100 protein-coding genes, 7 tRNA genes and 2 pseudogenes (2 of these 109 cut by a window edge) are annotated in these 111032 nt (G+C 71.6%); 36 read left to right on the plus strand and 73 right to left on the minus strand.

All coding sequences use genetic code 11. The features are described 5' to 3' along the window. From AB0C75_RS13730 to pgsA, 15 genes are all read right to left on the minus strand, one after another. Nucleotides 1-495: the 5' end (the start) of a RelA/SpoT family protein gene (locus AB0C75_RS13730; RefSeq protein WP_362890275.1), read on the minus strand. Its footprint begins 2247 nt before the window's first position; the window shows 495 of its 2742 coding nt (coding positions 1-495); the start codon lies at nucleotides 493-495; its stop codon lies beyond the left edge, outside the window. Between the two features lie 178 nt (nucleotides 496-673). Further along, entirely contained in the window at nucleotides 674-1231 is a 558-nt protein-coding gene (locus AB0C75_RS13735) for an adenine phosphoribosyltransferase (RefSeq protein WP_362890277.1), read from the minus strand. Beyond that, nucleotides 1228-2364: a protein translocase subunit SecF gene (secF, locus tag AB0C75_RS13740; protein ID WP_362890279.1), complete on the minus strand. Its 1137-nt coding sequence runs from the start codon at nucleotides 2362-2364 to the stop codon at nucleotides 1228-1230. The genes AB0C75_RS13735 and secF overlap by 4 nt, the downstream gene beginning before the upstream one ends. A gap of 1 nt (nucleotide 2365) precedes the next feature. Continuing rightward, a complete protein-coding gene (gene secD / locus AB0C75_RS13745) occupies nucleotides 2366-4123 on the minus strand; it encodes a protein translocase subunit SecD (RefSeq protein WP_362890281.1) in 1758 nt (585 codons plus the stop codon). A gap of 147 nt (nucleotides 4124-4270) precedes the next feature. Beyond that, on the minus strand, nucleotides 4271-4756 hold the full coding sequence (gene yajC, locus AB0C75_RS13750; protein WP_362890283.1) for a preprotein translocase subunit YajC: 486 nt from the start codon (nucleotides 4754-4756) through the stop codon (nucleotides 4271-4273). 168 nt (nucleotides 4757-4924) lie between these two features. Continuing rightward, complete coding sequence (gene ruvB, locus AB0C75_RS13755) at nucleotides 4925-6025, minus strand: Holliday junction branch migration DNA helicase RuvB (RefSeq protein ID WP_362890285.1); 1101 nt, start codon at nucleotides 6023-6025, stop codon at nucleotides 4925-4927. An 11-nt stretch (nucleotides 6026-6036) separates the two neighbouring features. Next, the gene (gene ruvA / locus AB0C75_RS13760) at nucleotides 6037-6663 is read right to left on the minus strand and encodes a Holliday junction branch migration protein RuvA (protein WP_362890287.1); all 627 of its coding nucleotides are present in this window, start codon (nucleotides 6661-6663) and stop codon (nucleotides 6037-6039) included. Then, complete coding sequence (ruvC, locus tag AB0C75_RS13765) at nucleotides 6660-7193, minus strand: crossover junction endodeoxyribonuclease RuvC (RefSeq protein ID WP_362890289.1); 534 nt, start codon at nucleotides 7191-7193, stop codon at nucleotides 6660-6662. Before ruvC ends, ruvA begins: the two co-directional genes overlap by 4 nt. Nucleotides 7194-7305: 112 nt before the next feature. Next, nucleotides 7306-8058: a YebC/PmpR family DNA-binding transcriptional regulator gene (locus AB0C75_RS13770; protein WP_362890291.1), complete on the minus strand. Its 753-nt coding sequence runs from the start codon at nucleotides 8056-8058 to the stop codon at nucleotides 7306-7308. Nucleotides 8059-8119: 61 nt separating this feature from the next. Further along, nucleotides 8120-8713: a pyridoxal 5'-phosphate synthase glutaminase subunit PdxT gene (gene pdxT, locus AB0C75_RS13775; RefSeq protein ID WP_362890293.1), complete on the minus strand. Its 594-nt coding sequence runs from the start codon at nucleotides 8711-8713 to the stop codon at nucleotides 8120-8122. Nucleotides 8714-8719: 6 nt separating this feature from the next. Beyond that, nucleotides 8720-9640 carry a pyridoxal 5'-phosphate synthase lyase subunit PdxS gene (pdxS, locus tag AB0C75_RS13780; protein WP_362890295.1) on the minus strand — a complete coding sequence of 307 codons (921 nt, stop codon included), beginning with the start codon at nucleotides 9638-9640 and terminating at the stop codon, nucleotides 8720-8722. Between the two features lie 149 nt (nucleotides 9641-9789). Next, a complete protein-coding gene (locus AB0C75_RS13785; protein ID WP_362890297.1) occupies nucleotides 9790-10335 on the minus strand; it encodes a hypothetical protein in 546 nt (181 codons plus the stop codon). A 38-nt stretch (nucleotides 10336-10373) separates the two neighbouring features. Further along, nucleotides 10374-11534: a glycosyltransferase family 4 protein gene (locus AB0C75_RS13790; protein WP_362890299.1), complete on the minus strand. Its 1161-nt coding sequence runs from the start codon at nucleotides 11532-11534 to the stop codon at nucleotides 10374-10376. After that, complete coding sequence (locus tag AB0C75_RS13795; protein ID WP_362890301.1) at nucleotides 11531-12454, minus strand: phosphatidylinositol mannoside acyltransferase; 924 nt, start codon at nucleotides 12452-12454, stop codon at nucleotides 11531-11533. Before AB0C75_RS13795 ends, AB0C75_RS13790 begins: the two co-directional genes overlap by 4 nt. Beyond that, entirely contained in the window at nucleotides 12451-13140 is a 690-nt protein-coding gene (gene pgsA, locus AB0C75_RS13800) for a phosphatidylinositol phosphate synthase (RefSeq protein WP_362890303.1), read from the minus strand. The genes AB0C75_RS13795 and pgsA overlap by 4 nt, the downstream gene beginning before the upstream one ends. A gap of 181 nt (nucleotides 13141-13321) precedes the next feature. On the opposite strand from pgsA, the pseudogene AB0C75_RS13805 reads away from it, so the two are divergent. Beyond that, nucleotides 13322-13622, plus strand: a pseudogene (locus AB0C75_RS13805) (hypothetical protein); the annotation flags it as partial. A 148-nt stretch (nucleotides 13623-13770) separates the two neighbouring features. Then, nucleotides 13771-15441, plus strand: a complete 1671-nt coding sequence (locus AB0C75_RS13810; protein ID WP_362890305.1) for a hypothetical protein — start codon at nucleotides 13771-13773, stop codon at nucleotides 15439-15441. Between the two features lie 24 nt (nucleotides 15442-15465). Here the strand turns inward: AB0C75_RS13810 and AB0C75_RS13815 are convergent, their stop codons facing one another. Then, nucleotides 15466-16038 carry an HIT domain-containing protein gene (locus AB0C75_RS13815; RefSeq protein WP_362890307.1) on the minus strand — a complete coding sequence of 191 codons (573 nt, stop codon included), beginning with the start codon at nucleotides 16036-16038 and terminating at the stop codon, nucleotides 15466-15468. Between the two features lie 66 nt (nucleotides 16039-16104). Between AB0C75_RS13815 and AB0C75_RS13820 the strand changes: the two genes are divergently transcribed. Further along, nucleotides 16105-16782, plus strand: coding sequence for a potassium channel family protein (locus AB0C75_RS13820; RefSeq protein ID WP_362890309.1), 678 nt, complete (start codon nucleotides 16105-16107; stop codon nucleotides 16780-16782). A gap of 39 nt (nucleotides 16783-16821) precedes the next feature. Here the strand turns inward: AB0C75_RS13820 and thrS are convergent, their stop codons facing one another. After that, nucleotides 16822-18798: a threonine--tRNA ligase gene (gene thrS, locus AB0C75_RS13825; RefSeq protein WP_362890311.1), complete on the minus strand. Its 1977-nt coding sequence runs from the start codon at nucleotides 18796-18798 to the stop codon at nucleotides 16822-16824. A gap of 194 nt (nucleotides 18799-18992) precedes the next feature. Between thrS and AB0C75_RS13830 the strand changes: the two genes are divergently transcribed. Further along, nucleotides 18993-19718 (plus strand): 3'-5' exonuclease, encoded by a 726-nt coding sequence (locus AB0C75_RS13830; RefSeq protein WP_362890313.1) that lies wholly within the window; start codon nucleotides 18993-18995, stop codon nucleotides 19716-19718. A 61-nt stretch (nucleotides 19719-19779) separates the two neighbouring features. Here the strand turns inward: AB0C75_RS13830 and AB0C75_RS13835 are convergent. After that, nucleotides 19780-19851 (minus strand) — tRNA-Val (locus AB0C75_RS13835). A 115-nt stretch (nucleotides 19852-19966) separates the two neighbouring features. Between AB0C75_RS13835 and AB0C75_RS13840 the strand changes: the two genes are divergently transcribed. Continuing rightward, nucleotides 19967-22381, plus strand: a complete 2415-nt coding sequence (locus tag AB0C75_RS13840) for a hypothetical protein (RefSeq protein ID WP_362890315.1) — start codon at nucleotides 19967-19969, stop codon at nucleotides 22379-22381. Between the two features lie 23 nt (nucleotides 22382-22404). Here the strand turns inward: AB0C75_RS13840 and AB0C75_RS13845 are convergent, their stop codons facing one another. The 6 genes from AB0C75_RS13845 to AB0C75_RS13870 form a co-directional block, all read right to left on the minus strand. Next, entirely contained in the window at nucleotides 22405-22953 is a 549-nt protein-coding gene (locus AB0C75_RS13845; protein WP_362890478.1) for a hypothetical protein, read from the minus strand. Between the two features lie 46 nt (nucleotides 22954-22999). Then, nucleotides 23000-23860 carry a carbohydrate ABC transporter permease gene (locus tag AB0C75_RS13850; RefSeq protein ID WP_362890317.1) on the minus strand — a complete coding sequence of 287 codons (861 nt, stop codon included), beginning with the start codon at nucleotides 23858-23860 and terminating at the stop codon, nucleotides 23000-23002. Then, a complete protein-coding gene (locus AB0C75_RS13855; protein WP_362890319.1) occupies nucleotides 23857-24849 on the minus strand; it encodes a sugar ABC transporter permease in 993 nt (330 codons plus the stop codon). The genes AB0C75_RS13850 and AB0C75_RS13855 overlap by 4 nt, the downstream gene beginning before the upstream one ends. 10 nt (nucleotides 24850-24859) lie before the next feature. After that, a complete protein-coding gene (locus AB0C75_RS13860; RefSeq protein WP_362890321.1) occupies nucleotides 24860-26146 on the minus strand; it encodes an extracellular solute-binding protein in 1287 nt (428 codons plus the stop codon). 210 nt (nucleotides 26147-26356) lie between these two features. Then, a tRNA-Val gene (locus AB0C75_RS13865) sits at nucleotides 26357-26428 on the minus strand. 54 nt (nucleotides 26429-26482) lie between these two features. Continuing rightward, nucleotides 26483-26938, minus strand: coding sequence for a TIGR02611 family protein (locus AB0C75_RS13870; RefSeq protein WP_362890323.1), 456 nt, complete (start codon nucleotides 26936-26938; stop codon nucleotides 26483-26485). Between the two features lie 190 nt (nucleotides 26939-27128). Here AB0C75_RS13870 and AB0C75_RS13875 point away from each other — a divergent pair, with 190 nt between their 5' ends. Together AB0C75_RS13875 and AB0C75_RS13880 are read left to right on the plus strand one after the other, a co-directional pair. Beyond that, a complete protein-coding gene (locus AB0C75_RS13875) occupies nucleotides 27129-27542 on the plus strand; it encodes an SsgA family sporulation/cell division regulator (protein WP_003959770.1) in 414 nt (137 codons plus the stop codon). Between the two features lie 426 nt (nucleotides 27543-27968). Beyond that, nucleotides 27969-28526, plus strand: coding sequence for a CGNR zinc finger domain-containing protein (locus AB0C75_RS13880; RefSeq protein ID WP_362890324.1), 558 nt, complete (start codon nucleotides 27969-27971; stop codon nucleotides 28524-28526). A gap of 76 nt (nucleotides 28527-28602) precedes the next feature. Here AB0C75_RS13880 and AB0C75_RS13885 read toward each other — a convergent pair whose 3' ends face one another. The 3 genes from AB0C75_RS13885 to AB0C75_RS13895 form a co-directional block, all read right to left on the minus strand. Further along, on the minus strand, nucleotides 28603-28758 hold the full coding sequence (locus tag AB0C75_RS13885) for a hypothetical protein (protein WP_362890326.1): 156 nt from the start codon (nucleotides 28756-28758) through the stop codon (nucleotides 28603-28605). A 188-nt stretch (nucleotides 28759-28946) separates the two neighbouring features. Then, the gene (locus AB0C75_RS13890; RefSeq protein ID WP_362890328.1) at nucleotides 28947-29966 is read right to left on the minus strand and encodes a LacI family DNA-binding transcriptional regulator; all 1020 of its coding nucleotides are present in this window, start codon (nucleotides 29964-29966) and stop codon (nucleotides 28947-28949) included. A 242-nt stretch (nucleotides 29967-30208) separates the two neighbouring features. After that, the gene (locus tag AB0C75_RS13895) at nucleotides 30209-30697 is read right to left on the minus strand and encodes a hypothetical protein (protein WP_362890330.1); all 489 of its coding nucleotides are present in this window, start codon (nucleotides 30695-30697) and stop codon (nucleotides 30209-30211) included. 154 nt (nucleotides 30698-30851) lie between these two features. On the opposite strand from AB0C75_RS13895, the gene AB0C75_RS13900 reads away from it, so the two are divergent. Next, nucleotides 30852-31367 carry a DsbA family protein gene (locus tag AB0C75_RS13900; protein ID WP_362890332.1) on the plus strand — a complete coding sequence of 172 codons (516 nt, stop codon included), beginning with the start codon at nucleotides 30852-30854 and terminating at the stop codon, nucleotides 31365-31367. Nucleotides 31368-31386: 19 nt separating this feature from the next. Here AB0C75_RS13900 and AB0C75_RS13905 read toward each other — a convergent pair whose 3' ends face one another. The 3 genes from AB0C75_RS13905 to AB0C75_RS13915 all read right to left on the minus strand — a co-directional run bounded on the left by AB0C75_RS13905 (nucleotide 31387) and on the right by AB0C75_RS13915 (nucleotide 34198). After that, on the minus strand, nucleotides 31387-32235 hold the full coding sequence (locus AB0C75_RS13905; RefSeq protein WP_362890334.1) for a GNAT family N-acetyltransferase: 849 nt from the start codon (nucleotides 32233-32235) through the stop codon (nucleotides 31387-31389). Between the two features lie 86 nt (nucleotides 32236-32321). Further along, nucleotides 32322-33146 (minus strand): aminodeoxychorismate lyase, encoded by an 825-nt coding sequence (locus AB0C75_RS13910; protein ID WP_362890336.1) that lies wholly within the window; start codon nucleotides 33144-33146, stop codon nucleotides 32322-32324. Beyond that, nucleotides 33143-34198, minus strand: coding sequence for a chorismate-binding protein (locus AB0C75_RS13915; RefSeq protein ID WP_362890338.1), 1056 nt, complete (start codon nucleotides 34196-34198; stop codon nucleotides 33143-33145). The genes AB0C75_RS13910 and AB0C75_RS13915 overlap by 4 nt, the downstream gene beginning before the upstream one ends. A 189-nt stretch (nucleotides 34199-34387) precedes the next feature. Here AB0C75_RS13915 and AB0C75_RS13920 point away from each other — a divergent pair. The 5 genes from AB0C75_RS13920 to AB0C75_RS13940 all read left to right on the plus strand — a co-directional run bounded on the left by AB0C75_RS13920 (nucleotide 34388) and on the right by AB0C75_RS13940 (nucleotide 34834). Beyond that, nucleotides 34388-34460: transfer RNA gene (locus tag AB0C75_RS13920), tRNA-Gly, on the plus strand. A 37-nt stretch (nucleotides 34461-34497) separates the two neighbouring features. Continuing rightward, nucleotides 34498-34571 (plus strand) — tRNA-Cys (locus AB0C75_RS13925). A 1-nt stretch (nucleotide 34572) separates the two neighbouring features. Then, a tRNA-Val gene (locus AB0C75_RS13930) sits at nucleotides 34573-34644 on the plus strand. A 19-nt stretch (nucleotides 34645-34663) separates the two neighbouring features. After that, nucleotides 34664-34735 (plus strand) — tRNA-Val (locus AB0C75_RS13935). Nucleotides 34736-34759: 24 nt separating this feature from the next. Beyond that, nucleotides 34760-34834, plus strand: a tRNA-Val gene (locus AB0C75_RS13940). 151 nt (nucleotides 34835-34985) lie between these two features. On the opposite strand, the gene AB0C75_RS13945 is transcribed toward AB0C75_RS13940, so the two are convergent. From AB0C75_RS13945 to AB0C75_RS13965, 5 genes and pseudogenes are all read right to left on the minus strand, one after another. Continuing rightward, nucleotides 34986-36335: an OFA family MFS transporter gene (locus AB0C75_RS13945; RefSeq protein WP_362890339.1), complete on the minus strand. Its 1350-nt coding sequence runs from the start codon at nucleotides 36333-36335 to the stop codon at nucleotides 34986-34988. Between the two features lie 130 nt (nucleotides 36336-36465). After that, nucleotides 36466-36768: a zf-TFIIB domain-containing protein gene (locus AB0C75_RS13950; RefSeq protein ID WP_362890341.1), complete on the minus strand. Its 303-nt coding sequence runs from the start codon at nucleotides 36766-36768 to the stop codon at nucleotides 36466-36468. 64 nt (nucleotides 36769-36832) lie between these two features. Beyond that, complete coding sequence (locus tag AB0C75_RS13955) at nucleotides 36833-37795, minus strand: aminoglycoside phosphotransferase family protein (RefSeq protein WP_362890343.1); 963 nt, start codon at nucleotides 37793-37795, stop codon at nucleotides 36833-36835. Between the two features lie 214 nt (nucleotides 37796-38009). After that, nucleotides 38010-38216: a hypothetical protein gene (locus AB0C75_RS13960; RefSeq protein WP_362890345.1), complete on the minus strand. Its 207-nt coding sequence runs from the start codon at nucleotides 38214-38216 to the stop codon at nucleotides 38010-38012. A 188-nt stretch (nucleotides 38217-38404) separates the two neighbouring features. Next, nucleotides 38405-38678, minus strand: a pseudogene (locus AB0C75_RS13965) (hypothetical protein). Nucleotides 38679-38904: 226 nt separating this feature from the next. On the opposite strand from AB0C75_RS13965, the gene AB0C75_RS13970 reads away from it, so the two are divergent. Beyond that, the gene (locus AB0C75_RS13970; RefSeq protein ID WP_362890347.1) at nucleotides 38905-40263 is read left to right on the plus strand and encodes a serine/threonine-protein kinase; all 1359 of its coding nucleotides are present in this window, start codon (nucleotides 38905-38907) and stop codon (nucleotides 40261-40263) included. Here the strand turns inward: AB0C75_RS13970 and AB0C75_RS13975 are convergent. The 8 genes from AB0C75_RS13975 to AB0C75_RS14010 all read right to left on the minus strand — a co-directional run bounded on the left by AB0C75_RS13975 (nucleotide 40236) and on the right by AB0C75_RS14010 (nucleotide 50680). Beyond that, entirely contained in the window at nucleotides 40236-41060 is an 825-nt protein-coding gene (locus tag AB0C75_RS13975; RefSeq protein ID WP_362890349.1) for an RNA methyltransferase, read from the minus strand. The two genes, AB0C75_RS13970 and AB0C75_RS13975, sit on opposite strands and share 28 nt — an antisense overlap. Further along, entirely contained in the window at nucleotides 41053-42300 is a 1248-nt protein-coding gene (gene cobA, locus AB0C75_RS13980; protein ID WP_362890350.1) for a uroporphyrinogen-III C-methyltransferase, read from the minus strand. The genes AB0C75_RS13975 and cobA overlap by 8 nt, the downstream gene beginning before the upstream one ends. 89 nt (nucleotides 42301-42389) lie before the next feature. Further along, nucleotides 42390-45554 carry a nicotinate-nucleotide--dimethylbenzimidazole phosphoribosyltransferase gene (gene cobT / locus AB0C75_RS13985; protein WP_362890352.1) on the minus strand — a complete coding sequence of 1055 codons (3165 nt, stop codon included), beginning with the start codon at nucleotides 45552-45554 and terminating at the stop codon, nucleotides 42390-42392. 332 nt (nucleotides 45555-45886) lie between these two features. Beyond that, complete coding sequence (cbiE, locus tag AB0C75_RS13990; RefSeq protein WP_362890354.1) at nucleotides 45887-47101, minus strand: precorrin-6y C5,15-methyltransferase (decarboxylating) subunit CbiE; 1215 nt, start codon at nucleotides 47099-47101, stop codon at nucleotides 45887-45889. Nucleotides 47102-47223: 122 nt separating this feature from the next. Then, nucleotides 47224-47862, minus strand: a complete 639-nt coding sequence (locus AB0C75_RS13995; RefSeq protein ID WP_362890356.1) for a GNAT family N-acetyltransferase — start codon at nucleotides 47860-47862, stop codon at nucleotides 47224-47226. Between the two features lie 142 nt (nucleotides 47863-48004). Continuing rightward, nucleotides 48005-48871 (minus strand): MetQ/NlpA family ABC transporter substrate-binding protein, encoded by an 867-nt coding sequence (locus AB0C75_RS14000; RefSeq protein WP_362890358.1) that lies wholly within the window; start codon nucleotides 48869-48871, stop codon nucleotides 48005-48007. A gap of 79 nt (nucleotides 48872-48950) precedes the next feature. Then, nucleotides 48951-49622 (minus strand): methionine ABC transporter permease, encoded by a 672-nt coding sequence (locus AB0C75_RS14005; protein WP_362890360.1) that lies wholly within the window; start codon nucleotides 49620-49622, stop codon nucleotides 48951-48953. After that, on the minus strand, nucleotides 49619-50680 hold the full coding sequence (locus AB0C75_RS14010) for an ATP-binding cassette domain-containing protein (RefSeq protein WP_362890362.1): 1062 nt from the start codon (nucleotides 50678-50680) through the stop codon (nucleotides 49619-49621). Before AB0C75_RS14010 ends, AB0C75_RS14005 begins: the two co-directional genes overlap by 4 nt. Nucleotides 50681-51266: 586 nt before the next feature. On the opposite strand from AB0C75_RS14010, the gene AB0C75_RS14015 reads away from it, so the two are divergent. Both AB0C75_RS14015 and AB0C75_RS14020 read left to right on the plus strand, forming a co-directional pair. Next, a complete protein-coding gene (locus AB0C75_RS14015) occupies nucleotides 51267-51626 on the plus strand; it encodes a hypothetical protein (protein ID WP_362890364.1) in 360 nt (119 codons plus the stop codon). Between the two features lie 2 nt (nucleotides 51627-51628). Beyond that, nucleotides 51629-52090 (plus strand): hypothetical protein, encoded by a 462-nt coding sequence (locus tag AB0C75_RS14020; protein WP_362890366.1) that lies wholly within the window; start codon nucleotides 51629-51631, stop codon nucleotides 52088-52090. A 49-nt stretch (nucleotides 52091-52139) separates the two neighbouring features. On the opposite strand, the gene AB0C75_RS14025 is transcribed toward AB0C75_RS14020, so the two are convergent. From AB0C75_RS14025 to AB0C75_RS14035, 3 genes are all read right to left on the minus strand, one after another. Further along, entirely contained in the window at nucleotides 52140-52643 is a 504-nt protein-coding gene (locus AB0C75_RS14025; protein ID WP_362890368.1) for a GNAT family N-acetyltransferase, read from the minus strand. Between the two features lie 37 nt (nucleotides 52644-52680). Then, nucleotides 52681-53250, minus strand: a complete 570-nt coding sequence (locus AB0C75_RS14030; protein ID WP_362890370.1) for a sigma-70 family RNA polymerase sigma factor — start codon at nucleotides 53248-53250, stop codon at nucleotides 52681-52683. 110 nt (nucleotides 53251-53360) lie between these two features. Further along, a complete protein-coding gene (locus AB0C75_RS14035; protein WP_362890372.1) occupies nucleotides 53361-54536 on the minus strand; it encodes a glycerophosphodiester phosphodiesterase in 1176 nt (391 codons plus the stop codon). A gap of 232 nt (nucleotides 54537-54768) precedes the next feature. Between AB0C75_RS14035 and AB0C75_RS14040 the strand changes: the two genes are divergently transcribed. Further along, nucleotides 54769-55440, plus strand: a complete 672-nt coding sequence (locus tag AB0C75_RS14040) for a lysophospholipid acyltransferase family protein (protein ID WP_362890374.1) — start codon at nucleotides 54769-54771, stop codon at nucleotides 55438-55440. 54 nt (nucleotides 55441-55494) lie between these two features. On the opposite strand, the gene AB0C75_RS14045 is transcribed toward AB0C75_RS14040, so the two are convergent. After that, complete coding sequence (locus AB0C75_RS14045; RefSeq protein ID WP_362890376.1) at nucleotides 55495-57042, minus strand: MFS transporter; 1548 nt, start codon at nucleotides 57040-57042, stop codon at nucleotides 55495-55497. After that, a complete protein-coding gene (locus AB0C75_RS14050) occupies nucleotides 57039-57590 on the minus strand; it encodes a helix-turn-helix domain-containing protein (protein WP_362890378.1) in 552 nt (183 codons plus the stop codon). Before AB0C75_RS14050 ends, AB0C75_RS14045 begins: the two co-directional genes overlap by 4 nt. Nucleotides 57591-57696: 106 nt before the next feature. Here AB0C75_RS14050 and AB0C75_RS14055 point away from each other — a divergent pair, with 106 nt between their 5' ends. Then, on the plus strand, nucleotides 57697-58197 hold the full coding sequence (locus AB0C75_RS14055) for a hypothetical protein (RefSeq protein WP_362890380.1): 501 nt from the start codon (nucleotides 57697-57699) through the stop codon (nucleotides 58195-58197). Nucleotides 58198-58261: 64 nt separating this feature from the next. Here AB0C75_RS14055 and AB0C75_RS14060 read toward each other — a convergent pair whose 3' ends face one another. Together AB0C75_RS14060 and argH are read right to left on the minus strand one after the other, a co-directional pair. After that, a complete protein-coding gene (locus AB0C75_RS14060; protein WP_362890382.1) occupies nucleotides 58262-59233 on the minus strand; it encodes an aldo/keto reductase in 972 nt (323 codons plus the stop codon). Between the two features lie 63 nt (nucleotides 59234-59296). After that, on the minus strand, nucleotides 59297-60730 hold the full coding sequence (argH, locus tag AB0C75_RS14065; protein WP_362890384.1) for an argininosuccinate lyase: 1434 nt from the start codon (nucleotides 60728-60730) through the stop codon (nucleotides 59297-59299). Between the two features lie 225 nt (nucleotides 60731-60955). On the opposite strand from argH, the gene AB0C75_RS14070 reads away from it, so the two are divergent. Further along, nucleotides 60956-61555 carry a pyridoxamine 5'-phosphate oxidase family protein gene (locus AB0C75_RS14070; RefSeq protein WP_362890386.1) on the plus strand — a complete coding sequence of 200 codons (600 nt, stop codon included), beginning with the start codon at nucleotides 60956-60958 and terminating at the stop codon, nucleotides 61553-61555. 64 nt (nucleotides 61556-61619) lie between these two features. After that, the gene (locus AB0C75_RS14075; RefSeq protein ID WP_362890388.1) at nucleotides 61620-62321 is read left to right on the plus strand and encodes a L,D-transpeptidase family protein; all 702 of its coding nucleotides are present in this window, start codon (nucleotides 61620-61622) and stop codon (nucleotides 62319-62321) included. On the opposite strand, the gene AB0C75_RS14080 is transcribed toward AB0C75_RS14075, so the two are convergent. The 8 genes from AB0C75_RS14080 to AB0C75_RS14115 all read right to left on the minus strand — a co-directional run bounded on the left by AB0C75_RS14080 (nucleotide 62315) and on the right by AB0C75_RS14115 (nucleotide 70473). Next, nucleotides 62315-62860 (minus strand): arginine repressor, encoded by a 546-nt coding sequence (locus tag AB0C75_RS14080; RefSeq protein ID WP_362890390.1) that lies wholly within the window; start codon nucleotides 62858-62860, stop codon nucleotides 62315-62317. The genes AB0C75_RS14075 and AB0C75_RS14080 overlap by 7 nt on opposite strands. Before the next feature lie 25 nt (nucleotides 62861-62885). Further along, nucleotides 62886-64085: an acetylornithine transaminase gene (locus AB0C75_RS14085; RefSeq protein ID WP_362890392.1), complete on the minus strand. Its 1200-nt coding sequence runs from the start codon at nucleotides 64083-64085 to the stop codon at nucleotides 62886-62888. Next, on the minus strand, nucleotides 64082-65008 hold the full coding sequence (gene argB, locus AB0C75_RS14090; protein WP_362890394.1) for an acetylglutamate kinase: 927 nt from the start codon (nucleotides 65006-65008) through the stop codon (nucleotides 64082-64084). Before argB ends, AB0C75_RS14085 begins: the two co-directional genes overlap by 4 nt. Then, nucleotides 65005-66159 carry a bifunctional glutamate N-acetyltransferase/amino-acid acetyltransferase ArgJ gene (gene argJ, locus AB0C75_RS14095; protein WP_362890396.1) on the minus strand — a complete coding sequence of 385 codons (1155 nt, stop codon included), beginning with the start codon at nucleotides 66157-66159 and terminating at the stop codon, nucleotides 65005-65007. The genes argB and argJ overlap by 4 nt, the downstream gene beginning before the upstream one ends. An 88-nt stretch (nucleotides 66160-66247) precedes the next feature. Continuing rightward, nucleotides 66248-67276, minus strand: a complete 1029-nt coding sequence (gene argC / locus AB0C75_RS14100) for an N-acetyl-gamma-glutamyl-phosphate reductase (protein ID WP_362890398.1) — start codon at nucleotides 67274-67276, stop codon at nucleotides 66248-66250. Nucleotides 67277-67368: 92 nt separating this feature from the next. Next, on the minus strand, nucleotides 67369-67572 hold the full coding sequence (locus tag AB0C75_RS14105) for a ferredoxin (protein WP_362890400.1): 204 nt from the start codon (nucleotides 67570-67572) through the stop codon (nucleotides 67369-67371). 59 nt (nucleotides 67573-67631) lie between these two features. Continuing rightward, nucleotides 67632-68855, minus strand: a complete 1224-nt coding sequence (locus tag AB0C75_RS14110; RefSeq protein WP_362890401.1) for a cytochrome P450 — start codon at nucleotides 68853-68855, stop codon at nucleotides 67632-67634. A gap of 136 nt (nucleotides 68856-68991) precedes the next feature. Then, nucleotides 68992-70473: an MFS transporter gene (locus AB0C75_RS14115; RefSeq protein ID WP_362890403.1), complete on the minus strand. Its 1482-nt coding sequence runs from the start codon at nucleotides 70471-70473 to the stop codon at nucleotides 68992-68994. Nucleotides 70474-70595: 122 nt separating this feature from the next. Here AB0C75_RS14115 and AB0C75_RS14120 point away from each other — a divergent pair, with 122 nt between their 5' ends. Beyond that, the gene (locus AB0C75_RS14120; protein ID WP_362890480.1) at nucleotides 70596-71054 is read left to right on the plus strand and encodes a MarR family transcriptional regulator; all 459 of its coding nucleotides are present in this window, start codon (nucleotides 70596-70598) and stop codon (nucleotides 71052-71054) included. 120 nt (nucleotides 71055-71174) lie between these two features. Further along, the gene (locus AB0C75_RS14125; RefSeq protein WP_362890405.1) at nucleotides 71175-71813 is read left to right on the plus strand and encodes an SRPBCC family protein; all 639 of its coding nucleotides are present in this window, start codon (nucleotides 71175-71177) and stop codon (nucleotides 71811-71813) included. 54 nt (nucleotides 71814-71867) lie between these two features. Here the strand turns inward: AB0C75_RS14125 and AB0C75_RS14130 are convergent, their stop codons facing one another. Then, nucleotides 71868-72266, minus strand: coding sequence for a DUF5997 family protein (locus AB0C75_RS14130; RefSeq protein WP_362890407.1), 399 nt, complete (start codon nucleotides 72264-72266; stop codon nucleotides 71868-71870). Between the two features lie 58 nt (nucleotides 72267-72324). Here AB0C75_RS14130 and AB0C75_RS14135 point away from each other — a divergent pair, with 58 nt between their 5' ends. From AB0C75_RS14135 to AB0C75_RS14155, 5 genes are all read left to right on the plus strand, one after another. Then, the gene (locus tag AB0C75_RS14135) at nucleotides 72325-73074 is read left to right on the plus strand and encodes a LysR family substrate-binding domain-containing protein (RefSeq protein WP_362890410.1); all 750 of its coding nucleotides are present in this window, start codon (nucleotides 72325-72327) and stop codon (nucleotides 73072-73074) included. 153 nt (nucleotides 73075-73227) lie between these two features. After that, complete coding sequence (locus AB0C75_RS14140; RefSeq protein ID WP_362890411.1) at nucleotides 73228-74217, plus strand: alpha/beta hydrolase; 990 nt, start codon at nucleotides 73228-73230, stop codon at nucleotides 74215-74217. Continuing rightward, a complete protein-coding gene (locus tag AB0C75_RS14145) occupies nucleotides 74210-75370 on the plus strand; it encodes an acyltransferase (RefSeq protein WP_362890412.1) in 1161 nt (386 codons plus the stop codon). The genes AB0C75_RS14140 and AB0C75_RS14145 overlap by 8 nt, the downstream gene beginning before the upstream one ends. Further along, nucleotides 75363-76670 (plus strand): sensor histidine kinase, encoded by a 1308-nt coding sequence (locus tag AB0C75_RS14150; protein ID WP_362890413.1) that lies wholly within the window; start codon nucleotides 75363-75365, stop codon nucleotides 76668-76670. The genes AB0C75_RS14145 and AB0C75_RS14150 overlap by 8 nt, the downstream gene beginning before the upstream one ends. After that, complete coding sequence (locus tag AB0C75_RS14155; RefSeq protein WP_362890415.1) at nucleotides 76667-77335, plus strand: response regulator transcription factor; 669 nt, start codon at nucleotides 76667-76669, stop codon at nucleotides 77333-77335. Before AB0C75_RS14150 ends, AB0C75_RS14155 begins: the two co-directional genes overlap by 4 nt. A 10-nt stretch (nucleotides 77336-77345) precedes the next feature. Here AB0C75_RS14155 and AB0C75_RS14160 read toward each other — a convergent pair whose 3' ends face one another. The 4 genes from AB0C75_RS14160 to AB0C75_RS14175 all read right to left on the minus strand — a co-directional run bounded on the left by AB0C75_RS14160 (nucleotide 77346) and on the right by AB0C75_RS14175 (nucleotide 81140). After that, nucleotides 77346-78509, minus strand: a complete 1164-nt coding sequence (locus AB0C75_RS14160) for a serine hydrolase domain-containing protein (protein WP_362890417.1) — start codon at nucleotides 78507-78509, stop codon at nucleotides 77346-77348. 98 nt (nucleotides 78510-78607) lie between these two features. Further along, nucleotides 78608-79168: a phosphoglycerate mutase family protein gene (locus tag AB0C75_RS14165; protein ID WP_362890419.1), complete on the minus strand. Its 561-nt coding sequence runs from the start codon at nucleotides 79166-79168 to the stop codon at nucleotides 78608-78610. A gap of 77 nt (nucleotides 79169-79245) precedes the next feature. Then, nucleotides 79246-79683 carry a GNAT family N-acetyltransferase gene (locus tag AB0C75_RS14170; protein ID WP_362890421.1) on the minus strand — a complete coding sequence of 146 codons (438 nt, stop codon included), beginning with the start codon at nucleotides 79681-79683 and terminating at the stop codon, nucleotides 79246-79248. Continuing rightward, a complete protein-coding gene (locus AB0C75_RS14175) occupies nucleotides 79680-81140 on the minus strand; it encodes a PLP-dependent aminotransferase family protein (protein WP_362890423.1) in 1461 nt (486 codons plus the stop codon). The genes AB0C75_RS14170 and AB0C75_RS14175 overlap by 4 nt, the downstream gene beginning before the upstream one ends. Between AB0C75_RS14175 and AB0C75_RS14180 the strand changes: the two genes are divergently transcribed. Beyond that, on the plus strand, nucleotides 81139-82110 hold the full coding sequence (locus AB0C75_RS14180; protein WP_362890425.1) for a DMT family transporter: 972 nt from the start codon (nucleotides 81139-81141) through the stop codon (nucleotides 82108-82110). The two genes, AB0C75_RS14175 and AB0C75_RS14180, sit on opposite strands and share 2 nt — an antisense overlap. Before the next feature lie 42 nt (nucleotides 82111-82152). Continuing rightward, complete coding sequence (locus tag AB0C75_RS14185) at nucleotides 82153-82356, plus strand: DUF1918 domain-containing protein (protein WP_362890427.1); 204 nt, start codon at nucleotides 82153-82155, stop codon at nucleotides 82354-82356. Between the two features lie 6 nt (nucleotides 82357-82362). Here AB0C75_RS14185 and AB0C75_RS14190 read toward each other — a convergent pair whose 3' ends face one another. Beyond that, on the minus strand, nucleotides 82363-83592 hold the full coding sequence (locus tag AB0C75_RS14190; RefSeq protein WP_362890483.1) for a family 10 glycosylhydrolase: 1230 nt from the start codon (nucleotides 83590-83592) through the stop codon (nucleotides 82363-82365). 221 nt (nucleotides 83593-83813) lie between these two features. Here AB0C75_RS14190 and AB0C75_RS14195 point away from each other — a divergent pair, with 221 nt between their 5' ends. After that, nucleotides 83814-84674, plus strand: coding sequence for a 3-hydroxybutyryl-CoA dehydrogenase (locus tag AB0C75_RS14195; protein ID WP_362890429.1), 861 nt, complete (start codon nucleotides 83814-83816; stop codon nucleotides 84672-84674). 1010 nt (nucleotides 84675-85684) lie between these two features. Continuing rightward, nucleotides 85685-88216, plus strand: a complete 2532-nt coding sequence (locus AB0C75_RS14200) for a LuxR C-terminal-related transcriptional regulator (RefSeq protein WP_362890431.1) — start codon at nucleotides 85685-85687, stop codon at nucleotides 88214-88216. Nucleotides 88217-88393: 177 nt separating this feature from the next. Here AB0C75_RS14200 and AB0C75_RS14205 read toward each other — a convergent pair whose 3' ends face one another. Then, a complete protein-coding gene (locus AB0C75_RS14205; RefSeq protein ID WP_362890433.1) occupies nucleotides 88394-90628 on the minus strand; it encodes a pyridoxal-phosphate dependent enzyme in 2235 nt (744 codons plus the stop codon). A 26-nt stretch (nucleotides 90629-90654) separates the two neighbouring features. Continuing rightward, nucleotides 90655-90861 carry an MbtH family protein gene (locus AB0C75_RS14210; RefSeq protein WP_362890486.1) on the minus strand — a complete coding sequence of 69 codons (207 nt, stop codon included), beginning with the start codon at nucleotides 90859-90861 and terminating at the stop codon, nucleotides 90655-90657. A gap of 413 nt (nucleotides 90862-91274) precedes the next feature. On the opposite strand from AB0C75_RS14210, the gene AB0C75_RS14215 reads away from it, so the two are divergent. The 5 genes from AB0C75_RS14215 to AB0C75_RS14235 all read left to right on the plus strand — a co-directional run bounded on the left by AB0C75_RS14215 (nucleotide 91275) and on the right by AB0C75_RS14235 (nucleotide 99976). Then, on the plus strand, nucleotides 91275-91874 hold the full coding sequence (locus AB0C75_RS14215) for a TetR family transcriptional regulator (RefSeq protein WP_362890435.1): 600 nt from the start codon (nucleotides 91275-91277) through the stop codon (nucleotides 91872-91874). Between the two features lie 36 nt (nucleotides 91875-91910). Then, nucleotides 91911-94778 (plus strand): AAA family ATPase, encoded by a 2868-nt coding sequence (locus tag AB0C75_RS14220; RefSeq protein ID WP_362890437.1) that lies wholly within the window; start codon nucleotides 91911-91913, stop codon nucleotides 94776-94778. A gap of 98 nt (nucleotides 94779-94876) precedes the next feature. Continuing rightward, complete coding sequence (locus AB0C75_RS14225; protein ID WP_362890439.1) at nucleotides 94877-97783, plus strand: AAA family ATPase; 2907 nt, start codon at nucleotides 94877-94879, stop codon at nucleotides 97781-97783. A 237-nt stretch (nucleotides 97784-98020) separates the two neighbouring features. After that, a complete protein-coding gene (locus AB0C75_RS14230) occupies nucleotides 98021-98392 on the plus strand; it encodes a nuclear transport factor 2 family protein (RefSeq protein ID WP_362890441.1) in 372 nt (123 codons plus the stop codon). 141 nt (nucleotides 98393-98533) lie between these two features. Beyond that, nucleotides 98534-99976 carry a tryptophan 7-halogenase gene (locus tag AB0C75_RS14235; RefSeq protein ID WP_362890443.1) on the plus strand — a complete coding sequence of 481 codons (1443 nt, stop codon included), beginning with the start codon at nucleotides 98534-98536 and terminating at the stop codon, nucleotides 99974-99976. Nucleotides 99977-99997: 21 nt separating this feature from the next. Here AB0C75_RS14235 and AB0C75_RS14240 read toward each other — a convergent pair whose 3' ends face one another. The 7 genes in view from AB0C75_RS14240 to dpgC are tightly spaced (at most 58 nt apart) and all read right to left on the minus strand, a layout consistent with a single transcriptional unit that may run on beyond the window. Then, nucleotides 99998-100903 carry a kinase gene (locus AB0C75_RS14240; protein WP_362890445.1) on the minus strand — a complete coding sequence of 302 codons (906 nt, stop codon included), beginning with the start codon at nucleotides 100901-100903 and terminating at the stop codon, nucleotides 99998-100000. Then, nucleotides 100900-102387: a lyase family protein gene (locus AB0C75_RS14245; protein ID WP_362890447.1), complete on the minus strand. Its 1488-nt coding sequence runs from the start codon at nucleotides 102385-102387 to the stop codon at nucleotides 100900-100902. The genes AB0C75_RS14240 and AB0C75_RS14245 overlap by 4 nt, the downstream gene beginning before the upstream one ends. After that, the gene (locus AB0C75_RS14250) at nucleotides 102378-104000 is read right to left on the minus strand and encodes a condensation domain-containing protein (protein ID WP_362890449.1); all 1623 of its coding nucleotides are present in this window, start codon (nucleotides 103998-104000) and stop codon (nucleotides 102378-102380) included. Before AB0C75_RS14250 ends, AB0C75_RS14245 begins: the two co-directional genes overlap by 10 nt. Continuing rightward, on the minus strand, nucleotides 103997-107149 hold the full coding sequence (locus tag AB0C75_RS14255; RefSeq protein ID WP_362890451.1) for an amino acid adenylation domain-containing protein: 3153 nt from the start codon (nucleotides 107147-107149) through the stop codon (nucleotides 103997-103999). Before AB0C75_RS14255 ends, AB0C75_RS14250 begins: the two co-directional genes overlap by 4 nt. Nucleotides 107150-107199: 50 nt before the next feature. After that, nucleotides 107200-108348, minus strand: a complete 1149-nt coding sequence (locus tag AB0C75_RS14260) for a glycine amidinotransferase (RefSeq protein WP_362890453.1) — start codon at nucleotides 108346-108348, stop codon at nucleotides 107200-107202. Between the two features lie 58 nt (nucleotides 108349-108406). Beyond that, entirely contained in the window at nucleotides 108407-109708 is a 1302-nt protein-coding gene (locus AB0C75_RS14265; protein WP_362890455.1) for a PLP-dependent aminotransferase family protein, read from the minus strand. Next, nucleotides 109705-111032, minus strand: partial view of a (3,5-dihydroxyphenyl)acetyl-CoA 1,2-dioxygenase DpgC gene (gene dpgC, locus AB0C75_RS14270; RefSeq protein WP_362890457.1) — the 3' portion only. Its footprint extends 67 nt past the window's final position; the window shows 1328 of its 1395 coding nt (coding positions 68-1395); its start codon lies off the right edge, out of view; its stop codon occupies nucleotides 109705-109707. Before dpgC ends, AB0C75_RS14265 begins: the two co-directional genes overlap by 4 nt.

Below are 111032 nucleotides of genomic sequence, written 5' to 3' on the forward strand. Positions count from 1 at the left end.
GGAGCGCTGTACACCCAGTCGGGCGAGGCGGGCCCTGACCCGGTTGGAGGAGCCGCCCGAGCGCACGGCCGGGGCCGGCGGGGTGGCGGCGGGCCGGACCGGCGGCTTCGCGGCGGACGCCGGTGCCGGGGGCTTGGCGACGGGGGCCGGGGGCTTCGCGGCAGGGGCTGACTCCCCGGCGGCCGGGGCGGGGGCCTGAGGCGTCTGTGCCGCCGAGCCGGAGTCGGCGGGCTTCGCCTGGGGCGCAGGCTTCGTCCCGGACGCGGGGGCGGGCTTCGCCCCGGAGGGCGGGGCCGGCTTCGCGCCCGGGGGCGGTGTCGGCTTGGCCGGTGCGGCGGGCTCCCGGTCAGCCGGTGCCTCGGCGGGGCCCTGCTTGTGGCCGCCCGCGGGTCCTGGCGTGCCCGGCTCGTCGGGCTGCGCCTTCCCGGGCGTGGCGGAGGCCGCCGCGGGCCTTTCGGGCTGCGGGGCGGCGACTGGCTGGGCCTCGTCTGGCAAGAGCGCTCCTCGTGCGGATCCGGGCTACCGGAAAACCCATGGTATCGACCTCGGGGCAGGTCCTCGCCCGGGGACTGCGGAACCCCTCACAACGCGGACGGGTACCCGGATGTTCCCGGATACCCGTCCTGTACGTCCCTACGCGCGCCGCTTCAGCGCGGTGCAGGTCAGAACATGATCAGAGCGTGATCAGAGCGTCCAGCGGAGCGGCCCCGAGCCCCGCTCCGAGCCGGGCACGGCCCGCGAGGAAGCCGAGCTCCATGAGCACCGACACCCCCGCGACCTGGGCACCGGCCCGCCGGATGAGCTCCAGCGAGGCACCGGCGGTGCCACCGGTGGCCAGGACGTCGTCGATGACCATGACCCGGTCGTCGGCGGACAGGTCCTCGGCGTGGATCTCGATCTCCGCCCGGCCGTACTCCAGCTCGTAGGACTGCCCCAGCGTGGCGCCGGGCAGCTTCCCCGCCTTGCGGACGGGGACGAACCCGAGCCCGGCCCGGACCGCGACCGGCGCGGCCAGGATGAAGCCACGCGCCTCCAGGCCGACGATCTTGGTGGCACCGTGCCGTACGCACAGCTCCGCGAAGAAGTCGGTGAGCGCCGCGAACGCGACCGGGTCCGCGAGCAGCGGCGTGATGTCCTTGAACAGCACTCCGGGCTTCGGATAGTCCGGTACGTCACGGATCCGGCTGAGCAGGAGCTCCCGGGTGGCGTCGGTGACGCTCGTGCTGGTCATCGGCGGTTCCTCGGGGTGCGGCCGTGACCTCCGGGCTGCCGGCGCTGACCCACGACTGCCCCCGCGGTCTCGGAGGTCGCGGTGTCCTCATCGGACTCGCCGGACTCGTCCGACTCACCTGCCCGGTCGTCGCGCCCGTCCTCGACGGACTCGCCCTTGGCCGCCGCGGCGGCACGCTTGGCGAGGATCCGCTTCTTCAGTGCCTTGATCTGCGGGTCGCGTTCCTTGAGGTCGGCGACCAGCGGGGTGGCGATGAAGATCGAGGAGTACGCACCGGCGGCGAGGCCGACGAACAGCGACAGCGAGATGTCGTTCAGCATGCCGGCGCCGAGGACGCCGCCACCGATGAACAGCAGTCCGGCGACCGGCAGCAGGGCGACGACGGTGGTGTTGATGGAGCGCACCAGCGTGCCGTTGATGGAGCGGTTGGCGATCTCGCTGTAGGTCCAGCGGGTCTGCTTGGTGATCCCCTTCGTGCCCTCCTTGAGGCTGTCGAAGACGACGACCGTGTCGTAGAGGGAGTAACCGAGGATGGTCAGCAGACCGATCACGGTGCCCGGGGTGACCTCGAAGCCGACGAGTGCGTAGACACCGACGGTGATGGTGATGTCGTGGATCAGCGCGACGAGCGCGGCGATGGCCATCCGCCACTCGAAGGCGATGGCCAGATAGATCACCACGAGGACCATGAAGATGCCGAGGCCGGTCCACGCCTTGTTGGCGATCTGCTTGCCCCAGCTGGGGCCGACGAGGTCCGCGTTGATCTTGGCCTCGGGAACGCCGAGGTCCTCGGAGAGCTGGGCCTTGATCGCGTCGGCCTTCTTGGTGTCGACCTCGGTGATCTGGATCCGCAGCCCGCCGTTGCCGAGCTCCTGGACGATCGCCTCGTGGCCGGAGGCCGCGACCGCGTCCTCGTGGGCCTGGCTGACGGACACCTTGGCCTTGGCATCGGTCGTGAAGACGGCACCGCCCTTGAACTCGATGCCCATGTTCAGGCCACTGACGGCCAGGCCGACGATGGCCGTGATGGTGATCAGGATCGAGACGCCGTACCAGATCTTGCGCTTACCGATGAAGTCGTAACCGACGTCTCCACGGTAGAGCCGGGCGCCGAGATTGCCGAGTCGCGACATCTCACGCCTCCTTCGGGTGGTCGGTGCGGACGTTGACACGGCGGGAGCGGCGCAGCGGCGGCTTGGCGCCGAGCCTCTTCGGGTCCAGACCGGACCACGGGTGACCACTGCCGAAGAACTTCGTACGGGCCATCAGCGTCATCACGGGCTTGGTGAAGAGGAACACCACGACCACGTCGAGCAGGGTCGTGAGACCGAGCGTGAACGCGAAGCCCTGGACCTTGCCGACGGTGACGAGGAAGAGCACGGCAGCCGCGAGGAAGGACACGAAGTCGGACACGAGGATCGTGCGACGGGCCCTGGGCCAGGCGCGCTCGACGGCCGGACGCAGCGTGCGGCCCTCACGGATCTCGTCGCGGATGCGTTCGAAGTAGACGATGAACGAGTCCGCCGTGATCCCGATGGCCACGATGGCTCCGCAGACGGCCGGGAGGTTCAGCGCGAAGCCGATGGCCGGTCCGAGCAGGGCCATGATCGTGTACGTCAGGACGCCGGAGACCAGCAGGCTGAGGAGCGCGATGAGCGCCAGTCCGCGGTAGTAGGCCACCAGGTAGATCACGACCAGGGCGAGCCCGATGGCACCGGCGATGAGACCGGCCTCCAGCTGCTCGCCGCCGAGCGCGGCGGTGACGGTGGTGACGGTGTCCTCGCTGAAGGACAGCGGGAGCGCGCCGTAGGACAGGATGTTGCCGAGGTCCTCCGCCGACTGCTGGTTGAAGCTGCCGGAGATCTCGGCGCTGCCGCTGAGCGTCTCGTTCACCTGGGGCGCGGAGACGACCTCACCGTCGAGGGAGATCGCGAACTGGTTCTGCGGGGACTGCTGCGCCGACAGCTTCTTGGTGATCGCCTGGAACTTCTTGGAGCCCTTGTCGGTGAACTCCATGGAGACGAGCCACATGCCGCGCTGCTGGTCGAACTGCGCCTTGGCGTCGTCGACGTCCGTACCGGAGACCTCGGACGGGCCCAGGAGGTACTTGGCGTCACCCTCGGAGCTGCACGCGACCGTGGGGTCCTCGGGCTTGACGCCGTCACCGGCCTTGGCACGGGCGGAGGCGTCGGTGCAGTCCAGCTCGGTGAACTTCTTCTGGAGCGCCGCGGTGGCGGCGTCGGGCGTCTCGCTCGCCGCCGGGGCGTCCGAGGCGGCGCCGGTGCTCGCGGACGGGTCCGGAGTCTCGTCGTCGGCCTTCAGGGCGTCGGTGACGGCACGGCCCTGGGTGGTGGCGGTCGCCGACGGCGTCGTCTTCGAATCGGAGGCTGTTTCCGGGTCGCTCGCCTTCGCACTGGGCGTGGCGCTCGGCTTCCCTGAACCGCTCGCGGACGGGCTGGCGGAACCCTCGGGGGTCGGCTCGCCGCCGGCGACCGTGAGCACGGGCCGGAAGTAGAGCTGGGCGGTCGTGCCGACCTGCTCCCTGGCCTGCTTCGAGTTCGTCCCCTTGGGGATGTTGACGATGATGTTCGAGGGGCCCTGGGTCTGAACCTCGGCCTCTGATACGCCCAGACCATTGACACGGCGTTCGATGATGCTGACCGCGGTGTTCATGTTGGTCTCGTTGATCGCGTCAGGCTTGCCGGGCTGGCTCTTGGCCTTGAGCGTGATCGATGTGCCGCCGGCCAGGTCGATGCCGAGCCGGGGCGTGGTGTGACCGGACAGGAACATCCCGCCGGTCAGGGCGACCATGGCAATCAGGATCAGTACCAGGGCACGGCCCGGCCTGCCCTGTCCACCGGATGAACCCCGGCCTTTCTTCGGTGCTGCCACCTTTTCGTTTCTCCCTGTCCAACCGCCCCGCGCCGGGTATGCGCCCGAGCGGCCACGAAGTGTTGTGGGGACCCGCCCCCGCAGAAGACCGCACGGCCCGTGAGACGCCGGACACCCTGGGGTGTCCGGCGTCTGCGGGTCGTGGAACTACTTCGCGTCGCCCTCGCCGTCGGCCTTGGCTTCCTCGGTCTCGGAACCCTTGACGCCGGCGTCCTTGACCTCGGCGTCCTCGGCCTTCTTGCCCAGGTCGATCTTGGCGTCGTCGTCCGCCGCATCGGCTTCCGCGGGCTCGTCGCCGGTGAGCGAGGAGGCGTCGTCGGGCACGACGGTGCCCTCGGCGTCCAGCTCGTCGTCGCCGTGGACGATGCGGTTGTACTCCGCGTCGTCCAGGACCGCGCCGATGGCGTTCTTCGCGTAGATGGCGTGGACGCCGGGCGCGACCTCGAGGAGAACCGTGTCGTCCTGAATCTCCTTGACGGTGGCGTACATGCCCCCGATCGTCCGGACGCCGGTGCCGGGCTGCATGTCGTTGCGCATCGTCGCAGCCGCCTGCTGCTTCTTCTTGGCGGAGCGGGTCATCAGGAACATGGCCCCGATGAGCACGATGAAGGGGAGGAGGGTCACGAGACTCACGGGACGGAACTTCCTTCGCACGACCACGCTGATTCACGCGGCCTGGTCTACGGGGGTGGGTACACCGACCGGATACGGGCGGCATCGGCGGAGTCTAAGCGAGTCCGCATCATTGGAACAACGTCCAGCATGGCACCCTGGTTCCCCTGCTGGCCAACCCGTGGTGTATCACGCCCCGAACAGGCCCTGTTGTCCCTTTGCGCCCTGCTGCGGAGGTACGAGCCCCAGGTGCGCCCACGCGGCGGGCGTGGCGACCCGTCCCCGCGGGGTCCTCGCGAGCAGCCCTTCCCGCACGAGGAAGGGCTCGGCGACCTCCTCGACGGTCTCGCGCTCCTCCCCCACGGCGACGGCGAGGGTGGAGAGCCCGACCGGACCTCCGCCGAAGAGCTTCAGCAGGGCGCCGAGGACCGCGCGGTCCAGCCGGTCGAGCCCCCGGGCATCGACCTCGTACACCCGCAGGGCCGCGGCGGCGATGTCACGGTCGATCGTGCCCTCGGCCTTGACCTGGGCGTAGTCCCGGACACGGCGCAGCAGCCGGTTGGCGATACGGGGCGTGCCCCGGGAACGTCCGGCGATCTCGGCGGCGCCCGCCGTGTCTATGGTGACGTCGAGCAGGCCGGCCGAGCGGTGGATGACCCGCTCCAGCTCCGTGGGGGCGTAGAACTCCATGTGGCCGGTGAAGCCGAAGCGGTCTCGCAGCGGGGGCGGCAGCAGTCCTGCCCTCGTGGTGGCGCCGACGAGGGTGAACGGGGGCAGTTCCAGCGGGATGGCCGTGGCGCCCGGGCCCTTGCCGACGATGACGTCGACCCGGAAGTCCTCCATCGCCATGTAGAGCATCTCCTCGGCGGGCCGCGACATGCGGTGGATCTCGTCGAGGAAGAGGACCTCGCCCTCCTGGAGCGAGGACAGGATCGCGGCCAGATCGCCGGCGTGCTGGATGGCGGGGCCCGATGTGATCCGGATCGGCGCGCCCATCTCAGCCGCGATGATCATGGAGAGGGTGGTCTTGCCCAGGCCTGGAGCGCCGCAGAGCAGCACGTGGTCGGCGGTGGCGCCCCGGACGCGGGCGGCCCGCAGGACCAGGTCGAGCTGTTCGCGCACCGTCTCCTGGCCGACGAATTCGCGGAGGTCCTTCGGGCGCAGGGCGGCCTCGACCGCGGTGTCCTCGCCGTCCGCCCCGGCGTCCACCAGGCGGTCGTCGAGCCGCTCGTCCGTGTCGGTGAGGTCGGTGAGTTCGCCGGTGTCGGGTCCGGTCTCGTCCCAGTTCATCTCGTCAGCTCTCAGCGTGCGCGGTTGAGTGTCTGCAGGGCGGCGCGCAGCAGCTGCGGCACGGGGGCCTGTCCGCCGTCGGCGACGGCAGCCTCGGCCTGCGGTGCCACCGCGGTCACGGCCTCGTCGGCCTCGCGGGTGGCGTAGCCGAGGCCGATCAGGGCGGCCTGCAGCTGGTCCCGCCAGGAACTGCTGACGGCGGCGCCGATGCCCTGCTGCCCGATGTGCGCGCCGACCGGTTCGCCGAGCCGGTCCTTGAGCTCCAGGAGAAGCTTCTGGGCGCCCTTCTTACCGATGCCCGACACGGCGGTGAGTGCCTTCTCGTCACCGGTGGCGACGGCGACGCGCAGGGCGTCGGGGCTGTGGGTGGCGAGCATCGCCTGGGCGAGCCTGGGGCCCACACCGCTGGCGGTCTGGAGCAGCTCGAAGACCTGGCGCGCGTCGTCGTCCGCGAAGCCGTACAGGGTGAGCGAGTCCTCCCTGACGACCAGGGACGTCGCCAGTCTGGCCTCCTTGCCGATCCGCAGCCCGGCGAGGGTGTCGGGGGTGCACTGGACGGCCATGCCGATACCGCCGACCTCGATCACGGCCGTGGCCGGGCCGAGCGCGGCCACCGGGCCCGAGACGAAGGCGATCATGCGGTACGGCCTTTCAGCGTGCGGTGGGCGGCGACGGCCTGCTGCAGTCGGTTCTGCGCGGGCGCGCGCCAGATGTGGCAGATGGCGAGGGCCAGTGCGTCGGCGGCGTCGGCGGGCTTCGGCGGTGCGTCGAGCCGCAGCAGCCGGGTCACCATGGCCCCGACCTGTGCCTTGTCGGCGCGTCCCGAGCCGGTGACGGCGGCCTTGACCTCGCTCGGGGTGTGCAGGGCGACCGGGATGCCACGGCGCGATGCGCAGAGCATGGCGACGGCGCTGGCCTGCGCGGTGCCCATCACCGTACGCACATTGTGCTGGCTGAACACCCGCTCCACGGCGACGTATTCGGGCCGGTGCTCGTCGAGCCACCGCTCGATGCCCTGCTCGATCGCGACCAGCCGGTGACCGAGCTCCGCGTCGGGCGGGGTCCGCACGACGCCGACGCCGACCATGGTGAGCGGCCGTCCCGCGACCCCGTCGACGACTCCCACGCCGCACCGGGTCAGCCCCGGGTCCACGCCCAACACCCGCATGAATGGGCCCCCTCCGCCGCTCGGTCAACTGTTCCTGCAGGCTATCGGCTTCCACTGACAATGCGACGGGCCGACGGGGTGTGTCCCGTCGGCCCGTCCCGGTCGCCGCGCCTCAGGCGTCGACTTTCTCCATGACCTCGTCGGAGACGTCGAAGTTGGCGAAGACGTTCTGCACGTCGTCGCTGTCCTCCAGCGCGTCGATGAGCTTGAAGATCTTGCGGGCGCCTTCTTCCTCGAGCTCGACCTGCATCGTCGGGACGAAGTTGGCCTCGGCCGAGTCGTAGTCGATGCCGGCCTCCTGCAACGCGGTGCGGACCGCGACCATGTCGGTGGCCTCGCTGAGCACCTCGTAGCTGTCACCGAGGTCGTTGACCTCCTCGGCGCCCGCGTCGAGCACGGCGCCGAGCACGTCGTCCTCGCCCAGCTCGCCCTTGGGGACGATCACGACACCCTTGCGGTTGAAGAGGTACGAGACGGAGCCCGGGTCGGCCATCGAACCGCCGTTGCGGGTCATGGCGACGCGGACGTCGGAGGCGGCACGGTTGCGGTTGTCGGTGAGGCACTCGATGAGCACCGCGACGCCGTTCGGTCCGTAACCCTCGTACATGATCGTCTCGTAGTCGGCGCCACCGGCCTCGAGACCGGCGCCGCGCTTGACCGCGGAGTCGATGTTCTTGTTGGGGACCGAGCTCTTCTTCGCCTTCTGGATGGCGTCGAAGAGGGTCGGGTTACCGGACACGTCGGCACCGCCCGTACGGGCCGCGACCTCGATGTTCTTGATCATCTTCGCGAAGAGCTTGCCGCGTTTGGCGTCGATCACGGCCTTCTTGTGCTTCGTCGTAGCCCATTTAGAGTGGCCGGACATCTGCCTTCTCCTTCGCGTCACCAAAATCGATCCGAACCCGAGAGATCCTACCGGGATCGCATCAGGCCACGGCGCGCACCATATCGGTGAAGAGTGCGTGCACCCGGTGGTCCCCGGTCAGTTCCGGGTGGAAGGACGTCGCCAGAGCGTTTCCCTGGCGTACGCCCACGATATGCCCGCCGTGTGTCGCGAGGACCTCCACGCGGGCGCCGACCGACTCCACCCAGGGGGCCCTGATGAAGACCCCTTCGACGGGTCCGCCGGGCACACCGTCGACGTCCACGGCCGCTTCGAAGGACTCGTTCTGCCGCCCGAAAGCATTACGGCGCACGATCATGTCGATGCCGCCGACCGTCTCCTGGCCCGATCGGGGGTCGAGGATCTTGTCGGCGAGCAGGATCAGGCCCGCGCAGGTGCCGTAGACCGGCATCCCGGCGGCCACCCGCTCGCGCAGGGGCTCCAGCATGCCGAAGAGGACGGCCAGCTTGGACATCGTGGTGGACTCACCACCGGGTACGACGAGCCCGTCGACCGCGACGAGCTCGTCGGGCCGCCTGACCGGCCTGGCCACGGCGCCGGCCGAGGCCAGGGCCGTCAGATGTTCCCGTACGTCTCCCTGGAGGGCCAGGACTCCGATGACAGGGGTGTCGGTCATCGGTGACTACCAGCCGCGGTTGGCGAAGCGCTCACCCTCGGGCAGGGTGTCGCAGTTGATGCCGACCATGGCCTCGCCGAGGCTGCGGGAGGCGTCCGCGACGGTCTTCGGGTCGTCGAAGAAGGTGGTGGCCTTGACGATGGCGGCCGCGCGCCTGGCCGGGTCACCTGACTTGAAGATGCCGGAGCCCACGAAGACGCCCTCGGCCCCGAGCTGACGCATCAGGGCAGCGTCCGCGGGAGTGGCCACGCCGCCGGCGGAGAAGAGCACGACGGGCAGCCGGCCGAGCTCGGAGACCTCCTTGACCAGCTCGTAGGGGGCACGGAGGTCCTTGGCCGCGGCGTACAGCTCGTTGTTGTCGTAGCCGCGCAGCCGGGCGATCTCGTTCTTGATCCGGCGCAGGTGGCGGACGGCCTCGACGACGTTGCCGGTGCCCGCCTCGCCCTTCGAGCGGATCATCGCGGCGCCCTCGGCGATACGCCGCAGGGCCTCGCCCAGGTTGGTGGCGCCGCAGACGAAGGGGGTGGTGAACGCGAACTTGTCGCTGTGGTTGACCTCGTCGGCCGGGGTGAGGACCTCGGACTCGTCGATGTAGTCGACGCCGAGGGACTGGAGCACCTGGGCCTCGACGAAGTGACCGATGCGGGACTTGGCCATGACGGGGACGGACACGGCCTCGATGATCTCCTCGATCATGTCGGGGTCCGACATCCGGGCCACGCCGCCGTCCTTGCGGATGTCGGCCGGAACCCGCTCCAGAGCCATGACGGCCACGGCGCCCGCGTCCTCGGCGATCTTCGCCTGCTCGGCGTTGACGACGTCCATGATCACGCCGCCCTTGAGCTGCTCGGCCATGCCGCGCTTGACGCGGGCGGTGCCGGTGGCCGGGGTCTCGGCGGACTGCGGGGTGCTGGGAAGCGTGGACACGGATGACCTCACTGGAGTGGAGCGGGAGTGGAAAAGGCGTTGCACGGTGCAGATCCGAGCAAACGCTCCCGAAGCAGTCCACAGCAAGGGCCAATGAACACCCCGTGGACCGCTCCGCGCCCCTCCCGGCCGCCGCGCCGGTGAGCTCGTCAGCTGCCGGGCCGGTCCGCCAGGGCGACCGGCGGCGTGTCGTCCATCTCGAACGCCAGCGGGAACGAGGCATGCCCGGCGAGCCGGAACAGCCGCACCGTGCGGTGCCTGCGCAGCGCGCGGGCGGCGCGCACCGAGTCGTTGTGGAAACGGCGTGCCATCGGTACGCGGCGTACGGCGGCGGCCAGTTCCTTCGCCGCGTCCTCACCGCCGGGGAACTCCTTCACGGCCTCGACCTGTGCCGTCTCGCCGAACACCGCCCGCAGGGCGGAGCTCAGCTCACTCTCGGCGACCTCACGCTGTTCCTCCTCCGCCTGCCGCGCCGCGTGCGCGGACTCGTAGAGCACCATCGAAGCGGCGGGATCCAGGACCCCGGACGTGGCCAGTTCCTGGGTGACCGAGGCACGGCGCAGCAGTTGGGCGTCGAGCGCCGCCCTGGCCGCGTCGATACGGGCGTGGAGGCGGTCGAGCCGCCCGGCGGTCCAGCTGAGATACAGGCCGATCGCGAAGAGCGCGACGACGGTCCATACGAGGATTTCGATCACGGGCGGCAAGGCTACCGTCGCGGGGGAACCGGCCGCGCTCAGTCCCTCGCCAGACCGAAGCGCGCGCGGAGCCCCGTGCGTTCGTCGGTGTCCACGGCTGCCGCCCCGTCGGTCACCGTCTCGTACACCGCCAGGATGTCGGCGCCGACCGTCGCCCAGTCGAAGCGGCGCACATGCGCGCTGCCCCGCTCCCGCAGCCCCGCGCGCCGCTCCGGGTCGCCCAGCAGCCGGATCGCGGCCGTGGCCAGCGCGTCCGCGTCCTCGTTGGCGAACAGGTCGCCCGCTGCGCCCTGGTCGAGCACCTGCGCGAACGCGTCCAGGTCACTGGCGAGTACGGGCGCACCCGCCGACAGGGCCTCGACCAGGATGATGCCGAAGCTCTCGCCGCCGGTGTTCGGCGCCAGGTACACATCGACGCTGCGCAGCAGGCGTGCCTTGTCCTCGTCGCTCACCATGCCGAGGAACTCGACGCGTGAGCGCATCTCTTCGGGCAGCGAGGCGACCGCCTCCTCCTCGTCACCGCGCCCCGCCACCAGGAGCCGGGTCTCCGGGCGGGCGGCGAGGATCGCGGGCAGCGCCTTCATCAGGACGGGCAGCCCCTTGCGCGGCTCGTCGATGCGCCCGATGAAGCCGAGCGTGTCACCCTGCCACTCGGCCTTCGGTTCGGCGCGGGCGAAGAAGTCCACATCGACGCCGTTGGGGATGACCACGGCGTCCCCGCCGAGGTGCTCGACGAGGGTGCGCCGGGCGTACTCGCTCACCGCGATGCGCGCGCTGATCTTCTCCAGCGCCGGCTGGAGGATCGGATACGCCGCGATCATGGCCCTGGAGCGCGGGTTGGAGGTGTGGAAGGTCGCCACGATCGGCCCCTGCGCCGCCCAGCAGGTGAGCAGGCCCAGCGAGGGCGAGGTGGGCTCGTGGATGTGGATGACGTCGAAGGTGCCGTCGTTCAGCCAGCGCCTGACGCGCGCGGCGGACAGGAACCCGAAGTTCAGCCGGGCGACCGAGCCGTTGTAGCGGACGGGCACGGCACGGCCTGCGGAGACGACGTACGGCGGAAGGGGCGTCTCGTCGTCGGCCGGCGCCAGGACCGAGACGTCGTGGCCGATGCGGATCAGGTGCTCGGCCAGGTCGCGGATGTGGAACTGCACCCCGCCCGGAACGTCCCAGGAGTACGGGCAGACGATGCCGATCTTCACGGAGCTTCCCCCTGGGGGTCCAGGTCGGAGAGCCATAGCCGCTGCAGCATGTGCCAGTCCTCGGGGTGTTCGCCGATCCCGGTGGCGAAGGCATCTGCCAGCGCCTGTGTCATGGAGGACGTCTTCTCCGCGCGGGTACCTGACTCGGGTACGGCGACGGGGGGATGGATCCGGGCGCCCATCACGGGCGTGCCGTCGTACCAGAGGGTGACGGGCAGCAGCAGTGCGCCGGTCTGCTGGGCCAGCAGTGCGGGGCCGGCGGGCATGCGCGCGATGTCGCCGAAGAAGCTGACCTCGACACCGGAGGCCGACAGATCGCGGTCGGCGACGAGGCAGACAAGACCCCCCGCGCGCAGCCGCCTGGCCAGGGTCCCGAACGCGGCGCCTCCGCTGTGCGGCAGGACCTCCATGCCCAGGCTCTCGCGGTAGGCCACGAACCGGTCGTAGAGCGTCTCGGGCTTGAGCCGCTCGGCGACGGTCGTGAACGGCACCTTCAGGTCGGTGGTGACCCATGCGCCCGCCAGGTCCCAGTTCCCCAGGTGGGGCAGCGCGATGACGGCACCACGGCCGGTGTCCAGCGCCTCGGTGAGCCGGTGGGAGTCCTGCACGTCGATGGAGGCCCTGACCCGCTCGGGGCTCCAGGTCGGCAGCCTGAAGGACTCCATCCAGTAGCGCATGTACGAGCGCATCCCGGCCTTCGACAGCTCGGCGAGCCGGGCGGCGTCCGCGTCGGGCACCACCCGGGCGAGGTTCGACTCCAGCCGCAGCACGGACTTCCCGCGCCGCTTCCACACCTGGTCGGCCAGGGTGCGGAAGAGCGCGGCGGCGGCCGGCTCGGGAAGCTTCTTGACCGCGCCCCAGCCGAGGCCGTAGAGCCCGTCGGTCAGCCGGTCCTTCAGGTCGGACCCGGTGCCGCTCACTGCGCGGCCTCGCTCCCCTGCTCCGCCGTACCCGCCGTACCGCCCCGGGCCGCGGCGGCGTCGGCCTCGGCCGACTCCCTGCGCACGGTCACCACCCGCTGGACCAGCGTCACCAGGCTGCCCGCGGCGACGGCCCACAGCGCGATCGGGAGCAGGATCTGGATGCCCGGCACCCCGAAGCCGTGCAGTCCCGCGAGGCCCGCGGCGACCAGCGAGATCACGAGCCGCTCGGCGCGCTCCACCAGTCCGTTCACCGCGACCGGCAGGCCGATCGACTCGCCCCGCGCCTTCGTGTACGAGACCACCTGGCCGCTGGCCAGGCAGAAGATGGCGACGGCGCACATCATGTCGTTGTCACCGCTGCCCGCGTACCAGAGGGCGAACCCGGCGAAGACCGCGCCGTCCGCCACCCGGTCGAGCGTCGAGTCCAGGAACGCGCCCCACCGGCTGGAGATCCCGGCCTGCCGGGCCATGTTGCCGTCGACCAGGTCCGAGAAGACGAAGATCGTGATCACGATCGTGCCCCAGAAGAACTCCCCCATCGGGAAGAAGACCAGCGCACCTGCCATCACTCCGGCCGTGCCGATCAGGGTGACCGCGTCGGGGCTGACCCCGAGGCGGAGCAGCAGAGCGGCGAACGGTGTGAGGACACGCGTAAAAAATGCACGCGCGTACTTGTTCAGCATGGCCTTCCCGAGGTTCGGTGTGCGCCGGGGCCCTTTCGGCCATCGGCTGGCCCATCGTAGTCACGAGCCGCGGCGTGGGGTGGCGGGGCACCCCGTCCCGCCGGATGTCCCGGGAAGTCATGCTTGGCCGTGTATGACGTATGGACGCCTTCCGGCACGGGTGAAAAGCTCGAACGACCGCGGGCACGGCCAGTACGCCATCTGCGAGATCGAGGTCGAGCCGCTGCCGCCGGGGACAGGCAAGGGCGTACGCGCCCAGGCGGCCCACGGTGTGGCGACCGGGCACCTCGGCCCGCACGCTGGTGCGGGCCGAGCTGCCGGAGATCGAGATCGGCAGGTACACCGTCGACCTCCGCTCCCTGACGCACGGCACCGGACGGTTCGTGCCGGGCGTACGCCCGGCACGACCCATGCCGCCCCAGCTCGCCGACCGCATACGCGAAACACCCGAAACCGCCACAAAAGCCGGACAGTCGATCTGATGTGGCGAGTTCCGCCCGCATCCGCGTCAAGGGCGGGCGGACGCCGCGCCCGGGCGATACCCTGTGGTGTCCCAGCTCAGAAGGTGTGCGACGTACGGTAGTTGGGAACAGCCGCAGGAGCAGACCGTGCGGGCGAGTGGGGGCGACAGTGGCCAACGACGTATTCGATTTCTCTCCCGGAGCACAGATCCCGCTGGCGGGCTCCGGAGCACAGGCGGTGGCGACCAACGCCCTCGCCTCCGCCGCGTACCGCGACAGCGATGCGACGGAGATCCTCAAGGCCAACAGCGAGTGGCACAAGTCCGAGGTGAAGCCGGGCTCGTCCAAGCTGTTCAAGTCCGACTACTTCAAGCCGAATCTGGGCGAGGCGTACTCCAGGGCCGTCCAGGAACGCATGCTCGGCGGCGGCCGGGGCGCGCTCATCCAGTCCTTCGGCACCGACCCGCAGACCGTCGTCGAGCACTGCCTGTCCGCGACCCGGCTGCGCAAGGCGCGCGACACACGGCTGACCCTGATCACCGCCGTCTTCGGCTTCGCCTTCCTGCCCGGCCTGATCCTCTGGGTCCTCGCCTTCCGGCTGCGCGACTTCCTCAACAGGTCCAAGGACAAGGTCTTCCAGGCGCTGGGCGGCGTCCTGCTCGTGGTGTTCGGCGTCATCGCCGCGAACTTCCTGATCGTCATGCCGCTCACCGGCTTCCCGGCCCTCTACCTCCGCGCCGCCGCCATCGCCCCGCTGATCGGCTGGATGCTCGCCAAACGGGTCGCTGAATCCTCGGTCAAGGATCTGCGCGCCCGCTGGGACGGGCTCCTCTCCGGCGGAGGCGTCAGCGCGAAGATCCCCGAGGCCGTACCCAAGAACCCCAACGAGACCGCACGCGAGGCCCTGCGCCAGGGCCTGGAGAAGCTCTCCGCCGAGCAGCAGTCCAACGCCGTCTTCTACGCGGGCCCCAAGGGCATCCTCGGCATGGGCACCCGCTGGGGCAGCTGGCAGCTCGCCGAGGAGCTCGTCCCCGAGGACCCGGCGAAGGAGATCCACCAGTTCCGCAGCTGGGACGTCGTACGCGCCATTCACGACCAGCTGAAGCTGCTGGAGCGCGGCCCGCTGAACACCGGCGGCTTCCCCACACCGTCCGTGAAGCACTGGATCGTCTCCCCCGTCGGCGAGAACGCGGGCTCCGTCTCACGCCCCGAGGGCGAGGACGTCGCCACCTTCCAGATCAAGCCCCACGAGATACAGCGCATCTGCAACCACCAGCAGTTCGGCAGCGGCAACCGGCACTATCTGGGCGTCCAGTTCACCCTCTGGGACGGCCAGCTGGTGATCACGATGCTGATCACGGTCACGGTGCTCCACGAGACGCTGCGCATCGAGGTCACCGGACACGCGCTGGGCCCCGTCCACTCCCTCTTCCTCAGCAAGCCGGCAGCGGCCACCAAGACGGTGAAGAAGGCGGTCAGATTCTGGGAGACCCGCACGGTCAACCTCCCCCTCGTCAAGGCGAGCGAGGTCGTGAGGCTCGCCCTGCGCGCCCCCTTCACCTGGTATCCGCCACTGCTCGACTACCTGGGCGGCAAGATCGTGCTGCCCGAGCCGTTCGGTCTGCGGCACGCCTGGGCGGACAAGCCGTGGGGCCACCGCTTCATGGCCGACGACGCCATGCGGACGGCCACGCCTGTCCTGCGCGTCGTCCACTCGGCGACGATGCGGGTACTCAAGGAGCACGGTGTCGACGTCGAGCGCTTCGACAACCGCTCCATGATCCTCAGCGGCATGGTCCAGGACCCCGCCCCGAAGAAGGCCGACGTCTACGACGCGTGAGCCCACCCGGGGCGGAACCCCCGCTCAGACGGACGACGGCTCGGCCGGCCACACACCGGCCAGCATCGCCCGGGTGTCCCCCAGCAGCTGCGGGAGCACCTTGGTGTGCCCGACCACCGGCATGAAGTTGGTGTCCCCGCCCCAGCGCGGCACCACATGCTGGTGGAGGTGCGCGGCGATACCCGCGCCCGCCTCGGCACCCTGGTTCATCCCGATGTTGAAGCCGTGCGCCCCGGACGCCGCCCGCAGCGCGACCATGGCCCGCTTGGTGAAGTCGGCCAGCTCCGCGGTCTCCGCGCCGTCGAGCTCCGTGTAGTCGGCCACGTGCCGGTACGGCACGACCATCAGGTGCCCGCCGTTGTACGGGTACAGATTGAGCACGGCGTAGACCCGCTCACCCCGGGCGACGATGAGCCCGTCCACGTCGGACTTCGACGGAATCTCGCAGAACGGACAGCCGTCCCCGGCTCCCGGGCCGCTCGGCTTGCTCTCACCCTGGATATAGGCCATCCGGTGGGGCGTCCACAGGCGCTGGAACGCGTCGGGCGTCCCCACTCCGATCTGCTGTTCCGGCTCACTCGTCATGCCCGCCAGCATATTGCGTCACCCCCGCCGCGCGTGTCGCCGGGGGCGAGCCCGTCCGCCCACGGCGATGCTGGCGCCATGAGCGACCGTCCCACCGCCCCCGTCCCGCCCCGGCTCGCGGGCTGGGAACACCGCACGGAGATGCCGCTCCTCGTCGCGTCCCTGGTCTATCTCGCCGGCTACGCGGTGCATGTCCTGGTGCCGCGCTCCACCGAACCCTGGCGCGGCATCGCCCTCGTGCTGGTGGGCGTCACCTGGCTCCTGTTCGCCGCGGACTACGGCGTCCGGCTGCACCTCAGCGGCCAGGGCGGGCGCTTCGTCCGCACCCACTGGCTGGACACCCTCATCCTCGTGCTGCCGCTGCTGCGCCCTCTGCGGGTGGTCCAGCTCTACACCCGGGTCCAGCTGCACCGGGAGCGGCCACGGCTCAGCCTGCACGCCCGGGTCATGACGTACGCAGGCGCATCGGCGCTGCTGCTGGGCTTCTCCGCCTCGCTCGCGGTGTACCAGCAGGAGCGCGGCGTCCCGGACTCCACGATCCGTACGTTCGGCGACGCGCTGTGGTGGGCCTGCGCGACGCTGACCACGGTGGGCTACGGCGACGCGGTGCCGGTGACGCTGCTGGGGCGGGTGATCGCGGCGGGGCTGATGGCGTGCGGCCTTGCGCTGCTGGGGGCGGTGACGGGGTCGTTCTCGTCCTGGCTGGTTCAGGCGTTCGCCCGGCAGGAGGACAAGAGGCCCCCGGAGAGCGGGTAGCTCTCCGGGGGCCTCTTCACCGGCCTCATGGGGCGGTGATCACACCTGTACGCGACGCTCCACCACGTCGGCGAGCTTGGCGATCGCCTCGTCACGGGCGACGCCGTTCTCCTGCGAGCCGTCGCGGTAGCGGAAGGACACCGTGCCGGCGTTCATGTCGTCGTCGCCGACGATGATCATGAACGGCACCTTGGCGCGCTGATGGTTCCTGATCTTCTTCTGCATCCGGTCCGAGGAGGCGTCCACCTCGACCCGCAGCCCCTTCTTCCGCGCCTCGGCGGCGAACTCCTGGAGGTAGGGGATGTGGGTGTCACCGATCGGGATGCCGACCGCCTGGACGGGGGCGAGCCAGACCGGGAACGCGCCCGCGTAGTGCTCCAGGAGCACCGCGAAGAAGCGCTCGATGGAGCCGAACAGCGCGCGGTGGATCATGACGGGGCGCTGCTTGGTGCCGTCCGGGCCTGTGTACTCCAGGTCGAAGCGCTCGGGCAGGTTGAAGTCGAGCTGCACGGTCGACATCTGCCAGGTACGGCCGATGGCGTCCCGCGCCTGCACCGAGATCTTCGGGCCGTAAAAGGCGGCGCCGCCCGGGTCCGGGACCAGCGGCAGGCCCTGCTTCTCGGCGACCTGCCGCAGCGTCTCGGTGGCCTCTTCCCAGGTTTCGTCGGAGCCGACGAACTTCTCCGGGTCCTTGGTGGACAGCTCCAGGTAGAAGTCGGTCAGACCGTAGTCGCGGAGCAGGTTCAGGACGAAGGTGAGCGTCCGGTCCAGCTCCTCCGCCATCTGCTCCTTGGTGCAGTAGATGTGCGCGTCGTCCTGGGTGAAGCCGCGCGAGCGGGTCAGGCCGTGCACGACACCCGACTTCTCGTACCGGTAGACCGTGCCGAACTCGAAGAGGCGCAGCGGCAGTTCACGGTACGAACGGCCACGCGCGTCGAAGATCAGGTTGTGCATCGGGCAGTTCATCGGCTTGAGGTAGTAGTCCACCCCGTCGTCGAGCTGCATGGGCGGGTACATGCCGTCGGCGTACCAGTCCAGGTGGCCGGACTTCTCGAAGAGCTTGCCCTTGGTGGCGTGCGGCGAGTAGACGAACTCGTAGCCTTCCTCCTCGTGGCGGCGCCGCGAGTAGTCCTCCATGGCCCGGCGGATGACGCCGCCCTTGGGGTGGAAGACCGCGAGACCGGGGCCGATCTCGTCGGGGAAGGAGAAGAGGTCCAGCTCGCTGCCGAGCTTGCGGTGGTCGCGCTTGGCGGCCTCCTCCAGGAACGTCAGATGCGCCTTGAGCTCGTCCTTGGTGGGCCAGGCGGTGCCGTAGATGCGCTGGAGCATCGGGTTCTTCTCGCTGCCCCGCCAGTACGCCGCCGCGTTCCGCATCAGCTTGAACGCGGGGATGTAGCGGGTGGTGGGCAGGTGCGGGCCCCGGCAGAGGTCCTTCCAGCACAGCTCGCCGGTCTTGGCGTCGAGGTTGTCGTAGATGGTCAGCTCGCCGCCGCCCACCTCGACGTCCGCGCCGTCGTCCGAGGACGCGGCGCCCTTGATGCCGATGAGCTCCAGCTTGTACGGCTCGTCGGCGAGCTCCTCGCGGGCGGCATCGTCGGCGACCACCCGGCGGGAGAACCTCTGGCCCCGCTTCTGGATCTCCTGCATCTTCTTCTCGATGGCCTTGAGGTCCTCGGGCGTGAACGGCTTCTCGACGTCGAAGTCGTAGTAGAAGCCGTCCTTGACCGGCGGGCCGATGCCCAGCTTGGCCTCGGGGTGCAGCTCCTGCACGGCCTGCGCCATCACGTGCGCGGTGGAGTGCCGCAGGATGTTCAGGCCGTCATCGGAGGAGATCTCGACGGGCTCGACGACCTCGCCGTCCTTGAGCTCGTACGCGAGGTCCCGCAGCTCGCCGTCGACCCGCGCGGCGACGACGGTGCGCTGCCCGGGGAAGAGCTCGGCGGCCGTCGTGCCCGTCGTCACCACGTGCTCTTCCCGCTCGGAATCGCGTTGGATGATCACACGGACGTCTGACACCGGTCTCTCCTGACTGAGGGGGTGCGTCGCTTTCCACTGGCGCGCGCAAGAGGAATCGTACCGAGCCGGGGGCCCCGGACGCGAAAGGGATACTGCGGACCTGTCCGAGCGGCGTACCGGGCACGGCTCGCGGGTATCACCGAACCGGGCAGAGGAATCCCGTCATCTGCCGTGCAGGCGCGAGGAGTTCGGGGATGATCCATTGGTTCGACGGGCCGTTGGCCGCTTTTGACATCGGGACGACAGGGACGGACGCCGAGGAGGACCGGATCGTGTCGGCCGCTCTCGTCGTCCAGGACGCGACAGGGGGACGGCTCCGCGTCACCCGCTGGCTGGTCAGTCCGGGTATTCCGGTGCCGCCCGGCGCCACCGGGATCCATGGCCTGACCGACGACCATCTCCAGCGCAACGGCCGGTGGCCCGCACCGGTCGTCGAGGAGGTGGCCCTGGCCCTGGCGGAACAGAGCGCGACGGGACGGCCGCTGGTCGTGATGAACGCGCCGTTCGGTCTGACACTGCTGGACCGGGAGCTGAGGCGCCACCGGGCGTCGTCCCTGGCCGGCTATCTGCGGAACAAGCCGCTGCACGTGCTGGACCCCCGGGTGCTCGACAAGCATCTGGACCGCTACCGCAAGGGCCCTCGCACGCCGGCGGACCTGTGCGAGGTGTACGGCGTGACGCCGGACGGCGGGCACGCCGCCGCGGCCGACGCGGCGGCGTCGCTCGAACTGGTGCGGGCCCTGGGACGGCGGTTCTCCGCCCGGCTGGAGCGACTGTCGCCGGCCGAGGTGCACGCGCTCCAGGCCGTGTGGCACGCGGCTCAGGCGCGGGGGCTTCAGGCGTGGTTCGAGAAGAGCGACACACCTGGGCCGGTGGATCCGGCGTGGCCGTTGCGCCCGGAGCTCCCCACGGCGGCCTGACCGGCGCCGGGTACGCGAAAGCCGGTCCGTCGACGTAACCGACGGACCGGCTTTTCCCGGGTGGGCGATACTGGGTTCGAACCAGTGACCTCTTCGGTGTGAACGAAGCGCTCTCCCACTGAGCTAATCGCCCGGGAACGGGTTGAACCATACAGGGCTCGGCGCTCTGCGTTCAAACCGCTACTCAGTCACGGAACTGAGTAGGGGAACGCATGTACGCGGGTGTGGCGGCGGCCACACTCCCGTACATGAGACATGTGCCGCCACCCGCCGAGGAATTGGCCCTCCTCGATCACGAACTGGTCCGGCTGGACGCCCGTCGGCTCCAGCTGCTGAACCGCCGTGCCTGGCTACTGAGCGCGCTGCGCGCACCGGTGGCCACGCCGCCTCCTCCCGCGATGCCCGCTGCCCGGCCGTACGCCCCTGCCGTCACCCACCCCACGGCGGCGCCCGCGCACGGTACGCAGAATGTGCTGCTGGTCCTCGGTGGCCTGCTGCTGGCTGTCGCGGCTGTCGCCTTCACCCTGTTCAGCTGGGGCGAGATGGGCATCGCGGGCCGTTCGGCGGTGCTGGCCGCGGTGACCGCGGGCGCGCTGGCGGCGCCCACGCCGCTGCTGCGCCGTTCGCTGCCCTCGACCGCGGAGGCGGTGGCCGCTCTGGCCCTGGTCCTGACGGTGCTGGACGCGGTCGCCCTGCACGCGGTCGCGGCTCCGGAGACGGACGGGCTCGTGTTCTCCGCGGTCGCGTCGGCGGTACTGGCGGCGGGGTGGACCGGGTACGGGCTGCTGCTCGGTGGGCTGCGGGTACCGCTGCCCGCGGCGGTGGTCGCGGGGCAGCTGGCGCCGGTCCTGACGGCCTGGGCGGCCGGGGCGTCCGCGACCGGCTTCGGCTGGGCGCTGCTGGCGACGGCTGCAGTGGACGTCGCGGTGGCCTCGCGGGGCCGGGGGCTCGCGGTACGGGTCACGGCGTGCGCCGGGGCGTGGCTGACGGGGCTGATCGCGCTGGGCCTGGCTCTGTCGCTGTCCGTGTCGGCCGACGGGGTGCGCGGGGCCCTGGAACCCGGCGCGCTGCTGCTCGCCGGTGCGGCGGTGGCGCTCGCCGGGGCGTGGCGTGCTCCGAAGGAGTTCGCCGTCATCGGGAGCGCCGTGGCGGGCCTCGCGGCGGTGGCAGCGGTGGGCGGCGTGCCGGGTGCGCTGCTGCCGTGGGGCTGGGCGGTGGCGGTCCACCTGCTGTGCGGTGCGGCCCTGACGGTGGTGCTGCTGCTCCGGGTCCCGCAGCCGGTGGTGTGGGGGGTGCTGGCCGCTTCGGCCGCGGTCGTGGCGGGCGCGGTGCTGTGGGCGGCGCCCGTACTCGCCGCCGTGCTGCTGGGGCCTGTGCCGGTGACGCCGGAGGTGTGGTCAGGGGCGCCGGCTGGTCTGCGGGGTGCGCTGGGCCCGTCGATGCCGTGGGCGGGGTCGGCTTCCGCCCCGGTGGTGCTCGCGGTGGCGGCCGGTCTGTCGGCCGCGCTGCACATGAGGTGGCCGCGCGCCCTCCCGGAGAGGGGATGGCGCGTCGCGGCGGCGGCCGGCGGTCTTGTCCTCGGCTGGGGTGCGGTACTGGTGCTGCTCGCCGAGGCGGACGCTCCGTACGCGACGGCCGTGGGCGTGGAGCTGCTGCTGGTCGCGGTGCTGCTGGCCCTCGTGGTGCGCCGGGCGGCCGACACGCTCGCGCTGACCGCCCTGGTGTGTGCGCTGGTGGGGGGCGTGAGCGTGGGACTGCTCGGGCTGGCTTCCGAGCCCGCGACGTATGCGGTGTCAGGGACGCTGATGGTGCTGTCCGGTGCCTCGGCGGCGCTGTCCCGGGTGCCGGCGGTGCGCTCGGTGCTCGCCTGCGCCTCGGTGCCCTGCGCCATCGCCGTCATCTGTGCGGCCGGGACGTCGCTGGGCTGGAGCGCCCCGCACACGGCGCCGCCGGTGCTGGTGGTGACGGCCGCGACGGTACTGCTCGGGGCGCGTGCGGGTGAGCCGGCGGTGGCGGCCTCGGTGGAGCTCGCGGGGGTGTTCGCCGCGCTGGTCGCCGTGGCACTCGCGGTGACGGACGCGCCGTTCCTGGCGCTGGTCCTGGGGCTGTGCGGGGTGCTGGCCGCCGCGACCGCGCTGCGCCCGGAGCGCCGGCGGGTGGCAGGGGGCGCGGCGGGCGCGCTGTTCGTCGCGGCGGCGTGGGTCCTGCTGACGTCCTCCGGGGTGACGGCGCCCGAGGCGTACACGCTGCCGGTGTCCTCGGCCGCGCTCGCGGTGGGGTACGCGCACGCCCGCAGGGACCCGAACGCGTCCTCCTGGATGGCGTACGGTCCTGCGCTCGCGATGACGATGGTGCCGAGCCTCGTGGTGGCATGGACCGACGCCGGCTGGCTGCGGCCCCTGCTGCTGGGCGTGGCGGCGCTGGCCGTCACGCTGGCGGGCGCCCGTCTGCGGCTTCAGGCCCCGCTCGTGGTGGGCGGTGCGGTCCTGGCGCTGGACGGCCTGCACGAGCTGGCCCCGCATGTGGTGCAGGTGTTCGACGCACTCCCCCGCTGGGCGCCCCCGGCGCTCGCCGGGCTGCTGCTGCTCGCGGTCGGTGCGACCTATGAACAGAGGCTGCGCGACGCACGCCGGGTGCGGGCGAGCTTCGGCCGGATGCGCTGAGGCGCCGGCGTCCGCGCGGCGGATCAGCGGGAGAGCTCGCGCGCCCGCACCGCGGTGGCCGCGGCGGCGACGGCCCCGACGACGGGGACGGCCAGCGGCAGCACCAGGGCGCCGGAGAGCACGACGACGGCCATCCCGCAGACGAGCAGGAGGGAGCCGGCCGGGTCGCGTACCGTGTCGCGGCCCGCCTCGGGCAGGAGGGCGCGCCACGGGGTTTCGGGCTCCCAGCAGGAGGCCGCGCGGACCACGGCGACCAGGAGCCCGATCATGGCGAGGATGCCGACGGCGCCCACGAAGGGGCCGCCGGGCAGCCCGGCCCGTACGGCCGCAAGATCCAGCAGGAGCAGTCCCGCGGCTGCCCACACGGCCACGCCGACGAGCCATCCGCCGCGGGCGGCGGCCCAGGCGTCGTCCACGAACTCCCGCAGGCCGCCCCGTTCACCGTCGAGGTAGCGGCGCAGATGCCGGGTCCCCGCGGCGAAGGCGGCGGGGAAGGTGAACAGGGGCAGCGCGGCGACGGCGATCCACACGCCGACGAGCAGACATTCGGAGAACAGGGCGAAGCGTTCCATGACGCGTGAACGCCCGGCCCGTGCAGGGTTCCTGGTGGCCACGGTGTCAGCCCTTCAGGCCCGAGGTGGCCATGCCGTCGATCAGATACCGCTGGAAGGCCACGAAGAAGGCCAGCACCGGGAGCAGGGCCACCAGCGACATGGCGACCATGCCGCCGTAGTCGGCCACCGCGTCCTGGTCGATGAACATCTTCAGTCCCATGGAGACGGTGTACTTGTCCGGCTCGTTGAGGTACAGCAGAGGCCCCATGAAGTCGTTCCAGGCGTTGATGAACGTGAAGATGGCGCTGGTGACGAGCGCAGGCCGGCAGAGCGGCATGACGACGGACCAGTAGGTCCGCAGGTGTCCGCAGCCGTCCAGCCGTGCCGCCTCGTCGAGTTCCTTGGGCAGGCCGCGCATGAACTGCACCATCAGGAAGACGAAGAAGGCGTCGGTGGCCAGGTACTTGCCGATCAGCAGCGGGGTGAAGGTGTTGATCAGCTCCAGCTTCTGGAACAGGACGTACTGCGGAATGATCAGTACGTGGTACGGCAGCAGGAGCGTGCCGATCATGACGGCGAACATGATGTTGCGGCCGGCGAACCGCACCTTCGCGAAGGCGTAGGCGGTCAGCGAGCAGGACAGCACCACGCCGATCACGGAACCGAAGGCGATGTAGGCGGAGTTGAGGAAGAACGTCGAGACCGGGATGTCCGCGATGCCCTCGGTGAGCCGGGCGTAGTTGTCGACGATGGGGTCGGCCGGGAACAGGTCGAGGCCGCCGATGATCTCGGAGCTGGGCTTGAACGAGGCCCCGATCGTCCACGCCACCGGGTAGAGGACCACGGCGAGGATGACGAGCGCGCCCAGGTGCCAGGCGAGCGCGCCGGGCCCCCGGCGCCGTACGGCTGCGTAGCGGAGACTCATCGGCCGCCCTCCTCGTAGTGCACCCAGCGCTTCTGGGACCGGAACAGCACGGCGGTGACCAGGCCGACCGCGAGGAGCAGCAGCCAGCCCATGGCCGAGGCGAATCCCATGCGGCTGTTCACGAAGCCTTGTTCGTACAGGTAGCAGGTGTAGACGAGCGTCGCGTCGGCCGGGCCGCAGCTGCCGTTGCTGACGATGTAGGCCGAGCCGAAGATCTGGAACGAGTGGATGGTCTCCAGCAGGACGTTGAAGAACAGGACGGGCGAGATCATGGGCAGGGTGATGCTGAAGAACCTGCGCCAGGGACCCGCGCCGTCCACCTCGGCCGCCTCGTAGAGCTCGCGCGGCACCTGTTTGAGGCCGGCCAGGAAGATGACCATCGGCGCGCCGAACTGCCAGACGGTGAGGGCGATCAGCGCGTAGATGATCATCGCGGGGTCGCCGATCCAGCCGCCGGCGTCGACCCCGAACACCTTCTGCGTACGGTCGACGATCGCGTCGTCCGAGAACAGGGCACGCCAGACGATGGCCGCCGAGACGCTCGCGCCGATCAGTGAGGGGGCGTAGAAGGCCGCCCGGTAGAAGGACTGGCCCCAGCGCTTCCGGGAGAGCAGCATGGCGACGGCCAGCGCGGCGGCCAGCTTGACCGGGGTACCGATCAGCACGTACCAGGAGGTGACCTTGACCGACTGGCGCCAGCGGGGGTCGGCGAACATGTCGGAGAAGTTCTGGAGGCCGATCCAGCGTGGCGCGTCGAACAGGTTGTACTCGGTGAACGACAGGTACAGCGAGACCACCATCGGCCCGGCGATCAGGAACAGGAAGCCCGCGATCCAGGGCGACATGAACAGATAGCCGGCCAGGTTCTCGCCCCGGTCCCGCCGCCTCGGGGCGGCGGACGGGGCGTCTCCTCCGGGGCCGTCCCGCTCGGTGGCGGAGCGGTCGTCCCCGGCGGCGAGCACGCCCGGTGAGGGTTGGATGTGAGTCACCGCGGTCCTCTCAGTTCGAGGCGAGGGCGGTCTTCGCCTCGGAGAAGAACTGCTGCACCGCGTCCTTCGGCGAGGCCTTGCCCAGGGACAGGTCCCCGCCGATGCGCAGGAAGGCGGCCTCGACGACGTCGGCACCTGCCGGGTGCGGGGTGATGGGCTCCAGCAGACCCGCGTCCGCGATCTTCGTCTCGTACTCGGCGATCGCCTTGTTCGGCGCGTCGGTGGGCTGGTAGGCCTCGAACTGGGCGGTGGTGGCGGGCACTCCGCGGTCGTAGCCCATGATCCGGGCGACCTCCGGGTCCTGCGTCATGAAGCTGATGAAGACCGCGACCTCGGCCGGGTGCTTGGTGCGTGCCGTGCCGCTCAGCATCAGGGAGCCGAGATACTGGCCGGTCTTCTTGCCGTCGGTGCTGGGTATGGGGGCGAGGCCGTAGGAGCCCTTGCCCTCCGCGCTGTAGCGGACGGAGAAGTTGTCCCAGTTGAACTCGCTCGCGGACAGCCCCTTCGCGAGCGCGAGGGCGGGCTTGATCTGCTCGATCTTGTTGGGGTCGGTGTAGACCCCGGCCTTCACGCGCGCGAGTGCCTCGGTCCAGTAGGGCAGGAGCTCGGCCTCGCCGAAGCCCATGCCGTCCTCGGTGAAGAAGGCCTTGCCGTTCTGGCGGAGTATCAGGTCGTAGAGGTACATCACGCCGTGCGGTCCCGAGTCACCCGCGAGCCCCTGGCCGCTCCTGATCTTCCGCATTCCCGCGTACCAGTCGTCCCAGGTCCAGCCGATCTCCGGCGTGACCCCCGCCTTCTCGTACGCCCGTTCGTCGATGACCAGGGCCATCGAGTTGCTGCCCACCGGGACGCCGGTCAGCTTGCCGTCGATCTCCGCGAACTTCTCCAGCCCTGCGCGGAAGCCGTCCAGGTCGAGGTTGCCCTTCTCCGCCTGGGGCTTGAGGTCGAGAAGGACGTTCTTCGCCTCGTACTTGCGTAAGAAGGTCACGGCGTTCTGGATGACGTCCGGGGGGTTGCCGCCGGCCGCCTGCGTGTTGAACTTCTTCCAGAAGTCCGCGTACTGCTGGAAGTCCGTCTTCACCTTGATCTTCGGATGCTTCTTCTCGAAGAGGGCGACGCACTGCTGAACCTTCTTCGCACGGTCGTCCGCGCCCCACCACGCGTGCCGGATGGTGACCGGACCGCCGGAACCACTGCCGCCCGAACCACAGCCGGCCGCGGTCAGCCCGAGACCGGCCCCAGCGAGGCCGGTGAGCTTCAGCAGCTGCCGCCGGTCCATGCCGTTGTTCCGAGACATAGCTCGCCCCCACCAGTCGACATTGAATCGTTTTAGAAAGCGCTTGCCGGGTCAAAGTAGGGAGCACCGAGGGGCGCGTCAACGGTTAGGACGAAATTTCGACGGCCGGACGACGGGTCGAACGCGTGATGGGCGCGGCAGCGACGGAGGCACGCGGAAAAGCCGATGGCCCGGAAGCTTCTCTGAAGCTTCCGGGCCATCGGTCCGGGGTGGGCGATACTGGGTTCGAACCAGTGACCTCTTCGGTGTGAACGAAGCGCTCTCCCACTGAGCTAATCGCCCCGGCGCACGGCACACATTACCCCATGTCAGCGGCGCCACGGGACCATCAGCGGGTCATTGCTCGATCTTCCACGGCATCACCACGCCGAACTTCCAGACGTAGATCCCGACGAGCACCGCGATGATCACGAGCCCCACCGTGGTGAGGATGATGTTGCGTCGTCTGACCTTCGGATCGAGCGCGCGCTGAGCGGCTTCGGTGACCTTGCGGCGGGTCCAGCGCAGGACGAGCTGCGCCCAGACGAACTCGGTCGCCCAGATCGCCATGCCGCCGAAGATCACCAGCCACCCCGGACCGGGCAGCGGAAGCATCACGATGCCCGTCCCGACGACGGCCAGACCGACGACGAAGATCCCCACCTGCCAGCTCAGGTGAAGCACCCTCGACGCCCGGATGAACCCGGGTGCCCGCGAGCCGAGCTCACGCTCCTCCGCGCTTCCGTCCCCCGCCGCGGAACCGGTGGCCACCGTCGCGGCGACCTCGTCCCGCTCGTCACTCTCCGCGTTCATGAAGGCCAACCTACCGGAACCTCGATCGTCACCGGAATGGACGCATGACCCAAAGTTACACACCTCTGCACGAGCGGCCCGAAGCATCACAAATGGGTCAGAGGGGTTTACAACGGCACCGTAGGTGGCATGTCGATTTCGCCGACGTGCGAATCCCCGAGCGCACACTGAGCGAAAGGCCCTGGCGCTTATGAACACCACGGTCAGCTGCGAGCTGCACCTGCGCCTCGTTGTGTCGAGCGAGTCCTCACTGCCTGTACCCGCGGGCCTGCGGTATGACACGGCCGATCCCTATGCCGTGCACGCCACCTTCCACACCGGAGCGGAGGAGACGGTCGAATGGGTTTTCGCCCGTGACCTCCTTGCCGAGGGGCTGCACCGGCCCACCGGCACCGGAGACGTCCGCGTCTGGCCATCACGTAGTCACGGCCAAGGCGTCGTATGCATCGCGCTGAGCTCCCCGGAGGGCGAAGCCCTGCTGGAAGCCCCGGCGAGAGCCCTGGAGTCGTTCCTGAAAAGGACCGACGCCGCGGTCCCGCCCGGCACCGAGCATCGTCACTTCGACCTCGATACGGAGCTCTCGCACATCCTGGCCGAGAGCTGAGCCAGGCAGAGAGCTGCGGGACGCCGTCCGACTCGGGGAGACGGCGTCGCGCGGACAACCTCATAGGGCACACCGGCGCCGTCGCCGCGGAACCCACCGCGGCGGCGGCGCCGCACGTCGGGCGGGGCGGGACGTCCGGCGGGGCGGGCGCGCGTCGGGCCGGCGGGGGCGGCGGCGCGGGGCCTGCGGGCACCAACCGCCTCACACGCGCCACCCGCATCACACGCACCACGCACCTCGCCTCCGCCACCGGAAGGGGCCTCCCGGCCGCCAGGAGGCCCCGCACGCTCCGTCGGCACCGACCGGCCGGGAAAAGGGGCCGCACTCCCCCTTCGGGCCCGCACCGACCCCTGGGCGCCCTCGCCGAGCCAGTAGAGTCAGCCCGCATCGGCGGGCACCCGCCCGCCGGAGGCCAGGGAGCGAAGCGTGCTGATCCCACACGACACCCGGATCGCCCTCGAAACGGTGGTCGATCTGGTGAACACCGCACCGGACGACGACACGGGCGACGGGCTCGCGGAGCTCACCGCTCTCTACGCCTTCGCGGAACGCCACCGCGTGAGCGGCGTCGGCGACCTCGGCGACAAGGACCTGCGGGCCGTGCACGACGTACGGGCCCGATTCGCGGAGATATTCGCCGCGCCCGACGCCCGTACGGCCGCCGACCTCGTCAACACCCTGGTGGCCGCGGCCGGCACCACCCCGCAGCTCACGAACCACGACGGCTACGACTGGCACGTCCACTACTTCGCGCCGGACGCCTCCGTCGCCGACCACCTCGCGGCCGACTGCGGCATGGCCCTGGCCTTCATCGTCGTGGCGGGCGAGCAGGACCGGCTGCGGCGCTGCGAGGCCCCGGACTGCCGGGACGCCTTCGTCGACCTGTCGCGCAACCGCTCCCGCCGCTACTGCTCCAGCCGCACCTGCGGCAACCGGCTCCATGTCGCCGCCTACCGGGCCAGGCGCCGGGAGGCGGCACGCTGAGCCGTCCCGCGTGCGTCCGCCCCCGAGGGAGGCGGACGCCCCAGCGGGACGGTGGGGATCCGGGCCGAGCGGCCGCTCACAGCAGGAACAGATCGTGCAGGGCGGCCATCAAGAGCAGGCCGCCGACCACGGTCAGGAAAATCATCAGCGGCGGCTGGGAAAGCGCGAAGAGGCAGCCACGCGGCTCTTCGGCGGGGGGTACGGGGACGTCGCCCCGGGATGTGTCCACCATCTCGTAGCGATCATGACTCAGAGCCGCCCCTGTTGGCGATCAACAAAGCCTTTCGCGGGGCGAGTTCGACCTCTCCAGGATGAACGGATTCGTTCCGGCGTCCGAAGATCCCTCATGCGTTCGCGCGGCACACCTCCCCCGGTGTCCCTCCTTCGCTCGTCCGGCCCGTCGCCGGACAGAGACCGGGGTCAGCGTGGGGCGGCGCTCGACGCGCGTACGACGAGTTCGGGCTGGAGGACCACGCTGCGGTGCCGGTGGCCGCCGGCCTCGTCGTCCGCCTCCTCCAGCAGGAGCTCGGCGGCCATCCTGCCCATCACCACGGCGGGCTGCCTGACCGAGGTGAGGGGTACGGCGGCGGCCGCGGCGAACTCGATGTCGTCGTAGCCGACGATGGCGACGTCCTGCGGCACCCGCACACCGGCGGCGTAGAGGGACTGCAGGACGCCGAGCGCCAGCAGGTCGTTGGCGCAGAACACGGCGGTCGGCCGGGGTACGAGCCCGAGCAGCCTGGCCCCGGCGTCGCGCCCCGCCGCCACGTCGAGGCGGTCGGAGGGGATCTCCACGAGCGCCTCGGGGCCGAGACCCGCCTCGGCGAGCGCCGCGAGGGCACCCTCGCGGCGGTCCCTGATCTGGTGGAGATCACCGGGTCCGCTCACATAGGCGACGGAGCGGTGGCCCGCCGAGACCAGATGCCCGACGGCGAGCATGCCGCCGCGTACGTCGTCCACGGAGACGGCGCAGCTGTCGGTGGACGACGCCACCCGGTCGACCAGCACGTAGGGGATCCGGTGGCGGGCGAAGGCCTCTAGGTTGCCGCCGGTGGCGTCGGCCGGGGTGACCAGCACCCCGCAGACCCGCTGCTCGGCGAAGAGCCCGAGATATTCGGCCTCCTCCTCCGGGCTCTGGCCGCTGTTGCAGACCATCACGCCCAGACCGGCGTCCCGCGCCGCACGCTCGGCACCGCGGGCGACATCGACGAAGAACGGGTTGCCCATGTCAAGCACGAGCAGGGCCATGATGCGGCTACGGCCCGCCCTGAGCTGCCTGGCGGACTCGCTGCGTACGTATCCGAGTTCCTCGATCGCCGCCAGCACTCGGGCCCGGGTGTCGGGGAGTACCGCGTCGGGGCGGTTGATCACGTTGGAGACCGTGCCCACCGAGACTCCGGCCTGCCGGGCCACGTCCTTGATGCCTGCCACACGCCCCACTTGTCCTGCCCCACTGCTGCATCCGGCCACGCCGCCGCGTTGAATTGTTTCAATCCGCTCGGGACGCTAACCGCATCCCCGGGACACCGTCAAGATCGGGGCGCCACAACCCGCGCCGCAACCCGAATATACCGAGGTCCTGACACCCATCGGAGCACCCCGTCACGCACGGCGGGGCATGAATCGATTCACACCCGATGCGGACCCCGCCGACCGCAGCAGCCCGGACGCCGGTCCGGCGGTCAGATCCCGTGCTTCTTCAGGATGGCCTCGATGTCGCTGAAGTCCTCGCCGGGCGCGGCGGCCTGCTGCTTCTTCCTGGGCCTGTCCTGCGTCTGCTTCTGCCGCCCCTGGGGCTGCGAGCCCGTCGCCGCGGCTCCCGACCCGGAGGTCAGCGAGGGTGACGAGGCAGCCGGCTCGACCGCGGCGCCCTGCTCCGCCGCCCGCGCGGCCTTGCGCTCCTTGCGGGTCGAGCCGCTGCGGCGCTCCACGGCGCGCGTGGTCATGAAGAGCAGCCAGGCCACGGCCAGCAGCCCGAAGCCGAGCCAGACGCCCGGCTTGAAGACGATGCCCGACACCCACTCGACGACACCGGTCATCACCAGACCGACGGGCACCAGGGAGTAGGCGGCGATACGGGTCGCCGCGAGGAACCGCTTCCGGTAGGCGGTGATCGCGGCTATGCCCAAACCGGCCGCCGACACCGCGGAACAGATCGTCTCGGCAAGCATCGGGGCCTCCAGCAATCGGGATACGTCACTTCCATCCTGCACCGACGACCACCCCGGAAGCCACGTCGTGGGACCACATCAGGGACATTTCAGGGCCGCGGTCCTCCCCAGGTCCCGATTGGGAAGCGCGGGACCGGCCTGGAAGACTGACGCCATGAGCGATTCCCCCTCCGCAGCACCGGTCGTCCTCGACCTCTGGTGCGAGCTCGAATGCCCCGACTGCCATCGGGCCCTCTCCGACGTCCACGCCCTGCGCGCCCGCTACGGCGAGCGGCTGGAGGTCCGGCTGCGCCACTTCCCGCTGGAGAAGCACAAGCACGCGTACGCGGCGGCGCAGGCGGCCGAGGAGGCGGTCGTCCAGGGCAAGGGGTGGCCGTACATCGAGGCGGTCCTGGCCAGGACCGCCGACCTGGCCCGTGCCGGTGAGCCCCTGCTGATCGAGCTTGCGGGCGAACTCGGACTGGATGCCGAGGAGTTCGACACCGCCCTGATCGACGGCCGGCATCTGCTGATCGTGGACGCGGACCAGGCCGAGGGCAAGGCGATCGGCGTCACCGGCACCCCCACCTATGTGATCGGTGAGGAGCGGCTGGACGGCGGGAAGAGCCAGGAAGGGCTGCGCGCGCGCATCGAGGAGATCGCCGACCGCCTGCTCGCCGGCCAGGACTGAGCGGCCGGCCGCCGGCCGGCTACAGCGCCTTGGCCAGGTTGTACCGCGTCACCTCGTACCCGAGCGATTCGTACAGCCGCAGCGCGGGCGTGTTGGACGCGAAGACATGCAGGCCGAGCAGGCCCAGACCGGCGTCGAGTGTGATGTCCTCCGCGAGGTGCATCAGCGCCCGGCCGTACCCGCGCCCCCGGTACTCCTCGCGCACCTCCACGTCGAACACATAACCAAGTTCGTCGCCGTCGCTGTCGCCGTCCGGCGCCTCACGCCTGGCCACCCAGACATGGCCGACGACCGCGCCGTCGTGGACGAGGACGTGGAAGTACATGCCACGGGTGGCCAGGCCGTCCGGCAGGGTCGTGGCGTGATCCGTCTCGGTCTTGTGCCGGGCCTGCTCCTCCGGCACACCGCGCTCCATCCACTCCCGCGCGTACGTCTCGGCACTGGTGGCCTCCCACGCGGCGAACTCCTCCTCCGTCATCGGACGCCCAAAGACCCCGGCCGGCAGCGCGGGAGCGGTCCGGCGGAGGGTCTTGAGCATGTTCCGGCTGCGCTCGGTGTAGCCGAGCACGGTCGCCAGCGCCTGGGCGGCGTCGTTGCCCGCGGGGGCCACCAGGCGGACCTGGGTGCAGCCCCAGCCGCGCAGCACCTCCTCGGCGGCGAGCGCGGCGATGGTCCCGCGTCCGTGCCTGCGGTGCGCCTCCTCGATGCCGAGCGACCGGAGTATGCCCGCCGATGGCCCGAACGCCGGGTCGGTGGAGATGCCGACGGCTCCCACGGGCCGCCCGTTGTCGCACACGTCGTACGTGCGAGCCCGCGCGCCGTCGGCGCCTTGCTGTACCGGTCCAGCCGGCCTGATGGTCGTGGTCATTCAGAGTGTTGTACCCGCTGGAGGGCGGGCCGGTCACCCTCTTTACGGATTCCGGCGCCCCCGGCCGCGCTCGCGGCCGGCTCGGCTCAGGGGTCGAGATCGTCCCCGGCACGCTCGTCGAAGACCCGCATGGCCTTCGCCGTCACGGGCCCCGGGGCGCCGGACAGCTCCCGCCCGTCGACCCGGTGGACGGCCTGGATGTCGCGGAGCGTGGACGTCAGGAAGATCTCGTCGGCCCGCTCCAGCACGTCCAGCGGCAGGTCGGTCTCCTGCGCGCCCGTCCACTCCACGGTGAGCGCGCGGGTGATCCCGGCGAGGCACCCCGAGGCGACGGGAGGCGTGTGGATCCGGCCGTCCAGGACGACGAACACATTGGATCCGGTGCCCTCGCAGAGCCGGCCGGCCGTGTTGGGGAACAGCGCCTCCGACGCGCCCTGCTCGTGGGCGCGCGCGAGCGCGACGACGTTCTCGGCGTACGAGGTGGTCTTCAGGCCCGTCACCGCGCCGCGTTCGTTCCGCGTCCAGGGGACGGTGACCACGGCCGTGCTGTCGGGGCGGCGCGCCGCCTCGCCCATCGCGACGACGAGGCTGGGCCCCGCGTCGCCACGGTCGGAGCCGAGCGGGGAGAGGCCGCCGGTGAAGGTGATCCGTAGCCTGCCGAGCTCCATGGGTCCTGCTGCCCCGATGACGTCCTTCACCGCGCGGCGTACCTCGTCGTGATCGGGGTCGGTCAGGCCCAGGCCCCTGGCCGAGCGTGTCAGCCGGTCGAGGTGCCGGGTGAGGGCGAAGGGCCGGCCCCCTGCGACCCTGACCGTCTCGAAGACGCCGTCCCCCACTGTCAGCCCGTGATCGAGCACGGACAGCCGGGCGTCATCGGCGTCCCGCAGTCCGCCGTTGACCCAGATCCTCATGACGCGGTCCTTCCTGCTTCCTGGTGGGTGCCCGACGCTACAGCGAGCAGCCGGGAGGCCTTGAGTTCGGTCTCGGCCCATTCACGGGCCGGGTCGGATCCCCAGGTGATGCCTGCTCCGGTACCGAAGCGCAGGAGGGGACCCGGCCCGGTGCGGTCGATCCAGAAGGTCCGTATGCCGACCGCGAGCTCCGCGGTGCCCCGGTCGGCGTCCACCCAGCCGACCGCCCCGCAGTACGGGCCGCGGGGGGCCGTCTCCAGAGCCTCGATGATCCGCAGCGCGCTGGACTTGGGCGCACCGGTGACGGACCCGGGCGGGAACGCCGCGGTGAGCAGCTCCGGCCACCCGGCGCCCTCGGCGAGCCGTCCGCGCACGGTGGAGACGAGATGGACGAGCCCCGGGTGCTTCTCCACGGCGCAGAGTCCGGGAACGCTCACACTGCCGGGTGCGCAGACCCGGCCCAGGTCGTTGCGGACCAGGTCCACGATCATCACGTTCTCGGCGTGATCCTTCTCCAGCAGGTCGGCCTCGGTGCGCCCGGTGCCCTTGATCGGCCCGGACTCGACCGTCCGGCCGTCGCGCGAGAGGAAGAGCTCGGGGGACGCGGTGGCGATCTCCACCCCATGCCGTGGGAGCCGGATCGTGCCCGCGTACGGCGCCGGGTTGCCCCGGGCGAGCAGCGCGGTGAGCGCGTCCACGTCGGCGGCCCGGTCGCCGGGCAGCGGCGCGGACATGACCCTGCAGAGGTTGGCCTGGTAGACCTCACCGGTCGCGATGTGTTCACGGATCCGCCGTACGCCGGCCATGTAGGCACGCTTGCCGAGGGAGGACGTCCAGTCCTCGGGGGCGGGTCCTCGCCAGGCTCCGGGCACGGGGAGGGGGACCTCTTCCGGCCGGACGGTGGCGAAGCGGGCACAGACAAGACGGCCCTCGAAATCAGCACATACCGCCCAGAAGCCGGATGATTCCAGGGCGCTGGGGTCGCTCGTGACATCCAGCAACCCCGAGGCGACGAGGTCACCGAAGCGGGCAAGGGGGGTGAGGTGGCGCACGCGACCGAGTCTAGGACCGTCCCGTCCCGCCCGGCGGATCGGCGCACGACGACCCCCGCGGCGGCGGGCGGTGACCTGCGGCGGTCGGCGGTGGCGCAGCACGCTGCACAAACGCGTTTTTGTGCTGGCCCCGGAATCCGCTAGAGTTCAACACGTCACCGGGACGCGCGAGCCGACCGGGAAAGACAAGCGGACGTAGCTCAGTTGGTAGAGCGCAACCTTGCCAAGGTTGAGGTCGCCAGTTCGAACCTGGTCGTCCGCTCGCAGAAGGTGGGGGATCTTCCCGAACCCCCATCCCTGGTGGAGTGGCCGAGAGGCGAGGCAACGGCCTGCAAAGCCGTCTACACGGGTTCAAATCCCGTCTCCACCTCCAAGGACGATTAGCTCAGCGGGAGAGCACTTCCCTGACACGGAAGGGGTCACTGGTTCAATCCCAGTATCGTCCACCGGTCCGCAAGGACCCCCGCGCGATTAGCTCAGCGGGAGAGCGCTTCCCTGACACGGAAGAGGTCACTGGTTCAATCCCAGTATCGCGCACGCACTACACGCAGGGTCAGCCCTGCGCGATTAGCTCAGCGGGAGAGCGCTTCCCTGACACGGAAGAGGTCACTGGTTCAATCCCAGTATCGCGCACCAGCCGAAACCCCCGGTCGTCTCGACGACCGGGGGTTTTGTCGTGGGCGGTGCGGGTCAGCCGGTGAAGAGCTGGGTGGCCTTGCGGACGAGCTCGTACAGCCCGTAGCCGAACGGCACGGCGACCCAGAGCCAGACGAACACCATGAGCGGCTTACGACTGCTGGTGGACACGAGGGCCCCCTTCCGATGTCTCGTGGAAGCGTGCGTGGACCGGGCGGATGCATTCGTTGGCCACGAAGCCGACGACCAGCAGCCCGATCATGATCGTCAGGGAGGTCGTGTAGAGGCTGGGGCCGCTGTGTCCTGCCCGCTCCCCCGCGTCCGCGACCCGGTTGACGATCAGCGGGCCGAGTACACCCGCCGTGGACCACGCGGTCAGCAGTCGTCCGTGGATGGCGCCCACCTGGTACGTGCCGAAGAGGTCCCTCAGATAGGCGGGCGCGGTCGCGAACCCGCCGCCGTAGAAGGAGAGGATCACCAGTGCGCAACAGATGAAGAGCGGCTTGGAGTTGTCGCCCAGCTGTGCGATGACCACGTACATGAGCGCGCCCACGCCCAGGTAGATCCGGTACATGTTCTTACGGCCGATGAGGTCCGAGGTGGCGGACCACAGGAGGCGTCCGCCCATGTTGGCCAGCGAGAGCAGGGCGACGAAGCCGGCCGCGGCGGAGACCGACACCGGGGTGGAGGTGTCCGCGAAGAAGTCCTGGATCATGGGCACGGCCTTCTCCAGGATGCCGATGCCCGCGGTGACGTTCATGCAGAGGACCACCCACAGGCACCAGAACTGCGGGGTGCGCAGGGCGTTTCGGGCGGACACCTGGGCGTTGGTGACGAGCCTGCGGGTCTCCTGCTTCGGCTGCCATCCGTCGGGGAGCCAGCCGTCCGGCGGTACCCGCACGAGGAACACGCCGAGGGCCATGAAGGCCGCGTAGACGACCCCGTGGATGAGGAAGGCCGTGGCGATGCCCGAACGGTCCGCGCCGAAGCTCTCCAGCATCCCGGTGGACCAGGGTGAGGCGATGAGCGCACCGCCGCCGAATCCCATGATGGCGATGCCGGTCGCCATGCCGGGGCGGTCGGGGAACCACTTGATGAGGGTGGAGACCGGCGAGATGTAGCCGATGCCGAGGCCGATACCGCCGATGAAGCCGTAGCCGAGCACCACGAGCCAGAACTGGCCGGTGGCGGCGCCGAGCGCGGCGACGAGGAAGCCGGAGGAGAAGCAGACGAGCGAGACGAGCATCGCCCAGCGTGGGCCGTTGCGTTCGACGAGGGTGCCGCCGAACGCGGCCGAGAGGCCGAGCATGACGATGCCCAGCTGGAACGGGAGTGCACTGGCGGTGCCCGAGAGGTCGAGAGCGGATTCCAGCGGGGGCTTGAACACGCTCCAGGCGTAGGCCTGGCCGATGGAGAGGTGCACGGCGAGCGCGGCGGGCGGTACGAGCCAGCGGCTCCACCCCGGGGGCGCGACAGTTCGGGACCTGTCGAGGAAGTTCATGCACCCGCACTCTAGGCATGAGACATGGCCATGACTAGATCATGAACCGAAGTCCGTCGACCGTATGCAATGCGGGTCCGGGCACCGGGCCCGGACCCGCATTGCGGCACTGCCGTTCCGGCGGGCCGGGTCAGGAGCTGAACAGCATCCGGCCGAAGCCCTTGCGGTGGTGGTGGCCGCCGTAGTGACCGCCCTGGTGCGGCGCTCCCCAGGCCGGACCCTGCGCGGCGGGGTAGGCCGCCGGCGCGGGATACGCCTGCGGGGCGGGTGGCGCGGGCGGGGCCTGCTGGGCCCACTGCGACTCCAGGCGGGTCAGCGCCTCCAGCTCACCGTAGTCGAGGAAGATGCCCCGGCAGCCGCTGCACTGTTCGATCTGGACACCGTTGCGGTTGTAGGTGTTCATCTGGGCATGACACTTGGGGCACTGGATCATCGAGTGGGCTCCTCAGTCGGTGGCGACGTCGCCGGGATACGTTCCCGGCGGCGAACGCTCCACCCTACGACGGCTGTTCGGGCGCCCGCCCGGGCGGCAGGGACGCGATCCGGTCGCATGCGTCGATCATCAGTTGCTCCACCTCGTCCGGACTGCGGTCCTCCGCCACGGACTTGGCGAGTGCGAGGGCGGCTGTCTGCACCGTGAGCGCTCGCGCCACGACGTCGAGATCGGGCCACGGGTCCCCTCCGGCTCGTACGGCGGGGCCTCCTGACGCCCGGTAGGCGTCGAGGAAGCGCAGCCAGATCCCGGGCGGCAGCAGCCCGGCCGCGTACCAGGCGGCGGGCCGCGCCAGGTCCCAGGCGGGGTCGCCCAGACCCGTGTCGTCGATGTCGATCAGCAGCCAGGGGCCGTGGTGGGCGGGGTGCCGCACGAGCTGGCCGAGGTGCAGATCGCCGTGGCAGAGGAAACCGTCCCGGTCCCCGGGGAGCGGGTGCTCGGCGCGGGCCCAGCCGGGCAGCCCGCGCCAGGCGGCGAGCACGGGGGCGGTCGCAGGGTCGCCGGGCCGGGCGGCGCGCATCCGTGCCACGGCCCGGGCCGCCTTGACCGGCCCGCGCATCGGCGGGAGCGGATGGGGCGGCGGGGTCCGGTGCAGCCTGGCCAGGAGGACGGCGGCCTCCTCCCAGGGGGCGGCACCGGGGTCCGAGGGGTCGACGGGCGAGCCGTACGGCCAGAGACTCACCGTACGGCCGTCGGCGCCGCCAGGCGGCCCGTCCGGGGCGGGGAGCGGCGGGAGCAGGATCCCCGCCAGCAGGGGCGAGGCGGCCAGGGACAGGCGGGCCGCGAGGGCCGGCTGCTCCGAGTCCTGGGCGTGGGCCTTGGCGACGGCCCGGCCGCTGCGGACCACCGTGCCGTCGGGCCGGTCCGCGAGCACCTGGGGCGGGGCGCACGCGCACCGTGCCGCGCCCGCGTGGGCGCTGCCGTGCGCCAGGTCGCCCAGGGCTCGTACGACGGGGGTGGTGGTCATCGGATCGGCTCCCGCGGGGTGATCGGCCGGCCGGGGCCGGTGTCCCGGCGTGATCGTACGCGGCGGGCCGCCGCGAAAAGGGTCCGGACAGCGCGATGTCCGGCCAGCTCCCCAGCTGGCCGGACAAACGCTGCCGTCCGCCGCACCCCCGTCCCCACGGGGCTGTTGGCCGGATGTCCCGGTCCGGACCGCTCTCCCGGACCTGGGGCGCCGCTCAGCGCCCCAGCATCACGCCCACGGACGACGCCTGTGTGACCACTGCGTCCCAGCCGCCGAAGACGACGACCAGCAGGGCCGCCAGGGGAAGGACCATGGCTGTCGCCACCAGCGGGTGGCGCGTGCCGGACCGGCGTACGCCGAACGCGGCGTATGCCCTGCGCCCCTGCGTGCGGATGATCGTCCGCGTGGCCGTGTCCGCCATGGTTCCTCTCCTGACCTGTTCCGGAGCGGCGGGCGTCTGGCCTCGGGGGACGAGTTCCGCACCCGCCGCTTGACTTCAACATTAGGGAGACGGGCACCTGGTGGCGTCATGCCCGCGTACCGAATACCGGGCCTCCCGGAGGATGAGCCGACCGCCTTCCGTGTACTCCTCTGGGTGGAGATCAGGCGTCAGTCCTTGGGGTCATCCCCGAGGGGGCGCTCGGAGGCGTCCTCCCGGGGGACCGGCTGTTCGACCAGGGCGAGCACCCTGGTCGGTCGCCATGAAGCGGGCGGTACGGACAACTGATCCGATGGGGGCACCGCCCATGCCGTCAAGGCTATGGGGGAGGGTGACTTCACTCACTTCCACCACACCCCGGCGGACCGCTGTCTCCACCCGTCGGCCTGCTCTGGAGGCCACCGCTCCGTACGTCCTGGTCGTGTCGCCCGCGTCCATGACCATTTCCACGCGATCACCCTTCGTTGATCCAATCCCCCTTACGCGACGGTCATTTGAGATCTCGCACGCGTCACGGAGCCCGGATCTCCGGCTCCCTGACCACTCCTCAATCCTCCCGTCGGGCACTGACAATCGATGGGCCGACGAGGGCGCGGCCTCTGAGCGCGCCGCGCCACGGGTACGTAAGCTGTGCCTCGTCAGGCGGACCGGCAGCGGGGATGGACAGACGATGGCGATGATGCGGCTCCGGCGCGAGGACCCGCGTCTCGTCGGCTCGTTCAGGCTGCACCGGCGGCTCGGTGCGGGCGGCATGGGCGTCGTCTATCTGGGATCCGACCGCAGGGGCCAGCGGGTGGCGCTCAAGGTGATCCGGCCGGATCTGGCGGAGGACCAGGAATTCCGCTCCCGCTTCGCGCGCGAGGTGTCCGCCGCCCGCAGGATCCGCGGCGGCTGCACCGCGCGGCTGGTGGCCGCCGATCTGGATGCGGACCGGCCGTGGTTCGCCACGCAGTACGTGCCGGGCCCCTCGCTGCACGACAAGGTCGTCGAGGAGGGCCCGCTGCCGGCCGCCGAGGTCGCCTCGATCGGGGCGGCTCTCTCGGAGGGCCTGGTGGCGGTCCACGAGGCGGGTGTCGTCCACCGTGACCTGAAGCCCTCCAACATCCTCCTCTCCCCCAAGGGCCCCCGGATCATCGACTTCGGTATCGCCTGGGCGACCGGGGCCAGCACGCTCACCCATGTCGGTACGGCCGTCGGCTCGCCGGGCTTCCTGGCGCCCGAGCAGGTGCGCGGAGCAGCGGTGACGCCCGCCACGGACGTGTTCTCGCTGGGCGCCACCCTGGCGTACGCGGCGATGGCGGACTCCCCCTTCGGTCACGGCAGTTCCGAGGTGATGCTCTACCGCGTGGTCCACGAGGAACCACATCTGTTCGATGTGCACGATGCGCTCGCCCCGCTCGTACGGGCGTGTCTGGCGAAGGACCCCGAGGACCGGCCGAGCACCCTGCAGCTCTCCATGCGGCTCAAGGAGATCGCCGCGCGCGAGGCGCAGGGGCTGCACGAGCGCCGGCCGCCCGCGCAGCGCAGCGCCCAGGAGCTGGACCGGCCGACCGGCCGGCTCGATGGCCCGTACACCGAACAGGCGACCCGGCATACGGCCGGCGGGCATGCGCAGGAGCCGCGTGCCACGGGTGGGCGGCGCCCCGCGTCGCGTCCGGCGGCCCCTCGTACCGGCGGTTCGCAGCCCAGGGATGTCCGGGGCGGGCCGCGCTCGGGGCAGCAGCCCCATGGGCCGAAGGGCACGAACGGCAGGCCGGCCTCGCGGCCCGGTGTCCGGACGACCTCGGCGGGGAAGGGCGGGAAGCGGCGGCCGGCGAACCCGCGGCTGCTGCGTCAGCGGCTCGTCGTCTTCGTCGTGGTGACGCTGCTCGTCGCGCTGGGCATCGCGGCCGCCCAGGGCTGCCAGGGCCCGGCACGCGGGCTGGGCGGCACGCCGTCACAGACGTACGACGGGGCCGCCGTCCAGCCGGGGCAGACGGGCCGGGACCAGGGGGACCGGAGTCAGACCCCGTCGGGACGGGTCGCGTAGAAGGCGACCGCCGAGGCCGCTGCGACGTTGAGCGAGTCGACTCCGGCGTCCATCGGGATACGGACATGGGTGTCGGCCGCGGCGAGTGCCTCGGGCGTGAGGCCGTCGCCCTCCGTGCCGAACACGAGCGCCAGCTTCCCGTGCCGCCGTGCGACGAGTTCGTCCAGGGTGATCGACGTGTCGCTCAGGCAGAGCGCGGCGGTGGTGAAGCCGGCCTCCCGCAGCAGGCCGAGGTCCTGGGGCCAGGACGTCAGGCGGGTCCAGGGGACGTGGAAGACGGAGCCCATGGAGACCTTGACCGCCCGCCGGTAGAGCGGGTCGGCGCAGCGCGGGGTGAGCAGGACGGCGTCGACGCCGAGTGCGGCCGCGTTACGGAAGGCGGCGCCGAGGTTGGCGTGGTCGACGATGTCCTCGAACACGGCGACCCGGCGTATCCCGCCCTCTTCCGGGGACAGCAGCGTGGCGGCGTCGGGCAGTGGCTCGCGCCGCATGGAGGCCAGCGCCCCGCGGTGCACGTGATAGCCGGTGACGCGTTCGGCGATGGCCGGGGTGACCATGTAGACGGGTGCCGTGGCCTCGTCGATCACATCGCGCATGACCTCGGTCCACTTGGCGGAGAGCAGCATGGACCGCATCTCGTACCCGGCGTTCCTGGCGCGCCTGATGACCTTCTCGCCCTCGGCGATGAAGAGACCCTCGGCGGGTTCGCGCCGGCGCCGGAGCTCGACGTCGGTCAGGCCGGTGTAGTCGCCGAGGCGCGGGTCGTCCGGGTCGTCGACGGTGATGAGCTCAGCCACGGGGCGCCGCTGCGGTGCCGACGGCGACGACATCGCCGATGACGATGACGGCCGGGGGGCGTACCTCTTCCGCGATCACGCGCTCGCCGACGTCTCCGAGCGTCGCGTCGACCCTGCGCTGAGCGGCGGTGGTGCCCTCCTGGACCAGGGCCACCGGGGTCTCCGGCGGCCTGCCGTGGGCGATGAGGGCCTGGGCGATGGCGCCGATCTTGTCGACGGCCATCAGCAGGACGAGGGTGCCGCGCAGCTGTGCGAGCGCCTTCCAGTCGACCAGGGAGCGCGGGTCGTCGGGGGCCACATGGCCGCTGACCACCGTGAACTCGTGTGCGACGCCCCGGTGGGTGACGGGGATCCCGGCCGCGCCAGGTACGGAGATCGAGCTGGAGATTCCGGGGACGACCGTACAGGCGATGCCCTCGGCTGCCAGGGCCTGCGCCTCCTCCATGCCGCGGCCGAAGACGAACGGGTCGCCGCCCTTGAGCCGGACCACGGACCTGCCGGCCTTGGCGTGGTCGATGAGCGCCTGGTTGATCGCCTCCTGCGCCATGTAGCGGCCGTACGGAATCTTCGCCGCGTCGATCACCTCGACGTGCGGCGGGAGCTCGTCGAGCAGATCGCGGGGGCCAAGCCGGTCGGCGATGACCACGTCCGCCTCGGCGAGGAGCCGCCGGCCCCTGACCGTGATCAGGTCGGGGTCACCCGGGCCGCCGCCCACCAGGGCGACACCGGGAGCGCGGGTGCGGTGGTGCGGGGCGGCGATGGTGCCGTCGCGCAGCCCGTCCACGATCGCGTCGCGGACGGCGGCTGAGTGCCGGGGGTCGCGGCCCTGCGAGGTGGTGGTGAGGACGGCGACGGTGATGCCTTCGCTGCGGCCGGTGGCGGGGGTCCAGGCGGTGGCCGCCTCCGCGTCGTCGCTCCGGACGCACCAGGTGCGGGTGCGCTCGGCCTCGGCGGACGCGGCGTCGTTGGCCGCGGCGTCGGACGAGGCGACGAGGGCGTACCAGGTGTCGGCGAGGTCGCCGTCCTGATACCTGCGGCGTTCCCAGCGGATCTCGCCGGTGTCGGCCATCGCCTCGACGGACGCGGTGGCGGACGGGGAGACCAGGGTGATGTCGGCCCCGGTCGCGATGAGGGCGGGCAGCCGGCGCTGCGCGACCTGGCCGCCGCCGACGACGACGACGCGGCGCCCGTTCAGGCGCAGTCCGACGGGGTAGGCGGGGTGATCGTCATGCTCGGCCATGGTCGTGCGGGCTCCTCGTGCAGGGTGCGGTGTGCTGCGGGCCGCTGCGGCGGCGGAGCGGCGATGACGTGGGTTCTCGGGGTGGGAGGCTACTTCTCCGTGACTCCCGCGGAGTCGAACGTCGCCACGTCGTGCATCGCGCGGGCGGCGCTCTGCACGATGGGGAGCGCGAGCAGGGCGCCCGTGCCCTCACCGAGGCGGAGGTCGAGGTCGACCAGCGGGCGCAGGCCCAGCTTGTTGAGGGCGGCGACATGGCCGGGCTCCGCGCTGCGGTGACCCGCGATGCACGCGGCGAGCGCCTCGGGGGCGATCGCCCGGGCGACCAGCGCCGCCGCACCGGCGCTCACACCGTCCAGGATCACCGGCGTACGGAGTGACGCGCCGCCCAGCAGGAAGCCGGCCATGGCGGCGTGCTCCAGGCCGCCGACCGCGGCCAGTACCCCGATGGGGTCGTCCGCGTCCGGCTGGTGCAGGTCGAGGGCGCGGCGCACCACATCGACCTTGCGGGCGTGCATCTCGTCGTTGATCCCGGTGCCGCGGCCCGTCACCTCCGCCGGATCCATACCGGTGTAGACGCAGATCAGCGCGGCCGAAGCGGTGGTGTTGGCGATGCCCATCTCACCGGTGAGCAGGCCCTTGTTGCCGGCGGCCACCAGGTCGCGGGCGGTCTCGATGCCCACCTCGATCGCCGCGAGCACCTCTTCGCGGGTGAGGGCGGGGCCGGTGGTGAAGTCGGCCGTTCCCGCACGGACCTTCCTGGGGAGCAGCCCGGGCGTCGCGGGGAGTTCGGACGCCACACCGACGTCGACGACGCAGACCTCGGCGCCGACCTGGGCGGCGAAGGCGTTGCAGACGGCGCCGCCGCCGAGGAAGTTGGCGACCATCTGGCCGGTGACCTCCTGCGGCCACGCCGTGACCCCCTGGGCGTGCACCCCGTGGTCACCGGCGAAGACCGCGACCGCGGCCGGCTCGGGGACGGGCGGCGGGCACAGCCGGGAGAGCCCGGACAGCTGGGCGGAGATGATCTCCAGCATGCCGAGCGCGCCCGCGGGCTTCGTCATCCGCTTCTGGCGTTCCCAGGCCTCGCCGAGCGCCTTGGCGTCCAGCGGGCGGATGCCTTCGATGGTCTCCTGGAGGAGGCTGTGCGGCTCCCCGCCGGGCAGGGCGCGCCGGCCGTACGTCTCCTCGTGGACGACCCAGGACAGCGGGCGGCGTTTGGACCAGCCCGCCTGCATCAGTTCGGGTTCCTCGGGGAATTCGTCGACGTATCCGACGCAGAGGTAGGCGACGACTTCGAGGTGCTCGGGCAGACCGAGCGCACGGACCATCTCGCGCTCGTCGAAGAAGCTGACCCAGCCGACACCGAGGCCTTCGGCGCGGGCGGCGAGCCACAGGTTCTCCACGGCGAGTGCCGAGGAGTACGGGGCCATCTGCGGCTGGGTGTGCCGGCCCAGGGTGTGCCGGCCACCACGGGTGGGGTCGGCTGTGACGACGATGTTCACGGGCGTGTCGAGGATGGCCTCGATCTTGAGTTCCTTGAACTGCTTGGCCCGCGCCTTGGGCAGCGACTTGGCGTAGGCATCGCGCTGGCGCTGCGCCAGTTCGTGCATCGAACGGCGCGTCTCGGCGGACCGGATGACGACGAAGTCCCAGGGCTGCGAGTGGCCGACGCTCGGCGCGGTGTGCGCGGCCTCCAGGACGCGGAGGAGCACCTCGTGCGGGATGGGGTCGCCGCGGAAGCCGTTGCGGATGTCGCGCCGTTCACGCATCACCCGCAGGACGGCTTCGCGCTCGGCGTCGTCGTAGCCGGGGGCGGGGGCCGTCTCGGCCGGGGCGTCCTCGGTTGCTTCCTCGGCTGCCGGTGCCGTTGCTTCCAGGGGCCGGGGCTCCGGAATCACGGCGTGAGGGACCTCGGCCTCGGCGGGGCTCCCGACCTCAGGAACCTCGGCCTCAGGGGTCTCGATGATCTCGGGTCCCGTGCTGAGCTCGGACTCGGGCTCCAGCTCGGGCTCCGGCTCGGTGAGGAGCTGAGGTCCGGCCTGCGGCACGACGAGGGGCTCGGGAGCCGCCTCGGGTACTGCGACGGGCTCGGGCAGGGACTCGGGCTGCTGGGCGGTGACCGGCTGCTGCGGTACCTCCAGGGCCTCGGGCACGGGCGGTGCCGGCTCAGCCACGGGTTCGGGTGCCTGCTCCGGCTCCGGCGCAGCGGGGACGGCGGTCCCGGCGGCAGGCGTCGGAGAGAGGTGCGGGGTGGTGGGTACGGAGCCATCGACGGGCACGAACTGTCCCACCGGCTCGGCCGGGGCTGTGGTGGCCTCGACCGGCAGATCGACGGGTGTCTCGACCGGAGCGGGCACGTCGGCGGGCGCGGGAGCGTCGGCCGGAGCCGGCCGATGAGCCTCGGGCTCCGCCGGACGCTCATCGGCCGGACCGGTGGCCGACTCGACGGGAGCCTCCGGCAGCGCGGCGGCCACCGGCTCGGGCTGCGACTCGGGAGCGACCGTTTCTGCGGGCGCGACCGGCGCGACCGGCGCGACGGGCTCCACGGGAGCCACGGGAGCCACGGGCTCGGCGGGGACAGCGGCCTCGGCAGGGGCGGCCGGCTCGGCGGACACAACGGGCTCGACCTGCTCGGGTTCGGCGAGTCCAGCGGGCGCGACCGCCTCGGCGGGTGCCTCGGGCTCCTCCACCGGCTCAGGCACGGCAGCCTGCTCGGGCTCCACCACCGGCTCAGGCGCGGCCACCGCCTCAGGCGCGCCCCACGCGGACGCGCCCTGCGGCGGGATCTCCCCCAGCTGCGGGCCCGGCAGCATGGCCGGGTCGTCCGCCGGGAGGTCGAGGTACTCAGGCCCCGACGTCGGCGGCCCTGCGTGCCGCACGGGCACCGGGTTCTGCGGGCCGGCCGGCCCGCGGTCCGCGAGCGAGCGGACCACTCCGCCGGTCGGCGTACCCCCGTAGGAAGGTGCCTCGGTGGAGGCGGGGCCCCGGTGCAGCGGGCGCCTGGCCGGCGCTGCGGCCACCGGCACCTGCGCAGGCGTGTGCGCCTGGAACTGCTCGGACTGGCCCGTCGGTGCGCCCGGAGCGTCGCTCCACGCGCCCTGGGACGCGGGCATCAGAAGGACGTCGTCATCCTCGGGTGTGTGCTCGGAGGGTTCGAGGTAGGTGTAGGCGTCCGGGGCGGGGATGCCCGGCTGCTCCACCATGCCTGCGTTCTCCGGCAGTCCCTCGCCCGGGATCTGGCCGGTGTCAGTCATGCGTACCCCTCGCCCATCGTCAGTGCTCCTTCGCCCTTCGCCCGGGATGCCCGAACCACGGCACGCCGGCGCTCGTCAACAAGAACGAGCGGGCTCCCCGCGCGGCACGAAACGCGCGCGGAGGTGTACATTCTCGCGGCCGTTCGCCGCCGCGACAGACAGTTCTGCCCCGGCTCGCTGTGGACTACGCCACGTTGCGCGTCCCCCGGTTGTGCCGTACCACATCGCGGACCAAAACTGTCCACTTTTCCGGACATTGACGAACGAACCGTCGAACAGCCGGGCGCGGTACAACAATCGGTCAGCCTACCTCGCGCTCCCCCACGAACACCTCAGGGGGCGAGATCGGAACGCACCGCGGAGAGCATGAACACGACGGAGCGTTCGCGCTCCGTCCAGGCGGAAGTGTCCAGTTCGACGGACTGGAGCAGCGCGCATTCGACCGCATATCCGTTCTCCCCGAGCGCCGCACCCAGCGCCTCCGCCTCGTCCCGGTTCGAGGCATGGGTGACGATACGTTCCGGCCGCCGGTCGGCGACGGCCGTGACCACGGCCACCCCGCCGCCGCCGATGCGTACGACATCGGGTTCGGGCAGGCGCTCCAGGACGTGCGGGGCCGTGCCCATGACGACCTGGACGCCCACCTGGAAGGCGCGGGCCGCGGCGGCCGTACGCGCGCAGGCGTCCGGGTCGCTGTCCACGGCGAGCACGGCGGCCCCGAAGCGGGCCGCCTCCACGGCGAGGGCCCCGCTGCCGGAGCCGATGTCCCAGACCAGATCGCCGGTGCGCGGCCCGAGGCGGGCGAGCTGGGCGGCTCGCAGCCCGGGAAACTCGCCTTCACCGCTCTCCCCCGTACCGCCGTACGACGCGGGGGGCAGGGCCCAGCCGCGCACGGTCTCGGGGCGGCGGCCGGCGATCCAGGCTCCGGCGGCGGTGGTCTCGGGACCGCCACCGATGGCGATGACGACATTGGGGTCGCGCCAGGTGTGGTCGGCCGTCTTGTCTGAGGTCAGGACCGTGACCTGTTCGCGTACGGTGCCGAGCTCCTCGCAGATCACAAAGGTCCGGTGGATGCCTTCGAGCAGCAGTGCGAGCTCCGCGGGCCCCGCGCCGGGCGAGGTGAGCACGGCGACCTTGTGGTGAGCGCGGATGACGTTGACCGCGCGGCGCAGGGTGCGCGGGTGGGCGACGACGACCTGCGCGTCGTCCCAGGGCATTCCGGCGCGGGCGAAGGCGGTGGCGACAGACGAGACGGCGGGGACCACCTCGACCTCGAGGCCGTGCTCCGGCTTGCGCAGAGTGCGTACGACGCCGAAGAAGCCGGGGTCGCCGTCGGCGAGGACCACGGCGCTCCCCCGGTGCCCGGCGATCCTGCGGGCGGCCAGGTCGACGCTGCCGAGCCGGATCCGTTCCGCACGCTCGGGGACCTCGGGGAGCGCGAGGTGGTGGGCGGCGCCGGCGACGAGCGTGGCCGCCGAGAGTGCGCCGGTGGCCGCGCCGGTCAGTGGCGAACCGTCCCAGCCGATCACCGTGACCCGGTCGGCCATCGTCGTCATTCTCCTGATGTGTGAGCAGGCGGGGGCTCCGCGCGGGATGGGCGGAGCAAGGCCGAGCGTATCCGGTCCGTACCAGCCCTCCGCCGGGGAGTCCCGGAGCACGGGAGCGGGGGTCAGTTCCAGTCGTTGTACGTGCCGTAGCCGCCCGCGTCGGCCAACTGCTCGGCGACGCCCTCCAGGTCCTCGGGCAGGAGCCCCCACACGATGAGGTCGGTCCTGATGTCGGCCCAGCCCCCGTCCTCGGTCGCCGTCCTGGCTATGCGGGCGTTGCGCAGGACTCCCTCGCTGATGCAGCCCAGCTTCTGGGCGACCTGCTGGGAGGCGGTGTTCCCGGCGGGGGTGCGGAGCTCGATCCGTTCGAAGCCCTGGTCCCGGAAGAGCCACTCCGCGAGGGCCAGCACGGCCTCGGTGGCGTATCCCTCACCGCGCGCCCAGGGGGCGGTGATGTAGCGGACCTCGGTGGCCAGGGTGCGCCGGTCGGTGTTGAGGAGCCGTACGGAACCGACGAGGCGCTGGGTGAGGAATTCGGTGACGGCGAGGACGATGCCGTTGCCCTGGGTGCGTTCGGCCGGCGCGATCCTGCGGACCCACCGTTCGGCGTCGACCTGGGTGTAGGGGTGTGGAGCGTCGGTCCAGGCGGTGACCAGCTCGTCGTTCATCATCTCGATGTACGCCGGGACGTCCGCCATGTCGAAGGGGCGCAGCACCAACCTGTCCGTGCTGATGGAGATGGACGGGAAGGTGGTAGTCATGCGCAGCTCCATGCCGAAGACCCGGTAAAGGCACCAGCATGCAGCATCGGGCCGTGGATGCGCATGGCCGGGTCCGCACGGCGGAGCCCCGCACACCCTGGTGCGGGTGTGCGGGGCTCGTGCGGCAAGTGGTGCCAGGGGGTCAGGACTTGGCGACCTCGCCGAAGGCGGGGACGATCGAGCCCTTGTAGGTGTCCTCGATGAACTTCTTGACCTCGTCGGAGTTCAGGAGCTTCGCGAGCTTCTGGACCCGGGGGTCGTCCTCGTTGCCCTCCTTGACGGCCAGGAAGTTGGCGTACGGGTTGTCTTCGGCCTTCTCCAGCGCCAGGGAGTCCTGGCCGGGCTTCAGGTCGGCCTCGATGGCGTAGTTGCCGTTGATGACGGCGGCGTCGACGTCGTCCAGGGCGCGGGGCACGGTCGCCGCTTCGAGCTCCTTGAACTCCAGGCCCTTCTTGTCCGTGATGTCGCTGAGCTTCGCGTTGGTGCCCACGCCGTCCTTGACGGTGATCAGCCCGTTCTCGGCGAGGAGCTGGAGCGCGCGTCCCTCGTTGGTGGTGTCGTTCGGGACGGCGACGGTCTGGCCTGCCTTGATGTCCTTGATGTCCTTGATCTTCTTGGAGTAGAGACCGAGGGGTTCGAGGTGGACGTTGACGACCGGGACGATGTGGGTCTTGTTCTTCTCGTTGAAGTCGTCCAGGTAGGGCTTGTGCTGGAAGAAGTTGGCGTCGACCTGGCCGCTCTCGGTGGCGGTGTTCGGCAGGACGTAGTCCGTGAACTCCTTGACCTCCAGCTTGAGGCCGGCCTTGTCCGCCAGGTTCTTCTTGACGTAGTTCAGGATGTCGGCGTGCGGCGTCGGGGACGCGGCGACGACAAGGGCCTTGGAGGTGTCCGTGTCGCTTCCGCTCCCGCTCTTGGCGGCCGGGTCGGAGTCCGTACCGCAGGCGCTGAGCCCGAGGGCGAGGGCGGCGGTGGCCGCGGCGGCAGCGGTGATCTTGATGTTCTTGCGCACGAAGAGTGCCTCTTTCCGGTGGTGGTGGTGCGCCCGGACAAGGAGTTCGGGCTTCAGTGGGAGAAGAAGGTCAAGAAGGTCAGGAGGTGGTGCGGCCCCGGCGCGCCAGCAGGCGTACGGCGCCGTCGCCGATCAGCTGGACCACGGTCACGATGACGACGAGCAGCACGACGGTGATGAGCATGAACTGGTCGTCGAAGCGCTGGAATCCGTAGGTGACGGCCTTGGAGCCGAGCCCTTCGCCTCCGACGGCGCCGGCCATCGCGGAGTAGCCGATGAGCACGATGACGGTGGTGGTGACCCCGGAGACGAGCGAGGGCAGCGCCTGCGGGAGCAGGACCTTGCGGACGATCGTAGGGATGGATCCGCCCATCGACTGGACGGCCTCGACGAGCCCGTGGTCGACCTCGCGCACCGCTGTCTCGACGAGCCGCGCGAAGAACGGGATGGCGCCGACGGCGAGCGGCACGATCATCGCGGACGGGCCGATGAAGGTGCCGACGATCCAGGTGGTGAAGGGGATCAGAGCGATCAGCAGGATGATGAACGGCAGGGAGCGGCCGATGTTCACGACCGCGCCGACGATCTTGTTCACCACGGTGTTCTGCAGCAGTCCGCCCTTGTCGGTGAGGACGAGCAGGATGCCGAGCGGCAGCCCGCCGACGACGGTGACGAGCGTGGACCAGAGCACCATGTAGAGGGTGTCGATGGTTCCCTGTGTGAGCAGTGGCTGCATTTCGGACCAGGTCACTTCGCCACCTCCTTGGTGATCGCGGCGGGGGTCGGGGAGGGGACGGCGCCGGTGCCGTCGTCGACGACCTCGGCCTGGAGGCCCTGCTCGCGCAGGAAGCCGATCGGGACGACGTTCTCATCGAAGCTGCCGGGCAGCTCGATGCGCATGCGGCCGATCTGCTTGCCGCCGACGGTGTCCATCGCCGCGCCGAGGATCGAGATGTCGATGTTGTACGTGCGGGAGAGCTGCGAGATCACCGGCTGGGCCGCGGTCTCACCGTGGAAGGTGACGTCGACGACGGTGGAGCCCGGGCCGGAGGCGGCGCCGCCGACGGGGAACAGCTCGTGGGCCAGCTCGGAGCCGGGGGTGGCCAGCAGTGCGCCGACGGTGCCCGACTCGACGATGCGGCCCTTCTTCATCAGTGCGGCGGAGTCGCAGACGGTCTTGACGACGTCCATCTCGTGCGTGATGAGCAGGACGGTGAGGCCGAGTTCCTGGTTGAGGTCGCGCAGCAGCTGCAGGATGGAGCGGGTCGTCTCGGGGTCGAGCGCCGAGGTCGCCTCGTCGGAGAGGAGCACCTTCGGGTCGCCGGCGAGGGCGCGGGCGATGCCGACGCGCTGCTTCTGGCCGCCGGACAGCTGACCGGGGTAGGCCTTCGCCTTGTCCGCGAGCCCGACGAGGTCGAGGAGTTCGAGCGCCTTGCGGGTCCGGTCCTGTCCCGATATCCCGAGGATCTCCAGGGGCAGCTCGACGTTGTCCCGGACGGTGCGCGAGTCCAGCAGGTTGAAGTGCTGGAAGACCATGCCGATGCGGTTGCGCGCCCGGCGCAGCTCCTTGCCGGCGCGGCGGCTGCGGCCGGCCAGGGCGGTGAGGTCCTGTCCCGCGACCGTCACGGTGCCCGATGTGGGGCGTTCGAGGAGGTTGACGCAGCGGATGAGGGAGGACTTGCCGGCGCCGCTCTGTCCGATGACGCCGTAGACCTCGCCCTCGCGTACGTGCAGGTCCACGCCGTCCAGGGCGGTGACCTCGCGGCCGCGTGACTGGTAGACCTTCGTGAGGCCCGAAGTGGTGATCACAGGGTTTCCGTCACTGTCGAGTGCACGGCGCGGGGTCCGCCGGGCACGGGGCATTCGTCTGATGAGACTGTTCTCAGTGGTCGACCGGTGGGAGTCTCCGCATGGTCCGGCCGCGGCGGACCGCCGGGCACGGGTCATGCGCGGGCCGGCTCGGTCCGCTGGGTGCGGACGGCACGGGCTCGGTCTCGCTTCGGGGCGCGAGGCGCGGTCCTGGACCCTCAGAAAGCGCGCATTCGACACATACAACGAGCACCGGGCGTCGGGATCGCCTCGGTCGCAGGGCTGCGGTAGCTCGTCATGGTCATGCGCCAAGTAAAACAGACGTAACGTCTCCACGATCCCCCGTGTCCGTATAGCGGACACTGCTGGACACCTCCGCCTGCGGCCGGGGATCGGCGCGCACCCGGTCGTGACCTGCGAAAACGTGGACCGTTCCGGCTGCCGCACCGGCACGGCGCCGATCATGCTGTGCGCACCCTGTGGCAAAGGCCACGCCTGCCGGCCACCGCCCGCCGCGTACACGGTGCCGATCGCCCCTGCCGGGGCCGCACGCGGCCGCTCCGGCCGTCCGTAATATCCTCACGTCATGCTTGACGCCCTGACGGTCGCGGTCGCCGTGACCGCGCTCGCCCTCGCCGCCTGGTGCGGATTCGCCGCCTACCGGGACCAGCCCACGAAGGACTGGCACTTCATCGGTATGGCGGTCGTCTCCGTGCTGGCGCTGGCGCAGTTGCTCGTGGGAATCGTGCAGCTGTCGCGCGGCGAGCGGCCCGACCAGGGCATGACCATCTTCATCGCCTATCTGATCGGCGCCTTCGCGGCCGTGCCCGCGGCGGGCTTCCTGTCGCTGTCGGAGCGGACCCGCTGGGGTTCGGTGACGGTGGCGGCCGGCGCGGTCGTGCTCGCCGTCCTCGAAGTCCGGCTCTACGACATCTGGGGAAACTGACCATGCGCGACACCGACCGCACGGGGGCGCCCGCGTCCCCGGCACCGCAGCACGACACCCCGCCACGGAAGCAGCAGTTCGAGCTCGGCACCGGGCCGGGGCGGGTACTGGTCTGGTTCTACGGGGTGTTCACCGTGGCCGCCGCGTCCCGTTCGATCGTCGAGATGATCCTGGACTTCGGCAAGGCGCCGCTCGCCTACGTCCTCTCGGCCGTCGCGGCCGTCGTGTACGGCTTCATCACGTACTCGCTGGTGCGGGGCGGGGACAAGGCACGCAGGGCGGCGCTGGTCTGCTGCGCCGCCGAGCTCGCCGGTGTGCTGATCGTCGGCACCTGGACGCGCCTGGAGCCGTCCGCCTTCCCGGACAGCACGGTGTGGTCGGGATTCGGCATGGGCTACCTGTTCATCCCGGTGATCCTGCCGGTCACCGGGATGATCTGGCTGCGCCGCGCACGCAACGCCTGACACCGGCGGCTGACACCGGCGTCGCGCAGGAGTGCCTCAGGCGCGGGCGTCAGGCGCTGGTCACATAGGCGGGCGCGGTGGCGTCCTTCTCCAGCAGGACCAGCCGGACCCCGTCGACTCCGGTGGTGTTGCCCACCCGGGCGTAGCCGGCCTTGCGGTAGAGCCGCAGGTTGCCTTCGCTGCGCTCCCCGGTGTGCAGACGGAAGCGGGTGGCCGAACGCCCGTCCGCCAGCCCGGATTCCGCCGCCCGCAGGAGACGGGTACCAAGGCCGTGGTTGCGGAGCCGGGGGTGGACACAGAGCTTGCCTATCCGGCCCGTGCCGTCCGTGTCGGTGAAGCCGCGTACCGAGCCGACCACTTCGTCGCCGAGCCGGGCCACGAACACCAGGTCCGTGGTGAGTTCGTCCCGGACGGAGTCGAGGGTCTGGACGAGTGGGTCGATCCGGTAGTTGCCGTAGAGCTCCGCCTCGCTCTGGAAACAGAGGTACTGGAGTCTGAAGATCTGCTCGGCGTCCTGTGCTGCCGCCGCCGAGATGGTCACGCTCATGCCCATGTGTGCATGCCTCCCGCTCACCCGTTCCGCCGGTTGTCTACCGCTCCATTCCCCGCAGTTCAGGAGCTACAACCTCCGCCGCCAGCATTCTGCGCAGACATCCAAGGCATCGGGAACGCATAGGGCCCAAACTCCCCTGTGACATACCCAACTCCCCTGCGATTTCCTGGTAGGTCGGATCGTGGGGGGCCAGCATCGCCTCAAGTAGTCGTGGGCACCTCCCGGGGAGCCGGCCCACCGCGGTGCGCAGTGCACGGCGTTCGTCGGCCCCCACCGCGATCCGTTCCGGCCAGCCGGCCCAGTCGCCCGGCGGTTCACCGGCGGGGTAGGCGCGCTCGCGCCGGATCCTGCGCCGGGCGGCGCGTGCCTCCGTCCGGACGGCGGCCCGCACCCAGCGGACGGGGTCGGTGGGGAGTCCAGGCCCGGTCCCGCGCTCCAGCAGCCTCAGCCACACCGACTGTTCCAGATCCGCGGCCTCGGTCCCGGCCGCGTCGGCCTCGGCTACGGCCTCCGCGCGCACCAGCGCGTGCAGGGCCTGCACGACGGCCCGTCCGCCGTCGCCCGCCGCCTCGGACCCGGCCGCCGGAACATGATCGGGAGGAGTCATGTCCCGTCAACGCGCCCCGTGCCCGGCGAGTTGCCGCACACGGGGCGCTCCACCCGACCGGGGCATCAGGGCCGGGCGGCTGACGCGCCCGGCCCGCCCGGCCCCCTCCGTCAGTCCTGGTCGAAGTCGGCCGCCGCGAGCAGGGCGGTGTCAGGGTTGTCCGAGAAGATCCCGTCGATGCCTGTCTCGAAGTACGTCCGGAAGGCGCCGAACGCGTCGCCGTACGCGTTGGGGTCGGTGCCGCGCCGGAAGTCCGCGGGCAGGAAGGTGTTCTCGTTGCGCATCGTGTACGGGTGCAGGATCAGGCCCCGCGCGTGCGCGTCCGCGACCAGGGTGGTGGGGGAGGTCAGCCGTCCGTCCGCGTCCTGGGGGATGACCAGGTCCAGCCAGGGGCCGATGCCCTGGGCGAAGGACGCGATCCACTTCAGCCCCGCGGGCTTCACCAGATCGGCGACGGTGCGGGGGTCACCGGCCTCCACGAAGTCCCAGGGTTGTGTGTCGGGCCCGTCCAGCAACACCACACGGGGCGTGGCGACGAGCTTCGAGAGCCGCCGCATCGAGGTCGGCTCGAAGGACTGGAGGATCAGCGGGGAGTTCGCGCGGTGCCGGCCGTGGCGGCGCAGCAGCTTGGCGAGCGGCTCCTCCAGTGCGAGACCGAGGCCCCTGAAGTAGGTGGGGTGCTTGGTCTCGACGTAGAGCCAGACGGCGCGGCCGCGCCTGCGGCCCTCCTCCTCCGCCCAGTGCAGGACCTCCTCGAAGGTCGGGATCTCCCAGCGGCCGTCGTAGAGGGTGTTCTTCTGGCGGTTGGCCGGAATCCGCTCCTTGGCCCTGAGGGTCTTCAGCTCGGCGAGGGTGAAGTCCTCGGTGAACCACCCGGTCAGCGGCACCCCGTCGATCTCCTTGGTGGCCTTGCGGCTCGCGAACTCGGGGTGCTCGGCGACGTCCGTGGTGGCGGTGATGTCGTTCTCGTGGCGGCAGACCAGGTGGCCGTCCTTGGTCGGCACCACGTCCTGTTCGACGATGTGCGCGCCCAGGTCCAGGGCCAGCTGGTAGGAGCCGAGGGTGTGCTCGGGGCGGTAGCCGGCGGTCCCCCGGTGGCCGATGACGGTGGGGACGGGCAGGTCACGGTAGGTGCCGTCGCCCTTGCCCTGCTTGTCCGGGACACGCCCGGCGGCGTTCGCCGTACCGGCCGCTCCCATGACCGTCGTACCGAGGGCGGCCGTGCCGAGGACGGCAGCCCCGAGGAGGGTCCGGCGGCCGGGCTCGGTCCGCGCGTGCTCTGTCATGAATGCTCCTCGCATATGATGTCCGGCACCTTCGGGCGAGGCACGATCGTAGGCGGCTACGCCATCGGCGGGGCGGACCATGGACGAACGTGGCGGAAACACACGTCAACACTGCGTATCCACTGGGTGAACCCGATGTGCGGAGAGGCGGTACCCGCGAGTATCGTCCTCACCTGCACAGACCCTCGCGAATTCCCGCCCCGGCCGCCCGGCCACGACACCGGAGGATGCGTTGTCCCGACTCACGGTCATCAAGGCAGTGCTCGGACCGATCCTGCGACTGCTTTTCCGGCCACAGGTCGAGGGCGTCGAGAACATCCCGGGGGACGGTCCAGTGATCCTCGCGGGCAACCACCTGACGTTCATCGACTCCATGATCATGCCGATCTGCTGCGACCGGCCGGTGTTCTACATCGGCAAGGACGAGTACGTCACCGGCAAGGGCTTCAAGGGCCGGCTGATGGCCTGGTTCTTCACGGGCTGCGGCATGATCCCGGTGGACCGGGACGGTGGCCGCGGCGGAGTCGCGGCCCTGATGACGGGCCGCCGGGTGCTGGACGAGGGCCATGCCTTCGCCATCTACCCGGAGGGCACCCGCTCCCCCGACGGCCGGCTCTACCGCGGCCGTACGGGCATCGCGCGGCTGACCCTGATGACCGGCGCGCCGGTCGTGCCCTTCGCGATGATCGGCACGGACAAGTTGCAGCCGGGCGGCTCCGGCCTCCCCCGCCCCGGCAAGGTCACGGTGCGCTTCGGTGAGCAGATGGAGTTCTCCCGCTACGAGGGCATGGACCGCGACCGCTATGTCCTGCGGGCGGTGACGGACTCCGTGATGGCCGAGGTGATGCACCTGTCCGGTCAGGAGTACGTCGACATGTACGCCACGAAGGCCAAGGCCGCCTGAGCCGTCTGCGTGTTTCGGACGGCCCCTAGAAAGCGCCGAGTGCGCCGGGGCCGTTCACTCGTCGGGGATGATCCCGTCCTCCAGCTTCTGCCCGCGCAGCAGGAACCAGGCGGCGACGGCCGTCGCGAGCAGGACCACCGCACCCACCGCGGCGGAGACCCTGAGCCCGTTGACGAACGCCTCCTGGGCCGCGACGACCAGCTCGTTCCCCAGGTGCGCCGGCAGGTGCTCGGCGGTCTCCACCGCTCCGCCGAGTGACTCGTGGGCGGCCGCCGCCGAGTCGGCCGAGATGCCCGCGGGGGTCCCGAAGCCCAGATAGACGCCCGTGACGATGGATCCGAGCAGGGCGATCCCGAGGGCCGCCCCGAGCTCGTACGCCGTCTCGGACACGGCGGACGCGGAGCCGGCCTGCTCCTTGGGGACGCTGGAGAGGATCACGTCGGAGGTGACGGTGAAGGCGAACCCCGCGCCTACGCCCACCACCAGGAGCAGGACACCGATGAGCGGATAGCCGGTCTCCTTGTGGATCACCGTGACCACGGCGAGTGACACCCCGATGGCGCCGAGCCCGCCGGCGACCACGGAGCGCACGGAGTAGCGGCGGGCGACCTTCCCCGCCGACAGGCCCGCGGTCACGGCGCCGACCGCCGCCGGCAGTTCGGCGAGCCCGGCCTCCAGTGGCCCCCTCCCCTGGACCAGCTGGAGGAACTGGGAGAGGAAGAAGACGATTCCGGACAGGCCGAGGATCGTCAGCAGGTCGGCGAGCACCGCGCCCGAGAACCCCCGGTGGTGGAAGAGCCGCATGTCCAGCAGAGGCGCCGGGAGCTTCAGCTGACGGCGCACGAACCAGGTCAGCGCCAGCAGCCCGCCGACGGCCGCCACGCCGGGCAACCAGCTCACGCCGTGCGCGGCGGACTCCTTGATGCCGTACACGACGCCGATCATGCCGACCATCGAGAGACCCACACTGATCAGGTCCCAGGGGCCTGGCGTGGGGTTCTTCGATTCGGGGATCATTTTGATGCCCACGGCTACCAGCACCGCCATCACAGGCAGATTGATCAGGAAGACCGAGCCCCACCAGAAGTGCTCCAGCAGGAGTCCGCCCACCACGGGTCCGACGGCGGCGCCCGCCGAGGCCATCGCACCCCAGATGCCGATGGCCAGGCTGCGCTCGCGCGGGTCGTGGAAGAGGTTACGGATCAGGGCGAGCGTGGACGGCATCAGAGTGGCGCCCGCGACCCCGAGCAGCGCCCGGGCCAGGATCATCATCCCGGGGCCTGAGGCGTAGGCGTTGAGCACCGACACCGCGCCGAAGGCGGTGGCGCCGGTCAGCAGCAGCTTCTTCCGGCCGATGCGGTCGCCGAGACTGCCCATGGAGACCAGGAGCCCGGCGATGACGAAGGAGTACACGTCGCCGATCCAGAGCAGCTGGGTGCCCGTCGGTTCGAGATCCTCACTGAGGAAGGGCGTCGCGAGTCCGAGGACGGTGGCGTCGACGGCGACGAGCAGCACCGCCAGGGCGAGGACGGTGAGGGCGATCCACCGGCCGGGATGGTGGAGGTCGCCCGTGACGCCGGCCCTCGAAGTGGTGCTGCTCATTTCTCCACGCTCCGGCGTGCTCCGCCCAGGAGCAACTCGACGATCATGTATGAGAAGTCCCGCGCGGCGACCCGCCCCGCCTGCACGGACCAAGCGCAGCTCCCGATCAGGCCGTACAGTGCCTCGGTCAGCCAGGCCGGCGTGAGGTCGATCCTGAATTCGCCGCGCTCCTGACCGCGCCGGAAGAAGGCCGAGACCCGGGTGTCCAGGCGGTCCCAGCCCTCGTTGACCTCGTCCCCCTCGAAGAGCCGGCTCTCGCCGACGAGGAAGGACAGCAGTCCCGCGCTCGGCTCGACGGCCGCGACCAGCCGCCGCAGTGCCTCATCGGCGGGGCCCTCGTCGAGCGCGGCGGCGTCCAGGGCCGCCTCGAACTCCCGGATCCCGAGGTCCTCGAGCGCCCCGACCAGCGCACCCCGCCCGGCGAAGTGCCGGTGCAGGGTGGCCCTGCCTATGCCGGCGGCGCGGGCGACCTCGTCCATGGTCGCCGTGGACTTACGGGTCAGCAGGGCGGCGGCGCTGCGCAGAACCTGCTCACGATCAAGAGTCATGGGACGACACTAGATCAAATGAGACAGCGATGTCCCATGCGACTCGCTCCATGACCGGCCGGGGGATGATCCGCCAGGCCGGGCGGCCCGGGGGCACCATGGCCTGATGAAGCCGCTGCTGATGATCGACATCGACGGTCCGCTCAACCCCTACGCGGCGCTGGCCGGCCCCACCGTCCCGGAGGGCTACGCACTCCACCGGACGCGGCCGACGGGGTGGCCGGCGGGGACGCCGCTGCCCGTCCTGCTCAACCCCGGTCACGGCGACGAGCTGCTGGCGCTCGCCCGCCTCTACGAACTCGTCTGGGCCACCACCTGGAAGGACCAGGCGAACGAGTGGGTCGGCCCGCGCATCGGGCTGCCCCCGCTCCCGTACATCGACTGGCCCACGATGCACGCGCCCACGGCGGACGGGACGTACTGGAAGACCCGCTACGTCGTCGACTACGCGGACGGCAGGCCGTTCGCCTGGGTCGACGACGAGATCTCCGGCATCGATACGGCCTGGGTCGCCGCGCACCACCCGGGGCGGGCCCTGCTGCGGTGGGTCGACCCCGGGGTGGGGCTGGCGAGGGCCGACTTCGAAGCGCTCGCCGACTGGGCGTGAGCGGGGCCGGCGTGAACGGGCCCCCGGTGTACGCGACGCCCGTGCTTACCGGCTGCCCGGCCGCTCAGCTCCAGGGCAACGAGGCCCGGTGGCGCCAGTACGCCTCCGGCTCCTCCACCAGGGCGGCCAGCCGGTCGAGCCGGTCCGGTTCGAGGTCGAGCAGCGGTGCGTGCAGATTGGCGGCCAGCTGGGTGGCGGTGACCGCGCCGGACAGGACGACTCCGGCCCAGGGCTGGTGGAGGACCAGCGCCAGGGCGACGGCGTCCGCGTCCAGGCCGGCCTCTGCACCGATCTCCCGGACGACGGCCGGCGCCTCGGTCCCGGCGAGCCGGCCGTTGGCCACGGCCTCCTTGACGATCACGGTGAGCCCCGCGTCGTGCGCCTCGGCGAGTGCCGCTCCGGCCGAGATGTCCAGGGCGTTGTAGGTGGCCTGCACGGTACGGAAGAGCGGTTCGCCGTCCACGGTCACGGCGACGGCGGCCCGGATGGCGTCGCTCTGGCCGGGTCCGCTCACGGAGAAGCCGACCGTGGTGCCTCCGGCGGCCAGCTCGGCGAGTCGCGCGTGCAGGCTCTTGTCGCTCAGTGCCGGGCTGTCGGCGGTCACCGAGTGGATCTGGTAGAGATCGAGCCGGTCGCCGAGCAGTCCGGCCGTCTCGGCGTGCTGGCGCTCGAAGGTGGCCAGGCCGTGGTCCTTCACCTCGTGCGTCTCGGCGTCGACGCGCCAGTCGGCGGTGTAGGTGTAGCCCCACTTGCTGCCGATGACGACGTCCGTCGCCTCGGGGTGGGCGGCCAGCCACTCGGCGATGAACTCCTCGGCGCGGCCGTAGGAGCGGGCGGCGTCGAAGTACCGCACGCCCTGGGCGTAGGCCGCGTCCAGGAGTTCATGGGTACGGGCGCGCAGCGCGTCGACGCCGCGTTCGCCGGGCAGATCCTGGTCACGGTGCGGGGTGATGTAGCCGGGCCTGCCGACGGCGGCCAGGCCGAGCCCGATGTGGGAGGTCGGGGTAGTCGCTCGGTTCAGGCGGGCGAAGGGCATCGCGGGCTCCTCTGGGTCGGTTCCGAACGCCTTCCCGTCAACGTAGCCCGCGATGCCTGTGAATCAGCCGCGCGCGGTCGCCCAGACGTGCTGCGTCACCAGGTCGGCCTTCACCTCGGCCAGCTGGACGGCGACGGCCGAGGGTGCCGTCCCGCCGCGGCCGTTACGCGAGGCGAGCGCTCCGGGCACGTTCAGGACGGTGCGCACCTCGGGGGTGAGGTGCTCGGAGATCTTCGCGAACTGCTCGTCCGTCAGCTGGTCGAGCTCGATGTTTTGCTGCTCGCAGACCTTGACGCACTCACCCGCGACCTCGTGCGCCACCCGGAACGGGACGCCCTGCCTGACCAGCCACTCGGCGATGTCGGTGGCGAGCGAGAAGCCGGCCGGGGCCAGCTCCTCCATGCGCTCGCGGTTGACGGTGAGCGTGGCCATCATGCCGGTGAAGGCGGGCAGCAGGATCTCCAGCTGGTCGCAGGAGTCGAAGACCGGCTCCTTGTCCTCCTGGAGGTCGCGGTTGTACGCGAGCGGGAGGGCCTTCAGGGTCGCCATCAGACCGGTCAGGTTGCCGATGAGGCGGCCGGACTTGCCGCGGGCCAGCTCGGCGATGTCGGGGTTCTTCTTCTGCGGCATGATCGAGGAGCCGGTGGAGAAGGCGTCGTGGAGGGTGACGAAGGAGAACTCCTTCGTGTTCCAGATGATGATCTCCTCGGCGATGCGGGAGAGGTTGACGCCGATCATCGCGGTGATGAAGGCGAACTCCGCGACGAAGTCCCGCGACGCGGTGCCGTCGATGGAGTTGCCCACCGAGCCGCGCTCGAAGCCGAGGTCGGCCGCGACCGCCTCCGGGTCGAGCCCGAGGGACGAGCCGGCCAGCGCGCCGGAGCCGTACGGCGACACCGCGGTCCGCTCGTCCCACTGCCGCAGCCGCTCCGCGTCCCGGGAGAGGGCCTGCGCGTGCGCCAGGACGTGGTGGGCGAAGAGGACGGGCTGCGCGTGCTGGAGGTGCGTACGGCCGGGCATGGCCACGTCCGGGTGCGCCTCGGCAAGGCCCACCAGCGCGTCCTGGAGCTCGGCGACCAGTCCCCCGATGACACGGGCGTGGTCGCGCAGGTACATGCGGAAGAGCGTGGCGACCTGGTCGTTGCGGGACCGGCCGGCGCGCAGCTTGCCGCCGAGGTCCGGGCCCAGTCGCTCCAGGAGTCCGCGCTCCAGGGCGGTGTGGACGTCCTCGTCGGCGATGGTGCCGGTGAACGAACCGTCGGCGACGGCGGCTTCCAGCGAGTCGAGCCCCTCCGCCATCCGGGCCAGCTCGTCGTCGGTGAGCAGCCCCGCCTTGTTGAGGACGCGCGCGTGGGCACGGGAGCCCGCGATGTCGTACGGCGCGAGCCGCCAGTCGAAGTGGACGGAGGCGGACAGCTTGGCCAGCGCCTCGGCGGGGCCGTCGGCGAAACGGCCGCCCCAGAGCCGTACGTCGCTGTTACCGGTGCCGTTGCTCACTGCGGTGCTCCTCGGGAGTGCAAGGGGTGTGCTTCCGCCTCACGGCGCGATCACGAATAGCATAACTATGCGGTTCCATGCATGCATTGTCAAAGCTGCTGGTCAGGAAGGGTGAAAAGCTGCCACCAAGAGATGCCCTCGTCCGCACCCGCACCGGCTTGACGAAACGCGTCCCGAACCGTGAAATACCCGGCCCCGGGCGTCAGGTCGCACGACAATGCGGCCATGGGAAAAACGTATGAGCGTATCGACGGTCGTCTCCGGTCCTTCATCGAGGAACAGCACATCTTCTTCACCGCGACCGCGCCCCTGGACAGCGACGGCACGGTCAATCTGTCGCCCAAGGGGGTGAGCGGGTCGTTCGCCGTCGTCGACGAACGGACCGTGGCCTACCTCGACTTCGCCGGCAGCAGCGCCGAGACCGTCGCCCATCTCCGGGAGAACGGGCGCATCACGCTGATGTGGTGCGCCTTCCAGGGCCCACCCAACATCGTCCGCGTGCACGGGCGGGGCGAGCCCGTGTTCCGTGACGACCCGCGCTTCCCGGAGCTGCTCGGGCACTTCCCCCACGTCGACCCGGCTCTCCACGGGCTGCGCGCCGTCATCGTGGTGACGGCCGACCTGATCCGGGACTCCTGCGGTTACGCGGTGCCGTTCATGTCGTACGACGAGGACCGCCCCCTGCACGCGAGCCGGTTCCGGCGTGAGGACGACGAGAGCCTGAGCAGGTACTTCGAGAAGAAGGACCACATCGCGACCAGCATCGACGGGCTGCCGGGGCTCCCCCTGCCGCTGCCCGCGATGCCGGCGCCGGTCACGGAGTGAGCCGCTGGGCCGTACGGAGCAGGTGCGGTGGGGGCCGGGGGCCGGGCGTCGTACGGTCCGGGGCATGCGCAGACTCCTGGTGACCGTGTCCGTCCTGCTCGCCCTGACCGGTTCGCTCGCGGCGCGGCCCGCCGGGGCGCCGTCGCTCCCCGAGCGGCTGGCCGACACGGGCGGCGGTACGCAGCTGATCACCGCTGAGGCCCCCGGCACGGACTCCGTCACGGGCAGGGTCACCTGGTGGGACCGGCGCGGGGAAGGCTGGGTGGCGGCGGGTTCGGCGCCCGCCCGCTTCGGGGCGAACGGGCTGGCCGAGGGCGCCACCCGCACCCAGGGCACGAACACCACGCCCACCGGGCTGTACGACCTGCCGTACGCCTTCGGCACGGAGGCGGCACCGCCCGGGACCCGCTACCCGTACCGGCGGGCCGGTGAGGACGCGTGGTGGTGCCAGGACAACAGGGCCAGGGCCTACAACCGCTGGGTGGAGCCACGGCCCGCGGACTGCCGCGCGGACGAGGCCGAACACCTCGTCACCTATCCCGCGCAGTACGCCCGTGCGCTCGTCATCGGCTTCAACTACCAGCGGCCGGTACGCGGCAGGGGAGCCGGGATCTTCCTCCATGTGAACGGCAAGGGAGCGACCGCCGGCTGTGTGTCCGTGCCGGCGGCCGCGATGGACCGGATCCTGGCCTGGGCCGACCCGGCCCGGCGTCCGCACATCGCGGTCGGGACGGTGTCAGGACCGACCGCGATCACCCGCTACTGAGGGCCGCGGTCGTTCTGGGCCAGCCGCAGCAGATGGTCGGCCAGTGCCTGACCGCCGCTCGGGTCTCGGCTGATCAGCATCAGTGTGTCGTCCCCCGCGATCGTGCCGAGGATCGCCTGGAGCTCGGCCTGGTCGATGGCCGAGGCGAGGAACTGGGCGGCCCCCGGCGGCGTACGCAGCACCACCAGGTTGGCCGACGCCTCCGCGGAGATGAGCAGTTCCGCGGAGAGCCTGCGCATCCGCTCCTCCTTCGCGGACCCGCCGAGCGGTGCCTGCGGGGTACGGAAACCGCCCTCGCTGGGCACCGCGTAGATCAGCTCGCCGCCGGTGTTGCGGATCTTCACCGCGCCGAGCTCGTCCAGGTCGCGGGAGAGCGTCGCCTGGGTGACGCTCAGCCCGTCGTCGGACAGGAGCCTGGCCAGCTGGCTCTGCGAGCGCACCGGCTGGCGGTTGAGGATGTCCACGATCCTGCGGTGGCGTGCCGTGCGGGTCTGCGGCACCGACTGCCCTCCGTGGTCGGTTTCCTGAGCCTCGGTCATCGTCGTCGCCTCATTCTGCGGATCGTCACTCCCCGGATCGTCCGTCCCCGTAGGCCGCGTCGAGAGCTGCCGGCAGTATCCGCAGGAACGCGTCCACCTCGGCGTCACCGATGATCAGCGGCGGCATGAGCCGGACGACGTCGGGGGCGGGCGCGTTCACCAGGAGGCCGGCTTCCTGAGCCGCCTGCTGCACCTTCGGCGCGAGGGGCCCGGTGAGCACGATACCCAGCAGCAGCCCGGAGCCGCGGACGTGGGAGACCAGCGGGTGCCCGAGGCTCTCGACGCCGTCCCTGATCCGCTCGCCGAGCCGCTTCACGGTGTCCAGGGTGCCGTCGGCCGCGAGCGTGTCCAGCACGGCGAGACCGGCGGCGCAGGCGACGGGGTTGCCGCCGAACGTCGTGCCGTGCTGTCCGGGCCTCAGCAGGTCGGCGGCGGCGCCGAACGCGACGGTGGCCCCGATGGGCAGTCCGCCGCCGAGCCCCTTGGCCAGGGTCACCACGTCGGGCTCGACGCCCTGGTGGGCCTGGTGCTCGAACCACTGGCCGCAGCGGCCGATCCCGGTCTGCACCTCGTCCAGGACGAGCAGCGTGCCGGTGGCCCGCGTCATCTCCCTGGCCGCCTCCAGATAGCCCTTGGGCGGTACGACGACGCCGTTCTCGCCCTGCACCGGCTCGATGATCAGCAGCGCGGTGTCGGTCGTGACCGCTCCGCGGAGCGCCTCGACGTCGCCGTATGGCACGTGGGTGACATCGCCGGGCAGCGGCAGGAAGGGGTCCCTCTTCCCCGGCTGACCGGTCAGCGCGAGGCTGCCCATGGTCCTGCCGTGGAAGCCGCCGTCGGTGGCCACCATGTGCGTACGCCCGGTCAGCCGGCCGATCTTGAAGGCCGCCTCGTTGGCCTCGGCTCCGGAGTTGCAGAAGAAGACCCTGCCGGTCCGGCCGAAGAGCGTCAGGAGCCGCTCGGCGAGCGCGATGGGCGGCTCGGCGGTGTAGAGGTTGGAGACGTGGCCGAGGGAGGCGATCTGCGTGGAGACGGCGTCGATCACCGCGGGGTGGGCGTGGCCGAGCGCGTTGACCGCGATACCGCCCACGAAGTCGAGGTACTCGCCGCCCTCCGCGTCCCACACCCGGGCGCCGGCGCCGCGCACCAGCGGCAGCTGCGGTGTGCCGTAGTTGTCCATCAGCGCGCCCTGCCAGCGCTGCGCGAACTCCTCGTTGCCGGTCATGACTCCCCCTCTGCGTCGTGCGGTACGGCGGTTGTCGCGTCGGGCACGACCATCGTGCCGATTCCCTCGTCGGTGAAGATCTCCAGCAGGATCGAGTGCTGGACCCGGCCGTCGATGACGCGGGCGGTCTCGACGCCGTTGCGTACGGCGTGGAGGCAGCCCTGCATCTTGGGCACCATGCCGCTGGAGAGGTCGGGCAGCAGCTTCTCCAGCTCGGTGGCGGTGAGCCGGCTGATGACGTCGTCGCTGTTGGGCCAGTCCTCGTAGAGGCCCTCGACGTCGGTGAGGACCATCAGGGTCTCGGCGTTCAGCGCGGCGGCGAGTGCGGCGGCGGCGGTGTCGGCGTTGACGTTGTAGACGTGGTTGTCCTCGGCGGAACGCGCGATGGAGGAGATCACCGGGATCCGGCCGTCGTCCAGCAGTGCCTGGATCGCGCCGGTGTCGATGTCGGTGATCTCGCCGACCCGGCCGATGTCGACGGCCTCGCCGTCGATCATCGGGCGGTGCTGGGTGGCGGTGATCGTGTGGGCGTCCTCGCCCGTCATACCGACGGCGAGCGGGCCGTGCTGGTTGAGCAGCCCGACGAGCTCACGCTGGACCTGTCCCGCCAGCACCATCCGTACGACGTCCATCGCTTCGGGCGTGGTGACGCGAAGACCGGCCTTGAACTCGCTGACCAGGCCCTGCTTGTCGAGCTGGGCGCTGATCTGCGGGCCGCCGCCGTGCACGACGACGGGCTTGAGGCCGGCGTGCCGCAGGAAGACGACGTCCTGGGCGAAGGCGGCCTTCAGGTCCTCGTCGACCATGGCGTTCCCGCCGAACTTGATGACGACGGTCCTGCCGTTGTGCCGGGTGAGCCAGGGCAGCGCCTCGATGAGGATCTGCGCCTTGGGCAGCGCGGTGTGCTTCCTCGCGGCACTCATGAGCTGTACGCGCTGTTCTCGTGGACGTACTCGGCGGTCAGGTCGTTGGCCCAGATGACGGCCGACTCGTCCCCCGCCGCGAGGTCCACGGTGATCCCGACCTCGCGGTAGCGCATGTCCACCAGCTCACGGTCCTCGCCGACGCCGCCGTTCCTGCAGACCCAGACGTCGTTGATCGCGACGTTCAGCCGGTCGGGCTCGAAGGCGGCCTTCGTGGTGCCGATCGCGGAGAGGACTCGGCCCCAGTTGGGGTCCTCGCCGTGGATGGCGCACTTGAGGAGGTTGTTACGGGCGATGGACCGGCCGACCTCGACGGCGTCGTCCTCGGTCGCCGCGTTGATCACCTCGATCCGGATGTCCTTGGAGGCGCCCTCGGCATCACCGATCAGCTGCCGGGCGAGGTCGGCGCAGACGCTCTGCACGGCCTGCGCGAACTCGGCGCCTTCGGGGGTGATTCCGCTCGCGCCCGATGCGAGCAGCAGCACGGTGTCGTTGGTCGACATGCAGCCGTCGGAGTCGACCCGGTCGAAGGTGGTACGGGTGGCGGCACGCAGCGCGGCGTCGAGCGCGGGCGCCTCGACGTCGGCGTCGGTGGTGAGGACGACCAGCATCGTGGCGAGGCCGGGGGCGAGCATGCCCGCGCCCTTGGCCATACCACCGACGCTCCAGCCGTCGCCGTCCGCCACGGCGGTCTTGTGGACCGTGTCCGTGGTCTTGATCGCGATGGCGGCCTTCTCGCCGCCGTGCTCGCTCAGGGTCGTCGCGGCCTTCTCGATACCGGGCAGGAGCTTGTCCATGGGCAGGAGCAGGCCGATCAGACCGGTCGAGGCGACCGCGATCTCCCCCGCGTTGTGCCCGGGGAGCACCTCGGCGGCCTTCTCGGCGGTGGCGTGGGTGTCCTGGAAGCCCTGGGGGCCCGTACAGGCGTTGGCGCCACCGGAGTTGAGGACGACAGCGGTCACCTCGCCGCCCTTGAGGACCTGTTCCGACCAGAGGACGGGCGCGGCCTTGACGCGGTTGGAGGTGAAGACGCCCGCGGCGGCGCGGCGGGGCCCGTTGTTGACCACGAGGGCCAGGTCGGGATTACCGCTGTCCTTGATTCCGGCGGCGATGCCCGCCGCCGTGAACCCCTTGGCTGCCGTGACGCTCACTGCATCTCCTCGTTCGCTTCTCCGCTCACACAGCGCAGCGGCGCGGCTTTCGTCGTACCCCGCAGCCCGGCGGCTGCGCGTGCGTCGCTCAAGGTGCGACTCCGATCGTGGAAAGACCCGTTTCCTCGGGAAGTCCGAGGGCGATGTTCATGCTCTGCAGGGCGCCTCCGGCGGTGCCCTTGGCCAGGTTGTCGATGGCGCTGATCACGACGATCCGGCCGGCGGCCTCGTCGTGGGCGACCTGGATCTGCACGGCGTTGGACCCGTACACGGCCGCGGTCGCGGGCCACTGTCCTTCGGGCAGCAGGTCGACGAAGGGCTCGTCGGCGAAGGCCTTCTCGTACACGGCGCGGAGCGACTCGGCGTCCACCCCGGGCCTCGCCTTCGCACTGCATGTGGCGAGGATGCCGCGAGGCATGGGCGCGAGGGTGGGCGTGAACGACACGGAGACGGGCTCACCCGCCGCATCGCCGAGGTTCTGGATCATCTCGGGGGTGTGCCGGTGGACCCCGCCGACGCCGTACGGGGACATGTTGCCCATGACCTCGGAGCCCAGCAGGTGCGGCTTGGCCGCCTTGCCCGCGCCTGAGGTGCCGGACGCGGCGACGACGACCGCCTCGGGCTCGGCGAGGCCGGCCGCGTACGCCGGGAAGAGCGCGAGGGAGACGGCCGTCGGGTAGCAGCCGGGCACGGCGATACGCTTGGAACCCTCGAGCGCGGCACGGGCGCCGGGCAGCTCGGGCAGGCCGTAGGGCCAGGTGCCGGCGTGCGGGGAACCGTAGAACCTCTCCCAGTCGGCGGCGTTCCGCAGCCTGAAGTCGGCGCCCATGTCGACGACGAGCACCTCGTCACCGAGCTGTTCGGCCACGGCGGCGGACTGCCCGTGCGGCAGGGCCAGGAAGACGACGTCGTGTCCGGCGAGCACCTCGGCCGTGGTCGCTGCGAGGACGCGGTCCGCGAGCGGCCGCAGGTGCGGCTGCAGCGCGCCGAGTCGCTCCCCGGCGTTGGAGTGCCCGGTGAGGGCCCCGATCTCGATCTGTGGGTGGGTGAGGAGCAGACGGAGCAGTTCCCCGCCGGCGTATCCACTCGCCCCTGCCACTGCCGCACGTACCGCCATCGGAATTCCTCTCATCGATGGCATGACTATACGCAGCTATGCAGTGTTATGCAAAGACCGGCCCGGAGGGCCCCGGGCCGGTCCGTCCGGCGTTACGGCGTCGGCGGGGTGAGCTGGATGGCGGCGGCCGGGCAGACCGCGGCGGCCTCACCGACCGCGGCGTGCTGCTCCTGCGGGGGTGCGGCGTCCAGCAGGACGACGACACCGTCGTCCTCGCGCTGGTCGAACACCTCGGGGGCGATCAGGACGCACTGGCCCGCGCCGCAGCACTTGTCCTCGTCGATGGTGACGTTCATCCGGGTACTCCCTTCGTCGGGTGTTGGGTGGGGTGGTGCGGTGGGCTGCGCGGAGGAAGTCACCAGCGCACGGGGACGGTCCGAAGACCGCCGACCAGGAGCCCTTCCACGCGTTGCAGGTCGCGCACGGGCACGGCCAGTTCGAGGGTGGGCAGCTTGCGCAGCAGGACCTCCAGCACCACCTGGAGTTCGGTGCGGGCCAGCGCCTGGCCGAGGCAGGAGTGGGGCCCTGCGCCGAAGTTGAGGTGCGGGTTGGGGCTACGGCCAAGGTCCATCTCCTCGGCGTTGTCGAAGACGGCCTCGTCGCGGTTGGCCGCGGGCATGCTGCAGATCACCGTGGTGCCGACCGGCAGGGTCCGGCCGCCGACCTCCACGTCCTCGGTGAGATAGCGGCGCAGGCCGAATCCGAGGTTGGTGTCGAAGCGGAGCGCCTCTTCGACGGCCGTACGCACCAGGGAGGGGTCGGCGAGCAGCCGTTCCCACCGGTCACGGTCGGCCAGGAGCATGGCGACCATCTTGCCGATCATGTTGGCGGTGGTCTCGTGCCCGGCGACCAGCAGCCCCATGGCGGTCGCCAGCAGCTCCGCGTCGGAGAGCCCCTGCCCGTCCTCGGCGTCGCGGATGAGCGTGCTGATGAGGTCGTCGGTCGGGTTCTCGCGCTTGGCGGCGATGTGACCGGACATGTACTCGACGAATTCGGCATGGGCCCGCTCGGTCTCCTCCTTCGTGAAGCGCGTGATGCTCAGCAGCGCGTCGGACCAATGGGAGAAGCGGTCGTGGTCCTGTGCCGGCACACCGAGCATGTCGCAGATGACGTAGACGGGCAGCAGGAAGCCGACGTGCGCCTTGAGGTCGGCGGGTGCGCCCGCGGCGACCATCTCGTCGACGAGCTCTTCGGCGGTCGCCGTCATGCCCGGCCGCAGAGCCGTCATCCGCTTGGCGGTGAACCACTTGCTGACCCGACGGCGCCACCGCTGGTGCGGCTCGCCCTTGTCGGGCACGGAGGTGTCGTCCGAACTGCCGGAGGCGGCGGCGCCGCCCCCGCCGTCGGGTGCGATGCGGGCCGCGCCGTCCGCTGCGGTCGGGCGGGCGAAGCGCGGGTCGGACAGCAGCGCCTTGACGTCCTCGTGGCGGGTGAGCAGCGTCGCCTCGTCGCCGCTGGGCAGCTCGACGGAGGCGACGGGGCACTGGCTGCGCAGTCGTTCCCAGTCGGCGGGTGCGTCCAGCGCGCCCGCCTGGGCCAGCGGGTAGCGAACGGTCTCCTGGCTGCGGCTCTGGCTCATATGCTTGATCTCCCTCGGAAATGTGGGGCTTTCGTCCGGTGGGCCGGTGTCATCTCGGGGCGGTAAATGCGCCCGGAGCGTGGGCGGTTCTCCCTTCGCTCGGGGTGCCGGGCCTTGTCGCCCGGACGGATGCGGGTCAGGCGGGCGAGGACGGAAGCCCACCGAGTGCGGGCACTGCCCCCGCGCCGGGTGCGTCCGGCTCCGGGGCGTCCTGCGCCGGGAGGGGCGCGGTGACGCGGGGGATGGCCAGGGCCAGGAGGGCAGCTGCGAGTGCGGCGGCCCCGCCGACGACGGCGGCGACCCTGAAGCCGTTCTCGGTCGGGATCGTGAAGCCTCCGACATCCCGGCTCATCTGGGCCAGCAGGACACCGATCACCGCGCTGGAGACCGAGAGTCCGATGGACCGCATCAGCGAGTTGAAGCCGTTGGCCGACGCGGTCGCGGAAGCGGGGACCGACGCCATGATGATCGCGGGCATCGCTCCGTAGGCGAAGGCCACACCGACGCTCACGACACAGCTGAAGACGACGATCCCGGCGACCGAGCCCATCAGCGGCAGGGCGAGCCCGTAGCCGATCGCGATGATCAGGGAGCCGGTCAGCAGCGACGTACGCGGGCCGAAACGGGCGGACAGCTTCGCGCCGAGCGGGGAGAACGCCATCATGACCAGCCCCGTGGGCACCATCCACAGGCCGGCGGACAGCATCGACTGGCCCAGCCCGTAGCCGAGTTCCTTCGGCAGCTGGAGCAGCTGAGGGGCGACGAGGCTCTGGGCGAACATGGCGAAGCCGATCACGACCGAGGCCAGGTTCGTCAGCAGGACCCGGCGGCGGGCCGTCGCCCGCAGGTCGACCAGGGGATCGGCGGTGCGCAGCTCGAAGCGGCCCCACGCCAGAAGGACGATCACGGCGGCGGCGAAGAGGCCGAGGGTGGTGGGGCTCGTCCAGCCCCACTCACCTCCCTTGGAGACGGCCAGCAGCAGCGAGACCAGACCGATCGTGAGACCGATCGCGCCGGGGATGTCGAAGCGGCCCCGCGCCGTCTCCACGGGCACACCGGGGACGAAGCGCAGCACGGCGAAACCGACCAGCAGGCTGATGACGGCCGAGCCCCAGAACAGCGCGTGCCAGTCGGCGTTCTGGGCGACGCCGGCCGCGAGGGGCAGACCGAAGGCACCGCCGATGCCCAGCGACGAACTCATCAGGGCCACGGACGATCCCATGCGTTCCGGCGGCACGACGTCGCGCATGGTGCTGATCCCGAGCGGGATGATGCCCATGCCGATGCCCTGGACCGCGCGGCCGACGACCATGGGGACGAGCGAGGCCGACACCGCGCTCACCAGGGAGCCCACGACGAGCAGGCCGACGCAGATCAGCAGCATCCGCTTCTTGCCGTGGAGGTCACCGAGACGCCCGAACACGGGTGTGGCGACCGCGCCCGTCAGCAGAGGCGCGGTGACGACCCATGAGGCGTTCGCCGTGGAGGTGTCGAGCAGTTCGGGGAGCCGCGCGACCAGGGGGATGACCAGCGTCCCCATCAGAGAGGCGACGATGCCGGCCACGGACAGCGAGGCGACGATCGCCCCCGTGCGCACCGGAGAGGCAGGAGCGTTCATGAGTTGCACCGTACACATGAAAAGCATCATGCACAAAAGTTGCGCGATGCTCCTGGCCTGCATCATGCACAACGATGGCTTAATGTGACCCTGTGCAGATGACAGAGCCGGAGGTACCCCGGATGGACGCCCAGCAGGCGGGGGAACAGATCGAGCGCGAGCTCCTGATCCTCACGCGGCACCAGGAGATGACCTCACCGCGCCGACTGCACGGCAGCGAGGCCCTGGACCGCAGCGCCTACGTGCTCCTCAGCCGGATCGAGGCGCAGGGCCCCATGTCGGTGGCCGACCTCGTCGACGCCTTCGGGCTCGCCGCCTCGACCTTCAACCGGCAGACGGCCGCCCTCCTGAGGGACGGACTCGTCGAACGGACCCTCGACCCCGACGGCGGGGTGGCCAGGAAGTTCCGCATCACGCGGAAGGGCACCGACGCCCTGAGGACCGACCGGGAGAAGGTGGCCGACGGGGTGAGCCAGGTGGTCACCGACTGGGAGCCCGAGCGCCTCGAACGCTTCATCGGGGACCTTCGGCAGTTCAACCAGGACATCGAACGCCTCACGGGGCGGCCCTGGCCGCGCTGACGAGGCGCCCGCACCCGCGCTCCGGCGCCATGGCCCGTCCGCCTGCCCCGTCGTGCAGACCCACGCTGACCAGGAAAGCCTGGAGGCGGGCGGGGACCCACGTGAGGGAAGTGAGCGGTCATGGGCGAGATCGTCGACGAGATCGGCCGGGTGCACAGGGAGGTCGGCACACGGCGTGTGGCGTCACAGGAGGCTGGCACGGTGCTGTTGCGGCGCGCCTTCGACGCCGGTGCGGCCGAGGTCTGGGACGCGGTGACATCGCCGGAGCGCATCGCCCGGTGGTTCCTTCCGGTGACCGGCGAGTTCCGCGTCGGCGGCACGTACCAGCTGGAGGGGAACGCCGGCGGCGAGATCCTGGAGTGTGTGCGCCAGGAGCGGCTGCGGGTGTCCTGGGTGTTCGGCCCCGATCCCGGCTTCAGCCAGGTCGAGGTACGCCTGACACCGCAGGACGCGCGGCGGACCGTGTTCGAGCTGGAGCACGTGTCCGTGGTTCCCGAGGAGTTCCGGAGCCAGTACGGCCCCGGCGCGGTCGGGATCGGCTGGGATCTGGCGCTGCTGGGGCTCGGATGGCACCTGGCAGGCGACGGCATCAGCCCGCAGGACGCCGTGGAGTGGCAGAACTCACCCGAGGCGCAGGCCTTCGTGGCGCGCTCGGGCGAGGAATGGGGCCGTGCGTTCGCCGCCTCGGGTGCGGACCCGGACACCGTGGCCGCGACCACGGTGTCGACGATCGAGTTCTACACAGGGGCTGAGGGGTGACCGGGACCAGGTGTATTTCGAAAGTCCCGCCTGCCCGGTGACGCCTGGCACGCCCTAGTCGCGGTCGGCCTGCTCGGCGCGGGCGGCGTTGCGCTCCTTGATGCGCGCGGCTTCCTTGCGGACCTCGGCCTGGGTGGCGCGCTCCTTCTGCAGCCACTCGGGGCCGTCCTGCTTCAGGGCATCGATCTGCTCGGTGGTGAGGGGCTCCGTGACCCCGCCCCGCGCGAGGCCGGCGATGGAGACGCCCAGCTTCGACGCGACCACCGGCCGGGGGTGCGGGCCGTTGCGGCGCAGCTCCTCCAGCCACTGGGGCGGATCGGTCTGCAGCGCGTTCAGCTCGGCGCGCGAGACGACGCCCTCCTGGAACTCGGCGGGGGTGGCTTCGAGGTACACACCCAGCTTCTTCGCCGCGGTGGCGGGCTTCATTGTCTGGGTGGTCTGGTGCGACGTCATGGTGTCCAGGGTATCGAGCATGTGCGCCGCCTCCGACCACGGCCGGTAACCTGGCGGAGTGACAGGCTCGGAAGAACCCTCTGCGTTCCGGCTCGCCTACGTCCCGGGCGTGACCCCGACCAAGTGGGTGCGGATCTGGAACGAGCGACTGCCCGGTACCCCCCTGGCCCTGGTCGGCGTGCCCGCCGCCGAGGCCGCGGCGCTGCTGCGCGACAGCGGCGCCGACGCCGGTTTCGTGCGGCTGCCGGTCGACCGTACGGACCTGAGCGCGATCCCCCTCTACACCGAGACGACCGTGGTCGTGATCCCCAAGGACCACGAGGCGACGGCCGTCGAGGAGTTGTCGCCCGAGGACCTGGCCGAGGAGACGGTGCTGCATCCCCTCGACGACACCCTCGACTGGGAGCGCCCGCCGGGCAGGCCCGCGTTCGAGCGGCCCGCCACGACGGAGGACGCCGTGGAGCTGGTCGCGGCGGGGGTGGGGCTGCTGGTCGTTCCGCAGTCGCTGGCCCGTCTGTACCACCGCAAGGACCTCACGTACCGGCCGCTCACCGATGCCCCCGAGTCGCGGATCGCGCTGTCGTGGCCGGAGGAGAGGACGACGGACCTGGTGGAGGAGTTCATCGGGATCGTGCGCGGGCGGACCGTCAACAGCACCCGGGGCCGCCCCCCGACACCTCCGCAGCCCAAGGCCAAGACCAAGGCCAAGCGCACGGACGGCAAGAAGAGCGCGACCCCGCGCAAGCCGGCGACGGGCAAGCAGCCCCGGGGCGGCGCCAAGCGCGGAAAGCCCCGCCGCAGGCCGTGAAGGGCTGTCCGTAGGCGGGCCCCGCACCCCCTACCCGTAGTACTTCGGAGCTACGAGCCAGGTGCGCTCCCGGGCGGGACGCCGACCACACAGGTCGGTCCATAACTTCGGTACCGGATTCAACGAGAAACCTCCGGTACGGAAGGACCCTCCATGGCGCCCCGCCCAGGGAGCAGTCGCGCGCGCCGCGCCCTGCTCACCGCACTCGTCACCGCGTCCGTGGCGCTCCCGGTGTCGGGGGCCGCCCGGCCGGCCGCCGTGCCGGCCCCGGCCCCCGCCGCCCTCGCCCCGCTGGGCACGGCGCGTCCCTCCGCGCTGGACGCCAGGTATGCGGCCGGCCGGAAGGAGATCCGGGCGGCCCGGGACATGGCCGCCGGCCACGGCGACCGACGCCGGGCCGCCGCGCTCACCGCCATGGCGGGCCACGGGCGCACCTTCCTGATGTTCGACGGACGCGACGGCGGCCGCAGCGTGGAGGTGTTCGGCGATCTGTCCCGGGCCGCCCGGATCGCCGTACTGGTGCCGGGGGCGGGCGTCGGCCTCGACCACTACGGGCGCCCACGGCGCGACGCCGAGGCGCTCATCGGTGAGCTGGGCTCCGGCTCGGCGGTCGTCGTATGGCTCGGCTACCGGACTCCCGACCTGCTGAGCCCCTCCTCCCTGACAGCAGGCCGGGCCGACGGGGCGGCACCCGTTCTCCGGGCCTTCGTACGCGAGCTGGGCCGGGCCAGGCCCGCCGCCCGGGTGTCCGTCCTCTGCCACTCCTACGGTTCCGTGGTCTGCGCCCGTGCCGCGTCCGGGCTGGATGTCGCCGACCTCGTGCTGTACGGAAGCCCGGGCGCCGGCGCGGGGAGCGCCGCCGAGCTGCGTACGCCGGCCACGGTGCGGGCGGGCCTGGGTGGGGACGACTGGATCGCGCGGGTTCCGCATCTGGCCGTCCCGCTGCCGTTCGTCACGGTCGGATTCGGGACGGACCCGGTGTCGCCCGAGTTCGGCGCAGAGGTCTTCGACGCCGGCGACGCGGGCCACAGCGACTACCTGAGGCCCGGGTCGGTCTCGCTGCACAGCATCGCCGCGATCGTCACGGGCACGGGAACGGGCACGGGAACGGGCACGGGCACGACAGGCGGCCGTCATGCGTGACCTCGTGCGGCGGATCGACGCGGCGACGCCCCAGGACCGCGACCGCGCGGTCGACGCGCTGCGCGCCCTCGCCATCCTGGGCGTGGTGTGCGGCCACTGGATGGTGACCGCGCTGGTCGCCGACAGCGGCACGGTGCACGGCGCGAGCCCGCTCCAGTACATGCCCCGGCTCGCCCCGGTGTCCTGGGTGTTCCAGACGCTCGCCGTCTTCTTCCTGGTGGGCGGCCTGACCGGCGCGAAGGGGTACACGTCCGCACGGGCCAGGGACGAGTCGTACGGGCTCTGGCTGAGCGTGCGGATGGTGCGTCTGTTCCGGCCGGTGGCCGTCGTGGTCCTCGTCTGGGTTGTGTCGGCCGGCGTGATGCTGGCCTCGGGGGTGGACGAGGCGACGGTGGGCGCACTGGCCAAGCTGGTGTGGTCCCCGCTGTGGTTCCTCCTGGTGTTCGCCGCGCTGACCGCGGCTACCCCGCTGGTCACGCGGCTGCACCCGCTGTGGCCGCTGGCCGTCGTCCTGTACGTCGACCTGTTCCGGCTGGGCCTCGGCGGCCCCGCCGCGCTGGGGTGGATCAACGTGGCGGCGGGCTGGCTGGTGCCCTACTGCCTGGGCGCGGCCTGGGCGCGGGGCGGGCTGAACGACCGCCGCACGGGATGGGTGCTGCTGGCGGGAGGCGCGGCGGCCACGGCGGGCCTGGTGCTGTTCGCGGGATATCCCGCGTCCATGGTCGGGGTGCCTGGCGGCACGCTCTCCAACCTCGACCCGCCGACGCTCGCCGTCGTCACCTTCGGCCTCGCCCAGTGCGGTGCGGCCCTGCTGCTGCTCGAACGCCTGCGGCGGGCGCTCGCACGCCCCGCATGGTGGGCGGTGGTCGCTCTGCTGAACCTGTCCGCGATGACCGTGTTCCTGTGGCACCAGACCGCGATGATCGTGGTCACGGCCAGCGCCCTGTTCCTGGGCGGCCCGCTGCCCGGCCTGCACACGGTGCCCGACGGCCCCGGCTGGGTGTGCGCCCGGACGGCCTGGCTGCCGCTGTTCGCGCTCGCGCTGCTGGTGTTCCGGTCCGCGTTCGGTGCGTACGAGCGGCGGGGCGGCGGCCGTACGACGGTCGTACGGCCCGGTTCCCCTGCCCTGACTGCGGAGTCGCGCCATGCCTAAGCTGAAGGCTATGCAGGGGGAGGCGGGGGCCTGGGGCCGGATCGTGACGGCACTCCGCGCGCTGCCGCGCCTGCTGCGCGAGGACCTGTGGACCGCCCCCGTCGATCCGGTGCCGCCCATGGGCGCGCCCGGGGCGCCGGTCTGGCGGCCCGCGTTCGGGATGCTGCTGGCTCTCGGGGCCACCATGGTCGCCGTGTGGCATGTGCCCGACCTGGTCCCACGCGGCGCCGCCGTGCCCGAGTACGCCGTGCTCCTTGTGGTGTCCCAGACGCTGGCGCTCCTCGCCGGGATGTGGTGGCCGCTGTACGCGTGGTGGGCCTCGCTGGTCCTGACGGCCGTCAGCGTGCGGGTCGCTGAGCCCGTGATGGCGTTCGGCGATCAGTTCCCGTGGACCGGCCCCGAGATGGCGCTCCAGAGCGGGGCGCTCTTCCTGCTGGCACTGCGGGTCCATCCACGCAGGGCGGCCATCGCGCTCGCGCTGAGTCTGCTGACCGGGCTGGTGTCCAGCGCCTTCACCACGCGGGCCCACAACTACTCCCTCGATGTCGGCGCGCTGGTCGTCATCACGGCCGTGGTGATCGGCACGGCGCTGCGCGCCCTGCGGGTGGCCCGAACCCAACTCGTCGTGCAGTCCGGGCTCACGGCGGAGGAGCGCTCCCGGCGCACCCTCCTGGAGGAGCGCAACCGGATCGCGCGTGAGCTGCACGACGTGGTCGCCCACCACATGTCGGTGATCTCCATCCAGGCGCAGGTCGCCCCGCATCTGGTCGAGCAGCCGTCCGAGGAGCTCCGGGAGAATCTCGCGGGCATACGGGAGAACGCCGTGGAGGCGCTGGCCGAGCTGCGCCGGGTGCTCGGTGTGCTGCGCTCGGAGGACGCCGCGGCCGACGGGGTACGGCACGCACCGCAGCCCACCCTGGACAGCCTCGGCGAGCTGATCGACACGGTGCGGCACGCGGGCATCGACGTCGTGGCGGAGACGACGGGCAGGCCTCGGCCGCTGCCTCCTGGGGTGGAGCTCTCGGCGTACCGCATCGTGCAGGAGGCGCTCAGCAATGTGATGCGCCACGCGCCCGGGGCGCGCGCCCGGGTGGAGGTCGGTCATCACTCCACCGCGGTCACCGTCCGGGTCGTCAACACCGCCCCGCAGACACCCGCGGCGCGGACGGGCGGAGTCGGTCACGGGCTGCTCGGCATGAGCGAACGCACCGCCATGCTGGGCGGCGAGTTCGCCCATGGCCGCACCCCCGGCGGAGGGTACGAAATACTGGCGACGCTTCCCCTGGAGGACCCCGCATGACCATCCGCGTGCTGATCGCCGACGACCAGATGATGGTCAGGCAGGGCTTCACCGTGCTGCTGAACGCCGAGCCCGGCATCGAGGTGGTCGGCCAGGCGGTGGACGGTCTGGACGCGCTGGAGAAGGCGGCCGAACTGGCCCCCGACGTCGTGCTGATGGACATACGGATGCCTCGTCTCGGCGGCATCGACGCGACGCGCCGCCTCACCGAGGCCCCGGGCACCACCGTCCGGGTCCTCGTGCTGACCACGTTCGACCTCGACGAGTACGTCTACGAGGCACTGCGCTCGGGCGCCTCAGGATTCCTGCTGAAGGACGCGTCGGCCGCCGAACTCGCCCAGGCGGTACGGGTGGTGGCGGCCGGGGACGCCCTGCTCGCCCCGAACATCACCAAGCGCCTGATCGCCGAGTTCTCCCGGGTGAGCACCGGAGCACGCCCTCCCAGCAGGGAGCGCGTCGGTGAACTCACGGAACGCGAGACCGAGGTGCTCTCGCTGATCGCTCAGGGGCTCTCCAACGCGGAGATATCCGTGCGCCTGGTGGTCGCGGAGCAGACCGTGAAGACCCATGTGAGCCGGATCCTGGTCAAGCTGGGCCTGCGCGACCGCACCCAGGCCGCGGTGTTCGCGTACGAGTCGGGGCTGGTGCGCCCGGCGGGCTACTGACGGCGGCGGTTCACAGGGCTCCGTACACCGCGTCGACCAGTGTCATCTTGCGCGGGTCGTCGGCGATGTTCGCGCCCATGCGGTTCATGACGTAACCGAGGGCGATCCCGGCCTCCGGGTCGGCGAGTCCGCTGGAGCCGCCCGCGCCGTCGTGGCCGAGGGCGCGCGGGTTGGGGCCGTACGACGCGTTCGGGCCGCTCAGCCAGAGGCCGAGGCCCAGCTCGGTCTCGTGGGCGAAGCCCGCGCCGAGTACCAGGTCCCGGCAGCTGCCCTGGCCCTCGCGGACCCGCTCCGCCGCCTCCTGCGACAGGATCCGCCGGCCGTCGATGCTGCCGCGCCCGGCGATGATGCCGTAGAGGGAGGCGACCGCGCGGGCGGTGCCGTGCCCGTTGGCGGCGGGGATCTCGGCGGCGCGCCACCCAGGGGTGTTGGCGGCGGCGGTGCCCGTGCGGGGGTTGAGCAGCGAGGCGATGGCGACGGGCTCCATCCGGGCGAAGAGCGCGGCCTGTTCACCGGACACGGACTTCGGCTGGACCAGCTCGGCGACCCGGTCGGCGTCCTTCTCCGGGAGGCCCACGGTGAAGTCGATGCCGAGCGGTCCGGTGATCTCCTGCCGCAGGAACTCCCCGGGCAGCAGCCCCGTGATCCGGCGGATGACCTCGCCGACGAGGAAGCCGTAGGAGATCGCGTGGTAGCCGGAGCGGGTGCCAGGCTCCCACCAGGGCTCGGTGGCCGCGAGGCGGGCCGTGGTCAGCTCCCAGTCGTAGAGCTCGGCCAGGGTGGACGGATCACGCAGGCCGGCGACCCCTGAGCGGTGCGAGAGCAGATGGCGTACACGCACGGACTCCTTGCCCGCGGCGGCGAATTCGGGCCAGTACGCGGCCACCGGGGCGTCCAGGTCGAGCAGGCCCCGGTCGGCCAGGACATGCGCGCACAGCGCGACCGGGCCCTTCGTCGTGGACCAGACGTTGACCACGGTGTCCCTCTCCCAGGGGCGGGTCCGCGCTCCGTCGGCCCAGCCGCCCCAGAGGTCGACCACGGGTCGACCGTCGAGCAGGACGGTGACCGCAGCGCCCAGCTCGTCACGCTCGGCGAAATTCGCCGCGAACGCGTCGCGCACCGCGGCGAACCGCTCGTCACAGTGGCCTTGGATCTGCGGCAGGGTCTGCGGCACGGGTCTGACTCCTCGTCTCGGCTGCCCGCACCGTACCGACTGGTCGGACTGACGGGAAGGCATCGCGGGTGACGTTCCTTCGACCGGGTGAGGCGCCGTCAGAGACTGAGGCTCCAGCGGCCGGGAAGTCCGGTGACGGCCACGGCGGAGAGCGGGCGGACGTCGACGTTCCAGTACGTCGAGGGCGGGGCCTTCAGGGCGTAGACCAGCGCCGCGCGGACGACGGCGGGTTCGGCGACGGCGACGACGGTGCCCTCACGGACCGGGCGGGTGTCCAGCCAGCTCCCCACCCTGGATATGAAGGCGAGCAGGGACTCACCGCCGTGCGGCGCGGAGCGCGGGTCGGCGAGCCAGGCGTCGACACCGGCCGGCTCGCGGGCGGCGACGTCGGACAGGGTCAGCCCCCGCCAGCGGCCCATGTCGCAGTCGCGCAGGGCCGGCTGGACGAGCGGGGCGAAGCCGAGGGCGTCGCCGGTGGCGCGGCTGCGTGGGGTGGGTGAGCAGTAGCGCAGCTCGGCGGCGCCGAGCGGCACCAGCGCGTGGGCGGCCAGCTGGACCTCGCGCCAGCCGGCGTCGTCGAGCGGCCGGTCGTCGTCGAAACGCTCGGCGAGGAGTGCGGAACTGCGCGCTGCGGCGACCAGGGACACCCGAACACTCATGGCGCGATCGTGGGGCCCCGTGCCACACCGGTCAAGAGGGCGCTCGCCACGCACGGCACGCCACGCACGGCCCGCGCTCAGCCCCTCTGAAGAATCATCCACATGTCCGGTTCGGCGAGCGGGGTGAATCCGAGCTTCGCGTAGACGCCGTGGGCGTCCTTGGTGGCGAGCAGGAACCTGCGCACGCCCAGCGGGACCAGCTCGTCCCTGACGGTGGTGACCAGCCGGGTGCCGAGGCCCTGGCCGCGGGCGGCGCGGTCGACGTACACGTCGCATATCCAGGCGAAGGAGGCGTGGTCGGTGACCACGCGCGCATAGGCGGCCTGTTCGCCCGAAGCGGTGTCGTAGGCGGCGTAATTGAGCGAGCCCGCCGTCATACGGTCCTGCTGTTCCCGGGTGCGTCCCAGGGCCCAATAGGCGTCCGTGGACAGCCAGTGGTGGATACGGACCGGATCCAGCCGTGCGGGATCGTCGGAGATCTCGTAGCGCTGCCCGGCGCTGTCGTGGTGGTTCATCCCGGGAGGCTATAGCCCGGTGTCCGCAACGTGTCGGCGGCCGTGCGCAGTCGGCGCGTCCCCTCGGCGATCTCCGCGGGGCCCGAAACGGCCGCGAAGCTCAGCCTGATGTGCCCTGCCGGGGGTTCGGCGCAGTGGTAGGGACGGCCCGGGGCGACGGCGACGCCGGCCCGCAGCGCGGCGGAGACCAGGGCGGGCTCCTCGGCTCCCGGCCCGGGGAGTCGGAGCCAGAGGCTGCCGCCGCCCGACGGCACGTGCGCCAGGGTGAGTTCGGGCAGCCGGCTGCGCACCGCGGCCGTCATCGCGGCGCGGCGGTTTCCGAGTTCGGCGGCGACGGTCCGCAGATGGCGGTCCCAGGCCGGGGAGCTCACGAGTTCGAGTGCGGCCTCCTGGAGCGGGCGCGGCACGAAGAAGCTGTCGACGACCTGGATCGCGCGCAGCCGCTCCCTGACAGGTCCACGGGCGGCCAGCGCCCCGACGCGGAGGCTGGGTGACGTGACCTTGGTGAGGGAGCGCACATGGATCACGACGCCGTCCGGGTCGTCGGCGGCCAGGGGCTCGGGCAGCGGTCCCGCGTCGTCGTGGACGAGGCGGCGGGCGAAGTCGTCCTCGACGACGAAGGCGCCGGCCCGCCGGGCGGCCCGCACGACGCGCTCACGCCGCTCGGGGGCGAGGGTCACGCCCGTCGGGTTGTGGAAGAGCGGCTGGCAGACGAAGACCTTGGCGCCGGTGGCGCGGAAGACGGCCTCCAGCAGATCGGGCCTGACCCCGTCGGCGTCCATGGGGACGGGCACCGGCCGCAGGCCGGTGGCTCGGGCGGCGGCCAGCATGCCCGGGTAGGTGGGCGACTCGACGAGGACGGGGGCGCCGGGCGGGGCGAGCGCCCGCAGCGCGGTGGCCAGGGCGCTCTGCCCGCCGGCCGTGATCAGGACGTCGGGGCCGGTGAGCGTGGGCCCGATATCGCGGGCGAACCAGTCGCGCAGCTCCGGCAGTCCGCAGGTGGGCGGCCTCCCCCATGCCCCGGGCCTGCGGCCCGCCCTGGCCAGGGCGGCGGCCAGGGCCCGCTCGGGCTGGAGGCCCGGGTGGAGGTAGCCGCCGTTGAACTCGATGACGCCGGAAGGAGGTTCGGCGAGCGTGACGAGGACCCCCGAGGCGTCGACGGTGCGCGGTACGACCTCGGGCCCGCCGCCCCCGCTGAGCGTCACCTCCTGCCAGGAGGTGTCGCCCGGCGGGGGCACGGCGCCACGGGTGTCGGCCCGGAAGGCCCCCGCTCCGGGGCGGGTGACGACCAGGCCCTCGGCGGCGAGCTGCGCGACCGCCCGCGAGACGGTCACCGGACTGACCTTGAAACGCTCGACGAGCGCACGGCTGGACGGCAGCTTCCCACCAGGTGAGTAGCGGTTCAGCTCACCCCTCAGGGAAGACACCAGTTCAGCGACGCTGCTACGCTCATACATGACAGCGCAGAGTAGCACTACTGATCAGTCGACGATAGCGGCTGAGGGCGGTCGCCCGACGGTGCGCCGCGGCCCGGGCGGCGGCGTCGTGCTTGCCGGGCTCGGCGTCCTCGCCTTCTCACTGACCTTCCCCTCGACGGTGTGGGGCCTGGAGAGCTTCGGCCCCTGGTCCCTGGTCGCCGTGCGCAGCGTGCTCGCGGCACTGATCGCGGGTTGCGCCCTGCTCGTGGGCCGGGTCCCGGTGCCCGCACGACGCCACTGGGCGGGCCTCGCGGTCGTCGCGGGCGGCGTGGTGGTGGGGTTCCCGCTGCTGACCACGCTCGCGCTGCAGACCTCCACGAGCTCGCACGCCGCGGTCGTGGTGGGGCTGCTGCCGCTGACGACGGCGCTCTACTCGACGCTGCGCACCGGCTCGCGCCCGCCACGCGCCTTCTGGATCGCGGCGCTGGCCGGAGCGGCCGTGGTGATCGCCTTCACGGTCCAGCAGAGCGGCGGGAAGCTCTCCGGCGGCGATCTGTACCTGTTCGGTGCACTGCTGGTCTGCGCGGCCGGATACGCCGAGGGAGGCAAGCTGGCCGGGGTGATGCCCGGCTGGCAGGTGATCGGCTGGGCGCTCGTCATGGCCCTGCCGCTCGCCGTGGCGGGCGCGGCCGTCGCGCTGCCATTCGAGCCGGTGCACCTCACGGCGCACGGGGTCATCGGGCTGGCCTGGGTGGCCGCAGGGTCGACCTTCCTCGGGCTGTACGTCTGGTACCGGGGCATGGCGGAGATCGGCGTACCGCGAGCCAGCCAGCTCCAGCTGGGGCAGCCGCTGCTCACCCTGGTCTGGTCGTTCCTCGCTCTCGGCGAGGAGGTGTCGGCCGCCGCACCGGTGGCGGCGGTCGCCGTCCTGGTGTGCATCGCCGTCACCCAGCGCGCGGGTCGGCCCGCCGCGCGCCGCGCGGAAGCCACCGCGCCCGTGGAGTCATAGACTTGTCGACATGGACCGCCACGCATGAGGAGGTCGCTCCCGATGGAGGCACACACCGGCGACCGGCTGCTGACACACGGCAGGACCGTGGGTCGGCATGACCGGGTCGCGGAGATCGTCGAGGTGCTCGGCGACGGGGGCAGCCCCCCGTACCGGCTGCGCTTCGAGGACGGCCACGAATCGATCAGGTCCCCCGGCCCCGACAGCGTCGTCCAGCACACCGCCGCCGAGGACCGGGACCGGTAGCGAAGGTCAGCGGGGCGTACGGACCCTGGCCCGGTAGTGGTCGGCCACGAGCCGGGCCATGGCGCCGGTGGGGTCGCTTTTCACCTGCTTCGCGGAGAAGTAGACATGGCCGCCGACCTCGGGATGGTCCGCGGCGAGGTCCAGGTGGCGGGAGAGTTCGGCCGGGTCCTGCCAGGCGGCGGGCTGGGCGGGGTCGCCGGCCTTGTACAGCGCCTCTCCGATGTACAGACCCACCTCGGTGCCGCGGACCGTCTCGGCCCACCAGGGCAGCAGCTTCGCGTAGTCGGCGGCGGGGAAGCCGATGTTCCAGTAGATCTGCGGACAGATGTAGTCGATCCAGCCCTCCTTGACCCACTTCCGGGTGTCGGCGTGCAGGTCGTCGTACGTCTGCACGCCACCCGCCGTGTCCGAGCCCAGCGGATCGGTCGTGGAGTTGCGCCACACCCCGAAGGGGCTGATCCCGAACCGGGCGCCGCTCCTGACCTCCTTGATGCGCTCGGCCGTCTCGCGCACCAGCCGGTCGGTGTTGTCGCGGCGCCAGGACGCCTTGTCCCCGAAGTCCGCGCCGTACCGCTCGTAGGTGGCGTCGTCGTCGAAGACCTGGCCGGCCACCGGGTAGGGGTAGAAGTAGTCGTCCCAGTGCACCGCGTCGACGGCGTAGCGGCTGACCGCGTCGAGCATCGCGTCCTGGACGAACTTCCTGACCTCGGGCAGCCCCGGGTTGTAGTAGAGCTTCCCGCCGTACGGCAGGACCCAGTCCGGATGCTGCCGGGCGGGGTGGGTGGCGACGAGACGCGTGGGGTCCGTGTGGTTCGCGACCCGGTACGGGTTGAACCACGCGTGCAGTTCGAGACCGCGGGCGTGCGCCTCACGCACCGCCGTGCCCAGCGGGTCCCAGCCGGGGTCCTTGCCCTGGACACCGGTGAGGCACTCGGCCCACGGCTCGTACGACGAGGGCCACAGGGCGTCGGCGCTCGGCCGGACCTGGAGGACCACGGCGTTCAGCCGCAGTGCGACCGCCCGGTCCAGGTGCGCGGTCAGCTCAGCCTCCTGGGCCGCGGCGCTCAGGCCGGGCGCCGAGGGCCAGTCCAGGTTGCCGACCGTGGCGATCCACACCCCGCGCAGCTCACCCGCGTCAGCCGCACGGCGCCCGTACGGAGGGGGACCCGGCCTGCGCGACGCCGCGGCGTCGCCCGCTGTCATCAGCGCGGCGACCGTGCCCGCCGCGCCCATCATCAATGACCTGCGGCCCATACGAGGCATCTTTGCACCTTTCGTTCCTCTGTCCCTGTGTGTCACGTCGGCAGTGCGTGACACAGATCATGCCTTCCTCCGGGCCCCGACCCGCGGCTCACCGGAACCGGGTCGCGGAGTAACGTCGTGGGGTCGAGGCGGACACCGGAATCAAACGGGACTGCCGCACGAGGATCAGCGAAAGGCACGAGGTGACGGAGTCTATGGCCGACATTGCACGCGTCGGAGTGGTGGGCTGTGGCCAGATGGGCGCAGGCATCGCGGAGGTGTGCGCCCGCAGCGGCCTCGAGGTCAAGGTGGCCGAGACCACCGGAGAGGCCCTGGAGATAGGGCGCACCCGGCTCCACAACTCGCTCTCCAAGGCCGCCGAACGCGGCAAGATCACCCCCGAGGAGCGTGACGAGACCCTCTCTCGCCTCAGCTTCACCACGGACCTCGGCGAGTTCGCCGACCGTGACCTCGTGATCGAGGCGGTCGTGGAGAACGAGCAGGTCAAGACCGAGATCTTCCAGGTGCTCGACCAGGTCGTGACGCGGCCGGACGCGATCCTCGCATCGAACACCTCCTCCATCCCGCTGGTGAAGCTGGCCGTCGCGACCTCCCGTCCCGACCAGGTCATCGGCATCCACTTCTTCAACCCGGCGCCTGTGCAGCGGCTCGTCGAGCTGATCCCCGCGCTGACGACGTCCGACGAGACCGTCAAGCGCGCGGAATCCGTCGTGCGGACCGTGCTGGACAAGCACCCGATCCGCGCCCAGGACCGCTCGGGTTTCGTCGTCAACGCCCTGCTGATCCCGTATCTGCTCTCCGCCATCCGGATGTTCGAGTCGGGCATCGCCAGCCGCGAGGACATCGACAACGGGATGGAGATGGGCTGCGCCCACCCGATGGGGCCGCTCAAGCTCGCCGACCTGATCGGCCTGGACACCGTGGCCTCGGTCGCCGACTCGATGTACGCGGAGTACAAGGAGCCGCTGTACGCCGCTCCCCCGCTGCTCCAGCGGATGGTGGACGCGGGCCGGCTCGGCCGCAAGACGGGGTCGGGCTTCTACCCGTACGACTGACCGTTCGTCGGCGGGCCCGGCGCGCACGCTGCCGGGCCCGCCGGGGCACGGGGGCCATGACGCCGCCCTTCGGCGAAACCACGGCCGCCCGCGGCGATCGGGTGCGGCAGAAGCCGTCGCAGTACGCCAACATCCTCGTTCCTCATCGCTGAACCGTCGGCAGAGCCGTCAGCGGAATGCCGGGTCCACGCACACCACGCCGGCCCGAAGGGGCCCTCCCGATCCCGGGCCACGCGGGCGACCCGTCGGCCGGTTCGCGGACGGCTCGCCCGCGGATACCGCCGGGACATTTCCGGGGGGGGCAGACGGTTTACGACGCCCGACGGTCAGGGACTGTGGTGCCGAAACGGAGAATTCCCGGCCCGTCCCTCCCGCTGAACGGGTCCGCCGGACGGCGTCCGGACGCGGGCCGGCGGTGGACGGCACGGAAACACTTTTCGAAACAGGCGTGAAGCGGACTCCACAGGCCGGATAAACGGGCACACCGCCCACCGAACCTCCGACCACAGTCTTTTGGGTGCGCGCAAAACATTGCTTGACTAGCGGAGGAGACCATTCCTAGGCTCTGAGGCAATCACGCGGAACGAATCGGCTACCCCAGGCCACGGCATTCACTCTGCGTGATACCTCACATCTGAGTACAGGAAGACGGTATCCAGTGGTGACCACCCGCATTGCAGATACCCCTCATGCTCAAGGCCGGACGCCGAACCGTTACGGCCCGTTCACCGGCGGCTGACCGGGCCGAACGCGGCAGCGAGCAGCGAAAGACCCCGCAGTCATTCCTCCGGCCCCCTCGCGGCGGGCGGGCCACGTCCGACACCTGCAAGAGTTTCACCGGAAAGCCTCATTTCAATTCCCGGGCGTTCGCCCCCAACTGCCCGCCGCTTCCCAGGACACCGGTTTCCCATGTGGTTTCGACCGGCTATTCCTCGTTTCCCCGAAGCGGACTTCGCACACCGAAATCCAGCACGTCACTGCACTCGCCGACACCATGAAAGGTGTGTGCCATGTCCACCCCCACGACTGTCACGTGCGACACCTGCGGTACCGAACTGACTCGAACCAAGCAGTCCCGAACCTCGCAGCCCCGGGTTCGTTACTGTTCCAACGCCTGCCGTCAGCGCTCGTACCGGCTGCGGCAGAAGTCCGGCGGTGTGGAGGCCGGGCTGAGCAGCGAACTACTGACCCAACTGAGCAGCTTCGTCGGCCGCACCGAGGAACTGGTCGAGCTGACCCGCCTGCTGCACGAGGTACGGCTGCTGACGCTGACCGGACCCGCGGGCGTGGGCAAGTCCCGGCTGGCGCTGGAAGTGGCAGGCCAGGAGGCGCGCGGCCGCCGGAGCGAGGTCTCGGTCGTGCAGCTCAGCACAGTCACCGACGCCGACGACGTGCGCCGGCGAATCCTCGAAGCGCTCGGCGACGGGACCGAAGAGGGCCGGGCGGCCTCCGCCCTGGACAGGCTGCTCGTTCTGGACGACTGCGACCATGTGCTGTACACGTGCGGAGCCGTGCTGACCGAGCTGCTCCCCGGACGGCCGCGGCTGAGCGTGCTCGCCACCAGCAGGGAGCCGCTGCGGCTGCCCGGCGAGTCGGTGTTCTCCGTGACGGGTCTGGCGTTGAGCGACCCTGAGTCCGTCAACTCCCTCGCCGACGGTCTGCGTTCCGACGCGGTCGCGCTCTTCATGGACCGGGCCCGCGCGGTCGCCCCGGACTCCCGGCTCACCCGGGACAACGCCGCGGACGTCGCCGAGATCTGCGCACGCCTGGACGGACTGCCGCTGCTCATCGAGATGGCCGCCCGGCTGATCCGCGTCTTCCCGCCGGCCGAGATCCGCTCGCGGCTCCAGGACCGGTTGACGCTCCTGACGAACGGCTGGCGGCTGGCCGACGACCGCCACCAGAGCCTGCGCGCCTCGCTGGAGTGGGGGTACGTACTGCTGGGCCCGGCCGAACAGGCTCTGCTGCGCAGGCTGTCGATCCTGCCGGGCGGGTTCGGGCCGGACGCGGTCTCGGCGGTCACGGCGGACGTGCCGGAGGCGGCGGTCTCCCTGCCGGAACTCCTGGTCGCCCTGGAGTCGAAGTCCGTCATCACCCCGTCGACGGGCAGGGACGGTGGTGCCGCGCGCTTCCGGATGCTGGAGTCCACGCAGTGTTTCGGACAGGAGCGGCTCGTTGCCGAGGGCGAGGACACAGCGACCTACGAACGTCTGATCGTCTGGCTGACAACGATGTCTCTACCGTTGCGGAGCGAGGCCGTGGTGCCGGTCGCGACGCTGGACCGGCTGGCCGGGGAGCGCGTCAATCTCGCACACGCGGTCCGGCGAATGGGAGAGGGGTCCGACGAACGGCAGTTGCTCCTGGTCGCGGCGTTGGCCGCGGTGGAGGGGGCACGGGGCCGGGGCGCCGAGGTGGCGGGGCTCGTGGAGCATGCCTTGGAGCGGACCGCACCGCACTCCGACTACCGAGCGCTCGCGCTGGAAGCGGCGGCTCTGGTCGGTCGGGGCGACAGGGCGGCACGGTTGATCGACCAGGCGGTGCGGGAGGAGCGGCAGCGGGGCCGTTCACCGTTGCTGGGGCGGCTGCTGCTGGACCGCGGGATCCTGCACCAGGCGCGGGACGAGTGCCGGGCGTCGGCCGACGACCTGGAGGAGTCGCTGGAGATCGGGCTGCGGGCTCATCACGACACCCTCGTGGCGCTGAGCCGGGGCGCCCTCGCCCGGAACCGATTGGAGGGCGGTGATCCGGCGGGGGCGGAGCGTGAGCTCGCCCAAGCGCTCCCCGCACTCCGTGGTGGGGTGCCCCCGCAGTGGCTGAGCTCCGTTCTGTCCACCGCCGGCGCGCTGGCGGTGGAGAAGGGCGACTTGGAACGGGCGGAGGAGCTCTTCACCGAGGCCCTGCGCTGCCGTGCACATCATCACGCGGACGCCGCACGGGCGTTGGAAGGGCTGGCGCTGGTCGCGGCCCGCGGCTACCGGTTCGAACGCGGAACGCGGCTGCTGGGCGTGGCGGAAGGGGTGCGTGGCGGCGGGCCGGGGGAGAGCGGCTGGTGGCGGCGACGTGTCCAGGAAGCGCGTGACACCGCGCTGCGGGCACTGCCCGTGGGCCGGGCCGAGTCCTGGCTGGAGGCCGGTCGTGCGATGCCCTGGCGGCAGGCGCTGGCCCTGGCGCTCGGCGACGAGGTGTCGGAGCCCCGGGGCGGGGGGGCCGCGCATCCGCTGAGCAGGCGGGAGCGGGACGTGGCCGCGCTCGTCGTGGAGGGCTTGACGAACCGTCAGATAGCGGCGCGGATCCATGTGTCCGTGCGTACCGTCGAGACACACATCCGCCATATCCGCACCACGCTGGGGCTGCGGTCCCGGGCACATATCGCAGCCTGGGAGGCGCAGCAGCAGGCCGGTGCCCCGGCGGCGCCGGCGGCGGTGTCCACCTCCGCGTCCCCGCCGGCTGTGGCGCTGCGCCGCCCGCCCGACACACGGGAGGTACTGCGAGGTGTGCGGGTCGGCGGCGGTGTCGTCCGGCCGGAGCTGCGGGGCGCGTAGCCGTCGTGCGGCGGGGGCCGTCGTGGCATGACCGTCGTGTGAGCGGTGGCCATGCCACGACGGCCGCATGGAAGGCGTGGGAGTGCCCCGGCGGCGTTGCCTACGGTCGCCGGGGCTCCGCCGTGCGGCGTGCCCGAACCGGTCGGCTGCGTGCCCGAACCGGTCGGTCGCGAGTCCTCAGGGTTCCCGGACGGTCTCCACCCGAATCAGTGCCGTCGCGGTCTCCAGGGCGGTCTCGGCCTCCCGCGGTGTGGATCCGACCGCGATGACGTGGCCCAGGCGGTCGTAGGCCGCCTGGGGCGGGCGGACCGTGCGGCCGACGACCCCGGTGGTGACGACGGATTCGACGCCGGGGACGCGGGCAGCTTCCGCGACACCGGTGATGCCGGTCAGCCGGCCGGTCTCCGTCGCCGTCAGGAACCGCAGTCCGGCGTGGAGCGCACGGTCCGCGGTCAGTGCGAGGGGGCGCCCGGTGGCAACGCGGAGCTGTTGGTCCAGCAGGTCGATGCCGGTCGCAGCGCGGATCAGTTGGGGGATCATGCCGCCGGCCAGGCGTCCGTTGATCTCGATGACGACGGGTCCCGCCGGGGTCAGCCGGACCTCGACGTGGGCGGGGCCGAGTTCGAAACCGACCGCCTTGAGGGCCTTCCGGGCGCACTCCGCGATGTCGGCCTCCGCCGTGGTGGACAGGGCGGCCGGGAAGAAGTGCCCGGTCTCGACGAAGTGCGGCAGCGCGGTGGTCGTCCGCCCCGTGATCCCCACGCACACGGCCTCGCCTTCGGCGCAGAACATCTCCACGCTGTACTCGGGAGCGTCCACGAACTCCTCGACGAGGACCTTGCCGGCACGCGCCTGTCCCCGGATGTTCTCGGTGGCGGCGAGGATGTGCGCGGCCTGCGTGAGAGCGCTGGCCTCGTCGGCGCACCAGCGCACGTCCTGCGATCCGGAGCCGTCCGCCGGTTTGACCACACAGGGCAGTCCGACGCGGGCGACGGCCGCCGCGACACCCTCTGCGGATCCGACGACGACGTGGGCGGGCTGTGACATCCCCGCTTCGCTCAGGGCGGCGCGGGTCAGGGACTTGTCCCGGCAGAGCGCGGCGGTGCCGGGAGCGTGTCCGGGCCGTCCGAACGACCGGGCCAGGGCCGCCGCGTGGACGAGGTAGAAGTCGCTGGTGGTGGTGACTCCCGCGACGGTACGTCCTGCGGCGGCCGAGCCGGCGGCCGCCCGGACGGCCGCCTCGTCCTCGGTGTCGCAGAGGACGGCGGAACAGCCCGTCTCGTCAAGTCCCGGGTAGCGGGCGGGGTCCTTGGTGAGGAGAACCGGGGCGAGGCCGAGCCGGGTCGCGGTGCGCAGGGCCAGCATTCCGGTGCCGGTGGTGTTGGACTCGACGAAGAGGAGGACCGGGCGCTCTCTGCGCGGAAGCGCCGCACAGGACCAGTTGTGGACGGTCGTGCCGAAGGCCACCTCGGTGGGGACGGTGGCGATCGGGCCCGCGGCCTCGTGCCGGTAGACGGAGTCGACGTATCGGTCCCCGCGATCCGGCATGATGCCCACGAGCCGGGTCCCCGGGGCGGCGCGGGCGGCGAGGTGGGTGAGGACGCGGTAGACCGAGCCGGAGGTGTTGCCGGCGAAGATCTTCTGTTCCCGCGCGAGGCTCTTGGTCGCGTCGAAGGCCTCGTCGTCGGAGAGCCAGTGGACCTCGTCGAAGAGCCGGTAGTCGATGTTGTCGGGGTAGAGACTGTTGCCGAGGCCGCCCTGTTTGCGAGTGGCGACGTCGGGCTGGCCGAACAGCACGCTGCCGACGCAGTCGACACCGACCACCTTCAGGTCGGGCAGGTGTTCCAGGAGCGCGGCGGAGGTGCCGCAGAGTGAGCCGCCACTGCCGACCGAGCCGACCAGGACGTTCACGGTGCCCAGGTCATCGAGGAGCTCGGCGGCGAGAGTCCGGTAGGCGGCCGGATTGTCCGGGTTGCTGTACTGCTGCGGCCACCAGGAGCCCGGCAGGTCACGCATCAGCTCGGCGAGGCGTTCGAGGCGGGCGCCCTGCCAGCCGTGTGCGGTCATGGCCTTCACGATGTGCACGCTGCAGCCCATCGCCTTGAGCTTGGCGAGGGTGACGGGGTCGATGCGGGGGTCGGTGACGATGTGCACGGGGTGCCCGAGGTAAGTGCCGACAAGGGCGACGCCGAGGGCCATGGTGCCGGATGAGCTCTCCACGATGGGTGCGCCCTCTCGCAGGGCACCGGTGCGGCGTGCCTCGAGGATGATGCGGCGGGCGACGCGGTCCTTCATGGCGTAGGGGTTCAGCAGTTCGAGTTTGCCGTAGACCTCGACGCCGTCGGGGGCGTCCACCCGCAGCCGCACGGCAGGGGTGTTTCCGATGGCGTCGACCAGGGTGTCGTGTCGCATGCGCGCTCCTCGGGGGTGTGCCGCGGTCAGCCTTCCATGGCCTCGATCAGGCTCCTGGGCCGAAGCTCGGTCCAGTTCTTCTCGATGTAGGTCATGCACGCCTCGCGGCTGTCCTCGTCGTGCGCGACCCTCCAGCCGTCGGGGACCTCCGCGAACGCGGGCCACAACGAGTGCTGTCCCTCGTCGTTGACGAGGACCTGGAAGGTGGCGTCCGGGTCGTCGAACGGGTTCACCTGTCCCACCGCCCTTTCCCGTGTCTTCGCGCGATGGCCGGTCCACCGCGGCGACGCCATCCTCACGGCGGGCGTCGGGCCGGGCCTCGGTGGGATCCACCGTTACGGCGCCGGGGGCCCGCCGCCTGCCGACGTCCCTGCTAGAACTGGGGGCCGCGTTCCGGGAGTTCACCCGGTGGGAACCACCGGGCGCGAGTTGGGTACGTGCAGCGACGCGACACCCTTGTCCAACTCCTGGGAGGAGCGCGGATTCGGCCATCGGGCAAAGTCCGCGGTCCTCCTCCCCCACCGCACCGCTCCCCCGGTCACGCCGTCCGCGGACAGGCCGGTCGCCGTGCACGACCTGGAACAGAACATGCGCCTGTTACCGTCGATCCGAGGACACGATGTACAGGGAACTGCCGTCCCGACCCGTGCGCGGCCGCACTTTCACCCAGGACGCGCGGAGGACACAGATCGTCGAGGCGACGATCGAGACGCTGGCCGAGATCGGCTACACGAAGACATCGTTCACGGCGATCTGCAGACATGCCAATCTGAGCAGTACCGGTCTGATCTCCTACCATTTCGCGGGAAAGCCACAACTGTTGCGGGAAGTCACGCGGACCATCCTGGAGAAGGCGGGCACGCTTCGGACCGGCCACGTCGAGCAGGAGACGACGTATCGCGGGAAACTGGGCGCCTACATCTCCTCTCACTTCGACTTCATGGCCCGCTACCCGGCGCATGCCAGGGCACTCACCGAGATCGCCGGACTCGTCCGCGAACGGCCGGCCCTCGGACTGGACGACGTCGCCCGCAGTGCCCTGTCGGTGGAGACTCTGGTCGTGCTGCTCGAAGAGGGCTGCCGTGCGGGCGAGTTCCGCATTCCGGACCCGCCGGTGCTGGCGCTGGCGGTGCAGGGCGCCCTCGACAACGTCGTCCGCCATCACGAATTGTTCGCGGTGGCCGACCTGGGCCGCCTGGCGCGGGAGCTGACGGACATCTTCACCCGTTGCACGCTGGCCCCCTGATGGACAGCCCCCGTCAACGAGCCGTCTGCCCGAGCAGTGCTCCCTGGAATCCGGGCCGGCGGCGGGCTGGGTGACGTCCCGGCGCTCGGCGGCCCGAAGATGGGTAGGAGTACGTACGGCGACGGCCGCCGAGAGTCGCACGAGAACAGGACGGCACTGGTGCTACTGGAACGCGAGGCCGAACTGACGCCGGCGACCGCCGGCCTGCGACGTGCCGCGGCAGGACACGGATCTCTGCTCCTGGTCGAGGGGCCGCTCGGCGCGGGCAGGTCATCGTTCCTCGATGCCCTCGCGCAGCGGGCGTGCGACGAGCGTTTCCTGGTGCTCAGGGCCCAGGCGTCCCGCGCGGAGCGGTGGCTGGCGTGTGGTGTGGTGGACCAGTTGGTGGCGTCCGCGGGCTGCTCCCCGGCGGCGGAGTTCGGCCGGGGGCGACGGGCCCCAGGCGACTCGCATCCCGGACCGGTCGGTGGACGGGTGCCGTCGGCGTCCGTCCTGGACGGTCTGTCCGGCGACGGCCCGTTGCTCGTCGTCGTCGATGACCTGCACTGGTCCGACACGGAGTCGCTGACGGAACTCTCGAAGTGCCTGGCCGTCCGGCATGACCGCCGTACGGTGTTCGCCCTCTCGCTGCCGTCCGGTGTCGTGCCGGATACGGGCTCCGTCCTGCACGGGCTGGTGGACACGGCTGACCACAGGATCCGGCTGGGTGCTCTCGGCCCCGATTCCGTGCGCCGGTGGGTCGATACGGCGTTGGGCGGTGCCGCGGACGCGGAGTTCATGGCGGCCGTGCTGGTGCGTACCGCCGGCAGTCCGCTACTGCTGCGGTCCCTGTTGGACGAGGCGTACTCCCGGGGTCTGGGCCCCCGGGCCGAGCACGCCGAACTCGCCCGTACGCTGCGCTCGGACAGTCTCCGTCAGTACCTGTCGGCGTTCCTGCGGTCCCAGCCCGGCCCGGTCCGCCGGGTCGTGCAGGCGCTGTGCGTCCTGGGCGGCGAGGCCGACCAGCGGGTCGTGACGCAGCTGGCGGGCCTGGACGCGCCCGGGTGTGCGAGGGCGGTCGCCGCACTGGGCCGCTGGGGGCTGGGCCCGCCGGGGACCGGGGAGAACGGCACGCTGCTGTGGGACGCGCTGGCGGACGGCATCCCGGCGGACGAGCTCACGGTCATGCGCAACCGCGCCGCGGTGCTGCTGCACCGGGCGGGGCACTCGGTGGAGGCCGCTGCCGGGCAACTCATGTCGGTGCACACCTTGCAAGCCCCCCAGGCCGTGAGGATTCTGCGGGCCGCCGCAGACAGCGCGCTGACGCGGGGGGCACCGCGCGACGCGGCCCGTTATCTGCGCCAGGCCCTGCTGGACGGCTCGTGCACCGGACCGCTCCGGGCCCGGGTGCTGACCGATCTCGCCACGGCGGAACGAGGGTTCGCGACCCTCGCCTCGCTACGGCACGTGGTCGAGGCGCTGCCGTTGTTCGACTCCCCCTTGGACCGTGCCGCCGCAGCGGTCCAGCTGGGCCCGCTGCTGTACCGGCCGTCGGAGTCCGGAATCGCCCTCCTGACGCAGGGCCTGGCCGCGGAGCTGCGGACCCTGAGCTCAGCCGATGCCGCCGCGGCCGAGCTCGTGCTGCGCCTGGAGGCCCGCCACTACGTCCTGTGCGACCAGGAGCCCGCGATCCACTCGGCCGCCCTGCGCAGGCTCGAGGAGCTGGGGCCGCGGCCGCCCGTGAGGACAGTGGGCGAACGGGAACTGCTCGCCGCGCTGATCCACATCGCGTTCGTCACCAACACCGCACCGGCGAAGCGCCTGGCGGACCTCGGGGCGCCCCTGCTGGCCCTGGAACCGCCGGATCCGCGACATGCCCACACCCCGCTGCCGCTGGCGGTGAACGCCCTGGCTGCCGCGGAGCATACCGAGGAGATCGTTCCCTGGCTGGACGCGGTCGGCCGACTCGTCGACCCTCGGGGTTCGGACGCGGAGGCCGCCGTGCTGCGGGCGGAGCGCACCGTGGTGGCCCTCTCCCACGGCCGGATCGCCGAGGCCCGGCAGACGATGGTACGGACCGATGTCGTGGTGGACTCCGAGGTCAATGCCTTTACGGCCGTCCGCTCGGCGATCCTCGCCATGGTCACCCTGCACAGCGGCGAGCCCGAACTGGCCGAGGAGTGCCTCGCCGGCGACCTGCCCCACCACCAGGACCAGTACCACGCCGCCCTCCTGCACATGGCGCGCGGCCTGCTCGCCGCCCGCCGCCGGCAGGACCTCATCGCCCTCCACCATTTCCGTACGGCGGGCGAGCGGCTGGAGCGGATCGGCTGGTCGAATCCGGCCGTGCTGTCGTGGTCATCCCAGGCCGCCCTGGTGCATCACCGCCTCGGCGAGCAGGACCGGGCGCTGGCCGCGGGACGCTTCGGGGTGGAGCAGGCCCGCAAGTGGGGCGCGCCGTCCGCGGAGGGACGGGCACTGGTGGCGCTGGGACGCGTCACGCCCGGCCGCCGGGGAACGGAGCTGTTGGCGGAGGCGGTGTCCGTACTGGAGGGGTCCACGAACCTCGACGAGCTGTGCCGGGCGCTGTACGCGTACGGCTGCCGGCCGGGCGTGGACGGAGTGCGGGCCGGCAAAGCCCTGGAGCGGGCCCGCGTGCTGTCCGTCGCCTGCGGTACGGACCGCCTGACGCAGCGGATCGGGGCGCGGATCGGCCGGAGCCCCGCCGTCCCGGAGCCTCGGCCCGAGCTCACCCCGTCCGAGGCGCGGGTCGCCCGGCTGGCAGCGGCCGGTCTGCGCAACGCGGACATCGCACAGCGGCTCCAGGTGTCGACGCGGATGATCGAGCGGAACCTGACCAACGCGTACCGCAAGCTGGACATCAGCGGGCGTCACGCCCTGCCGTCGAGCATCGGAACGAAGTGACCGGCACGCCCGGCCCCCGGACGGCGGTGTTCTCGCACCGGGCACGCGTTTGCTTGACCGCACAGGATTCCGCTTCCTAAGGTCGCAACTACTTTTTCGTGGCGCGATCGGGGCCAGGTGCACGCCCCAGGGAGGCGGTCGGGATCGCTACGTCGGGCACCCACGACCACGAGCTGCCCGCCGGGCAGGCCGTGCCACTGGTCGAACGCGAGCGTGAGACGGCGGTCCTGCACGACCTGGTCCGGCGGACCGCCGCGGGGCGCACCGGTCTCGTCGTGATCAAGGGGCCGGGCGGCATCGGCAGGACGGCGCTCCTGCGTACCCTGGCCCAAGCGGCACAATTGCGTGGCCTGCGCGTCGTGGAGATGACGGGGGCCCGTAGACGGATCCTCCGCTTCGGCTCTCCGGCTGCCCCGTCGGACACCACGGCCGCAGCCGGTCACGCCTTCACCCGGGCGGGCGGCTCCCGGGCCCCGGCCGGGCGGGCACGTGTGCCGTCCTCCTCGCCTGACGTCGCCGCGCATGCCCCGCACGATCCGCTCCTGCTGTACCGGCAGACGGTGGGTTCCGCTACCGCGACGCGTCCCACGCTCCTGTCGATCGACGACGCGCACCGGGCCGACGTCGAGTCGATCAGAGCGCTCGTGCGTCTCCTGCGCACCCGGCACGATCTGCCGCTCCTGCTGGCCCTCGGCTGGCGTGACAGCGAGGAGCCCGTCGCGCCCGTGGAATGGGTGCCGCGTCCGATGTTCGAGGCCCTCAGGCCCCGGCCGCTGACCGGGCCGGGCATCGGTACGGTCGTGAGCCGGCTGACGGGGAGCGCCGTCGAGGCCGGGTTCCAGGCGGACTGCCTGGCTGCGACCGGCGGCAATCCCGCATTGGTGACGGGGCTGGTCGCCGGGTTGCGCAAGCTGGGCCGGCCGCTCACGAGCGCCGGACTGGCGGCCGCGAGCGAAGGCGACATCCCGGTGTTCGGCCGGCGGGCGAGACGCCTCCTGCACGAGCAGTCCCCCGTCGCCGTACGCGCCGCGCAGGCCGTGGCCGTTCTGGGAGAGCGGACACCGACCACGACCGGGGCCGGTCTCGCGCGGGTGGAGACGACCGCGTTCACCCGTTCCCTTCGCCGGCTGGAGGCGGTCGGACTGGCACAGGAGTCCGCCGCGGACGCCTGGTCCCTCGCGCACCGCGCCGTCCGTAACGCGGTCCTGACGGGTACCCAGCCCCGGACCCGCGCGGACCTGCACGGCCGCGCCGCCCGGCTGTTGCACGACAGCGGAGCACCGGCCGCCGTCATCGCCGAGCACCTGCTCGAGTCCCCGGCCGCGACACGGGAGCCGTGGGCGCGGGCCGTACTGCGGGAGGAGGCCCGCGCGGCGATGCTCCAGGGGGCGGCGGAACACGCGGTGGAGTTGCTGAGGTCCTGTGTCCCGCAGGGCCACGAGGACACCTGCGACCCGACCCTGGTGATGGAACTGGGCGTCGCGGAGGGATGGGTGGACGCGGACGCCTGCATCGGTCACCTGACGTCCGTACTGGACCGCCTGACCGATCCCGGCCTGCGTCTGACGGCGCTCAGCACACTCGTCGGCGCCTTGACCCGCACCGGCCGGATGGGGCGCGCGGCGGAGCTGCTGGCTGTGCAGGACACCGGTTCGCCCTCCGGGCGAGCTCGCCTCCAGCAGCTGGAGGCGGACATGCTGGTGGCCGCGACCGACAACCTCGACGCCTGCACCAACCTCCTCGAAACGGTCTCGCTGCGCCTGGACCTGCCCGGCGCGACCCCGGCGGAGCGAGCCCTGCTCGCCGGCCGTGCCTTCATCGCGATGAGCCGGACGGAGCTCCTTCCGCAGGCCCTGGCCGCGGCGAACCGGGTGGTGCGGGCCGCCACTCCGATCACCGACTCCACCGTCACCCTGGCCGCTGCGGCAGCCACGTTGACGTACGGGGACCGGCCCGCGGACGCCGCCCACATCTACCAGCAGCTCCTGGAGGGCGCCGACACCGTGCCCGACCGGCTGCGGGCCGGTCTGCTCGCCCTCGACGGTGAGGCCGCCCAGCGGCTGGGGCGCCTGGACCACGCGCTCCGTTCCACGGCCGAAGCCCTGGGGTCGACGCCCGGCGCACAGGTCACCCATCACCAGACGCTGGCGCTGGCGTACAGGCTGCACGCGCTGCTCGACCGGGGCGACGTCGCGGCGGCCGACGCCCTGGCCGGCACGGTGCCGCCGGGCACCATGGACGACGCCTGGCAGTGGAGCGAGTTCCTCGGTGCCCGCGGGCGCCTCCGGCTGGTCCAGGGCGATCCCGGGGCCGCCGTGACCGATCTGACGGAGTGCGGCCGCCGGCAGGACCTGTGGCAGCGGACGAACCCGGCCGCTTCGCCGTGGTGGTACTGGGCCGGACACGCCCACCTGGCCCTCGGCGACCGTGCGGAGGCCGGCCGTCTCGCCACCCGGGCGGTGGCTCTCGCACACGCCGCCGGCTTCCCTGTCGCCCTGGGCACGGCACTGGAGTTGCTGGCCTCGGCGGGCGACGAGGACGAGCGGCTGCAGCTGTTCGCGGACGCGGAGGCCGTGCTGGCACACAGCGGCGCCGCGCTGTCGCTGGCGCGGGCACGTGTGGCCCGCGGCCGTGCGCTGCTGGGGGCCGGGCACAACGGCCAGGCCCGGACGGTGCTGCGCCGGGGGTGGGAGGAGTCACACGCCCTCGGGGCCCACGCCCTGCATGACGAGGCGCACGGTCTTCTGCTCAGCGCGGGGGCTCGGCCCTGGCGCGCCGCGTCCCGCAGGTCGGGCGAACTCACCCGCAGCGAGAAGCAGGTGGCGGAGCTGGCGGCGACGGGGCGGACCAACCTTCAGATCGCGGAGGTGCTCTTCGTGACACGCCGTACGGTGGAGGTGCACCTCACCTCCGTCTACCGCAAGCTCGGCCTGTCGGGGCGCAAGGAGTTGCGGAGCGCGCTGGGCCGGCCGCAGACCGCCGTCCGTCGCGAGACGAGGGCCTGAGGACGGACGCCGGTGTGAACACCGCCGTCACGGACCGTACTTCGTCCGCCGCCGGTCTGCCCGAACGCGGCGAAGTGTGCCTAGTCTTGGAGGAGTCGCGGAGCCAGGCCGTTCGCCTGCTGCCCGCCGGGTCCGCCCCCGCACCGGAGTCAGGACCCCCACTCCCCCCACCCCCAGCGCCAGTCGCCTCCCCGTCGCGCGGAGCGCGCTGAGCGCCTTCGACCGGAAGGTAACGGCATGACCGCTTTCGAGGTGGAGCAGATCGCCGAACGGATCCACCGCTACTACGCGTTGGTGGACGACGGAGACGTGCAGGGAGTCGTCGGGCTCTTCGCCCAGCGTGCGGTGTACGAGCGGCCGGGCTACGACCCCATCGTCGGCCGGGACGGGCTCGACGCCTTCTACCGAGGTCAGCGGGTCATCGACAGGGGGAGTCACACCGTGGTCAAGCTCGTGGTCGGCGCTCACGACGCCGCTGTCGAGGGCGGATTCCGCGGGACGCTGAAGGACGGCAGCGAAGTGGATCTCAGGTTCGCCGACTTCTTCCGGCTGGACGACGACCTGCTCTTCGAGGTCCGCAACACCTACTTCTTCTCGCCGATGGTGTGAGCGAGGGGCACCCCGCACGTAACGGTGGCTCACACCGATGCTCAGCCGGTCACGGTCCGCGAGGCTTCCGTCCGGACGACCTCGTCATGGTTGCCGCCGGCCGTTCACGTCGGCCGGTCCCCCTCGGTCGGAAGGCCCCCTATGACCAGTACCGGCGATTCGGAATCGGCAGAGTCGTTCGATGTGATCGTCGTCGGAGGCGGCCCGGCCGGGTCGTCGGCCGCGACGTTCGTGGCCATGCAGGGCCACCGGGTCCTGCTTCTGGAGAAGGAGAGTTTCCCCCGGCACCAGATCGGCGAGTCCCTGCTGCCGTCCACCGTGCACGGGATATGCGCCCTCCTCGGTGTCTCCGATGAGCTGCACGGTGCCGGGTTCACGAAGAAGCGTGGCGGCACGTTCCGCTGGGGCTCCAACACCGAACCGTGGACCTTCGACTTCGCGCTCTCCGAGAAGTTCGCGGGCCCCACCTCGTTCGCCTACCAGGTCGAGCGCATGAAGTTCGACCAGTTGCTCCTCGACAACGCCCGGCGCAAGGGCGTCGTGGTCCGTGAGCGCTGCGCGGTCCGCGACGTCCTGGAGGACGACGGCCGGGTGTCCGGGGTCCGTTACAAGGGCGAGGACGGCGTCGATCGAGAGACGCGCGCCCGGTTCGTCGTCGACGCCTCCGGCAACCAGAGCCGGCTGCAGGGGCGCATCGGCGGCAGGCGGCTCTACTCGGAGTTCTTCCAGAACATCGCGCTCTACGGCTATTTCGAGGGCGGGAAGCGGTCCCCCGGGCCGAACAGCGGCAACATCACGTGCGTCGCCTTCGAGTCGGGGTGGTTCTGGTACATCCCGCTGACCGAGACACTCACCTCGGTGGGCGCGGTGGTGCGCAAGGACTGCGCGGACCGGATCCAGGGCGACGGTGGCGAGGCGCTGGCCGAGATGATCGCCGACTGTCCTCTCGTCGCCGACTACCTGTCCGAGGCCGAGCGCGTGACCGAGGGGCCGTACGGCGAGGTCCGCGTGCGCAAGGACTACTCGTACCTGCACGAGACCTTCTGGCGTCCGGGCATGACACTGGTGGGCGACTCGGTGGGCTTCATCGACCCCCTGTTCTCCTCGGGCGTGCACATGGCCACGTTCAGCGCGCTGCTGGCCGCGCGTTCGATCAACACCGTGCTCCGCGGCGAACTGGAGGAGGAGGAGTGCTTCGGGGAGTACGAGGCCAGGTACCGCACGGAGTACCAGACCTTCCACGACTTCCTCGTCAGCTTCTACGACGTCACCCGCGACGAGCAGCAGTACTTCAGCGATGCGCGGCGCGTCACCCATGACCCCGCGCCCGGTGCCGGGGCGTTCGTCGGTCTTGTCGGCGGCGGCGCCTCGGACGATACGGCGCTGACCTCCGACTCCTACCGGGAACAGCGCAAGAAGGACCTGCGGCAGCAGTCCCGCGACGTCCACTGGGAGGGACACCGCATCCAGATGCAGGCCGCCTTCGGCGAGCCGGCCGACGACGCTCCCACCGTGAAGGACGGTCTGGTCGTCTCCCAGGACGGCATGCACTGGACGAAGAGCGCGGAGTCCGCTCCGGTGTGACCGGTCCGGTCTCCTCCCCGTCTACCGGTCCGCGGCGGCCGACCGGTAGACGGAGAGGGTTCCGGGGAGCGCGGCGCAGGCGGAGCGCGCCGCTTCGAGCCTCTTCAGGTACCCGTCGTCGGTGGCGTCCAGCAGGAGGCCGAGCATGGTGCCGCTGTGCGTGCACACCACGCCGGGCGCGCCCACGCGTTCGGCGATGGCGGTCATGGCCTCAAGATTGCGCTTGGGCAGCCGGCGCTGGTTGAGTACCGCGCTGCGTGTGGTGACGGCGCCGACGGCGCGCAGGTCCGCGGCACGGACGGCGTCGGCGAGCTCGCTGACGAGCCACGCGTATTCGTGCCGCAGCGCGGACGGGACGTGGCGGGGACGCCGGTTGTGGGCGACGGTGTCGAGACGTCCGCCCTCGTCGACCGCGACGACGGTGACGGGCGGCAGCGCGCCGAGGTGGGCGCGGAGCCGAACGGCGCGGTGCTCGAAGACGACGATGCCCGGGTGCATGACCCCGTCAGTCGGTTCGACAGGGCGCAGCCAGTCCTCGACGGCGCCCGGCGAGGTGTCGATGCCGAGTACCGCGCCGACACCGCGGGCCGTCGCGACGAGGTCGGCGGAGGAACTGGCGAGGCCTTTGCCGACGAGCAGGTCGCTGTCCAGAAGAAGGGTTCCTCCCCCGCCTGCTCCGTGCGTGTCGAGCATGGACCGCGCCAGCCCGAGCGACTTGGTCTTGTGCGCGGGGTAGACGTGCAGCGGGCCGTGCCGGTCGTAGCGGAACCGGGCGCGGCTGCCGAGGCTGATGGGGAGGGTGACGAGGAAGGCCGTGCCGTCGGGCAGGACACCCTGGAGGAGTTCCCCGAACGTGCCGCAGGCGGCTCCGGTGCCCTCGTCGATGTCCACGGCCACCCGCCGGGCTGCCGCCGGCGGCCAGGTCATGCGGGGTCCTGGGCGGTCATGGGGGTGCCGGCCAGCCGGGCCGCCGCGTTCCGGCGTGCGTTCCGGCGCGACCACTCGGCGTCGAGCCGGTCGAGTTCGCGCTCCTCGTCGGCGAGGAGCTCTCCGACCCTGTCGGGGTGGGTGGAGCCCGACGAGTTCTTGGCGCGCAGTCCGCGGTCGATGTCGAAGGACTCGGCGAGCAGTTCGGCGGCCCGGTCCACCTCGTACCCGGACTCGGCCGCGCAGGCGCGCAGCAGGCCGGCGTCGGGGCGGTCGGCGCGCAGCCCCTGTTCGACGGCGCGCTTGACGTAGCGTCCGGCGACGATCTGGGCGGTGCGCCAGGGGATGCGGCAGTCCAGGGTGAGGCGGTTGGCGAGGGTGAAGCCTCCGAGGTGGTCCTCGGCGCAGGCGGTGCGCATCCGGTCGGTGTGGTAGGTGACGCCGGTGACGACGGCGTGCGTCAGACGCAGCAGGGAGCGCATGGCTCCGGCCTGGGTGTGCAGGTGGGCGCCGGTCTCCTTGGACACCTCGACGGTGTTGCTGTAAGGGGTGTTGCGCTGTCCGGCGACGAGGTCCGCGGCCCGTCCGACGACGTGGGCGCAGCGTCCGCGGATGCGTTCGAGTACGGGGAAGTTGCGTTTCTGCGGCATGGCTGCGGAGATGCCGGCGAGGCCGTCGGGCAGGTCGAGGAATCCGAAGCCGCTGCCGCTCCAGGTCATCAGGTCGGTGGTGAAGCGGCTCAGGACGGCGGCGTAGCCTGCGAGGTCCGTGGCCATGGAGACGGTCCAGGTGCGGGAGGCGACACCGACCAGCGCGTGCGGCTGGGCGCGGGCGAAGCCGAGGTGGGCGGCGAGCCTGGCGCGGTCCCAGGGCAGTTCCTGGCCGGCCATGGCGCCGGATCCCAGGGGGCAGGCGTCCGTCTCGTCGTAGGTGTGCAGCATGCGGCGCAGTGCGGCGTTGGTCTCGGCGGCGAGGGCGGCGAGGTGGTAGCCGGGGGTGATGATCTGTGCGGCCTGGCCGTGGGTGTAGCCGGGCATCGGTGTGTCGGTGTGGCGGGCGGCGAGGACGGTGACGGCCCGCCCCAGTTCCAGGAGGTCCGCCGCGATGGCGGTGAAGCTGGTGCGGGCGGCCATGAGCTGGGCGCACACCTGGGTGTCGTTGCGGCTGCGGTCGACGTGCCAGGCGGCGAACGGCGGGGTGGGGCCGGACTGGACGTGGTGTTCCAGCGCGAAGGAGATGTCGGACATGTTCTGCCTGGGGTCGGCGCTCACCACGTCGGCGTCGAGCGAGCCGAGGCGGGCGTCGAGGGCCGCCGCACCGGCGGTGTCGACCAGTCCCATCCGCAGGTACTCGCGCAGGAGGGCCCGCTCGACGGCGACGTAGTGGGGTAGCAGGTGTTCGGCTTCGTAGGCGAACTGCGGGGCGAGCACCTCCTCGTGCCACACGTCGCTCGGTGTGCCGTCGATCCGGCCGGTCACCGCCATGCTGTCCTCCCAGGAAGGGTGCGTTTCAGGGCGGTGGCGAGTCCGGCCACCGTCGGGTCGGCGAAGAAGGTCCGCAGCGTGATGCCGCCTTCCCGCTCCGGGGCGAGGCGGGCGAGCAGCCGCAGGGCCTGGAGCGAGTGGCCGCCTGCGGCGAAGAAGTCCTCGTGGACGTCTACGGCGCCGGTGCCGAGCAGGGTCCGCCAGACGGCCGCCACCCGTTCCTCGACCACGTCGCGGGGGGCCGTCCCCGCGGGCGGCACAGTGGCCGCGGGGCGGGGTGTGCGCCGCGGGAGCGTGCCGGGGAGCAGCGCGGAGAGGCGGGTGGCGGGCGCGTCGAGGAGGGTGGCGAGCAGCCGGAGGTAGTCGGCCAGCAGGGTGTCGGCGGTGAGCCGGCCGAAGAGGGCGGCGTCGTAGACGAGGCGGACGCCGCTGCCGGCGACGTCGAGGAGGAGGTCCTCCTCGCAGGAGGAGACGGGCGGGCCGAGACCGCCGGCCGGGGTGTGGTTGAAGGCCAGCTGGTAGAGGGGCGGTACGCCGGGCAGGCGCGGCGCCGCGAGGAGCTCGACGAGGCTCTGGAAGGGGATGTCGTACGCTTCGTCGGCCCGGACGGCGGCGGTGGTGCGGCGGACGAGTTCGGTGCCGTCGGGGTCGCCGGAGAGGTCGGCCCGCAGGACGCGCATGTTGACGAAGGTGCCGACCATGGAGCGGGTCGCGGGGTCGTCGCGCCCGGCGACGGGCAGGCCCACAGCGATGTCGTCGGCGCCGGAGTGGTGGTGGAGCAGGGCGGTCCAGGCGGCGAGGAACAGCATCACGGGCCGGGTGCCGTGGTGACGGGCGGCGCCGGTCAGGGCTGCTGCGGTGCCGACCGGCAGGGCGGTACGCACCTCGGCGCCGCGGAAGGTGCGGGAGGACGGGCGCGGCCTGTCCAGCGGCACGGTGTGTACGGGCGGCAGTCCGTGCAGCCGGGTCCGCCAGTGGTCGGCGGGCGGGCCGGCGCCGGGCCGGCCGCGTTCGCGCCGTGCGTAGGCGCCGTAGCCGAAGGGGAGCCGGGGCAGGCGGGGGTCGCGCCCTTCCTCGGCGGCTGCGCAGAGTTCGGTGAGTTCGGCGTGGACGTGGAACCCGGAGGCGGTGTCGTACACCGTGTGGTGGGCGGCGAACACCACCGACCAGGCTCCCTCCCCCAGGTCGAGGACGGCCGCGCGCCACTGGGGTGCCCGGTGCGGGTCGAACGCACGGCAGGCCAGCCGGGCGCGCAGGGAGCGCCGTTCCTCGGCCTGTGCGGCGTGGTCGTACGCGCTCAGGTCGAGCAGCTCGATCTGGGGCTCCGGGTGGGGGTGCACCTCCTGGCAGAGCCGTCCGTCCACGGTGCGCAGGACGGTGCGCAGGGGCTCGTGGCGGTCCATGAGCACATGGAGGGCGTGCACGAGGTCGTTCGCTGTCACGGCCGCGTGCAGGGGGAACTCGTCCACGGCGCAGTAGGTGGGCGGGTCGTGGGCCAGGCGGGAGGCCAGCCAGGCGCGTTCCTGGGCGTACGTCGCCGGCAGGACGACCGGCCCGGCCGGGACACCGGGTGCGGACCGGCCGTCGCGGACGGCGGGGCCGGGACGTGTCACGACGGTCCGCCGTCGCCGAGCGGCAGGACGTGGCCGGGCAGTTGTAGCGGGTCACCGAGGACGACGGCGATCTCCCGGTCGCCCTCGTACGGTTCCCTGGCGTGGGCCGTCCGGATGTTGTCGACGAGGAGGACGTCGCCCTCCTGCCAGAGCTCCCCCACGGTGAACCGGTCGTAGACGGCGTTGATCTTCTCGACCGTGTCGGCGGTGACGGGGGTGCCGTCGCCTGCGGCGGTGTCGAAGGGCAGTCCGTCAGGGCCGTACACGTCGGTGAGGTACTCCCGGATCGCGGGTTCCAGGGTGAGGCCGTTGAGGAAGGCGATCTGGTTGAACCAGACGGGCACCCCGGTGCGGGGGTGGGCCACCACCGCGGTGCGGCGCTGGTGGGTCACCAGGCGGCCGTCAGGGAGCCAGGTGTTGTCGACGGCGGCCTCGGCACAGTAGGTGTCGACCGACGTACGGTCGGTGCTGCCGAACGCCTCGGGCCAGGAGAGGCCGACGTCGTGGTAGGCGCGGCGCAGCAGCCAGCCGTGCTCGGCGAAGGGGGCGGTGAGGCCGGGCGGGAGCGCGGTGAGGACCTGCTGGGAGTCGGCGACGGTCGTGCGGCCGCCGCTGTCGGGTGCGCTGAGGCACGCGAAGAGCAGGGTGCCGGGGACGGTGGCGGCGTGGCTCAGCTCGTGGTGCATGCACATCGGGTCCTCGGCGGGCCAGTGGCTGCCGGAGTACACGCCGGGTGCGAGGGCGGTGCGGGGCGCGAAGCCCTCCCGTTCCGTCAGTGGTTCGATGCCGAGCGCGGCGGCGACGCGTGCGACGTCGGCGGGGGTGCGGACGCCGACACCACGAAGCATGACGGCGCCGGAGACGGCGAGGGCGTCCAGGGCCGCGGCGCGGTGCGCGTCGGCGCGGGCGGCGGGGTCGGGGTCGGCGGTGCGGGCGTCGAGTACGGGCAGCGGGGCCGGGCCCTCGGCGGGGCGTGCCGGGGCGGAGGCGGACTTGCTGTCCAGCAGGGCGGCGACGTCGGCGACCGTGTGGGTGTCACGGAGCTCGGCGACGGTGACCCGGCGTTCGAGCTCGATGGCGAGACGGATCGCGGAGAGCGAGGTGCCGCCCAGGTCGGTGAAGCGGCTGTCGCGTCCGATGCGCTCCTCGGGCACGCGCAGCAGCCGCGCCCATATGTCCGCGACCCGCCGTTCGGTGGCGGTGTCGAGTTTCGGCGCGCCGGTACCGCCGGTCCCCCGGGCGTGCGCGCTCTCGCGGGCGCGTGCGGTGAGAGCCTTCTTGTCGATCTTCCCGTTGCCGGACAGCGGGAGTTCGCGGACGTGGTGGAGCCGGGGCGGCACCATGTAGTGGGGCAGAGAGGTGCCGAGGACCCGTGCGGTCTCCGGGCCGTCGGGGGCGTCCTCGCCCGTGTAGTACGCGACGAGTTGGGGGTCGTCGTCGGTGCCGGCGACGACGACGGCGCCGTCGCGGACGCCGGGGGCCTGGAGCAGGCGGTCCTCGATCTCTCCGATCTCTATGCGGAAACCGCTGATTTTCACCTGGTCGTCGCGCCGCCCGAGGTACTCCAGTTCGCCGGACGGCACCCTGCGGCCGAAGTCACCGGACCGGTAGAGGCGTTCGGCGGGATGAAGGGGATCCTGGTGGTAGACGGCGGCAGTGCGGCCGGGGTCGTTGACGTAGCCGCGGCCGACACAGACGCCGGCGATGACGATCTCGCCCGGGGCACCGTCGGGGACGAGGTGGAGCTGCTCGTCCATGACGTAGACGCGGCAGTTGCGGATGGTGTCGCCGAGCGGCACGGAGGGGTGGTCCGGCACGGTGCGCATGACGCCGTGGTGGGAGTCGTCGCTGACCTCGGTGAGTCCGTAGCAGTTGACGAGGGGGACGCCGGGGAACCTCTCGAACCAGCGGCGGACCAGCTCCTTCTTGAGTGCCTCCCCGGTCACGGCCATGACGCGCAGGTGCGGGAGGAAGGCGCGGCCCCGGGCGGCCTCGGCGAGGACCAGTTCGAGGTAGGTGGGTACGAGTTGGAGCACCTGCACGCCGTGGTGGTTGACGAGGTCCACGAACCGGCTGACGTCGAGCACGGCCTCCTGCTCGACGAGCAGCACACGGCCGCCGACGAGGAAGGGCGACACGAGCTGCCACAGGGAGATGTCGAAGCACTGCGGTGCCGTCTGCCCGACGGTGTCGCCCTCCTGGATCCCGAGGTCCTCGATCTTGGCGTAGAGGTGGTTGAGGAAGCCGTCGTGCTCGCACATGGCGCCCTTGGGCTCACCGGTGGACCCCGAGGTGAAGTACACGTAGGCGAGTTGGTCCCCGGCCACGGCGACCTCGGGGTCGTGCGTGGGCCCGTCGCTCCGGGCGAGGTCCTCGACGGTCATCCGGCGGACCACTGTGTCGGTGGCGCCGAGTGCCTCGTCGAGGGAGGGCACTCGGGGGTCGGCGAGCACCCAGCGGCACCGGCTGCGGGCGAGGGTCATCGCGACGCGCGAGGCGGGGAACCCCGGTTCGAGCGGCAGATAGCAGCCCCCCGCCTTGAACACGGCGAGCACGGCGGCGGGCCACTGCGCGTGGCGTTCGGTGACGACGGCCACCACGTCCTCCGGCGCCAGCCCTTCGCGCAGCAGCGCCCAGGCGATCCGGTTGGCCTCGTCGTTGAGTTCGCGGTAGGTGCGGGTGGTGCTCCCGTGCACGACGGCCACGGCGTCGGGATGCCGGCGGACGCGCTCCTCGAAGAGTTCGTGGAAGCGGCGTCCGGGCATCGGCCGTACGGGGCCCGCGCCACGTGCGACGACGGCCTCGGTCTCCTCGGGCGGGAGGAGTCCGTGCCGGGTGTGCGGCTGGTCCGGGTCCGCCGTCATCAGGTGCAGCACACGCAGTTCGTAGCCGCCGAGGCGCTCCGCGGTCATACCGGCCGTCGCCGCCGCGTCCGCCCAGGCGTCCTCCGCCTGCGCACGTCCCTCGTCGGTGCCCACGTGGCGCACCAGGTCGCGCCAGGAGGCGTCGGGGTCCACGGAGGCCACGCCCAGCAGCACGGAGGCGACCTTCAGGCGCACGGCGAGCCGTACCGAGGCCGCGTCCGCCGCGCACGCCAGGGCGAGAGCCGCGACGGAGTCCTCCGGCCGGGCGGGGGCTGTTTCCTGCATCGTGACGCTCCTGCTGATCGATGAACCGGCGTACGGACGGGGCGGCGTGCTCAGGCCAGGTAGTCCTCGGCGCCACCGGTGCGCACCGTGTCGAGGGTGAAGCAGTGGAAGCCGCCGCCGAACAGGCGCCGGTGCCGGTGCCTGACGGGGACGACGGTGAAGCCGTGCTTCTCCAGGGTGGCCATGAGGGTCTTGCAGGCGTCGTTGACCATGACGGTGTCCTCGTCGACGGACAGCACGTTGAGGTCGATGTAGGGGCTCGCCGGGATGGGGTCGTCGTTCGCGTACTGCGGGTAGTCGTCGGTACCGGGCGGGGGCGGGACCACGACGTCCCAGCCGCGCAGGGCCTCGGGTAGGTAGCCGACGACTCCCGGGTCGCGCAGCAGCAGGGTCCCGGGGCGCAGCGGGACCACGACGGAGTCGATGTGGCTCTGGGTCAGCCGGTCCATGAGGTGCACGCGGAAGCGTCCTTCGAGGTGGCGTCGGAGCCATTCGAAGGCGAGGGCGTGGTTGGCGTTGGAGACGTTGACGATCAGGTCGCGTCCCAGCCGGAGGCAGTTGGCCCCGTCGATCATCGGCTCGATGCCCACGTCGTACGGCGACGGCTGCGGGTCGAGGGGTACTTCGATGTTCGGGGCGGCGTGGGCGACGTTGGCCGGGTCGAAGGAGTGGTCGGTCATCATCGGGCGCGGCATGGTCGTCCAGCGGGCGCCGCCGCGGAAGTACTCCATGAAGACCGGTTTGAGGAACTGCGTCTCGAAGTAGCGGTCGTGCAGCATGGGCGGGGTCTCGATGATCTCGTCGCCCATGATCAGGGTGTTGTCGCGCAGGTTGAGCGGCGGTGTGACGGCGGCCTCGAAGGCGGGGGTGGCGACCCGGGCCGCCGACGGGGCGGGCGGCAGGGGCCGGTGCACCGTGACGCCGAGCGCGGTGAGCTGTGCGGCGATGCCCTCGACGTCCTCGACCAGTTCGCCGAGGAAGTGCTCCTTCTGCGCGAGACGGTGGGGGGTGTTGCGGTCGCGGCGTTCCTCGCTGTCGCGCCAGGTGGATATGGAGGGGTAGTAGCCGCGGGCTCCGGAGAGGTTGTCGCTGATGAACATGTCGAACGACATGTCGCGCACCCGGTCGAGGTAGCCGTCCGCCGAGCCGAGGACGACCTCCTTCAGCGGGGTGAAGTCGTCGTAACTGTTCAGGCGCATCGACGGGTGCCTTTCGTGGGGCGTCGGGGGGTGACGGCCTGCGTGCGGTGGCCTCGCGTCATCCGGCGGCCTCCTTGGTGAGGAAGGCCGCGAGGCGCCGCACGCCGGTCTCGATCCGGTCGGGCTCCAGATAGCTGCACGACAGCCGGATCTGCCGGTCGCCGCGGTCGGTGAGGGAGAACTGTCGCATCGGCGCCCACAGCACGCCGTACTGGGCCGCGGACACCTCAAGGAGCGCGAGGTCGGCGGGCACGGGCAGGTCGACGCGGACGAAGAAGCCGCCGGCCGGCCGGTGCCAGGAGACTCCCGCCGGCATGCCGTCTGCCAGGTGCCGTTCCAGGGCGTCGGTCAGCCGGGCGAGGTTGGCCCGGTAGCGTTCGGCCTTGCCCCGGGCCAGCGCCCGCAGGGAGCGACCGTGTTCCAGGAGCAGGCCGCCGACGACGGCCTGGGACAGCGGTGAGGTGTTGACGGTGACCACGGTCTTGAGGTCCGCGAGTGCCTGGGCGAGCGACCGTTCGCCACTGCTGTGGCCGACCCGCTGGTCGGCGACGGCGTAGCCGACGCGGGCGCCGGGGAAGCCGACCTTGGCGAACGTGCCCACGTGTACGACGCGGCGACGGGTGTCGAGAGCCTTGAGGCCGGGCAGGGTGTCGTCCTCGGCCGCGGTGAAGCCGTAGGCGTTGTCCTCGACGAGGAACAGGTCCTCGCGCTGAGCCAGGTCGAGCAGGGCGTGCCGGGCGGCGAGGGGCATGCGGGCGCCGCCGGGGTTGGAGAAGTCGGGGGCGACGTAGCAGGCGCGGACGCGGCGGCCTTCGGCGCGGGCCTGGGCGCAGCGGGCGGCGAGGTGGTCCACGTCGAGTCCTGCGGTGCCTTCGCGGACGTCGGTAACGGGGATGCCGAGGAGTCGTGCGGCGCCGACGACGCCCGGGTAGCACGGGTCGGCCACGGCGAGCAGGTCGCCGGCGTTCCGGTGCAGCGCCCGCAGGGTGAGCAGAAGGGCCTCCTGGGCGCCCACGGTGATCACGACGTCCTCCGGCGCGGCGTCGATGCCCTGGTCGGTGCGGAGGGCGTCGGTCACGAGGTCGTTGATGAGGCCCTGGGCGGGCCCGTACTCGTAGAGCACGCGCTCGGCGCGGGAGGGGTCGAGGCCGCGGTCGGTGCGCAGATGGGTGAGGAAGCGGTCGGTCAGGGCGCGCGGGTCAAGGCCCTGGACGAAGTCGGGGTGGGGGGCGCCGGGTGCGAACGAGATGGCGTCGGGGTGACGGTCCATCACCTCGTTGAGGAAGCCGATGGCACCGAGTACCGGGTCCTCGAGGCAGGCGTGCAGGTCGGCCTCGTACAGGTCGGGGGTGCGGGTCATGTACGGCTCCCTCGTGCGGCGCGCCGCCGTTCACGCTCCTGCCAGCGCCGCTCGACCTTGTCGAGGACGTCGGGGGCGTAGGCGCGGTCCGCCTGGGCGAAGGCGAACTCGGCTAGGTACGCGCGGAAGTGGTCGAGCGGTTCCTCTGCGAGGGTGAGCATGCGCCGGTTGGCGGCGACCGCGGGGGCTGAGAGGCCCGCCACGGCGCGTTCGACCGCCTCGTCCATGCGGTCGGTGGGCACGACCTCGTCGTAGACCGTGGGGGCCTCCGGGTCGGTGGTGGCGATCCTGCGTCCACCGAGCACGATCTGCCGGGCGAGGCGGGATCCCGTCTGCCGGGTGAGGCGGAGGTTGCCCACGCCGGGCACGATGCCCTCCTCGGCGGCGGGCAGGCTGACGTAGGCGCCTTCCTCGGCGACGACGTGGTCGAGGGCGAGCAGAAGTTGCATGCCGCCGCCGATGGCGAAGGTGTCGACGGCCCCGATCCACGGTTTGGTGACGCCCCGTTCGCTCCCGGCCCCGGGGGCCGGGTCGGTCAGAAGCCCGTGGAGGAGCTTGTTGACGTAGCCGAGTTCTCGGCCGAGGAGGAAGTCGACCAACGGAATGCGGCCGTCGCGCAGGTCGGTGAGGTCGACGCCGGCGCTGAAGACGCGCCGCCCCCGGTGGGCGGGGTGGTCGACGATGCCGCCGCGCAGGACGCCGACTCGGACCGTGTCGTCGAGCAGGACGAGGTCGACGGCGGTGTCGAGGTCGGCGATGAGCCGGGGGTTCTCGGCGTTGAGCCGGCGGGGGTTGCGGAACTCGACGTGGGCGGCGGCGCCGCGGCGTTCGACGTGGACGGTGTCCAGTTCGGCGCGGCCCTCGGCGCGGAATCCGTCCAGGAGTTCCAGGGCGCGGGGTGTCGGTCCGAGCATCGTCTCCACGAGGTGCCTGCCGGCGGTGGGCGAGCGCAGTACGGCGGCGCAGAACCGGCCCTGGTCGATCTCGCGGCCTTCCTTCTCCGCCTGGACGAAGCGGCGTTCGGCGGCCATCTGCTCGCGGGTCGGCAGCAGTCCGGGCACCCTGTCGGCGGCGGCGTCCACGAGCTCCGGCAGCCTCGGCCGGCGTGTCAGGCCGTCGGTGAGCAGGGCGTAGACGGTCTCGGTGTGCCGGGTGAGGAAGTCACGGCGGACGCCGCGCACTTCGGCGTGCACGGTCGCGGCGCGGGCCCGCTCGCCGGAGGACCGTCCCGGTACCGACGGGAGTGCCGCGAGGGCCTGCTCGGCTTCGGCGGCGTGCGCGGCGAGGCGCCGCGCGTCGTCGTCGAAACCGCCGGTGAGGGCGG

It is taken from the genome of Streptomyces sp. NPDC048565 (genome assembly GCF_040650935.1).
Classification (GTDB): Bacteria; Actinomycetota; Actinomycetes; order Streptomycetales; family Streptomycetaceae; genus Streptomyces.

Excerpts from the sequence above, each read along its gene's own strand:
- AB0C75_RS14030 (WP_362890370.1), bottom strand. The coding sequence starts at position 53,250 with ATGACTCCTCCCGATCATGTTCCGGCGGCCGGGTCCGAGGCGGCGGGC.
- AB0C75_RS14260 (WP_362890453.1), bottom strand. The coding sequence starts at position 108,348 with ATGCGCCTGAACAGTTACGACGACTTCACCCCGCTGAAGGAGGTCGTC.
- AB0C75_RS14015 (WP_362890364.1), top strand. The coding sequence starts at position 51,267 with ATGCTTGACGCCCTGACGGTCGCGGTCGCCGTGACCGCGCTCGCCCTC.
- AB0C75_RS14185 (WP_362890427.1), top strand. The coding sequence starts at position 82,153 with ATGGAGGCACACACCGGCGACCGGCTGCTGACACACGGCAGGACCGTG.
- AB0C75_RS14020 (WP_362890366.1), top strand. The coding sequence starts at position 51,629 with ATGCGCGACACCGACCGCACGGGGGCGCCCGCGTCCCCGGCACCGCAG.
- AB0C75_RS14105 (WP_362890400.1), bottom strand. The coding sequence starts at position 67,572 with ATGAACGTCACCATCGACGAGGACAAGTGCTGCGGCGCGGGCCAGTGC.
- AB0C75_RS14205 (WP_362890433.1), bottom strand. The coding sequence starts at position 90,628 with ATGCGACACGACACCCTGGTCGACGCCATCGGAAACACCCCTGCCGTG.
- AB0C75_RS14195 (WP_362890429.1), top strand. The coding sequence starts at position 83,814 with ATGGCCGACATTGCACGCGTCGGAGTGGTGGGCTGTGGCCAGATGGGC.
- AB0C75_RS13895 (WP_362890330.1), bottom strand. The coding sequence starts at position 30,697 with ATGCTTGCCGAGACGATCTGTTCCGCGGTGTCGGCGGCCGGTTTGGGC.
- pdxT (WP_362890293.1), bottom strand. The coding sequence starts at position 8,713 with ATGACCGACACCCCTGTCATCGGAGTCCTGGCCCTCCAGGGAGACGTA.
- AB0C75_RS14265 (WP_362890455.1), bottom strand. The coding sequence starts at position 109,708 with ATGACCCGCACCCCCGACCTGTACGAGGCCGACCTGCACGCCTGCCTC.
- AB0C75_RS14075 (WP_362890388.1), top strand. The coding sequence starts at position 61,620 with ATGCGCAGACTCCTGGTGACCGTGTCCGTCCTGCTCGCCCTGACCGGT.
- AB0C75_RS13840 (WP_362890315.1), top strand. The coding sequence starts at position 19,967 with ATGAGACATGTGCCGCCACCCGCCGAGGAATTGGCCCTCCTCGATCAC.
- secF (WP_362890279.1), bottom strand. The coding sequence starts at position 2,364 with ATGTCGCGACTCGGCAATCTCGGCGCCCGGCTCTACCGTGGAGACGTC.
- AB0C75_RS14165 (WP_362890419.1), bottom strand. The coding sequence starts at position 79,168 with ATGAGTGTTCGGGTGTCCCTGGTCGCCGCAGCGCGCAGTTCCGCACTC.
- argC (WP_362890398.1), bottom strand. The coding sequence starts at position 67,276 with ATGGCGGTACGTGCGGCAGTGGCAGGGGCGAGTGGATACGCCGGCGGG.
- AB0C75_RS13910 (WP_362890336.1), bottom strand. The coding sequence starts at position 33,146 with ATGAGGATCTGGGTCAACGGCGGACTGCGGGACGCCGATGACGCCCGG.
- AB0C75_RS14045 (WP_362890376.1), bottom strand. The coding sequence starts at position 57,042 with ATGAGCAGCACCACTTCGAGGGCCGGCGTCACGGGCGACCTCCACCAT.
- argB (WP_362890394.1), bottom strand. The coding sequence starts at position 65,008 with ATGAGTGCCGCGAGGAAGCACACCGCGCTGCCCAAGGCGCAGATCCTC.
- AB0C75_RS13870 (WP_362890323.1), bottom strand. The coding sequence starts at position 26,938 with ATGAACGCGGAGAGTGACGAGCGGGACGAGGTCGCCGCGACGGTGGCC.
- AB0C75_RS13900 (WP_362890332.1), top strand. The coding sequence starts at position 30,852 with ATGAGCGATTCCCCCTCCGCAGCACCGGTCGTCCTCGACCTCTGGTGC.
- AB0C75_RS14245 (WP_362890447.1), bottom strand. The coding sequence starts at position 102,387 with ATGGCGGTGACCGGCCGGATCGACGGCACACCGAGCGACGTGTGGCAC.
- cobT (WP_362890352.1), bottom strand. The coding sequence starts at position 45,554 with ATGACTGACACCGGCCAGATCCCGGGCGAGGGACTGCCGGAGAACGCA.
- AB0C75_RS14050 (WP_362890378.1), bottom strand. The coding sequence starts at position 57,590 with ATGACTCTTGATCGTGAGCAGGTTCTGCGCAGCGCCGCCGCCCTGCTG.
- AB0C75_RS13850 (WP_362890317.1), bottom strand. The coding sequence starts at position 23,860 with ATGAGTCTCCGCTACGCAGCCGTACGGCGCCGGGGGCCCGGCGCGCTC.
- AB0C75_RS14190 (WP_362890483.1), bottom strand. The coding sequence starts at position 83,592 with ATGATGGGCGCGGCGGGCACGGTCGCCGCGCTGATGACAGCGGGCGAC.
- AB0C75_RS13945 (WP_362890339.1), bottom strand. The coding sequence starts at position 36,335 with ATGAACTTCCTCGACAGGTCCCGAACTGTCGCGCCCCCGGGGTGGAGC.
- AB0C75_RS14070 (WP_362890386.1), top strand. The coding sequence starts at position 60,956 with ATGGGAAAAACGTATGAGCGTATCGACGGTCGTCTCCGGTCCTTCATC.
- AB0C75_RS14115 (WP_362890403.1), bottom strand. The coding sequence starts at position 70,473 with ATGAACGCTCCTGCCTCTCCGGTGCGCACGGGGGCGATCGTCGCCTCG.
- AB0C75_RS14150 (WP_362890413.1), top strand. The coding sequence starts at position 75,363 with ATGCCTAAGCTGAAGGCTATGCAGGGGGAGGCGGGGGCCTGGGGCCGG.
- AB0C75_RS14055 (WP_362890380.1), top strand. The coding sequence starts at position 57,697 with ATGAAGCCGCTGCTGATGATCGACATCGACGGTCCGCTCAACCCCTAC.
- AB0C75_RS13970 (WP_362890347.1), top strand. The coding sequence starts at position 38,905 with ATGGCGATGATGCGGCTCCGGCGCGAGGACCCGCGTCTCGTCGGCTCG.
- AB0C75_RS14085 (WP_362890392.1), bottom strand. The coding sequence starts at position 64,085 with ATGACCGGCAACGAGGAGTTCGCGCAGCGCTGGCAGGGCGCGCTGATG.
- AB0C75_RS14230 (WP_362890441.1), top strand. The coding sequence starts at position 98,021 with ATGACCGCTTTCGAGGTGGAGCAGATCGCCGAACGGATCCACCGCTAC.
- AB0C75_RS14255 (WP_362890451.1), bottom strand. The coding sequence starts at position 107,149 with ATGCAGGAAACAGCCCCCGCCCGGCCGGAGGACTCCGTCGCGGCTCTC.
- AB0C75_RS13995 (WP_362890356.1), bottom strand. The coding sequence starts at position 47,862 with ATGACTACCACCTTCCCGTCCATCTCCATCAGCACGGACAGGTTGGTG.
- AB0C75_RS13950 (WP_362890341.1), bottom strand. The coding sequence starts at position 36,768 with ATGATCCAGTGCCCCAAGTGTCATGCCCAGATGAACACCTACAACCGC.
- cobA (WP_362890350.1), bottom strand. The coding sequence starts at position 42,300 with ATGGCCGAGCATGACGATCACCCCGCCTACCCCGTCGGACTGCGCCTG.
- AB0C75_RS13885 (WP_362890326.1), bottom strand. The coding sequence starts at position 28,758 with ATGGTGGACACATCCCGGGGCGACGTCCCCGTACCCCCCGCCGAAGAG.
- AB0C75_RS13960 (WP_362890345.1), bottom strand. The coding sequence starts at position 38,216 with ATGGCGGACACGGCCACGCGGACGATCATCCGCACGCAGGGGCGCAGG.
- AB0C75_RS14130 (WP_362890407.1), bottom strand. The coding sequence starts at position 72,266 with ATGACGTCGCACCAGACCACCCAGACAATGAAGCCCGCCACCGCGGCG.
- AB0C75_RS14125 (WP_362890405.1), top strand. The coding sequence starts at position 71,175 with ATGGGCGAGATCGTCGACGAGATCGGCCGGGTGCACAGGGAGGTCGGC.
- AB0C75_RS14235 (WP_362890443.1), top strand. The coding sequence starts at position 98,534 with ATGACCAGTACCGGCGATTCGGAATCGGCAGAGTCGTTCGATGTGATC.
- ruvA (WP_362890287.1), bottom strand. The coding sequence starts at position 6,663 with ATGATCGCCTTCGTCTCGGGCCCGGTGGCCGCGCTCGGCCCGGCCACG.
- AB0C75_RS14180 (WP_362890425.1), top strand. The coding sequence starts at position 81,139 with ATGACAGCGCAGAGTAGCACTACTGATCAGTCGACGATAGCGGCTGAG.
- AB0C75_RS14240 (WP_362890445.1), bottom strand. The coding sequence starts at position 100,903 with ATGACCTGGCCGCCGGCGGCAGCCCGGCGGGTGGCCGTGGACATCGAC.
- AB0C75_RS14120 (WP_362890480.1), top strand. The coding sequence starts at position 70,596 with ATGGACGCCCAGCAGGCGGGGGAACAGATCGAGCGCGAGCTCCTGATC.
- AB0C75_RS14080 (WP_362890390.1), bottom strand. The coding sequence starts at position 62,860 with ATGACCGAGGCTCAGGAAACCGACCACGGAGGGCAGTCGGTGCCGCAG.
- AB0C75_RS14145 (WP_362890412.1), top strand. The coding sequence starts at position 74,210 with ATGCGTGACCTCGTGCGGCGGATCGACGCGGCGACGCCCCAGGACCGC.
- AB0C75_RS14175 (WP_362890423.1), bottom strand. The coding sequence starts at position 81,140 with ATGTATGAGCGTAGCAGCGTCGCTGAACTGGTGTCTTCCCTGAGGGGT.
- AB0C75_RS13770 (WP_362890291.1), bottom strand. The coding sequence starts at position 8,058 with ATGTCCGGCCACTCTAAATGGGCTACGACGAAGCACAAGAAGGCCGTG.
- AB0C75_RS14060 (WP_362890382.1), bottom strand. The coding sequence starts at position 59,233 with ATGCCCTTCGCCCGCCTGAACCGAGCGACTACCCCGACCTCCCACATC.
- AB0C75_RS14140 (WP_362890411.1), top strand. The coding sequence starts at position 73,228 with ATGGCGCCCCGCCCAGGGAGCAGTCGCGCGCGCCGCGCCCTGCTCACC.
- AB0C75_RS14025 (WP_362890368.1), bottom strand. The coding sequence starts at position 52,643 with ATGGGCATGAGCGTGACCATCTCGGCGGCGGCAGCACAGGACGCCGAG.
- AB0C75_RS14035 (WP_362890372.1), bottom strand. The coding sequence starts at position 54,536 with ATGACAGAGCACGCGCGGACCGAGCCCGGCCGCCGGACCCTCCTCGGG.
- AB0C75_RS14170 (WP_362890421.1), bottom strand. The coding sequence starts at position 79,683 with ATGAACCACCACGACAGCGCCGGGCAGCGCTACGAGATCTCCGACGAT.
- AB0C75_RS13735 (WP_362890277.1), bottom strand. The coding sequence starts at position 1,231 with ATGACCAGCACGAGCGTCACCGACGCCACCCGGGAGCTCCTGCTCAGC.
- cbiE (WP_362890354.1), bottom strand. The coding sequence starts at position 47,101 with ATGGCCGACCGGGTCACGGTGATCGGCTGGGACGGTTCGCCACTGACC.
- ruvB (WP_362890285.1), bottom strand. The coding sequence starts at position 6,025 with ATGAACTGGGACGAGACCGGACCCGACACCGGCGAACTCACCGACCTC.
- AB0C75_RS14155 (WP_362890415.1), top strand. The coding sequence starts at position 76,667 with ATGACCATCCGCGTGCTGATCGCCGACGACCAGATGATGGTCAGGCAG.
- AB0C75_RS13955 (WP_362890343.1), bottom strand. The coding sequence starts at position 37,795 with ATGACCACCACCCCCGTCGTACGAGCCCTGGGCGACCTGGCGCACGGC.
- AB0C75_RS13860 (WP_362890321.1), bottom strand. The coding sequence starts at position 26,146 with ATGTCTCGGAACAACGGCATGGACCGGCGGCAGCTGCTGAAGCTCACC.
- AB0C75_RS13845 (WP_362890478.1), bottom strand. The coding sequence starts at position 22,953 with ATGGAACGCTTCGCCCTGTTCTCCGAATGTCTGCTCGTCGGCGTGTGG.
- AB0C75_RS13820 (WP_362890309.1), top strand. The coding sequence starts at position 16,105 with ATGAGCGACCGTCCCACCGCCCCCGTCCCGCCCCGGCTCGCGGGCTGG.
- AB0C75_RS14110 (WP_362890401.1), bottom strand. The coding sequence starts at position 68,855 with ATGAGCCAGAGCCGCAGCCAGGAGACCGTTCGCTACCCGCTGGCCCAG.
- pgsA (WP_362890303.1), bottom strand. The coding sequence starts at position 13,140 with ATGCTGAACAAGTACGCGCGTGCATTTTTTACGCGTGTCCTCACACCG.
- AB0C75_RS13875 (WP_003959770.1), top strand. The coding sequence starts at position 27,129 with ATGAACACCACGGTCAGCTGCGAGCTGCACCTGCGCCTCGTTGTGTCG.
- AB0C75_RS13905 (WP_362890334.1), bottom strand. The coding sequence starts at position 32,235 with ATGACCACGACCATCAGGCCGGCTGGACCGGTACAGCAAGGCGCCGAC.
- ruvC (WP_362890289.1), bottom strand. The coding sequence starts at position 7,193 with ATGCGGGTGTTGGGCGTGGACCCGGGGCTGACCCGGTGCGGCGTGGGA.
- AB0C75_RS14200 (WP_362890431.1), top strand. The coding sequence starts at position 85,685 with ATGTCCACCCCCACGACTGTCACGTGCGACACCTGCGGTACCGAACTG.
- AB0C75_RS13830 (WP_362890313.1), top strand. The coding sequence starts at position 18,993 with ATGATCCATTGGTTCGACGGGCCGTTGGCCGCTTTTGACATCGGGACG.
- AB0C75_RS13815 (WP_362890307.1), bottom strand. The coding sequence starts at position 16,038 with ATGCTGGCGGGCATGACGAGTGAGCCGGAACAGCAGATCGGAGTGGGG.